Source organism: Bifidobacterium sp. LCP19S3_E9 (genome assembly GCF_052121135.1).
Taxonomy (GTDB): domain Bacteria; phylum Actinomycetota; class Actinomycetes; order Actinomycetales; family Bifidobacteriaceae; genus Bifidobacterium; species Bifidobacterium thermacidophilum.
Genome location: NZ_JBQKEV010000001.1, coordinates 173015 through 257131, shown reverse-complemented (window position 1 = coordinate 257131; position 84117 = coordinate 173015). Strand labels below are relative to the sequence as shown.

60 protein-coding genes, 2 tRNA genes, 1 other RNA gene, 2 pseudogenes, 2 CRISPR repeat arrays and 1 riboswitch (1 of these 68 running past the window's edge) are annotated in these 84117 nt (G+C 60.3%); of the genes and pseudogenes, 47 read left to right on the top strand and 18 right to left on the bottom strand.

Going from position 1 to position 84117, the window contains the following annotated elements; genetic code table 11:
* Positions 1-148: 148 nt before the first annotated feature.
* The 7 genes from ACTQYB_RS00990 to ACTQYB_RS00960 all read right to left on the bottom strand — a co-directional run bounded on the left by ACTQYB_RS00990 (position 149) and on the right by ACTQYB_RS00960 (position 10655).
* On the bottom strand, positions 149-1762 hold the full coding sequence (locus ACTQYB_RS00990; protein ID WP_441481584.1) for a glycoside hydrolase family 32 protein: 1614 nt from the start codon (positions 1760-1762) through the stop codon (positions 149-151).
* A 242-nt stretch (positions 1763-2004) separates the two neighbouring features.
* Positions 2005-3345 (bottom strand): MFS transporter, encoded by a 1341-nt coding sequence (locus ACTQYB_RS00985; protein WP_033505126.1) that lies wholly within the window; start codon positions 3343-3345, stop codon positions 2005-2007.
* A 557-nt stretch (positions 3346-3902) separates the two neighbouring features.
* Positions 3903-4946 (bottom strand): LacI family DNA-binding transcriptional regulator, encoded by a 1044-nt coding sequence (locus ACTQYB_RS00980; RefSeq protein WP_441481585.1) that lies wholly within the window; start codon positions 4944-4946, stop codon positions 3903-3905.
* 278 nt (positions 4947-5224) lie between these two features.
* Entirely contained in the window at positions 5225-5608 is a 384-nt protein-coding gene (locus tag ACTQYB_RS00975; RefSeq protein ID WP_101451928.1) for a thiamine-binding protein, read from the bottom strand.
* Between the two features lie 240 nt (positions 5609-5848).
* The gene (gene thiD, locus ACTQYB_RS00970) at positions 5849-6679 is read right to left on the bottom strand and encodes a bifunctional hydroxymethylpyrimidine kinase/phosphomethylpyrimidine kinase (protein ID WP_441481586.1); all 831 of its coding nucleotides are present in this window, start codon (positions 6677-6679) and stop codon (positions 5849-5851) included.
* On the bottom strand, positions 6676-9387 hold the full coding sequence (gene thiC / locus ACTQYB_RS00965) for a phosphomethylpyrimidine synthase ThiC (protein WP_441481587.1): 2712 nt from the start codon (positions 9385-9387) through the stop codon (positions 6676-6678). Before thiC ends, thiD begins: the two co-directional genes overlap by 4 nt.
* Positions 9388-9662: 275 nt before the next feature.
* Positions 9663-10655, bottom strand: a complete 993-nt coding sequence (locus ACTQYB_RS00960) for a hydroxyethylthiazole kinase (protein ID WP_441481704.1) — start codon at positions 10653-10655, stop codon at positions 9663-9665.
* A riboswitch (TPP riboswitch) is annotated at positions 10645-10752 on the bottom strand. (Overlaps the previous gene by 11 nt.)
* 428 nt (positions 10753-11180) lie before the next feature.
* Here ACTQYB_RS00960 and ACTQYB_RS00955 point away from each other — a divergent pair.
* The 26 genes and pseudogenes from ACTQYB_RS00955 to ACTQYB_RS00830 all read left to right on the top strand — a co-directional run.
* Positions 11181-11375 (top strand): annotated as a pseudogene (locus ACTQYB_RS00955) (ABC transporter permease); the annotation flags it as partial.
* 112 nt (positions 11376-11487) lie between these two features.
* Positions 11488-11931: a hypothetical protein gene (locus ACTQYB_RS00950; protein ID WP_441481588.1), complete on the top strand. Its 444-nt coding sequence runs from the start codon at positions 11488-11490 to the stop codon at positions 11929-11931.
* Positions 11912-12478: a type IV pilus modification PilV family protein gene (locus ACTQYB_RS00945; RefSeq protein WP_441481589.1), complete on the top strand. Its 567-nt coding sequence runs from the start codon at positions 11912-11914 to the stop codon at positions 12476-12478. The genes ACTQYB_RS00950 and ACTQYB_RS00945 overlap by 20 nt, the downstream gene beginning before the upstream one ends.
* Positions 12417-12680 (top strand): hypothetical protein, encoded by a 264-nt coding sequence (locus ACTQYB_RS00940; protein WP_441481590.1) that lies wholly within the window; start codon positions 12417-12419, stop codon positions 12678-12680. The genes ACTQYB_RS00945 and ACTQYB_RS00940 overlap by 62 nt, the downstream gene beginning before the upstream one ends.
* A 25-nt stretch (positions 12681-12705) precedes the next feature.
* Positions 12706-13248 carry a PulJ/GspJ family protein gene (locus ACTQYB_RS00935; protein WP_441481591.1) on the top strand — a complete coding sequence of 181 codons (543 nt, stop codon included), beginning with the start codon at positions 12706-12708 and terminating at the stop codon, positions 13246-13248.
* Positions 13232-13627 (top strand): hypothetical protein, encoded by a 396-nt coding sequence (locus ACTQYB_RS00930; RefSeq protein WP_441481592.1) that lies wholly within the window; start codon positions 13232-13234, stop codon positions 13625-13627. The genes ACTQYB_RS00935 and ACTQYB_RS00930 overlap by 17 nt, the downstream gene beginning before the upstream one ends.
* 262 nt (positions 13628-13889) lie before the next feature.
* On the top strand, positions 13890-14780 hold the full coding sequence (locus ACTQYB_RS00925; protein ID WP_321046958.1) for a prepilin peptidase: 891 nt from the start codon (positions 13890-13892) through the stop codon (positions 14778-14780).
* Positions 14781-14897: 117 nt separating this feature from the next.
* Complete coding sequence (pilM, locus tag ACTQYB_RS00920; RefSeq protein WP_441495897.1) at positions 14898-16037, top strand: pilus assembly protein PilM; 1140 nt, start codon at positions 14898-14900, stop codon at positions 16035-16037.
* A 62-nt stretch (positions 16038-16099) separates the two neighbouring features.
* Positions 16100-16729 carry a type 4a pilus biogenesis protein PilO gene (gene pilO / locus ACTQYB_RS00915; protein ID WP_441481593.1) on the top strand — a complete coding sequence of 210 codons (630 nt, stop codon included), beginning with the start codon at positions 16100-16102 and terminating at the stop codon, positions 16727-16729.
* 574 nt (positions 16730-17303) lie between these two features.
* Positions 17304-18824, top strand: a complete 1521-nt coding sequence (locus ACTQYB_RS00910; protein ID WP_441481594.1) for a glycine--tRNA ligase — start codon at positions 17304-17306, stop codon at positions 18822-18824.
* Between the two features lie 163 nt (positions 18825-18987).
* On the top strand, positions 18988-20223 hold the full coding sequence (gene dusB, locus ACTQYB_RS00905; RefSeq protein WP_441481595.1) for a tRNA dihydrouridine synthase DusB: 1236 nt from the start codon (positions 18988-18990) through the stop codon (positions 20221-20223).
* Between the two features lie 115 nt (positions 20224-20338).
* Positions 20339-21640 (top strand): cell division protein FtsZ, encoded by a 1302-nt coding sequence (gene ftsZ / locus ACTQYB_RS00900; protein ID WP_033505070.1) that lies wholly within the window; start codon positions 20339-20341, stop codon positions 21638-21640.
* A gap of 35 nt (positions 21641-21675) precedes the next feature.
* A complete protein-coding gene (locus tag ACTQYB_RS00895; RefSeq protein ID WP_441481596.1) occupies positions 21676-22158 on the top strand; it encodes a cell division protein SepF in 483 nt (160 codons plus the stop codon).
* A gap of 138 nt (positions 22159-22296) precedes the next feature.
* On the top strand, positions 22297-22578 hold the full coding sequence (locus ACTQYB_RS00890; RefSeq protein ID WP_033505072.1) for a YggT family protein: 282 nt from the start codon (positions 22297-22299) through the stop codon (positions 22576-22578).
* Positions 22579-22792: 214 nt separating this feature from the next.
* A complete protein-coding gene (locus ACTQYB_RS00885) occupies positions 22793-24223 on the top strand; it encodes a DivIVA domain-containing protein (protein WP_441481597.1) in 1431 nt (476 codons plus the stop codon).
* 40 nt (positions 24224-24263) lie between these two features.
* Positions 24264-24752: pseudogene (locus ACTQYB_RS00880) on the top strand (signal peptidase II); the annotation flags it as partial.
* A gap of 233 nt (positions 24753-24985) precedes the next feature.
* Entirely contained in the window at positions 24986-25927 is a 942-nt protein-coding gene (locus ACTQYB_RS00875) for an RluA family pseudouridine synthase (protein WP_015450111.1), read from the top strand.
* 10 nt (positions 25928-25937) lie between these two features.
* A complete protein-coding gene (gene dnaE / locus ACTQYB_RS00870) occupies positions 25938-29510 on the top strand; it encodes a DNA polymerase III subunit alpha (protein ID WP_033505074.1) in 3573 nt (1190 codons plus the stop codon).
* Between the two features lie 287 nt (positions 29511-29797).
* The gene (gene hisD / locus ACTQYB_RS00865) at positions 29798-31195 is read left to right on the top strand and encodes a histidinol dehydrogenase (RefSeq protein ID WP_033505075.1); all 1398 of its coding nucleotides are present in this window, start codon (positions 29798-29800) and stop codon (positions 31193-31195) included.
* Positions 31192-32358 carry a histidinol-phosphate transaminase gene (locus tag ACTQYB_RS00860; protein WP_441481598.1) on the top strand — a complete coding sequence of 389 codons (1167 nt, stop codon included), beginning with the start codon at positions 31192-31194 and terminating at the stop codon, positions 32356-32358. Before hisD ends, ACTQYB_RS00860 begins: the two co-directional genes overlap by 4 nt.
* 99 nt (positions 32359-32457) lie before the next feature.
* Entirely contained in the window at positions 32458-33057 is a 600-nt protein-coding gene (hisB, locus tag ACTQYB_RS00855) for an imidazoleglycerol-phosphate dehydratase HisB (RefSeq protein ID WP_026502736.1), read from the top strand.
* Positions 33057-33857, top strand: a complete 801-nt coding sequence (locus ACTQYB_RS00850; protein WP_441481599.1) for a hypothetical protein — start codon at positions 33057-33059, stop codon at positions 33855-33857. Before hisB ends, ACTQYB_RS00850 begins: the two co-directional genes overlap by 1 nt.
* A gap of 124 nt (positions 33858-33981) precedes the next feature.
* The gene (hisH, locus tag ACTQYB_RS00845) at positions 33982-34629 is read left to right on the top strand and encodes an imidazole glycerol phosphate synthase subunit HisH (protein WP_441481600.1); all 648 of its coding nucleotides are present in this window, start codon (positions 33982-33984) and stop codon (positions 34627-34629) included.
* Positions 34630-34858: 229 nt separating this feature from the next.
* On the top strand, positions 34859-35584 hold the full coding sequence (gene priA, locus ACTQYB_RS00840) for a bifunctional 1-(5-phosphoribosyl)-5-((5-phosphoribosylamino)methylideneamino)imidazole-4-carboxamide isomerase/phosphoribosylanthranilate isomerase PriA (protein WP_441481601.1): 726 nt from the start codon (positions 34859-34861) through the stop codon (positions 35582-35584).
* Positions 35585-35794: 210 nt separating this feature from the next.
* A complete protein-coding gene (gene glnA, locus ACTQYB_RS00835) occupies positions 35795-37132 on the top strand; it encodes a type I glutamate--ammonia ligase (RefSeq protein WP_015450119.1) in 1338 nt (445 codons plus the stop codon).
* A gap of 503 nt (positions 37133-37635) precedes the next feature.
* On the top strand, positions 37636-38769 hold the full coding sequence (locus ACTQYB_RS00830; protein WP_441481706.1) for an MFS transporter: 1134 nt from the start codon (positions 37636-37638) through the stop codon (positions 38767-38769).
* Between the two features lie 177 nt (positions 38770-38946).
* Here ACTQYB_RS00830 and ACTQYB_RS00825 read toward each other — a convergent pair whose 3' ends face one another.
* Positions 38947-39438 carry a hypothetical protein gene (locus tag ACTQYB_RS00825; protein ID WP_441481602.1) on the bottom strand — a complete coding sequence of 164 codons (492 nt, stop codon included), beginning with the start codon at positions 39436-39438 and terminating at the stop codon, positions 38947-38949.
* On the opposite strand from ACTQYB_RS00825, the gene ACTQYB_RS00820 reads away from it, so the two are divergent.
* Positions 39437-40231, top strand: a complete 795-nt coding sequence (locus ACTQYB_RS00820) for a hemagglutinin (RefSeq protein ID WP_414600822.1) — start codon at positions 39437-39439, stop codon at positions 40229-40231. The genes ACTQYB_RS00825 and ACTQYB_RS00820 overlap by 2 nt on opposite strands.
* A gap of 552 nt (positions 40232-40783) precedes the next feature.
* On the opposite strand, the gene ACTQYB_RS00815 is transcribed toward ACTQYB_RS00820, so the two are convergent.
* Positions 40784-44932 carry a DUF3418 domain-containing protein gene (locus tag ACTQYB_RS00815; RefSeq protein WP_441481603.1) on the bottom strand — a complete coding sequence of 1383 codons (4149 nt, stop codon included), beginning with the start codon at positions 44930-44932 and terminating at the stop codon, positions 40784-40786.
* Positions 44929-45624 (bottom strand): class I SAM-dependent methyltransferase, encoded by a 696-nt coding sequence (locus tag ACTQYB_RS00810; RefSeq protein WP_441481707.1) that lies wholly within the window; start codon positions 45622-45624, stop codon positions 44929-44931. Before ACTQYB_RS00810 ends, ACTQYB_RS00815 begins: the two co-directional genes overlap by 4 nt.
* Positions 45625-45900: 276 nt before the next feature.
* Here ACTQYB_RS00810 and hflX point away from each other — a divergent pair, with 276 nt between their 5' ends.
* From hflX to ACTQYB_RS00795, 3 genes are all read left to right on the top strand, one after another.
* Positions 45901-47454: a GTPase HflX gene (hflX, locus tag ACTQYB_RS00805; protein ID WP_441481604.1), complete on the top strand. Its 1554-nt coding sequence runs from the start codon at positions 45901-45903 to the stop codon at positions 47452-47454.
* A 177-nt stretch (positions 47455-47631) separates the two neighbouring features.
* Positions 47632-48594 (top strand): L-lactate dehydrogenase, encoded by a 963-nt coding sequence (locus ACTQYB_RS00800; RefSeq protein ID WP_029575654.1) that lies wholly within the window; start codon positions 47632-47634, stop codon positions 48592-48594.
* 272 nt (positions 48595-48866) lie between these two features.
* Positions 48867-49859 (top strand): cation diffusion facilitator family transporter, encoded by a 993-nt coding sequence (locus tag ACTQYB_RS00795; RefSeq protein WP_441481605.1) that lies wholly within the window; start codon positions 48867-48869, stop codon positions 49857-49859.
* 240 nt (positions 49860-50099) lie between these two features.
* Here the strand turns inward: ACTQYB_RS00795 and lexA are convergent, their stop codons facing one another.
* Positions 50100-50849: a transcriptional repressor LexA gene (lexA, locus tag ACTQYB_RS00790; protein WP_441481606.1), complete on the bottom strand. Its 750-nt coding sequence runs from the start codon at positions 50847-50849 to the stop codon at positions 50100-50102.
* A 262-nt stretch (positions 50850-51111) separates the two neighbouring features.
* Between lexA and ACTQYB_RS00785 the strand changes: the two genes are divergently transcribed.
* Positions 51112-51519 carry a LysM peptidoglycan-binding domain-containing protein gene (locus ACTQYB_RS00785; RefSeq protein WP_441481607.1) on the top strand — a complete coding sequence of 136 codons (408 nt, stop codon included), beginning with the start codon at positions 51112-51114 and terminating at the stop codon, positions 51517-51519.
* An 85-nt stretch (positions 51520-51604) separates the two neighbouring features.
* Entirely contained in the window at positions 51605-52075 is a 471-nt protein-coding gene (nrdR, locus tag ACTQYB_RS00780) for a transcriptional regulator NrdR (RefSeq protein ID WP_441481708.1), read from the top strand.
* A 211-nt stretch (positions 52076-52286) separates the two neighbouring features.
* Here the strand turns inward: nrdR and serA are convergent, their stop codons facing one another.
* Both serA and ACTQYB_RS00770 read right to left on the bottom strand, forming a co-directional pair.
* The gene (serA, locus tag ACTQYB_RS00775) at positions 52287-53516 is read right to left on the bottom strand and encodes a phosphoglycerate dehydrogenase (protein WP_441481608.1); all 1230 of its coding nucleotides are present in this window, start codon (positions 53514-53516) and stop codon (positions 52287-52289) included.
* A 9-nt stretch (positions 53517-53525) separates the two neighbouring features.
* A complete protein-coding gene (locus ACTQYB_RS00770; RefSeq protein ID WP_441481609.1) occupies positions 53526-55805 on the bottom strand; it encodes a HelD family protein in 2280 nt (759 codons plus the stop codon).
* Between the two features lie 1613 nt (positions 55806-57418).
* Between ACTQYB_RS00770 and mraZ the strand changes: the two genes are divergently transcribed.
* From mraZ to ACTQYB_RS00710, 12 genes are all read left to right on the top strand, one after another.
* Positions 57419-57877 carry a division/cell wall cluster transcriptional repressor MraZ gene (mraZ, locus tag ACTQYB_RS00765; RefSeq protein WP_044098438.1) on the top strand — a complete coding sequence of 153 codons (459 nt, stop codon included), beginning with the start codon at positions 57419-57421 and terminating at the stop codon, positions 57875-57877.
* A 7-nt stretch (positions 57878-57884) separates the two neighbouring features.
* On the top strand, positions 57885-59024 hold the full coding sequence (gene rsmH, locus ACTQYB_RS00760) for a 16S rRNA (cytosine(1402)-N(4))-methyltransferase RsmH (protein ID WP_441481610.1): 1140 nt from the start codon (positions 57885-57887) through the stop codon (positions 59022-59024).
* A complete protein-coding gene (locus ACTQYB_RS00755; RefSeq protein ID WP_033505141.1) occupies positions 59024-59485 on the top strand; it encodes a hypothetical protein in 462 nt (153 codons plus the stop codon). Before rsmH ends, ACTQYB_RS00755 begins: the two co-directional genes overlap by 1 nt.
* 1 nt (position 59486) lies before the next feature.
* Entirely contained in the window at positions 59487-61283 is a 1797-nt protein-coding gene (locus ACTQYB_RS00750) for a peptidoglycan D,D-transpeptidase FtsI family protein (RefSeq protein WP_441481611.1), read from the top strand.
* 76 nt (positions 61284-61359) lie between these two features.
* A complete protein-coding gene (locus ACTQYB_RS00745) occupies positions 61360-62253 on the top strand; it encodes a UDP-N-acetylmuramyl peptide synthase (protein ID WP_441481612.1) in 894 nt (297 codons plus the stop codon).
* Between the two features lie 180 nt (positions 62254-62433).
* The gene (locus tag ACTQYB_RS00740) at positions 62434-63930 is read left to right on the top strand and encodes a UDP-N-acetylmuramoyl-tripeptide--D-alanyl-D-alanine ligase (protein ID WP_441481709.1); all 1497 of its coding nucleotides are present in this window, start codon (positions 62434-62436) and stop codon (positions 63928-63930) included.
* A gap of 24 nt (positions 63931-63954) precedes the next feature.
* The gene (mraY, locus tag ACTQYB_RS00735) at positions 63955-65058 is read left to right on the top strand and encodes a phospho-N-acetylmuramoyl-pentapeptide-transferase (RefSeq protein WP_033505088.1); all 1104 of its coding nucleotides are present in this window, start codon (positions 63955-63957) and stop codon (positions 65056-65058) included.
* A gap of 78 nt (positions 65059-65136) precedes the next feature.
* Positions 65137-66621 carry a UDP-N-acetylmuramoyl-L-alanine--D-glutamate ligase gene (murD, locus tag ACTQYB_RS00730; RefSeq protein WP_441481613.1) on the top strand — a complete coding sequence of 495 codons (1485 nt, stop codon included), beginning with the start codon at positions 65137-65139 and terminating at the stop codon, positions 66619-66621.
* Positions 66608-68161 (top strand): peptidoglycan glycosyltransferase FtsW, encoded by a 1554-nt coding sequence (locus ACTQYB_RS00725; RefSeq protein WP_441481614.1) that lies wholly within the window; start codon positions 66608-66610, stop codon positions 68159-68161. Before murD ends, ACTQYB_RS00725 begins: the two co-directional genes overlap by 14 nt.
* A 188-nt stretch (positions 68162-68349) precedes the next feature.
* Positions 68350-69519: a UDP-N-acetylglucosamine--N-acetylmuramyl-(pentapeptide) pyrophosphoryl-undecaprenol N-acetylglucosamine transferase gene (locus ACTQYB_RS00720; RefSeq protein ID WP_441481615.1), complete on the top strand. Its 1170-nt coding sequence runs from the start codon at positions 68350-68352 to the stop codon at positions 69517-69519.
* A 96-nt stretch (positions 69520-69615) separates the two neighbouring features.
* On the top strand, positions 69616-71172 hold the full coding sequence (gene murC, locus ACTQYB_RS00715) for a UDP-N-acetylmuramate--L-alanine ligase (RefSeq protein ID WP_441481616.1): 1557 nt from the start codon (positions 69616-69618) through the stop codon (positions 71170-71172).
* Positions 71173-71614: 442 nt separating this feature from the next.
* Complete coding sequence (locus ACTQYB_RS00710; RefSeq protein ID WP_441481617.1) at positions 71615-72832, top strand: cell division protein FtsQ/DivIB; 1218 nt, start codon at positions 71615-71617, stop codon at positions 72830-72832.
* Positions 72833-72988: 156 nt separating this feature from the next.
* Here the strand turns inward: ACTQYB_RS00710 and ACTQYB_RS00705 are convergent, their stop codons facing one another.
* Both ACTQYB_RS00705 and ssrA read right to left on the bottom strand, forming a co-directional pair.
* The gene (locus ACTQYB_RS00705) at positions 72989-74455 is read right to left on the bottom strand and encodes an MATE family efflux transporter (protein ID WP_441481618.1); all 1467 of its coding nucleotides are present in this window, start codon (positions 74453-74455) and stop codon (positions 72989-72991) included.
* 204 nt (positions 74456-74659) lie between these two features.
* Positions 74660-75055: a transfer-messenger RNA gene (gene ssrA / locus ACTQYB_RS00700) on the bottom strand.
* A gap of 185 nt (positions 75056-75240) precedes the next feature.
* On the opposite strand from ssrA, the gene dtd reads away from it, so the two are divergent.
* Together dtd and ACTQYB_RS00690 are read left to right on the top strand one after the other, a co-directional pair.
* The gene (gene dtd, locus ACTQYB_RS00695) at positions 75241-75723 is read left to right on the top strand and encodes a D-aminoacyl-tRNA deacylase (RefSeq protein ID WP_441481619.1); all 483 of its coding nucleotides are present in this window, start codon (positions 75241-75243) and stop codon (positions 75721-75723) included.
* 118 nt (positions 75724-75841) lie between these two features.
* Positions 75842-80872: a CRISPR direct-repeat array (repeat unit 29 nt; unit sequence GTGTTCCCCGCGCATGCGGGGATGATCCC).
* 292 nt (positions 80873-81164) lie between these two features.
* Positions 81165-81482, top strand: a complete 318-nt coding sequence (locus ACTQYB_RS00690; RefSeq protein ID WP_441495896.1) for a hypothetical protein — start codon at positions 81165-81167, stop codon at positions 81480-81482.
* 121 nt (positions 81483-81603) lie between these two features.
* A CRISPR array of direct repeats spans positions 81604-81877; the repeat unit is 29 nt; unit sequence GTGTTCCCCGCGCATGCGGGGATGATCCC.
* 288 nt (positions 81878-82165) lie between these two features.
* On the opposite strand, the gene ACTQYB_RS00685 is transcribed toward ACTQYB_RS00690, so the two are convergent.
* From ACTQYB_RS00685 to ACTQYB_RS00675, 3 genes are all read right to left on the bottom strand, one after another.
* Positions 82166-82247 (bottom strand) — tRNA-Tyr (locus tag ACTQYB_RS00685).
* A 1-nt stretch (position 82248) separates the two neighbouring features.
* A tRNA-Cys gene (locus ACTQYB_RS00680) sits at positions 82249-82319 on the bottom strand.
* A gap of 22 nt (positions 82320-82341) precedes the next feature.
* Entirely contained in the window at positions 82342-82668 is a 327-nt protein-coding gene (locus ACTQYB_RS00675) for a hypothetical protein (RefSeq protein ID WP_441481621.1), read from the bottom strand.
* A gap of 1396 nt (positions 82669-84064) precedes the next feature.
* Between ACTQYB_RS00675 and cas3 the strand changes: the two genes are divergently transcribed.
* A protein-coding gene (gene cas3 / locus ACTQYB_RS00670) for a CRISPR-associated helicase Cas3' (protein ID WP_441495895.1) crosses the window boundary here: on the top strand, positions 84065-84117 show its 5' portion. It continues 3076 nt past the right edge of the window; the window shows 53 of its 3129 coding nt (coding positions 1-53); it begins with the start codon at positions 84065-84067; the stop codon falls past the right edge of the window.

Sequence of the window (84117 nt, the reverse complement as noted above, 5' to 3'; positions counted from 1 at the left end):
GGGTTTTATGTGTTTGGGGTGGGCCCGGTTTATTGCAGGGGGGGTTTTTACCACGGTTTTCGCTGTTGACCAACATGTTAGCGGGGGGGGGGGGGAGTGAACCAGCCCACCGCACGCCAGTTACCGCACCCGAGACTGCGCGCGATTACTACTTGTCAGCAAGCCCGATCGAGGCGAGGGTGTGCACAGTGAGGTCGCGCACTGCCATGCCGCCGGATTCGGTGGCGAGCATAACCGCCCGCGGCCCGGCAGACGGGTAGCTGTAGGAACTCATCACCTGACGGCCGTCATTGATATACACCTCGACGCAACCGCGGTCGACGAATACACGCAGCTTGAGCAATCCCGACGCCAGTTCCTGCTCGCTCAGCGGCGCGGCACGGTACCCGCGATCGCCTCGCGCCGCCGCCTGACGGTCGATGACCACTCGCTGCGTCTGCGCATCGTAGCCGATTGCGGTGAATGCGCCGTCATCGGTCGCATGGACGCGTAGTCCCGCGCGCTCCGCGGTTGTTTCGCGTAGATCGATGGTCATCTCGATTTCCACCGCTTGTGCATCGGTCATGATGGTCTTCAGCTCGTTGGTATCCAGCCGGGTCGGGCCCAATTCGGTGGTGTGTTCGCGCAACCCCGTCATTTCCGCCACCGGAGTGGTGTGCAGATCGCCATCGTCACCGAGCGTGATCTCGCGCGGCAGGGTGAGATTGCCGCACCAACCGTCGTCTTCCATGGGGATCGGCGGAGTGAACGGGCTCATCCAGCCGTACATGATGTGCCGGTCGCCGTCGACGAAGGATTGCGGGGCGTAGAAGTTGTGCCCCCAATCCCACAGACGGAACTCACTGTCCGGCTCGAAGGCCTCGCCAGGTGTCCAGTCGCCGATGATGTATCCGGCGTTGCTCACGTTGCGATTCATGAATCCGTTCGGCTTGGCGCCCATCGCGGAGAAACCAATGACCCAACGTTCCCGCCCATGAGAGTCGCGAATCGGGAAGAAATCAGGGCATTCGAGCATATACACGTCAGGGTCGGGGTGTTCGAACAGCACGCGCTCGTAGGTCCAGCGCACCATGTCATGCGAAGAGAACAACCACATCTGGCCGCGATGCTCCTTGGAAGTCACACCGAAGGTCATGTACCAGGTGTCACCGGTTTTCCACACTTTCGGGTCGCGATAGTTGTGCGAGACGCGGTCGAGCGGGCAATCGATGATCATGCCGCGCTTGGTGGCGTGGGTGAGCTCATCGTTGTCGGCCTCGGCGAGCATCTGCACCTGCCAGTCGCCATCGGCGTTGTCGTGCCCGTTGGCCCAACGATGCCCGGTGTAGTAGAAGCGCAACTTGCCGTCATCGCCAATCACTGCCGAACCGGAGAACACGCCGTCTTTCTCCTGCTCGAGCGACGGGGCGAACATAATCGGTTCGCGCCGCCAATGCAGCATGTCGGGAGAGGAAACGTGCCCCCAGTGCATGGGGCCCCACTGCGTGCCGTACGGGTGAAGCTGGTAGAAGACATGCCAGCGGCCTTTGTAGTGGCACAGCCCGTTGGGATCGTTGATCCAGCCGCCGTTGGAAGCGATATGGAACAGGGGGTACCAGCGGTCGTTGCGGGTTGCGGCGAGTTTGCGGACGCCCGCCTCCGCTTGTTCAAGCTGCTGTGCATGGTCGCGGATGGGTGTGAGCACTGGCTGCGCTGGAGTGAAACCGGAAGCGAAGGTCGTCGTGGCGTTCTGCGTGCCTTCGGTGTGGGTGGTGTTGGTCATAATCATCCTTGATTTGATTGATGTGATTGATGATGTGGTCGTGTGGCGCTGACCGCTTCCGCAAGACGGGCGATGGCTTGGGAAGCGTGCCGCTTGCGGAAGCGGTCAGAGAAGGAGTCGGGAATCAAAGGATTCTGGAGCGAAGGGGAAGACGGCCGTTCGGCGTAGATGTCGGTTCTGAACGTCGGTACCGAATGACGTCAGTCCTGAACCGACACCTGTCCTGCATGTCAGACCGAGCGTCAGCTCTGAGAACCGGCTGCCGCCTCCATTGCACGCTTTTGCTTGTCGGTGTAGAACGGATCGCCACCGACTTCCTGATCGTCGCGCTTGATCACGAAGATGCCGTAAATCAACGCCGCGAGCACAATGCCCGAAATGGTGAAGAAGGTCGGACGGTCACCCAAATGGTCATGCAGCGCGCCCAGCGGAGTGGAGAAGATCACCTGACCGACCTGGGATGCAATCTGGAAGCCCACCATGTACAGGGTCGCGGACAGCTTCGTGTCGAAGTGCAAGGTGAAGTAGCGGAACGCAGGCAGGCAGAACAGCGGCACCTCGATGGAGTGGAACAGCTTGACGATGGACACGGCGACGGGATCGTGGAACACGCCGCACAGGCCGATGCGCAGGAACATCACCGTGGCACCCAACAGCAGCGCGTTGCGCACGCCGATCTTGCGCATGATGATCGGAACGACACCCATCATGGCCGACTCGAGGAACACCTGGAACGAATTGAGCGTGCCGTATGTCGCGTTGCCGATTTCCGTGGTGGGGAACAGGGAAGCGTAATAGTTCGGGAACATCTGCTGGTCGAACACGGTGTAGAAGGTGTTGGTCAGCAGCATGAATACGATGAGCACCCACAGGGTCGGCATCTTGAGGACGGAGACCATTTCCTTGAGCGACGGGTTGGTCGGAGCGGCATTCGGGTCGGCTTCCTTGCGCAGCTCATCCTTCTGCTCGGAAGGAACCCAGAACAGGTAGACGCACAGCATACCCACCCCGAACAGCGAGCTGACCCAGAAGTTGAGCATCGGGTTGATGTTGAACAGGAAGCCGGCGCACAAGGCGACAATCGCGTAGCCGAAGGAGCCCCAGGCGCGTGACTGGCCGTATTCGAAGCCGAAATGGCGTGAATAGCGTTCCGTGACCGCTTCGATGAGCGAGCAGCCCGCCATGAATCCGGCGGACAGCACCACCGAGCCGAGCAGCACGCCGATCATGCGGACCGTGCCGCCGGCGTTGAGCATCGGCGCATACACGAACTGCACGAACGGGCCGACGCATGCCGCGATCGCCGAAACAACAACAACCAGGCGGCGCTTGATGCCGAGCTGGTCTTGAATCGTGCCGTAGGCGAACATGATGATGAGCGTCGCCAGCGAGTTGATCGAGTAGATTTCACCTTGCTGTGCAGAGGTCATGCCCAGTCCGTGCGTGGGATCGGTGAGCCAGCGGGAGAAGAAGGACCACCAGATGCCCCACGAGCAGAAGAACATGAAGATGCCGAACGAGCTTTGCAAGTAGGAGGGATTGCTCCATGTCGATGGCGATTTCTTGGTGTGTGTCGTATCCATGATGGCCTCTTTCTGGTAGATTCCGCTGCTATGCGGTTGCGTCATTGTCCTTTGGCTTGTATTGATGTTGATTTGTCGGTGCCAGTAGCGAGCTGGTTTGGCAAGGCTGCTGCGCTTTGCTTTATGGATAACAGTAGGGGGTAAAACGGTTTACGTCAATCGGTTTACGCACGGCGTGTCGTGCGGCTTGTGCGTGCAGCTTGTGGGGAAACGGTACGCTGCGATGCGGCGGAATGGAGTGCGGTGAGGCGTGGTCGGGGGTATGTTCGGAGGGGTGTGATTGGGGGTGTGGCCGGGGGTGTGACGAGACGCGGCCGGGGAATCGGATATCTCACTGTGGTGTGACCGGTCGGCCGCACGGCATGGTGATGCCGTACGGTTTAGTGGGTGGATTCGGGGACGTCTTGCTGTGGTGTGACCGGACGGTCGCGCTACGGCGTGGTTGGCCGGGTTCCATTGGTAGTTGATTTGGCATCTTGCCACTGCGCGATCGACGGATATGACAGCCGATCGCAACAATCTCGCCACCGTATCGCCGCCTTCCGCGGCCATGCGCACTACTCGCGCACCGACTTCTTGTCGATGAGCTTGCAGTGGATCGTCGCGGGGATTGGCGCGTCGAGCGGCGGCAGGGGAGCGGTCGTCTCCGGCCACACCGAGGTGTCGACGTCATGCCCTTCGATGATGGAAATCAGCCGGCACGCCCCCCAATACCCCATCTCGTAATGCGGCAGTTCGACTGTGGTCAAGAGCGGTTCGAGGGTTTCAGCGAACACGCGGTGGTTATCCACACCGACCACGGAAATATCGCGCCCCACGGTCAGCCCCCGTCGCGCCGCGCATTCATACACGTACCATGCGCGGGCATCGTTGAAGCAGAAGAACCCGTCCGGCTGCTGCTCGTCGAACAGCTTGCTGACTGTTCGTAATGCCGGCCCGTTGTTGAGCACGTCGACGTGTAACGCGTCATCGATCGGCATACCGGCGTCGCTGAGCGCGGCCTGGTATCCGCGCAGGCGTCGGGGCTGTGCGATGAGCGGCTCCGAGCATCCGACGTATGCGATCCGTTTGCATCCCGCGTCGATCAGCCGTTTGGTGGCGTCGTATCCGATCCGGAATTCGTCGGGTTCGACGCTGGGGAATCGTTTGTTGCGATCGGTGGCGTCGAGAAGAACCAGCGGATAATCGGTGAGGGTTTGAGGCACGTCGGTGATGCGGTTGGACATTTTCGAATACAGGAATCCGTCGACACCGTACCGTCGGAGTGCGGTGAGCTCTTGCTCTTCGTTTGCCATGCCGTCGGTGCTGACGGTGAGAAGCACGTACCCGTATGAGCTGGCCGCGTCTTGCGCGCCGAGGATGATGCCGCCTGCGTATGGGGTGGTGGCGACTTCTTCGCTGATGAAGCCGAGCATATGCGTGCGGCTGGTGCGTAGACTGCGCGCCAGTTGGTTGGGATGATAGCCGAGCTTTGCGGCGGTCTGTCGAATGAGTTCCGCGGTCTGCGGCTTGACGTGTCCGGCGTCACGGCCGTTGAGTACGAGGGATACGCTGGCTTTTGACACTCCTGCGATGTCAGCGACGTCCTGCATGGTGGTCATGGATAGCTTGGCCTTTCTTCTTGCTGTTGCTACCGGCGACCATTGTAAGCGATGTGTTGTCAAAATCGCTGTGCGCGGGTATTGCGAATCTTGCTGCGGTGCGACTGTTGTGTTGCGTGGCGGTGGGATATGTCCGGCTGCGGCGTTGGATTGGTTGGTGTTTTGCTACGGTGCGGTTGTTGCGTTGTACCCCGGCTGGATATCTCGGGTGGCATTGCCGGATTGGCCGGTATCTCGCCGTGGTGCGACGCCACTGTCACGCCACGGCAAGATCGCTGTCACTTCGCCTGTTCGGCCTTCCCGTCGAGGATTTCGTTGACGAGTTCCTGCTTGGCGTGAATCTGCCCGCTGAATCCGGGGCGGATGTCCAGCCGGATGACCACATCAGTGCGGTATCCCTGCCCGGCGAGCTTCATGGTCGCATCGCGAATGGTGGCGAGCACCTGATCGAGGTCGCCTTCAATATTGGTGAACATGGCGTTGGTTTCGTTGGGCAGCCCGGATTGGCGGATGACATCGACCGCTTGCGCCACATACGTCGATTTTTCGGGGCTTGCCCCGGCGGGACTGATAGCGACGGCGGCAACGGTGTTGATATATGGTTTGCCGGTTTCGGGATCGACAGGTACTTGCTGACGTTCCGCATTGCGATCGAGGGTCATGATTCGTCCTTTCTCATGGGAATCCGCAAGAAGTCGTTCTGGGGCTGCGCGGATTCACGGCTGATTGTTGTTGATTATTGTCGATATCGATTATCTCCGGTCACGATGACGAGGAACGCTCGCCACTGTCGAGGACATTGCCGAGGCCACAGCCGCGGTCATCGTCACCATCATCGTCATTGTCACTGTCAGATCACGCTTGTCGCACCTCTGTCGTCACTTCCACAGTCACTTCCGCTGTCACCGCCATCGCCACGCGTGATCCATAGGCCCCGAACCGTGACCCAAATCCAGTCCCGCGCCGATGGCACCGGTCAGGTAAGCCTTGCCGTCGCGAATCGCCGACGGCAATGTCTCTCCTCGTGCCAGTGCGCTCGCAATCGCGCTCGAAAGCGTGCATCCAGTCCCGTGTGTGTTGGAATTGTCGATATGCTCGCCGCGGAACCAAGTCACGTCACCGTCCGGTTCGGCCACCACGTCGCTTGCGCCCTGCACGCTGTGCCCACCTTTGACCAAGACCGCGCATCCATAGCGCGCAGCCATGCGTCTGGCGGCGTCCGCCATCGCATCCGGGGTGTCGATTGAGCCGGCAGCCAGCTCGCAGAGTACTTCTGCTTCGGGAATGTTCGGGGTGATGAGCCGGCACAGTCCGAACAGGCCAGTCAGGGCGCTTTCAGCGTTCTCGTCGAGCAGCCGTGTCCCGCTGGAAGAAACCATGACCGGGTCAAGCACGACGTTTGCGGCTTGATACGTTCGCAGCGCATCCCCGATCACTTCGATGAGCCGGGCGTTGGATACCATGCCGATTTTTGTAGCGGCAGGCGGAATATCGGTGTATACGGCATCCAACTGGGCGGCGAGGATGCCGGGGCTCACGTCTTCGACCGCGCTGACACCTTGGGTGTTTTGCGCGGTGATGGATGTGATGGCGCTCATGCCGTACACGCCGCACGCAAGCATGGTTTTCAGGTCCGCTTGGATTCCCGCTCCGCCGGAGCAGTCGCTGCCGGCGATGGTGAGGACTGCCGGCAGCGTGGTGGTAACGGCATGCAGCGGTGTTTCGCCGCTCATGCTTGGAATCCTTCCTTGGCGTTCGTATCGTTCATGTCGGTACGGTCCACATTCGCGCCGACTTGCACACCCGCAGCGCCGCCTCGCGAGTCAACGCCGGCGACGATCCGTTCCTGAGCCGCGGCGTTCCCGTACTTCTTGCGGATATTCTGCGAAATCGCCATCGAGCAGAACTTCGGTCCGCACATCGAGCAGAAGTGCGCCATTTTCGCGGGTTCCGCGGGCAGCGTGTCGTCATGGTAGGCGATGGCGGTGTCCGGGTCATACGACAGGTTGAACTGGTCAAGCCAGCGGAATTCGAATCGTGCCTTGGAAATCGCGAGGTCTCGGTCTTGCGCGTGCGGATGGTGTTTGGCGATATCCGCCGCATGGCATGCGATCTTGTATGTGATCACGCCCTGCTTGACATCATCCTTGTTCGGCAGGCCCAGATGCTCCTTCGGAGTCACGTAGCACAGCATCGCGGTGCCGTAGCGTGCGATTTCCACGCCGCCGATCGCTGAAGTGATGTGGTCGTAGCCGGGCGCGGTGTCGGTGGTCAGCGGGCCGAGTGTGTAGAAGGGCGCACCCTTGCAGATCGCCTGCTCCATTTCGATGTTCATACGCACCGTGTCGAAGGGGATATGCCCCGGTCCTTCGACCATGACCTGCACGTCATGATCCCACGCACGCTGGGTGAGTTCGCCCAATGTCATGAGTTCGGCGAGCTGAGCGGCATCATTCGCATCAGCCAGGCAGCCAGGACGCAGACCATCCCCCAGAGAGAAGGCGACGTCGTATTTGGCGAAAATCTCACATAATTCGTCGAAATGCGTGTACAGGAAGCTTTCCTGTTCATGCTGCATGCACCATTGCGCCATGATTGAGCCGCCACGCGAAACGATGCCGGTCACGCGGTTTGCGGTCAGCGGCACGTAGCGCAGCAGCACGCCCGCATGGATGGTCATGTAGTCCACGCCCTGCTCGCACTGTTCGATCACAGTGTCGCGGAACAGTTCCCAGCTAAGCTTGGTCGCATCATCCTCGACTTTTTCCAACGCCTGGTACATCGGCACGGTGCCGATCGGGACGGGGGAGTTGCGCAGGATCCACTCGCGCGTGGTGTGGATGTCGTTGCCGGTGGACAGGTCCATCACGGTATCAGCGCCCCACTTCGTGGCCCACGTGAGCTTGTCGACCTCCTCATCAATGGACGACGACACCGCGGAATTGCCCATATTCGCGTTGAGTTTGGTAAGGAATTTCGACCCGATAATCATCGGCTCGGCTTCCGGATGGTTGATATTGCACGGCATGACCGCACGACCGGCGGCGAGTTCGGAACGGACCAGCTCGGTGTCGCAATGCTCGCGGGCTGCGACGAACCGCATTTCCGGCGTGATGATGTTGTGCCGCGCATACCACATCTGCGTGACCGGATGCCCTGAGGCCTTGAGCGGATTGTGTTTGCGGCCGCGCCATTCCTTGGTCGCCTTGCCGCGTTGGACTGCGCGCTTGCCGTCATCGGCGAGGTTGCGCTCGCGGCCTTCGTATTCGACGACGTCCCCTCGGTCGCGGATCCAGTCGAGACGTAGTGGCGCGAGCCCTTCTTTCGGGTCGCATGAGGGACCTTCGGTGTTGTAATCGTGGAACGGCGGGTTCGGGCCGACGCCGGGGGTGTCGGAGAGTTTGATTTCGGTGTAGGGCACGTCGAGGTCGTAGCTGCCTGATTCGTTCTCGAAATGGATGCGCTCGGTTTTGCGGATGTGCGCCTTGTCGCGTTGTGTGCAGCCGCGTGCGGCGATGTCGACGCGCTGCTGTTTGGCGAGTCGTGCGGCTTCCTTTGCAGCTTTTGCGTTGGTGAAGCCACCGGGCTGGCCGGATTGCAAACGGTTGAGTGAGGTGGCGGGCGGATTGCCGTCCGTCACCTCATTGGCGTCCCCCACAGATGTTGTCCCCGCTGCCGGTGCGCTCGAGATGGTGCGCGCCGCGTATCCGTGATGTCCGCTGCCGCGTACGCTGCGCCACGCATCCACCATCGCTTGGGTGGTGGCTTTCGGGTCCTCAGCCCCGGCGATTGCCGAGACTACGAACCAGCCGGCTGCCTTGGATGCAGCCAGATCGCGCATGTCGGCGAGGGTCACACCGCCGCCGATGACGACCGGATAATCGCTGGCAGTACAGATGGTGTTGATCAAGTCGATGCTCAGGAAATGCTTGCTACCGTCATCCTCGACGACGATGGCATCAGGCTTGGTGGTGGAGGGATGCAGCGGCGCAGCGCCGATGTAGTCGATGCAGCCGCTCGGCAGTTCGTTGATGAGTTTGACGAGGCTTTCGGTTTCCGCGCTCAGGCCGATGATGGCATCGTCGCCGAGCAGCTGTCGCGCCTCGCGCGGGTCCATGTCGTCCTGCCCGATATGCACGCCGTCGACCTTGATACCCAGATTGCGGCACTGCCAGACGACGTCCACACGGTCGTCGATGACGAAGGCGACCGTGTCGGACTTGTCGTTGTCTTCGATGATCTGCGCGATATCCCGTGCGGTTTCGGTCAGTTGCTTGGCATCTGCGGTTTTGTCACGCAGCTGGATGAAGGTGGCGCCGCCTTGCAGCGCGTCATCGACGATATCGCCGATCGGGCGTCCCTTGGTATCTTGCGACCCGAGGATGCAGTAGGCGGTCAAGTCGAAGGTGTCCCGCATGGAGGCGTAGGGGTAGTTGGTCATGGTGTTTCTTTCTGTTATTGGGCCGATTGTGACCCTTGGTTCTGAAGTTCTGAAGTATCGTGCTGGGGCTTACTGCCGAATGCATTGATATTATGCAAACGATTCATTCGCTCAATATCAGCGATATCTCACCTAAATATGGCGATGGGATGATTACGTTTGCGTATGCATTGCTCGCCGCTGGTCTCACCGCGACGGCGTTGCGGGCATGCCGGATGTGTTTCCTTGGCGATGGAGCAACGTCTACATGCTTGGCGCGGTTCGATTGCGACTTGTCAGGCCGTGCCTGCGGTGTCTGGAGATACGCTGTTTTGCGACGCAGGGACATGTGACACGATGATTGGCGATGCGGCGATGTCTTCGGCGGTGACGTTCCACAGCGCGTCAAGGAATCGGGTTTGGAAGCTTCCTGGTCCGGTGCAGCCTTCCGCAGCCTGCTCGGAGGCACGGTTGTACAGTGCGCTCGCAGCCAGCGCGGCGGTAAGCGGATCGGCTACGGCGAGATAGGTGGCGGTGACCCCGCCGAGCGAGCATCCGGCACCGGTGATTTTCGTCATCATCGAGCTGCCGCCGGGCAACCGGTACACGGTGTCTCCGTCGGTGACAAGATCTGTGGCGCCGGACACGGCGACAGCGGCACGGTGATTTGGCGCGTAGCTGCGCAAATATCGCGCCATCACGATTGCGGCGTTTGTGGCGCTGTCCACGTCATCGACAGCTTCGACGCCTGCCGGTCGTGTGGTTCCCTCCTTGGCTCCTGTATCGGAACCAGCGGATGGGACGTTGAGATCCCAGATTCCCGCTAACGCGATGATTTCCGAAGCATTACCCCGCACGATGGTCGGAGGAGCGGAGCGGAATGCCCACAGAATGGCGGAACGGGTGCGTCCGATGCCGGCGGCGACGGGGTCAAGCACCCACGGGTGGTGCATGGCTTGCAGCGACCGCGCGATGTTGCCGAGCGCGTCCTTGAAAAACGGCAGCAGGGTGCCGACGTTGATGTAGGTGGCCTTGGCGATTGCCGCGGTGTCGATGATATCGTCCGGCAGGTAGCTCATCGCCGCGGTGCCGCCTGCCGCGAGCTGCGCGTTGGCGACAAGGTTGATGGTCACGAAGTTCGTGAATGATTGGGCGAGCGGCGTGGTGTCCTTCACCTCGCGCACAGCCTTCGCAATCAGCTGGCGCTCGGGGTCGTCCGCTGGCAACGGTGTTCCGTTCAGGGCTGCGCTGGTACTGCCGGTGATATCTGGTGATGCGTCTGTGTTCATCATTGCTCCCTACGCTGGTTCTAACCAACAGGTTCTAAGGGTCAGGCACGGTGCCTTTCTCAGCCTTGCCTTGCGGCAGGCTCCCCTGCATTGGATTATGTGAGCCATCGTATGGACGCCCGAGGACACGGGGTGGATTCGGGGCGGATTGGCGCGTGCAGATTGCACGCCGCTGAGGTTCAGGGTTCCGGATAATATTAAGAGGTTACGTATGTCCTGCCGAGTCCGAATGACGTAGGTCTTTTCCAGGCGTTGCTGACAGCACTGAATCTCCCGGGACACTGACACGGTTGTCTTTCGGTCGCCTTGCGCCGGCGTGGATGTGTGGTTGGTGTAGATCGGTCTCGCTCGGATTGCGATCACACTATCGGGGTCGACGTTGCGGCGCGCACGTCTCGCTACGGCCGGGCAAACTGAGAGGAGAAGGACTTCATGCATCATCTGGCGGTGAAGATGAAAAACGGCCAGTCGCGTTGTTGACAATGGGTCGTGTTGGCTGTGTACGCAGTCGTTGTCATCGTGGTGATGTGCTTCCACGAACCTTGGTTCGATGAGGCGTAATCATGGTTGATCGCCCGCGACTGCTCATGGCATGATCTCTTGCTGGTACGCCCGCATTACGAAGGACACCCGCCGTTGTGGTGGCTGTTGTTCGCGATTCCCGCACGTCTCGGCGTCCCATACGAGTGGGGAATAAAAAGCATTCAACTGGTGACGGCGGTCTTCTTCGTATGGGTGGCGGTCCCTATTTATCTGAATCAGCGTAAGTCGGCATGGCGTTCATCCGTGCAGAACGATGTGCAACAACGCCCAGGTGACCATCGCCACCGCCATGACCAAGCTCAAAGACGGCGAAAAGCTGACGATGAAGACCAATGATTCTTCGACGACATGCAGCGACAAGGAATGCACATTTACGCAGGCCGGCGGCACCATCAGCGGCATCCCCATTACAGTGTCCAAAGACAACACCATCAAGGTGACCATCAGCTACAGCGACACCAACGGCGGTGATTGCTATACCGTCGAGGGGGCAGCGATTTGGGTGATTCCGAATACAAGCACGAGAGCACCACAGGCGCTTTGGAATGGTATCCGCATAAGCCGTGACATCAATTCGCCCTGCAGGGTTGAGGCTTTGCGGGGCTCACCTATTATCTGGCGGTCATTGACTGGCAGCAGGGTAATACGGAAAACGAGAGAGAAAACAAGTTCCCGGCACGGGTTGACGCCCGGTATAAGAGAGGAGAACAACCGTGGGCCATACATACGGTAGGAGGCGGGCGCTGCTCAAACGTATGCAGCGCGGCTTCACCATGGTTGAGGTCATCGTGGCGATTGGCATGTTGACGCTCGTCGGACTGGCGGCTGCCCAGTTCGCCGTCACCGCCGTGCATTCTTCCTACGCACACCAGCAGCGTGCCATCGCGGTTGGTCTTGCCGAATCGGGTATGGAGCGGGTACAGGAAAGCGTGAAGGGCAAAGAAGGCAACACGATTTTCTCTACGCTCACGTCGGGCATGTCCAAGTCGGGGGCGCAGGGGGCGCTCAAGGCGGCTACCGATTTCAATGTGATTGAGAACGCTTCAGATACCATGGATCTGGGGTGGAATGATTCTCCGAGCGCCACGGCGATCCAGGCCAAGGTCGAGACCAACGACCAGCAGGGAAGGCGCCACGTATACCGTATGCACGGTTGTCGGCAAATGTTATCGCCTGTCTGCCGAGGCTTCCTGCCTGTCCGCGTCGAAGCAAGGTCTGGTGACTTCATCCGGCGCTGTCGGTGCGTACAAATATGTCGGCGAAGGCAACAAAGCCGTTGATGCAGCATCCATCACGGACGCCACGAAGTTCCCGACCGGCCCGTTCAACACTGGTACCGCTTCTAGTCCGACCTATTCGCCGATGCCCCGCGTGGTTGTGCTCGTCACTTGGCCGGACAGCCAGCATCAAGGCAAGACTTGCTGGTACAGCACTGCCGCGATTTTCGATGGCAGCAATGACGACACCCTGAAGAGCAAGTGAGGCGGTGAACAGTATGGATAGTGGTATGAGCAATGTTGGACAGCCGGCGACAACAGTAAGCATGCGAAGCGGATCTTGTGATGCAAAGCATGAAGGATCAGCAGGAAAGTTTGCATCTCGTTGGCGCAAGCTGAGGAACACCGATAAGCAAAAGGGCGTTTCTCTGACGGAACTCATGGTGGCACTCGGTATATTCCTCTTGTTCTCGTCAGTGTTCACTGCCAGTGTCATGCAGTACCTCCGGTCTACAAATTCGACTGCGGTGCGTGCTCAATCGGCGTCTACGGTAATGATGGCAACCCAGCGGCTTGAGCGTTTCGTCACGTATTCCAACTCGATTGGATATGCCACGACGGGTGGCAGCAGCGGTTCCGCCGACAAGAACACGGTGTTGATTTATTCGGCGCCGTCGTCCGGCAATGATTCCGGTGCGGCCAGTGCGAGTGTCGGCCAGTATTCGGGTAGCAAACTGGTTACATTGAATACCCAGGTGACATTCAGTTCGAGGAATTCTGCGGCGTCAAGCGCCACGGGTTCAGCGTCGATCACCTATGCAGCGTGCCAGTGAGCCGCAGTGCCCGCTAGTATCTGGAGACGAATCTTGGCAGAACATAGGTGATAATTCATGGCAAAACGACTATGCTGATTATGCAAAAGGCGGGGAAACGGTTATCGATACCGCCACGGGCTTGGCTCAATCAGCAGCTTCGAGCAAGACTAATTTAATGTTCACAGCAAATACAGGTGTTGATTGTTTCGTTGTGAATGGTACGAGCGAAGGCTCGAAGTTAGTGACCAAATTTGGCAATTATACAACTTCTGACGATAGAGCAACCTTCTATCGTTATGAAAAGGTCGCTGATGAAGGAGCCGAACCGGAAAGGCAAAGTTTAATTACACGTTTGTCCTTGCTTCATCCGTGGCAGATGAGAAGCGACCTTGGCTGAGCCCTAGAGCACTATGCTTAACAGAGACGAAAGGGCTTCCGGACAACCAGAAAAATCCCAGGATTCAACTGCAGAAGTGTCGAGGAGCTATGTACGATGCGACTGGCGCAAAGTATTACCCACAACGTTGGACGCACCTGACAAGGATAGCTCAGCGGATAAGACGGGAATCGGTACCTCGTATAATGTAACGGCTAATGCCTCCATCAGCTACGCATTCAGCAAGTATGTGGACGCTGCGAACTAGAAGTGGTGATCGGTAGTGTTGACTTCCTCCATCCTTGCCGCCGGTGATGTTCTGGTCGGCTATGGTGTACCGCATCTGGACACGAGCGCGTACGGCGACGGTGTCACCACCGTGGTGCTGGCCGTCGTCGCGTTCGTGATCGGGTGCTTTATCGGTTCGTTCCTCAACGTGGTCATCTGGCGCGTGCCCAACGGCATCAGCCTGGTCAACCCAAAGCGGAGCTTCTGCCCCAACTGCAAGTCCCCGATTCGTTGGCACGACAACATACCCCTCATCTCGTACCTGGTGCTGCACGGCAAATGCCGTGACTGCCAAGAGCCGATCTCCGGGCGATATCCGCTGGTTGAACTGCTCGGCGGGTTCATGACCATGCTCGCCGTACTCGGCCCGGCCCTCCACCTGTATCCGGTGTGGCTGCTCCCTGCCACCATCTACTTCGCATGGCTGAGCATCGTCATCGCGTTCATTGATATCGACGTGCAACTCATCCTCGATATCATGACGTACCCGTCCATGTTGCTGATACTCGCCCTGCTCACCCTTGCCTCATGGGGGACCGGCTCATGGACGCCACTGTTGCGTGCCGTCATCTGCGCGGTCGCTCTCGCAGCCTTCTACGTACTGCTCGGTTTTATCTGGCCGAACGGCATGGGGCTGGGCGACGCGAAACTCGCCGTTATCGTCGGGCTCATCCTCGGGTGGCTCGGCTTGAGGCAGCTCATTGTCGGGGCGTCCGCAGCGTTCATCGTCGGGGGAGCCTTCGCGCTCATCCAGGTGGCGCGCAAACGCATCAACATGAAAGGCGGAGTCCCGTTCGGGCCGTACATGCTCATCGGAGCGTGGATCGGCATCTACGTAGGCGCGCCAATCGCCAACTGGTACCTAACGATTTGCGGGCTTAACTAGTCCACAGGAAAGAGAAAGGAAAAGGAGAAAGCCATGAAGCCAATCACGACACAGTCGCTGCCGAACGACGCGATTCGCGCGGCCGTCATCGCCAATCCCTACACGGAACGGCCGTAGATACTGCAATACCGCACGATCGGCCTGCCGACCGGCGCGGTCGTCGACGGTGAAGTCGTCGACCCGCAGACCGTGACCGGCCTGCTCAGGGGGCTTATCAAGAACGCAAAATTCCCCAAGGATCTCGCGCTCGTCTACACCAGCCGTCGCGTGGTCTACAGGGAAATGACCTTCCCGGAGATGCCGCTCGCCGAACTGCACGACACCCTACCGTTCCAGGTCAAGAACTACATCGCGCTGCCGGTCGACGATTCCATCATCGATTTCGTGCCGCTCACCCGTGAAGAGCAGGCGCAAGGCGCCGTGCTCCACTGCATGGTCGTGGCGACCTTGCACACCGGCGTCGAGAGGACCACCACGGCGATTCAGAATGCAGGATTCGCGGTGCGGTCCGTGGACGTTGGCGCGTTCTCGCTGGCACGCATCTTCCGCGACCAATCACGCGACAAGGCCATCGCTGTCGTCAATGTCGGTTCCAACAGCACCGATGTCATCGTCCTCTTGCAAGGGCACCCGGTCGCGCTGCGAGCCGTACCGTCCGGTGCAGACGATATCACTCAGGCCGTGGCCAAGGCACTCGACATCCTGTTCGAAGGCGCACTCGAAATCAAGAACCGTATCAGCCTGCAGAACGTCGTCGGCGATGAACGACTCGAAAAAGCCGAGGAAATCATCCGTGACACCACGGCACAGCTGATTGTCGGTATTCGTAACACCCTGAACATGTACAACACCGACCCCGGCAATGGTGGCCGACGATATCGTCCTGGTCGGAGCGGGCTCCATGCTCGCCGGCTTCCCACCCGTGCTCGTCAGCTCCGCCAACAAGACCGTCACCATCGGCGACCCCTTCACCCACTTCATCGTCGGAGAGGACGCCAAGCGGCAGAACATCAACGTCCACGGACCCGAATATGCGGCGGTCCTCGGGCTTGCACTAGGAAAGAGGCCACGATGAGCGCATTCAGCAAAGGTAGCCACAGCGGCAAAGGCGAAAAGTCCGCGCCGCGCCGCCAAGACAAGAACAATGACCAGAAGGATGGCAAGAAGGGCAAGGGGACATCCTCAACGTCGACCTGTCCAGCCTCGGCAAGTCCAAGAAGACTGGCAAGCTCACCCCGCCCGACCAGTGGAGCCTGAGCGTCGACCTCCTGCCGAAGTCGGTTGCGGCGATCAACAGGGACCGTCGGATCGCTAAGATCATGGGCTTCGTGACCGTCGGCGTGCTGGTGCTGTGCTTCATCGCGGGACTCGTTGCCAACCAGTTCGTTGTCGCGGCACGTGGCGAAACCGACGACGCACGGCTCCAGCAGACCACCCTGACCGCTCGTAAGGCGGAATTCAAGGGAATCCAGGACGTGCTCGTCGCCTCCTACGACATCAACGTGGCGCGCGCGTCACTGCGCTGTACGGCGAAGTCAACTGGCTCGTGGTTACCGACCAGCTACGACCAGTCGGCGTTCATCGCATCGCTCGACGGTGCGGCGACCAGCTCCGGAACCACCATCCAGAGCGTGAGCTTCGGAACCGCTGCCGCTGCCACTTTGCCGAGTGACGCGTCCGTGCAAATCAGTGCGAAGAAGGTTGTTGCCGTGCCGGTGACCATCAGTGCACAAGGCGGGTATGACGCGCTGCACAACTTTGTCGACCAGATGCAGCGCATCGACCGCATCGCAGTGCCGACCAGCGTGAGTTACTCGGTCGCCGATGACGACTCGCAGAGCACCGTGACCATCAACAGCAACATCCTCGCGATTCTCAGCTCCGGGTCCACCCAGACCAACGCGTCCTCCGATGCGATCGAGAACGCGACCTCCGGCGTGTCCAAGTAAGCGCTGCGGGAGTGGTACTACGAGAGTGGTGCTGCAGGGCGTCTGAGCCGAGAGCGGCCGCCAGACGGTGTGGCTGTTGGCTCTGGGCTGGCTTGGTCGGTTGGACTGGCTGGTTGAGCTGGTTTGACTGACTTGGATAGTTAAACCGTCTGGTTTGACTGGTTTTGCGGGTCAGACCGTCCGGTTTGACTGCTCTGCGAACGAGGCGGGCGGAAACCTATTGAGTGGGTTCCCGCCCGCCTCGCTGTATTTCTGGTGGTGACTGAAATCCTGCCCCAAATGGCTTGCGGCAACGCACTGACCGCACGCGATGCGGCACTGTGTGAGCGAATCCTCACACGGTGGCGGTTCTATCCGTCCTGATGGTCGTTTCCTGCTGTTCCGGTGGTCGATGTGGGAGCCAATCCTCACATGGTGGCAGTCCTATCGGGGCTCGTGGCCGTTTCTGGTTGTCCCGGCGGCTGGTTTGTGAGTCAATCCTCACCCGGCACCCGGCACCGGCTTCGTGTCAGAACGTATCGGTAAGCTTGACTTCCGTCATACGTCCCAAAACCGTCAAACCAGAAGGTGCATTGTGGCTAGTTCTAAACTCGATGAAGTCGTCTCCCTCGCCAAGCGTCGCGGGTTCGTGTTCCCCGCGGGCGAGATCTACGGCGGCACCCGTTCCGCGTGGGATTACGGCCCGCTCGGCGTCGCGCTGAAAGACAATATCAAGCGTGAATGGTGGCGCTCCATGGTCGTCACCCGTGGTGATGTCGTCGGCGTGGATACCTCCATCATCCTGCCGCCGGAAGTGTGGGTTGCATCCGGCCACGTGTCCGTGTTCAATGATCCGCTCATCGAGTGCCTCAACTGCCATAAGCGCCAGCGTGCCGACAAGTTGCAGGAATCCTACGCAGAAAAGCACGGCGACAAGATGCCGGAGAACGGTCTGGCCGATATTGTGTGCCCGGATTGCGGCGTGCGCGGCAAGTGGACGGAACCGCGTGACTTCAACATGATGCTGCGCACTCATCTCGGCCCGGTCGAGGACGAGAACTCGCTGCACTATCTGCGCCCGGAAACCGCGCAGGGCATTTTCGTGGACTTCAAGAACGTGATGATGGCGAGCCGCTCCAAGCCGCCGTTTGGCATTGCGAACATGGGCAAGTCGTTCCGCAACGAGATCACGCCTGGCAACTTCATCTTCCGCACCCGCGAGTTCGAGCAGATGGAGATGGAGTTCTTCGTCGAGCCCGGCACTGATGAGGATTGGCATCAGTACTGGATCGATACCCGCACCCGCTGGTACCTTGATTTGGGCATCAACCCGGCGAACCTTCGTCATTACGAGCATCCGAAGGAGAAGCTCGCGCACTATTCGAAGCGCACGGTCGATATCGAATACAAGTTCGGATTCCAGGGTTCCGATTGGGGTGAGCTGGAAGGCATCGCGAACCGTACGGACTTCGATCTGTCCGCCCATGCGAAGCATTCCGGCGAGGACCTGAGCTACTTCAACCAAGCCACCGGCGAGAAGTACGTGCCGTACGTGATTGAACCGGCCGCCGGCCTGACCCGTTCCCTGATGGCCTTCCTCGTGGACGCGTACGACGTGGACGAGGCTCCGAACACCAAGGGTGGCGTGGACAAGCGTACGGTGCTGCGTCTCGACCCGCGTCTGGCCCCGGTCAAGGCCGCCGTGCTGCCGCTGAGCAAGAAGCCGCAGCTGCAGACCATTGCCCACAACCTCGCCGCCGACCTGCGTCAGCACGAGTGGATGATCGACTACGACGAGGCAGGCGCCATCGGCCGTCGTTACCGTCGTGAGGACGAAATCGGTACCCCGCTGTGCGTCACCGTCGATTTCGACACGCTTGAAGACAACGCGGTCACAATTCGTGAGCGCGACACCATGCAGCAGGAGCGTGTCAGCCTTGACAGGGTCGCCGATTATGTTGCCGACCGTGTCAGCGAGAAGCGCGTGCGCTATCCGGAAGGCCCAGCCAGCGTGACTGGCGTGAAGGCGGCCGACGGTGGCGTGGACGTTTCTAAGGAAAGCGGCATCGACGAGACCCAGCCGGTGAAGATCGCCGAGGCTGGCGGCCTGTACTGATATCGCTATCGCGCGCGCCATCTTTATACAAACTGGTTATGCTGGGAAGCCTCTCAGCGTAGCCAGTTTGTGGATGTGTCGGGTGGAGGGGTGCACCCGCACAATCAGTTGGCGGGTGCGCCGGGATGGGAAGTAAGCGCTTACGGGAAAGGAATCCAAGGGTATGAGCAAGCACGACGAGGACATCATCGACGAGCGTGGCGATTCCAGACTCGGCGAAGATCCCCGTTCCACGGCGACCGCCGGTCCGGTGCAGATTCATCCCGTGGACCTGGGGCGCATCCATGTGCCGACGCCGGTCATGCTGTCCCCGATGGCCGGGGTGACCAATTGGCCGTTCCGCGTGATCTGCGAAGAGTACGGGCCGGACGGCTTGTATGTCGCCGAAATGATTACCGCCCGTGCACTCGTGGCTCGCAATCCCAAAGCCCTGCGCCTGTGCCGTTTCGCACCGAACGAGAAAATCCGTTCCCTGCAATTGTATGGGGTCGATCCGTCTATCGTCGAGCAGGCGGCGCGCATCGTCGTTGACAACAATATGGCCGACCATGTCGATCTGAACTTCGGTTGTCCGGTGCCCAAGGTCACCCGGCGCGGTGGCGGTTCTGCGCTTCCATGGAAAACCGACCTGTTCACTGAGGTCATCCACCGCGTGGTGTCCGTGTGCGGGCCGGCAGGTATTCCGGTGACTGCGAAAATCCGCGTCGGCATTGACCACGAGCACGAGACCTTCCTTGAGGCCGGGCATATCGCTCAGGAGGAGGGCTGTGCCGCCGTGACCCTCCACGCCCGCACCACCGCCGAATATTATGGCGGCCATTCTGACTGGAGCCGTATCAGCGAATTGGTGGAGCGTCTGGACATTCCCGTGTTCGGTAACGGGGATATCTGGGGCGCGGATGACGCGTTGGCGATGGTGCGCGAGACGGGTTGTGCCGGTGTAGCGATCGGTCGGGGATGCCAGGGCAGGCCGTGGCTGTTCGCCGATATCAAACACGCCTTCGAAGGCAGTGATGAGAGGACGAACCCGAATCTCGGCCAGGTGTGTGCGGTGATTCTTCGTCATGCCGGGCTGCTCACCGAGTTCTACGACGGTGACGAACGCATGGCGGTTCATGATCTGCGTAAGCATATCGCTTGGTATCTCAAAGGATTCCCGGTCGGTGGCACGACACGTAAAGCCTTCATGGAATGTGAAAATATTGCGGATGTCAAGCGCGTCATGGATACGCTCGATCCACAAGCCCCGTACCCGCAGCGAATCATCGACAAACCGCGTGGTCGTGTGCGATACGCGAAAAAGGTACACCTGCCGTATGGATGGCTTGAGTCCAGGACCACTACACACGAACAACGAGAAACGCTGTTCGGCGACGATCCGATGGACGTAAGCTATTGACAGAACTCTTGGCTGCTCCGCGACACGTGAAAAAATCGCGGTACATACCAAGAAATAACGTATGTGTTACTGGTTTTGCGCTACAGTTGAGCATAACCGTAAGTGACAGGAGACAATGGTGAGCGAGATTGCCCAGACAGACAATTTCAACGACAAGACCAATATCAAGGTCGTGGGGGTCGGCGGAGCCGGTGGCAATGCTGTCAACCGCATGATCGTCGAAGGTCTGCAGAACGTTGAATTCGTGGCCATCAACACTGATGCGAAAGATCTGATGCGCTCGGACGCCGACATCAAGATCGCGCTCAACGATGCCACCAGCCGTGGGCTCGGCGCTGGTGCGGACCCGGAGAAGGGTGCGAAGGCCGCACAAGACCATCAGTCTGATATCGAAGAGGCCTTGAAAGGCTCTGATATGGTCTTCGTGACCTGTGGTGAGGGCGGCGGCACCGGAACAGGCGCCAGCCCGATTGTCGCGCGCGCAGCAAAGCAGCAGGGCGCACTGACCATCGCCGTGGTCACCAAGCCGTTCAGCTTCGAAGGGCCGCGTCGTGAAGCCTCTGCCGAGCTGGGCATCGAGAACCTGCGCAAGGAAGTCGACGCGATCATCGTCATTCCGAACGACCGTCTGCTCGAGCTGTCCGACAAGTCCATCGGCATTGTCGATGCGTTCCGAACCGCAGATACCGCGTTGCTCGCCGGCGTGCAGGGCATCACCGATCTGATGACCAACAACCCGTACATTCATGTGGACTTCTCCGATGTCACCACCATCCTGCGTGGCGCCGGAACCGCGCTGTTTGGCATCGGCTCAGCGCGGGGCGAGGACCGGGCCACCCAGGCCGCGGAAATCGCCATCAGTTCGCCGCTGCTTGAGGAAAGCATCGAGGGCGCTCAAGGCGCGCTGGTCAACATCGCCGGCCCGACCGACCTCAAGCTGCTCGAAGCATCCAACGCCGTCGAACTGGTCAAGAAGGCCATCCACCCCGAAGCACAGATTATCTGGGGTCTTTCCCTCGACGACGCCTATGGCGATGAGGTGCGTGTCACCGTCATTGCGGCAGGATTTGACAAAGCGGGCAAGGAAGCCGCGGACGCGGGTGCCTCGGCAGCAGCCCAGCCGCTTGCCGCCAACGCACAGCCGGCGCAACCGGCGGCAACCCCCGCAGCCCAGCCGCAGCAAGCGCAGCCGGCCAGCGGAAACCTCATCGACGCCGGCGCCCAGAACCCGGCATCGCCGGCGCCTGAACGCCCGGCTGCAGCTCCCTACGTCGCCCCTCAGCAGAATCCCGCTGCTGGCAACTACGGGTATGGCAACTACGGTCAGTATGGCGATGACGGAGATGCGACCACTGAGCACCGCGTTGTGCCGTCGAACGATCCGGGCGATTTGGACATCCCGGATTTCCTGCGGTGAACGGCGCAAGGCACGAGTAAGTAAAAGGAGCTGAGATGGCTGGGTTCATGAAGAACGCGATGTCCTATCTGGGCATGTCCGATGTCGTCGACGACGATGACGACCTGCTCGACCAGGAGGAAGACGACAAGGAACCAACCTTTGATTCCGACCACACGGTGGCGCCGATGTCAACGTCACAGCCCACAAGCTCGTCGGCATCGTCGCCGAGTCGTGGAGCCAGCCAGTTCCCGGCACGTGTCAGCCGGATTACTACGATTCACCCGAAAACCTATGACGATGCCCAGCTCGTGGGCCGTGCGATTCGCGACGGCGTGCCAGTCGTGCTGAATCTCACCGGGGTTCCTGAAGCGATCGCCTATCGTATCGTCGATTTCTCGGCGGGCGTGGTGTTCGGCGTGCGCGGATCCATCGAGCGCGTGACTCCGCGGGTCTTTCTGTTGAGCCCCGCGCAGATCAACATCAAGGTCGAGGAGCCTGAATCCAAGGCTGCCGGACACGACCTCTTCGCCGATTGACGCGGTTTGACGCAGTCTGATGCCGCTACGGCTTGGCACCTATCGACACCGACTGGTAGCACAGAACCCAATACCCGTCACCATATGAGGGCTTCGATGAGCGCGTAACCATCGAAACCCTCCTGCTATGCTGGGCCTGTGCTTGTATCTTTGGCTATTTTCGTGATCAACCTGCTGCTCGACGCGTACATCACCGTGCTGTTCATCCGCATGATTCTTGACTGGGTGTTCATGCTTGCCCCGCAATGGCGTCCTGGGCGCATCGCCGGTGATCTGATTAATTTGGTTTACGATCTGACCGAGCCGCCGCTGCGGTGGCTACGGCGCTACATCCCGCCGCTGCCGTTGGGACCAATCGCCATCGACCTGAGCTTCATCGTCCTGTATTTTGCGCTCGGATTGCTGCGGGCGCTCATCTGATGCGAATGTTTGCGAGCATATACGAAGAAACGTGGGCACCTGCGCATCCTCGTAAATGCTGAAGACAGATTGGCGGTTCGCCAGATGAAACGCAGATATCATGACCGAGACACGAAAAAAGAGCGCGAAATCGGTCAGGAATTCATATGGGTCGTGCTAGCATCGATATAGATACCGTCACAGCGAGGCATTACTCAAAGCGAGGTGGAGATTTATGGCTCTTTTGACGCCAAAGGATATTAGGGAGCATACCTTCCAAACGGTACGCTTCAAGGAAGGCTATGACGTCGACGAAGTCGATGACTTCCTTGACCAGGTAACCGAGACGGTCGAAGCTCTCGGCAAGCAGGCGATGCAGAACGGCCCGGCCACGCAGCCTCTTGGCCAGGATGTGGCGAATCTCAACGCCAAGATTTCCGAGCTGAATAACCAGATCGAGTCCCTGAAGAAGGAAAACACCGATCTCAAGGCTGTTGCAGCTACGGCGGGCAATGCCTCTGCTGCGGACCAGGCTGCGAAGACCGCGACCGAGCAGCTGCACAAGGCTGAAGAGAACAACCGCGCACTCGCTGTGCAGAACGATCAGTTCAAGCGTCAGAGCGAGCAAGCCACCGTTCTTGCCCAGAAGCTCAAGCATGAGAACGACCAGCTCACCGAGCAGGCCAACGGGCTCAACCAGCAGATTGAGCAGGCCAAGGCCCAGAGCGAACAGCTCAAGAACCAGAATGACCAGCTCAAGAGCCAGGTCGATCGTCTCAGCACGCAGGTCGACCAGCTCACCGCGCAGGCGGCAAAGGAAGCCGGCAACAAGGACGTCGCCGAGCAGCTGAATGCCGTCACCCGCGAACGCGACCAGTTCCGTGCCAACACGGAGAACCTCAGCCGCGAACTGGCCACTGCACGTCAGCAGCTTGCCGTCCAGCAGCAGACCGGCACGCAGGTCAAGGAACTCCAGCGTCAGCTCGAGGAATCCCGTGAGCGTGAGAACAAGCTTCGCGCGCAAATCGAGAAGGTCGAGCCGAGCACCGAAACCGGCAGCCTCCAGAAGATCGCAGGCGCTGCGCAGAGCGCTTCCAGCGAGCCGGAGCGTGCCACCGCAATGCTCACCCTGGCCATGCAGCTGCACGACCAGTACGTCGACAAGGGCAAGGCCAAGGCCAAGGAAATCACCGAGGCGAGCCAAGCCAAGTACGAAGAGCTTGTCACCAAGGCCAACGATTACTCGAGCCGTACCCGCACCGAGGCTGACGACTACAACAAGACCACTCGTGCTGACGCCGACGCGTACAACAAGCAGGTTCACTCCGACGCCGACGGCTACTCCGTCAAGACTCGTCAGGACGCCGACCTGTATGCGAAGAATAAGCGTGAGGAAGCCGACAACTACGAAGCTGAGGTGCAGCGTCGTGCCGCCGACTATGACAACAAGACCCGTTCCGGTGCGGACAACTACGCCAAGCAGGTTCGCGATGAGCTTGAGAACCAGGTCAAGGTCATCGAAGGCAATATCAAAGGGCTCAAGCAGTTCGAGACCGAGTATCGCACTCGCCTCACTGATTTCCTTGGCCAGCTGATGAATCAGGTGTCCGATTCCAACAACTACAGCAAAGTGGACCAGTCCCAGTCCAGCCCGCGTCGCCACTGATCGCGCTCCGGTCAGGTAACGGTTTCCGGGGTTGGAATCAATGCATCCACCGAAAGTGACAAGACGGTCGCGTAGCAAGTACGTGGCCGTCTTTGCTGTTGTGGCAGTGATGGTGCTCGTCCTCGATCAAGGGACAAAAGCGTGGGCGAAGCAGACGCTGTCGGACGGCAATATCATCGAGGTTATCCCGCATGCCTTGAGGTTTATGCTTGTGCATAATCCGGGCGCATCGCTCGGTTTTGGCTCGGGACATACATGGATCATCTCCGTGCTGGCCATCGTGGCGTGCGTGTTGCTGGCGTTCGCATCCGCTCAGACCGATTCGCACGAGTGGGCGGTCATGCTGGGAGCGGCGTTCGGCGGAGCCGCCGGCAATTTGATTGACCGTGTCGCGTACGCGCAGCATGGGCTTGACGGTCGCGTCGTCGATTTCATCGACTATGGTTGGTCGGTCGGCAATGTCGCGGATATCTTCCTTACCCTTGCCGGCATTGGCGTCGTCGCACTCGTGCTTCGCGGGGTCGCCTTCCGCAGCGGTCGTGATGGTCGCAAGGCCATCATGGGTGATGAGCCTGACAGCGAAGACACTGATGGTGACGTGCCCGGCCATGACGAGCCGGTCGTCATGCCGCGACAAGCATCGCAGCAGGGTGAATACGCAGACGGCACCCAAAAGGACGTTGAACTGCGCGTCGAACATGCCGACAACGCCGGGACCGCCGACAAGGATAGCGAGGTGAACGGCCAGGGGAGTGAGGCCCGATGAGCCGTCTTGCACCAGCTCCCGACGCCCTGATCGGCAAGCGCTTTGATGTCGCCGTCTCCAAGATGCTCGGCATATCGCGCGCCAAATCTGCTGAACTCATCGAAACCAACCAGGTGCGCGGTTTGAACCGTGAGATGGCCAAATCAAGCACCCTCATGGAAGGCGATATCGTCGAATTCGATATAGTCGAGGAGCGTAAAGAGCCTGAACCTCTCGCCGAGGACATGGCGGTCGTCTACGAAGATGACGACGTAATCGTGGTGGACAAGCCGGTCGGTGTCGCAGCCCATGCCTCCGTCGGCTGGACCGGCCCCACCGTTCTCGGCAGTCTGTTGCAGCGTGGCGTGCACATCACCTCGCTCGGGGCTGCCGGTAGGCAGGGCATCGTCAGCAGGTTGGATGTGGGCACCAGCGGGCTCATGCTCGTATGCAAGTCGGATCTCGCCTACAAAGAGATGCGCCGGCAATTCGCCGAACATGAAGTCGTGAAAACCTATCATGCGCTCGTCCAAGGCAATCTCAAGGAAGACAAGGCGACCATCGAAGCGCCAATCGGGCGGGCGAAAGTCTCCGATTTCCGCTTTACGGTGACTCCCACCGGCAAGGAGGCGATCACCCATTGGGATGTGCTCGAACGCTTCGGCGAAGCCACACTGGTGAAGGTCAATCTTGAAACCGGGCGAACCCACCAGATCCGCGTCCACTTCTCGTCCATCGGACATCCGCTGGTAGGAGACCCGATGTACGGGGCGAACCCGGTGATGGCGAAGGAACTGGGGCTCGAACGCCAGTGGCTGCATGCGATGCAACTGGAATTCCGTCATCCGCGCACCCATGTGTGGACGACCGTCAAGTCGCGCTACCCTGCGGATTTGCAACACGCGCTGGATTCGCTGGAAGCCAAGCACGCCACGCCGCCGGTCAACTCGCTTGGTTAGAGTGGACGGCATGACAGATTCCGGAAACTTCGTCCAGCTGCACAACCATACGCATTACTCGCTGCTTGATGGTGCCTCGAAAATCCCGGATCTGGTCAAGCGCGTCAAGGAACTCGGCATGCCGGCCGTCGGCATCACCGACCACGGCAATATGCACGGTGCCTACGAGCTCTGGCGCAACGCCGTAGACCAAGGCATCAAGCCGATCATCGGCATCGAAGCGTATGTGACACCGGAAACCGCGCGTCAAGACAAAACCCGCGTCTCTTGGGACACCAACTGGGTGCCGCAGCCGCATCACGAACGCAATCCTGACGACGTCTCCGGCGGCGGTCTCATCACTCACTTGACCTTGTGGGCGGAAAACGACGAGGGGCTCGTCAACCTTATCAAAGCCTCGTCTGTCGCCAATCTCGAGGGTCGCGTCATGCGCTACCCGCGTATGGACAAGGAAGTGCTCCAGCGCTACCACAAGGGCGTCATCTGCTCGTCCGGATGCCCGTCAGGCATCATCCAGACGCGCCTGCGACTCGGCCAATTCGACGAGGCTCTGCGCGCCGCCGGCGAAATGCAGGACATCTTCGGCAAAGACAACTTCTACATCGAACTCATGGACCACGGGCTGGAAATCGAGCAGCGCGTCACCAAAGACCTGCTGACCATCGCCAAGAAGCTGAACGCCCCGCTGCTCGCCACCAACGACTCCCACTACGTGCATGAGGAGGACCGCGATGCGCAGGACGCGATGCTGTGCATTAACTCCGGTTCGCGGCTCGACGACCCCGACCGGTTCAAATTCGACGGTTCCGGCTACTACATCAAATCCGCGCAGGAGATGCGCGACCTGTTCAAAGAACTGCCTGAAGCTTGCGACAACACGCTCGCCATCGCCGACCGGTGCAACGTGATCTTCGACGATCACGAGGACGGCGCGTTCATGCCTCGCTTTGACTGCCCTGAAGGCTGGGACGAGACCTCACTGTTCCTCAAGCATGTGGACGAGGGCCTCAAACGCCGGTACAACGGCAATCCGCCAATCGAAGTGCTCAAACAGGCCGACTACGAATGCGGCGTCATCTGCCAGATGCAGTTCTGCGGCTACTTCCTCGTCGTCGCCGATTACATCAACTGGGCGAAATCGCACGGCGTGATGGTCGGCCCCGGCCGCGGCTCGGCAGCAGGCTCCATGGTCGCCTACGCGATGGGCATCACCGAACTCGACCCGCTCAAGCACGGCTTGATTTTCGAACGCTTCCTTAACCCTGAACGCGTCTCCCTGCCGGATATCGATGTGGATTTCGACCCGGACGGGCGTATGAAAGTCCTCGACTACGTGGCCAACAAGTACGGGCACGACAAAGTCGCCCAATGCGTGATTTACGGCACCATCAAAACCAAGCAGGCGCTCAAGGATTCCGCACGCATCATGGGCTACGAGTTCTCCGTGGGCGAGCGCATCACCAAAGCCCTGCCGCCGAGCAAGAACGGCAAGGACGCGAGTCTGCACGACATCTTCGACCCAACGTCGAAACGGTATGCCGAGGCTCGTGAATTCCGCGAACTGTATGACGCCGACCCGGACGCCAAGCGCATCACCGAGGAAGCCAAGGGCATTGAAGGGTTGATCCGCCAGACCGGTGTGCACGCGTGTGCGACAATCATGGGTTCCGAGGCAATCACCAACACGTCTCCGCTGCTGGAACGCACCGACGGCACCATCACCACGACCTTCGAATACCATACGTGCGAAACGCTCGGCTTGGTGAAGATGGATTTCCTCGGGCTGTCCAACTTGACGGTTATTCGCGATACGCTGACGAACATCCGCAACAACGGCAAAGAGCCGATTGACTACACGAAGATTCCGCTTGACGACAAGCCGACCTACGAGCTGCTCGCGCGGGGCGACACCTTGGGCGTGTTCCAGCTTGATTCCGACGGCATGCGATCGCTGCTGAAAACTCTGAAGCCCGATAACTTCAACGATATTTCCGCATTGATTGCGCTGTACCGGCCGGGCCCGATGGATATGGATTCGCATAACAACTATGCGAAACGTAAGAACGGCTTGCAGAAGATTACTCCGATCCATCCGGAGGTGGCCGAGCCGCTCAAAGAAGTGCTCGGCGAGACCTACGGCCTGATCGTGTATCAGGAGCAGGTGCAGTCGGCTGCACGAATCCTCGCAGGCTATTCGCTGGGCAAGGCAGACGTGCTGCGTCGAGCGATGGGCAAGAAGAAGCCCGAAGTGTTGGCCAAAGAGAAAGTCCCGTTCTTCCAGGGCATGAAGGAGCACGGGTATTCGATGGAAGCCGCGCAGGCGGTGTGGGATATCCTGGTTCCGTTCTCCGGGTACGCGTTCAACAAGGCGCATTCCGCGGCATACGGTTTGATTTCGTACTGGACGGCGTATCTGAAGACGCATTATCCGGTCGAATTCATGGCGGCGCTGCTGCAGAACGAACGCACGAATAAGGACAAGACCGCGCTGTACCTCGGCGAGGCCCGACGCATGGGCATCAAGGTGTTGCCGCCGGATGTCAACGAGTCGCGGCTCGAATATTCGGCAGTCGGCGATGTCGTGCGTTTCGGCCTGGGCGCCATCCGCAACGTGGGCGACAAGGCAGTTGAGGATATCATCGCCGAACGTGAAACCGCGCGCGGCAAGTACGTGAATTTCATGGACTTCATCCGCCGCGTGCCGGTCACCGCCTTGAACCGCCGTCTGGTGGAATCGCTGATCAAGGCGGGCGCGTTCGATTCGATTGACCCGAATCGCCGGGCGTTGTATGAGATTCATGAAACGGCCATCGACTCGGTGATCGGGCTCAAACGCAAGCAGGCGGAAGGGCAATTCGACCTGTTTGCCGATGACGATGACGGCGGCGCGGACATGATGGGCGACGCTTCGGTCGTGGTGCCGGACATCGAGGAGTGGGACAAGAAGACCAAACTCAATTTTGAACGCGAGATGCTCGGCCTGTACGTGTCCGACCATCCGTTGAGCGGCATGACCGCAATCTTGGCGAACCTTAGGGAAATGTCAATTGCGCATCTGATTGACCGGGCGAAGACCATGGGCGACAGCCAGCAGGTCACCATTGCCGGGCTCGTCACGAATGTGGACCGGCGTGTGTCCAAGAAGGGCAATCCGTGGGCCATCGTGACGGTGGAGGATATGGAAAGCTCCATCCAGTGCATGTTCTTCGGCAAGGTGTATGAAGCCGCCGCCGCGCAATTGACGATCGACGAGGTCGTGCAGGTACGCGGACAGGTAGAGGTGCGCGACGAGACAGTGAGCCTGCGCGCCACTGAAATGCAGGTGCCGTCGCTGGAAGCTGACGATTCGCGGCCTGTGGTGATTACTCTGCCGCCGGTCGCGCTTGATCGGGACCATGTGATGCAGCTGGGACATGTGCTCATGAACCACCCGGGGTATTGCCCGGTGAAGCTGGCGATTATGGGGGAGAAGGGCGATGCGCAAGTGCTGACCTTTGGCGACCGGTTCCGGGTCAAGCGCGACACCTCGCTGTTCGCGGAGATCAAGATTCTCTTCGGACCGAGCTGTCTGCCAGCCGCCTGAGGGGCGGCGGCCGGTTGATGGCCGGGTGGTTGCTGGCGTATCGGCGCGCGGTGCGACTTTGTGTCGCACGGTGACGGGATAGTCCGGGGTTTGGCTGGCTGTCGGTAGGTATCTGTCTGCCGTGTGATTTGGGAGCCGCATGGAGACGTGATGGGGTTGGCGGCGGGGAAGGGCTGGCCGTAGACGCGTCCCGTCACGCCCTGTCGCGCCGGCCGCCATCTCAGCATGTGACAGCACCCCGGGATTTTTCCGTGCAAGGTTTTCGCCCGTTGCTACCATGTGAGGGTATGAGCGACAATACCATGCGAATCATTGACCTGCGCGGAAAGCGCCTCACCCGTGCCGAGATGCTGGCGGCGATGCCACGTGCCGAGATGGGTACGAAGGAAGCCACCGATCTGGTGCGCCCGATCCTCGATGATGTCCGTGACCGCGGCGCTGCGGCCCTTCGTGATTTCGAGGAGAAGTTCGACCATGTGCGTCCCGAGCATCTGCGTGTGCCGGCCGAGGCTATGAAGCAGGCGCTTGACGAGCTTGATCCCGAAGTGCGTGCCGCCATCGAAGAATCCGTTCGCCGCAGCCGTGCGGTGTCCGCATCCCAAGTGCCGCAAGATTTCCACACTGATTTGGCACCCGGCGCCCGTGTTGCGGAGCGTTGGATCCCCATCCAGCGTGTCGGCTTGTACGTGCCCGGCGGCAAGGCCGTGTACCCGAGCTCGGTCATCATGAACGTGGTGCCCGCCCAGACGGCCGGCGTCGAATCGCTTGCCATCGCCACCCCGCCGAGCAAGGCGACCGCCGACGGTCTGCCTGACAAGACGATTCTCGCCACCTGCGCCATCCTCGGTGTCGACGAGGTCTACGCGGTCGGCGGCGCTCAGGCAATCGCCATGTTCGCCTACGGGGCTAAGGGCTCCGAGCCGCAGGACGGCGAGATTCTGTGCGAACCGGTCGACAAGATCACCGGTCCGGGCAACATCTTCGTCGCCACCGCCAAGAGCATGGTCTCCGGCATCGTCGGTATCGACGCAGTCGCCGGACCTACGGAAATCGCCATCATCGCAGACAAAGACGCGAACCCCAGCTGGGTTGCCGCCGATTTGATTGGTCAGGCCGAGCATGACGAGCTCGCCGGTTCCGTCCTGATCACCGATTCCGAGGACTTCGCCAAGCAGGTGCAGGCCAGCCTGGACCAGCGCGTCCCGCGTACCGAGCACGCCGAGCGAGTCGCCACCTCCCTGACCGGCCGCCAGTCCGGCATCATCCTGACCGACAATCTCGACCAGTCCATCGACGCCGCCAACGCGTATGCGGCGGAACACTTGGAAATCCAGACCGCCGACCCGGACGCCGTGGTGCCGCGCATCAAGAACGCTGGCGCGATCTTCCGCGGCCCGTACTCGCCGGTCCCGCTGGGCGACTACATGTCCGGCTCGAACCACGTGCTGCCGACATCCGGCACCGCGCGTTTCGCCTCCGGCCTTGGCGTACACACCTTCATGAAGCCGGTCGAAGTCATCGAATACGACGAGGAAGGCCTCAAAGCGCTCGCCGCCCGCATCAACACCTTCGCCGTCTCCGAGGACCTGCCCGCCCACGGTGAGAGCGTGCTGAGCCGTTTCATTGCCGACCCGTACGACAAGGCGACCATCAAGCAGCAGGAAGAGCAGGCGGGCCTGCGATGAGCGAAAACACCATCCCTGCAAGCCTGCCGCTGCGTAACGACCTGATCGGCGAGGAACCGTATGGCGCTCCGCAGCTTGACGTGCCGGTATGCCTCAACGTCAACGAGAACCCGTACCCGCCGAACCCGGACGTCATCGACACCATCGTCGAGCGCGTCCGCGAAATCGCGCCCACGCTCAACCGCTACCCGGATCGCGAGCATATCAAACTGCGCCAGGCGTTCAGCGACTACCTCGACAAGGAGTCCGGCGCCCGGCTTGATATCAGCCAGCTGTGGGGTGCGAACGGGTCGAACGAGATTATGCTCCAGCTGTTCCAAGCGTTCGGCGGGCCGGGGCGTACCGCGTTGAGCTGCGACCCCACGTATTCGATGTACCCCGAGTACGCGCGCGACACGTTCACCGGATGGAAAGTCGTCCACCGCAACGCCGATTTCACGCTGGACGTGGACCGCACCATCGAGGCGATTAACGACATCAAGCCGTCCATGGTGCTGCTGACCAGCCCGAACAACCCGACCGGCACGCCGCTGCCGCTCGAAGACACCGAACGCCTGCTTGCGGCCTGCGAACAGGCGGACGTCGCCGGCGCGGCGCCAGGAGTCCACCCGATTCTCGTCATCGACGAGGCTTACGTGGAGTTCCGCAACCCGGGCATGCCGAGTGCGGTCAGTCTCATCAACAAGCATGAGAACCTCGCGGTCAGCCGTACCATGAGTAAAGCGTTCGCCTATGCGGGCGCGCGCGTCGGCTACCTCGCCGCCTCGAAAGGCATCATCGACAGCGTGCGTATCGTGCGCATGCCGTACCACCTGTCCGCCGTGACCCAGGCCGTCGCCCTCGCCGCGTTCGAACACACCGACGAACAGCTCAGCCGCGTCGCCCACCTGCGTGAAGTACGCAACCAGACCGCGGCATGGTTGAAAAGCCAGACCTACAAGGGCATCCCGCTTGAAGTCGCGGATTCCGAATCGAACTTCCTGCTGTTCGGCGGGCATTTCGACAACCGTGAACGCATCTTCCAGGAGCTGCTTGACCGCGGCGTCCTCATCCGCGTGGTTGGCCCCGACGGCTGGTTGCGCGTATGCATGGGCACCGACGACGAGATGGCACGCTTCCGCGAAGCGCTCACACAAGTGCTACGCATCGTGGAAGCCGAATAACCCGCTCGACGCAACCCGTCCACGCGGATCACGACACGAGCATTGACCCGAACCGTACCGACCCGGCCTGCCAGTGCAGGCCGGAGCTGAGGAGGAAAGATGGCACGTACAGCCCACATCGTGCGCAAGACCAGCGAGTCGACCATCGACCTGTCACTGGACCTTGACGGCACGGGCAAAACCCAGATCGACACGTCAGTGCCCTTCTACAACCACATGATGACCGCACTCGGCAAGCATTCGCTCATCGACTTGAACATCAAGGCGAGCGGTGACACCGACATCGACGTGCATCACACCGTCGAAGACACCGCCATCGTATTCGGCGAAGCCCTGCGCCAAGCCCTCGGCGACAAACGCGGCATCCGTCGTTTCGCCGACGCGACCGTCCCGCTGGATGAGGCGCTCGCCAAAGCGGTTATCGACATTTCCGGACGCCCGTACGTCGTATGCTCCGGCGAGCCGGAAGGCTTCGAATATTGCATGATCGGCGGGCATTTCACCGGTTCGCTCGTCCGGCACGTCATGGAATCCATCGCCTTGCACGCCGGCATCTGCCTGCATCTGCAGCTACTTGCCGGCCGTGACCCGCATCATATCGCAGAAGCCGAATTCAAGGCGGTTGCCCGCGCGTTGCGGTTCGCCATCGAGCCCGATCCGCGCGTCGACGGCATCCCCAGCACCAAGGGAGCCCTGTGATGGCCGACGATATGACGACCCCCGGCGATCGCGACGATTCCGGTCTGTCCGACGGTGCCGACGAATCCGGGAATTTCGGTGATTCCGGGAACTCTGGCAACTCTGGCAACGATGACGGTCTGCATTTCAACGACGCTGACCTTGATGCCGCGATGGCTGATTTCGAGCGAGAATTTGACCAGTCGCAGGCATCCCAGAACCAGGATTCCCAAGGTCCGGATTCAGGCCTCGGCCAGGACGACACGCTGTTTGCCGGCGACGGTACCGGAGAGTCCTCGGATCAGCCGGAAACCCAGCAATCCATCGAAGCAAGCTTTGACGACGAGTTGCAGGGGTTGCTCGGCAACAAGGCCAAGGCGGCGGCTATCATCACCCGTCTGACCTCGGCTGAGCTGCTTGCCGCATTCTGCCAGCTCAGCGATATCAGCGCCGTCTGCATCGACGACCCGCAAGGCGCCGTCGCCGTCCTGCACAACCTTGACGGTGACAGTCCGGAAGCAGCAGCCAAGGATTTGACAACCGTGGTGTCCGGCATGCCGGCGATTCTCACGGTCAACCGCGCGGACAAGCTCGAAGCCACGCTGTTCCTGCAAGGTCAGGCGGGGGAGCAGTTCGCGCCGCCGATTCTATTCGCCTCCGCGGCTCCGTTCGTTGAGGATCTGATGCTCGGCATTACCCCGCTTGAGGATATCCTCTCCGACCGCAAAAGCTTCGATTCCGCCGATCTCGATCATGATGGGGCTTTGGCGGTGCTCGCGAAGCATACCAGATTCGGGCGCGGCAATTCATCCATCTCGTAACGCCGCATCCAAGGCGTACGCGAGACGGGAACACGGTAACAATCCCGCAGTACCGTGGAAACGTCCACGAACACCGGACGGCGGGCCGCACACATGCAGGCCCCCGACGAAAGGAAGGACAACGATGACATCGGTAGTGGTCTTTGACTACGGTTTCGGCAATGTGCGCTCCATGGTGCGTGCGCTCGCCAATCTCGGTCTTGATGTGACCCTCACGTCGGACCATCGTCAGGCTATTGAGGCCGACGGTCTTGTCGTCCCCGGCGTTGGGGCGTTCGGTGCTTGCGTGGATAGTCTGCGCAAGGTCGGCGGTGACCGCGTCGTCTACGATCGTTTGCGCGCCGGACGTCCGGTGCTCGGCGTGTGCGTCGGCGAACAGATCATGTTCGACCATGGCAATGAGCTCGGCAAGCCGGCGGACGGCTTGGGTCTGATTCACGGGGATGTGAACCTGCTGGACGCCGATGTGGTTCCCCATATGGGGTGGGATACCGTCGAGGCGCCGCAAGGCTCCGTGCTGCTGCGTGGACTGACTGGGGAGCGGTTCTACTTCGTGCATTCCTACGCGGCGATGGACGCTCAGCCTGTGGAAAACGGCACCGAGAACATTGATTTCGGTGGGGAAGAGCAGAAGGTGACGTGGTGCACGTATGGGCGCAGCAGGTTTGTGGCGGCCTATGAGCGCGGACCGCTGTTCGCCACCCAGTTCCACCCGGAGAAATCCGCCGAAGCAGGCGCACAACTGTTGCGCAACTGGGTTTCGACCTTCTAAGCGATCCGGGCAGTGGCAGTCTAAGCAGTGGCAGTCTAAGCAGTGGCGATTCACACTGTGACAGGCCATCGCAAGCTAACGCAGGCCATTGTCACGACACAGGCCGCCGCATTGGCGACTGCCAGAGGAACACACCCGGATGCAGCATTCAGCAAAGCATACGAAACATCATCCGAAACAGCCGGTATTCCGGCACTGACAGCGGGACACCCGCAGAATCGAGGGCAATATGGCACTCACTCTTCTCCCGGCAGTAGACGTGCGCGACGGCAAGGCGGTCCGTCTGCGCCAAGGTGAATCCGGCTCGGAAACCGATTACGGCAGTCCGCTCGAAGCCGCCCGTACCTGGGTGGAATCCGGAGCGCAGTGGATTCACCTCGTTGACCTTGATGCCGCATTCGGCACCGGGAACAACCGTGACCAGCTCAGCGCGATCGTCAAGGAGCTGGGCGAGAAAGTCAATATCGAGATGAGCGGCGGTGTACGTGACGACGACAGCATGAAAGCAGCGCTTGACGCCGGTGCCGCGCGCGTGAACATCGGCACCGCAGCGCTCGAGAACCCCGATTGGACCGCTTCGGTCATCAAGAAGTACGGCGATCGGGTTGCCGTCGGCCTCGACGTGCGAGGGCATACGCTCGCCGCGCGCGGCTGGGTCAAAGAGGGCGGTGACCTGTTCGAAACCATGAAGTTCCTCGACTCCGTCGGATGCTCGCGTTACGTCGTCACCGACGTGGCACGCGACGGCATGATGAGCGGGCCGAACCTGACCCTGCTTCGTGAGGTCGCCGAGCGCACCGATGCGCATGTCACTGCATCCGGCGGCATCAGCAGCCTCGACGACCTGCGCGCCATCAAGGAGCTCGCGCCGCTCGGCGTGGATGCGGCGATTCTCGGCAAATCGCTATACGCGCGTGCGTTCACCCTCGAAGAAGCGCTCGAAGTGGCGCGGTGACGGTAGTCGGCGGTCGGGGCAGCCGAATCAATCAGCCTCGACCGCCGGCCGACACGGCCGTGCGCCTCGCAACAGGAATCCGCCAAGGTCAACGAAGACCTGCGAAATCAGCGGGTCAACACACGAAACACAACGCAAAACGCGGCATGGTCACGGGAATATCGCAACCGTGTAGCATGTCCGTAATATTTCGATGGGACGATGAGGACTATGGATAAACAGCAAGAGTTCGCCCTGCGCACGGTTGAAGAACGAGACGTGCGCTTCATCCGACTTTGGTTTACGGATGTATTGGGAACACTGAAATCAGTGGCCATCGCTCCCGCCGAACTCGAAGCGGCGTTCGAGGAAGGGCTTGGCTTCGACGGTTCGTCGATTGAAGGCATGACGCGTGTTTCCGAGGACGACATGATCGTCAAACCTGATCCGTCTACCTTCCAGATTCTGCCGTGGCGTGGCGGCCCGCAAGGCACCGCACGCATGTTCTGCGACATCCTCACCCCGGACGGCGAACCGTCGCTCGGCGATCCGCGGCACGTGCTCAAGCAGGCGCTCGCCAAAGCCAAAGAGAAGGGCTTCACCTTCTACGTGCACCCGGAAATCGAGTTCTACTTGTTCGAAAACCAGGAGGATTGGTCCAAGGCCCCTACACCCATCGACGAAGGCGGGTACTTCGACCACGTGCCGCGCAGCCCGGGGATGGATTTCCGCCGCGCGACCGTCAACATGCTCGAGCAGATGGGCATTTCCGTTGAATACTCGCATCATGAGGCCGGTCCAGGCCAGAACGAGATCGACCTGCGGTATGCCGACGCGTTGACCACCGCGGACAACATCATGACTTTCCGCACCGTGGTCAAAGAGATTTCCCTCGAGCGTGGCATTCACGCGAGCTTTATGCCCAAGCCGCTCGCCGACCAGCCGGGTTCCGGTATGCACACGCATCTGAGCCTGTTCGAGGGCGATTCCAACGCCTTCTACGAGGCAGGTCAGGAGTTCAACATGTCGCTTATCGCGCGCCAGTTCGCCGCTGGCATCCTGTACCATGCGGCGGAGATTTGCGCGGTCACCGACCAGTACGTCAACTCGTACAAGCGTCTGTGGGGTGGGGCGGAAGCGCCGAGCTACATCTGCTGGGGACACAACAACCGGTCCGCACTGCTGCGCATCCCACAGTACAAGCCAGGCAAGGGCAATTCCGCGCGTATGGAATTCCGCGCGCTCGACCCGGCGGTCAACCCGTATCTCGCGTTCTCCGTGCTGCTTGCGGCCGGTCTTGACGGCATCGAACAGCAGATGACCTTGGGTGAGCCGACCAGCGATGACGTGTGGGAGCTCACCGATGCTGAGCGCAAGGCGATGGGCATCCAGCCGTTGCCGGAATCGCTCGACGAGGCGCTGAAGATTATGGAGAAGTCCGATTTTGTGGCCGGTGTCTTGGGCGAGCACGCCTTCGAATACTTCCTGCGCAACAAGCATCAGGAATGGGAGGAGTACCGCCGTCAGGTGACGCCGTACGAGCTCGGCAAGTACTTGCAGCGCCTGTAACCTCGGCTGTCCGCGCTGCCTAATCGGCGTTTCGGGCAGCGCATGCAGTACCGTCAGCCCCGCTTGCGTCAATCGCGGCGGGGCTTTGGCGTATCTATGTGGTGTTTGTAGTGTGTTCTGTAGTGTGCCGTGCCTCCTGCACAATTTCCCGTACAAACTGGTTATGCTGGTGGGCGGTTTTGCGTAGACGGTTTGTGGGTTTGGCGTTAGAGAGCGGTGGACGGGTGTCGTCGGCTGGTTGACGCGCCAGAGGGTCGGTGTTCGGGCACACCCGGTGGTTCACTGGGATGGGCGGCCGGACGGGTCGTACAGGAGGAACGCGGCGCATGGCCGAAACACACAGGCAAAGCACGACGACAGGCATTCCACAAGACACGCAGAACGCGACGAGCGATCAAAGGCATCAGATCGGTCAGCCTCACAGTCATGGCAGTGGAGATACCGTCGTCCGACGCCAGCGGTTCTTTACGCCCGCGGTTGTCACCCTGGTCGCCCTGAGTTTCATGCTGGGGCTCAGCGAATTCATCATGGTTGGTATCCTGCCGCAAATCGCACGCGGATTGAACATCAGTGAAGTCACCGTAGGCAACCTCGTCTCCTTGTTCGCGGTCGCCTACGCCCCGGCCACGCCGATCGGCTCGGCGCTTTCGGCGCGCTTCCCGCGTTTCGCCACGCATATGATGTTGGTCGCGGTCTTCCTCGTCGGCAACATCCTGTGCATGGTCGCGCCGAACTATCCGATTCTGCTCATCGCACGCATCATGATTGCCCTCGTGGCAGGTACCACAGTCGCCGTATCCATGACGTACGCGCCGGATGTATCCAGCGCCGCGAATCGCACCCGGTTCATCGCATGGGTGTTCTCCGGTTTCTCGATTGCCTCGGTCGCCGGCGTACCTGTGGGCACGTGGGTCGCGGGAACATTCGGATGGCGAGCCGCATTCGCGCTGATTGTCGTGCTGACCGTTGCGCTCATGCTCGCCATGGTCCTCGTGTTGCCGCGCAACAGCCATCCGATGACCATCGGTTTTCTGCCGCAATTCCGTTTGTTTGCCGATCGTCGTATCCGGCTGGGCGTGTTTGCGGTGCTGTTCGGGGCGGCGGCAAGCTATGTGTTCTATACGTATCTGACCCCGATTCTGCGCGACGAAATCGGGATTCCCCAGCGCTTTGTCAGCATCGGCCTGATGGTATTCGGTGCGGCGTGTCTGTGCAGTAATCTGTACAGTGGCAGGCTTGCCAATCGTGGGACCGGTGTGGCGCCTCTCGCTCGCATCCGGCCCATCTACCTGATGCAGGCGGTTCTGCTGTGTTTGCTCGCGTTCGCAAAGCTTCTGCCGGTCGCCGGGGCGCTGCTGCTCATCGTGCTGGGCCTGTTCATGTATCTGCAAAATTCCGCATCCCAGGTGCTGTACATGGACGTCGCAGCCCGAGCCCATCCGGGATCGATGAATCTCGCGGCATCATTGAATTCCATGTCGTTCAACATCGGTATCGCGCTCGGGTCAGCAGTTGGCGGTGTCGTCAACGATGAGTTTGGATTGACCTGGCTTGGACCCTTCGGTGCGGTGTTCGCGCTGCTCGCCGCCTTGACGGTTAGCGGGCTACACCCGACGCGCGCGGAGCTCGGAGCGTAGCAGTTCGGCGATAGTTGAGCCTGTCAGGCCGGTCACGCCTTACAATGACAGTGATGACAGCGATGACCTTGAACGGCCGGCATGATGAGGGCGCAACGACCCTGGTACCGGGGATGGCGACGTTCGCTATCGTGCAGAAGAGCCGATTTTTAGCAACATGCGGCGAGTGCTGGAATGTTAGGCATCGTGCCCCGCGTCATCGGAGGACATAGATATGATGACAGAACCTGCGGATACGACGGATGCGATGGAATCAACAGCATCAGCAGAAACGATAAAACCGGGAGCATCGACGACATTGGGTAGCACGACGAACACGGAGACGAAGGCGGAAGCCTCGACATCTTCGAGCAAGCCGAAATCGGGACATGCAGTGAAATCATCCGCAGGACGCGACTGTGGACGGCGTACCGGTGGTTCCGGACGGCGTGCCGGCTCCAGCGCACAATCCGCGGGACGTGCCAAGTATGCGCGGGGGGCGTCGTCACGCGCTTCGTCCTCGCGTGGGTCATCGTCAACGGGGTCGTCGTCGCGTGCCTCGTCCCCGCGCGGCGGTGGTCGGAAAGCCTCATCGTTCTCGAAAACACTACGACAATTGCAAACCCGGTATCGCAAGGCATGGAAGAAAGCGAATCCCGGCAAACGGTGTCTGATTGTGCTGGAAACCATGGTAGCGATTATCTGCGCGATGGCACTGGTCATGGGGCTGATTCGCGTCGTGCAATGGCGGACGGAAATCGCCATCGCCCAATACCGGCAGAATCAAACCGCGGAAAAGTACGGATTCAACCCCGGCAACATCATCTCCGATGGACAGTTCTTCAACGGCAATGCCATGAGCCAAGCGGAAATCCAAGCGTTTCTCGATAAGGAAGGCGCATCATGCACGGGAAGCCAATGTCTGCGCGTCATGACGTTTGATAGCGAGAACGAGCCCGCCGGCAGCGAATGCGAGGCGTACCAAGGGGCGCAAGGCGAAACCGCTGCCGCGATCATCAGCAAATCGGCGAAAGCCTGCGGAGTCAGTCCAAAAGTGCTGCTCACCGTGCTGCAGAAGGAGCAGCATCTGGTTACCGCGACCAGTACGACCGCCTTCCAGTTCAAAGCCGCGATGGGCTTGAGCTGCCCGGACGACGCGAGCTGCGACCCGCAGTACGCTGGGTTCTTCCGGCAAGTGTATGGGTCGGCGAAACGCTACAAGTACTATTTGCAGCATGAGGATACGTACGGATACCATGCCGGCAGCATGAACTACATCCAATACAATCCGAACGCCAGTTGCGGGGGCAGCCAGGTGTACATCGAGAACAAGGCGACCGCGTTGCTGTACATCTACACGCCTTATCAGCCGAACACGGCGGCGCTCGCAGCCGGAGCGGGGGAGGGCGACTCCTGCTCGGCGTACGGCAACCGCAACTTCTCGATCATCTACACCGGCTGGTTTGGCAATCCGCGCTCGTAGGAGGGCGGCTTCGACGGCAATGTCGCCGGGCCGGTCATATGGCGTTGTGTGAGGATTGGCTCGCACAACGTCGGCGATTGTTCAGATGATGCATGTGACGAAATACAGAACTTGCCGGACGCAGCGATGCCTGGGCCCGTGAGTTGGTGAACCGACAAACCGTGTATGTCGTGGCATGTGTATCTTGACGGATGTCATGATGTCCGGTCGTGAAGGACGGTGGGTTGTTGTTGCATGTGTATTGTTGCATACGGAATGTGCAGGTTGGCTGTGGATGGTAGTCGTTTGGGGGACAATGCCGCACGTCGCGTATGTCGTGCCATACGTAACATGTCGAATCGGAGAGATTGACGGCTGAACGATGCCAATCGTTGACCCGCATATACAACCTACGTATGCGGCAGCATACGGGATATGCCGGATGCCGCCGCACACGAAGACAACGATTGGCGATGGTGCGTGTTGCGTATGTCCGGGCACACAGCGCACGACAACTTGCAGAACCTTCCTGCAGCGTACTGGTGAGTGCCACAACTAAGCACTGCAACCTGCCTACGCGAGCACCTTGCGGATTCGCTGGATGCTCACCGGTTTCGCCGTGCCCAGCTCCTGCGCCCACAGGGACACGTAGAACTCCTCGAGCATCCACCGGGCTTGGGTCGCCTTGCCCAGCAGCTGCTCGTGACGCGGTCCGGCCGGCTCGGCCTTTGCGCGTTCCATCGCCTTGTCCACGAGTCCGCGCGCTTCATCGGCCTGCCACGCCCAGCGCACGTCCCGATTCTTATCAGTCTTTGCTTTGGCAAGCCGCATCAGATCAGCGTGCAGATACCGTTCGATATTCGGCAACGCATCCGGGGGAGCTGCCCCGATGAACCCGGGGAACACGAGCGTGGCGATATGCTCACGCACCGATTGCAGCACCGAAAGCATCGGCAGGTCGGCCTTGCCGGACACCGCCTTGTCCACTTCGGCGTACCGCTTGAGAATCGCAATCACATCATGTACAACCGCATACACGGTATCCTCGAACACTTCCGACACCCCGCTGACCGCTTGGGCGAGCGCCTCATCGTCCGGCAGCTTGTCCACACGCGGCAGCAGTCGCTTGACAGCGGCGAGCTGCAAATCCTCGACCAGATCGGCGGTGGAACGGTATGGCGCGCTTGCCAGCATGAGCGCTTCGGCGCCCAGCCACCGTGAGGAAATACGTTCCGACGGCAGGCGTAGGGAGTCCAGTGCGCCTGCCCACAGAATGTCGGCGCGCGGTTTGGTAGTTGCCCCCGCTTTGTGCAGCAGATTTGCCTGTTGGACGATTTTCCCTTGCGCCTCGGCGGCTTTCGCCTGTCGTTGTACGACTTTGCGCGCGGATGCGGCGGCGAGCTGCGCGAACTGCCGTTGCAGTCCGACCAGGGATTTGCCGGTACCGAGTACTTTGACGGCCTGCCGTCCGCCATGCCTATGCCCATTGCCGTGCCGATGTTGGGATTTGGCTTGCGGCAGTGGCTGTTCGATGCTGAAGGTCATCCTCAGGTAGGGGGCGAGTTTGCTGATTTGCTCGTCGGTATAGACCTCCGGGTGAATCTGCGCGCCGACTGTCGAAATCGCTGCCGCGGTGAACGCGTGGATGATATCCGGCCATGCGCCGGCTCCGGCCACCTGTGAGCTAACTGGCGAACCTTCCCTCGCGCTTTCTTGCAGATCATCATCAGGCAGGTTCGGATGCCCCATTTCCCCGGATCCGGGCAAATCCGGGTATCGTTCGTCAATCGCCTCGCGGATTGCCCTCGCGGTGTCGGGGGCGGGCACGAACTGGACGCGCAGCGCCTTCGGCAGGGATTTGATCATGCCGAGCAGCAGTTCGTCAAGCAGACCGGGCACGTTCCATGTGAACTGTTCAGGCGTCAACCGTGACAGTTCCTTGATGGGGATGTGCACGGTCACACCGTCGTCCGGGGCGCCCGGCTCGTACTTGTAGCTCAGCCGCAGGTCGATCGGCGTGCCGTCGGTGCCGAGCGTATGCCAGTATTCCGGGTAGTCGTCCATGCTGACGCTGCCGGATTGCTGGAGCCGCTCGACGTTCTCCGGGTCGAAATCCAGCAGGTGCGGCTGCTTGTCGTGTTCGCCCTTCCACCATTTCGCCAGATCAGCGACACTCGTGATATCCGCGGGGATGACGGCATTGTAGAAGTCGAACAGATCCTCATCGCTGACCGTGTCGGCGACTTGCCGGGTGCGGTCGGCATCCTGCGCGGCATCCTCAAGGATGTCCCGGTTGCGTTCGATGAAGCCGTCATATGGGAAGCGCTGCTGGATATCGCCTTCGACCAAGCCTTGCCTCAGCAGGAAATCACGTGCTTCGGGCGGGTTGATGCGTCCCCATTGCACAGGACGGTCCTGCACAATCGGCAGCCCATATAGCAGGACTTTCGATTGCGCTACCGCCGACCCGCGTGAGCCGGACCAATGCGGCTCGGCGTAGGTGACGCGGGTGAGCGAGCCGGCCAGAGGTTCCGCCCATGCCGGGTCGATTGCGGCGGAATACCGCGCCCACAGGCGGGAGGTTTCCACCAGTTCCGTGCTCATCACCCACGGGGGAGTGGTTTTCGCGACCGCGGACGCGGGGAACAGCGCGAAACGTGTGCCGCGGGCGCCTTGATAGTCGTTTTTCGCGGTTTTCTGCGCGCGTTTCATCGCCCGGGCTTTGGCCGCCCCCTTGAGACCGGCGAAATCCGAAGCTTTCGGCTCGCGCACCACCTGCATGCCCATCATGGACAGCAGCCCGGCGAGCATGGATTGGTGAATGCCTTGCGCGTCCCACGTGCAGCACATGGAGTGCGCGGCCTGCTGGTTCATCGGCAGATTGCGGATGTCAAGCCCCGGCCGGGAGATCGGCTGTGGCTCACCCACGCGGAATTTCAATTCGCGGCACATCTGGGACAGTTGCGCGACCAGGTCTTTCCACTGCCGCATGCGCAGGAAGCTGAAATACTCGGCTTTGCAGATGCGACGCAGCGCATTGTTGCCTGGCTCGCCGTCCACTTGGAACACGCGGTCCCAAATATTGAGCGCGGTGAGGAAATCACTGGTCGGGTCAGCATACCGATTGTGGATCCGGTCAGCTTCCTCGCGTTTGTCTTCGGGTCGCTCCCTTGGATCTTGCAAGCTGAGGAACGCGACGACGACCAGCACAGCGGCAAGCGTGTTCGGCGTGGTGCGGGTGGCCGCTTCGATGACCATGCGCCCGAGCCTGATGTCGATTGGGATATGGGACAGTTGTCGGCCGATGCGGGTCAGTTTGACTTCGCCGTGTTTATGGCTGACGGCCTTGAGTTCGGTCAGCTCGTTGAATCCGTCGGATACGGAACGCACATCCGGCGGGTCGATGAAGCCGAAATGCGTGATGTCATCGACCGTGTGCGCCACGCCGACCGACAGCATGTGCAGCACCACCGCGCCCAGCGACGTGCGCAGGATTTCAGGCTCGGTGAAGCGTGGCCGCGTCTGGTAATCCTCATTCGAATACAGGCGAATCGCGATGCCGTCGGCTACACGCCCGCATCGGCCGGAACGCTGGTCGGCGCTCGCCTGCGAAATCGGTTCAATCGGCAGACGCTGCACTTTCGCCGTTTTCGAATACCGTGAGATACGCGCGGTGCCCGGATCGACGACATAGCGGATTCCCGGCACGGTCAGCGATGTTTCCGCCACATTCGTAGCGATGACAATGCGTTGATGGGTGTGCGGTTCGAACACCTTGTGCTGTTCCTTGGCGGACAACCTGGCGAACAGCGGCATGATCTCGATTGCGTCGGGGCGGCGCATATCCGCTGTGCGCGGACCGAAATGATGATGCAGGGCGTTTTCGAAATCATGGATATCGCGCTCGCCGGATGCGAAGACGAGGATGTCCCGCGGTCCGTGCTCATGGCTGGAACGGATGACCAGTTCGGCGCAGGCGCGCGCCACGGCGGTCGGCACATCGGTCTGGTCATCGTCGCTGTTGCCATTGTTGCCGCCGCGCCCGTCGTCCCCGCCGATTGCGGGATTGCGCGGATTGGGGAAGCCGGGCACGTGATTCATGAGAGCCGGCGGTGATCCCAAGGGCTCGTAGACGATCTGCACAGGATAGGTGCGCCCGGAAACTTCGATGACCGGTACCTTGGTGTGCAACGCGTGCTCGAAATGGTCGCGGAACTTCTCCGAATCGATGGTCGCCGAAGTGATCACGAGCTTCAAATCATGGCGTTTGGGCAGCAGCGCGGTCAGATAGCCGAGCAGGAAGTCGATGTTGAGGCTGCGTTCGTGCGCCTCGTCAATCACGATGGTGTCGTAGCGGCTCAGCTGTGGGTCGCGCTGAATCTGCGCGAGCAAGATGCCGTCGGTGACCACGCGCAGTCTGGTATTAGGGGAGCTCTCGTCGGTGAACCGCACCTGGTAGCCGATTTCATCGCCGAGTTTCGTTCCCATTTCCAGGGCGATGCGTTCGGCGACTGTTCGCGCGGCAAGCCGGCGCGGCTGCGTGTGCACAATCTGGTGACCATGCGTGCCACGGCCCATTTCCAGCAGCATTTTCGGGATCTGCGTGGTTTTGCCCGATCCGGTTTGACCGGAGACGATGACGACCTGCGAGCGTTTCACCGCGTCGATGATTTCGTCATGCGCCGCGGAAATCGGCAGTTCCTTTGGATATGTGAACTTCATGCCTGACGTAGCACCTCGATGACGCGATACCCCTTGGAGCTGGCGTATTTGCTGACCGAATAGCCGTCGCCGAGCGCTTGGGCGAGCCAGGGGATGAGTGAATCGGAGCCGAGGTTCTTCTGCACCACCAGATACGCGGCGCCGCCTGGGTTGAGTCGCGGCAGCCAGGCCATGAGCAGCTCGTGCAACGCGTCTTTGCCGATGCGGATCGGCGGGTTGGACCAGATCACGTCGAAGGTCAGGTTGGCGGGCACGGCGTCGGACGTGACGGCGTGTACATGCTCCAAACCGTTGGATTTCGCGTTTTCCGCGGTCAGATCGACTGCGCGTTCGTTGATGTCGATCGCCCAGATGTCAAGGTTGGGGGATTCGAAGCCCAAAGCGAGTGCGATTGGCCCCCAGCCGCACCCCAGATCGAGCCCGGTGCCTTGCTGCGGCGGCATGGGCGCATGGCGCAGCAGCACGGACGTACCCAGATCGACGCGATTGCCTGAGAACACGCCGTTGGATGTCTGGACTGTGGCATCGTAGCCGCGCAAGGTCACCTTGCGTTCGCGCCTGACGTCGGCCGATTGGGGGTTCGCTGTGAAATACTGCTCGTCGCCTGTGCTCTGTTTCTGCGCGGAGCGTGTGCTGTTCTTCTGTTTGGTGTCACGCTCTTCGGCGCCATGATGTGCTTTCGATACTGCCATATCCTTGTGTTCTTCCTGCAAGCGTCCGTTGGTCGCGCCGGCGTGCTCGCCTGTCGCTGACGGCGGAACCGGCTTGGTGTTGTCGTCCAACATGTTGATAATAAAGACAATAGTTGATACTAGGAAGATACCGTCGGTCGTGCCGCCGATTCGGCGGTGTGAGAAGAAGGAACCGCCATCACCACGACAGCTTTCGCACGTACGGACGACGCTGAAGACAACCGGGAAACCCAGGCCAGCCAGACAAGCCAGGAACATCAGGGGAGTGCGGCTGGTATGACACCGCAACAGGCAGGGGGCCAAGGTACGGCGGAGCATGATTCGGACGACACTGTGAACCAATCTGTCCAATCCGGGAAAGGCCAATCCGCCCCTGCCCAAGACGAGGACGTGCTGTCCGAACATTCCGAGGTCCTGCTTGACGATGCCGCGGCCCACCCCTACGCCCACGAAGACCAGGAGTGGCGCGAACGCGAGGCGCGCAACGAACTCAAACGAGTCGCCGGTCTCGGCGAATTGCAGGATGTCACCGAAGTCGAATACCGCAAGGTGCGTCTCGAACGCGTGGTGCTCGTCGGCGTGTGGTCGAGCGCGAAAACCACCCAAGCACAGGCCGAGGAATCGTTGCGTGAGCTCGCAGCACTCGCCGAAACCGCCGGCGCCCAGGTGTGCGACGGCCTCTTGCAACACCGTCTGCGCCCGGATTCCGCGACTTATGTGGGTTCCGGCAAGGCCAAGGAAATCGCGGGTGTTGTCGCGCGTGACGAAGCCGATACCATCATCGTCGACGACGACTTGCCGCCGAGCCAGCGGCGAGCCTTGGAGGATGCGACAAAAGTCAAGGTCGTCGATCGCACGGCCGTGATTTTGGACATCTTCGCCCAGCATGCGACCAGCCGCGAAGGCAAGGCGCAAGTCGAGCTCGCCCAATTGCAATACATGCTGCCGCGATTGCGTGGTTGGGGCGGGTCGCTGTCCCGTCAGGCGGGTGGTCGTGCGGCGGGCGCCGACGCGGGTATCGGCTCGCGTGGCCCCGGCGAGACGAAAATCGAAATGGACCGCCGTGTCATCCGCAACCGGATCGCCAAATTACGTAAACAGATCGCTCACATGGCCCCCGCGCGCGATGTCAAGCGCGGGTCGAGGCGTCGCTTCGGTCTGCCCACGGTCGCCGTAGTCGGGTATACCAACGCCGGCAAATCATCATTGACCAACCGGCTGACCGGCTCGCGAGAGCTGGTGGAGAACGCGCTGTTCGCCACGCTTGACACCGCGGTGCGACGCGCGAGCGCGAAGGACGGCCGCCAATACGCCTACGTGGACACCGTCGGATTCGTCCGTCGTCTGCCCACGCAGCTGGTCGAGGCGTTCAAATCCACGCTCGAGGAAGTCGCCGACGCCGATGTCATCGTGCACGTGGTCGACGCCTCACACCCGGACCCGTTCGCCCAGATCGACGCGGTCAATGCCATCCTCGCCGATATCAACGGCACCGAAAGCATCCCGCGCATCCTGGTATTCAACAAAATCGACCGGGCGGATCAGGCGACCCGTGAGCGTCTTGCGGCGCTCGCTCCCGAGGCGCACCTCGTATCCGCGTTCACCGGGGAAGGCATCGACGCGTTGCGTGAGGCGGTCGAGGCGCTTCTGCCGGTGCCCGATGTGCATGTCAGCGCGCTGTTGCCCTACACCGCCGGATCGCTGGTTTCGAAAATCCGCGAATACGGTCAGATGGACTCCATCGAGTACCGCGGGGACGGCATGATGATCGAAGCGCAAGTCGACAGCCAGCTGGCCGCCCAAGTGGTCGATGCCGCCGTCGATGAATAACCGCTGAACGACTGCAATACTTGATACGACTTCATTGTGAACGCTCTCATATTTTTCCTTCCCTTGACCCGACGTCAAGGCGTTTTCCCTGCGCAAACGTCACGGAGAGCCACTAGAGTGGAAGTGTTACTGAATGAAGCCCGTCACAATCGGGTCATTGCCAAGGAGAAGTAGCAAATGGTGAATTCAGCTGTAAAGCCCACGAAGCTCGCTATCATCGGTGCCGGCGCTGTCGGCTCAACGCTTGCCTTCGCGGCCGCCCAGCGTGGCGTTGCGCGCGAAATCGTTCTCGAAGACATCGCCAAGGAGCGTGTCGAGGCCGAGGTGCTCGACATGCAGCACGGCTCCAGCTTCTATCCGACCGTCTCCATCGACGGTTCCGACGATGTTGAGATCTGCCGTGACGCCGACATGGTCGTCATCACCGCGGGCGCTCGCCAGAAGCCGGGCCAGTCCCGCCTCGATCTTGCAGGCGCGACCATCAACATCATGAAGTCCATCATCCCGAACGTGGTGAAGGTCGCCCCGAACGCGATTTATATGCTCATCACGAACCCGGTGGATGTCGTCACCCACGTGTCCATGAAGCTGTCCGGCCTGCCGGCCAACCAGATGTTCGGTTCCGGCACGAACCTTGATTCCGCTCGTCTGCGCTTCCTGATCGCGCAGCAGACCGGCGTGAACGTGAAGAACGTGCACGCGTACATCGCCGGCGAACACGGCGATTCCGAAGTCCCGCTGTGGGCTTCCGCCACCATCGGTGGCGTCCCGATGTGCGATTGGCAGCCGCTGCCGGGCCATGAGCCGCTCGACGCTGCCAAGCGCGAGGAGATTCATCAGGAAGTCAAGAACGCCGCCTACAAGATTATCCAGGGCAAGGGCGCGACCAATTACGCGATCGCCATGTCCGGCGTGGATATCATCGAGGCTGTGCTGCGCGACACCAACCGCATCCTGCCGGTGTCCTCCATGCTCACCGACTTCCACGGCATCTCCGACGTGTGCATGTCCGTGCCGACCCTGCTGAACCGTCAGGGCGTGAACTCCCGCATCAACACCCCGCTGTCCGACCATGAGCTCCAGGAGCTCAAGAAGTCCGCGGAGACGCTGCGCGAGACCGCTGCGAAGTTCGGCTTCTGATACGTTCGCGAGCCGTATGGCGCCGTGACTGACTTGATGTCGTGACACCATACCCGGTACACTCGGAACAACAAGGAAACCCCGGCCGTTACGCCGGGGTTTCGTCGTATCTGCATGGATGAGAATGGTAATGAGAAGCGGTTTCGACAATGCGCAGGTGGCAGTGCGCAGTGCCTATACGCAGGCGGCAAGGCGCTGGCGGCAAGGCACTGGCGGCAAGGCGCACGGCCTATGTGCAAGTATGGCCGCGGAATACCCAAGGAGAGTACGCGATGACGCACGGTGAAGGAGCCTACCGAAAAGCGGGAAGTAGCAAGGAACATCAGCGCAGGCTGACCATGTCGCTGGCGTTGACGTCAACGGTGTTCATCGCCGAAGTCATCAGCGCGGCATTGACCGGATCGCTGGCGTTGCTGGTGGATGCCGGGCATATGCTCACTGATCTTTCGGTGTTGGTTGCATCGACGGTGACAGCCATGCTGATGCGCCGCAAGCCCAGTAACACCAGGACGTGGGGATGGGCGCGACTGGAGGTCATCACCGCGGCGCTCGGTGCGTTGGTGTTGCTGTTCGTCGGGGTCTATGCGCTTGTCGAGGCGGGGATGCGCCTGTTCGGCGGAGCAGATGACGGTGTGCGCAGTGTCGGGCTGCTGCTGTTCATGGGCGTATTGGGTTTGGCGGCGAATATCGGTTCGATTGTCATTCTTCACGGGAACAGCGATGACAACATGAATATGCGCGCGGCCTTTCTCGAGGTGGTCAATGATGCCCTGGGGTCGGTTGCGGTTATTGTTTCTGCGATTGTGCTGCAATGCACGGGTTGGGGCGGCTTTGATGCGATTGCGGGCGGCATCATCGCGTTGATGATGATTCCGCGTGCGGTGCTGCTGCTGCGTAAGGCGGTGCGCGTGCTGTTGGAGGAGACGCCGGAGGGGCTGGATCTCGATGAGGTTCGCGCGCATATGGAACGCGTGCCGCATGTGGTGGCTGTGCATGACCTGCATGCGAGTACGGTGTCGACCGGTATGCCGGTGCTGATGGCGCATGTGGTGGTCGATCCGGGGCTCTCGATGGCTCAAGGGGCGCAGATTCTGGCGCAGTTGCAAAGCTGTCTGCGCGAGCATTTCCCGGTGTCGATCCCGCATACGACGTTCCAGCTGGAGCCGGCCGGGTGCGAGGCGACTCGCGCGGAACATCTGCATGATGCGCCGGAAGATGAGGGTGACAGCGGTGATGGTGTTGGGGTTGGTGACGCGGCTGATTGAGCTGATGGTGACGCGACCATTTGAGGGAATGTGTGCGGATTGAGTCGTACGCCGGGCCGATTGGCCATCCCGAGTCGGTATGCTCGGCGGTTATCAGCCTATCGTGTGACAGCCATGCCGCACGCCGGTGGGTTTGTATCGAGAATCTGTGCCCGCGTTGGGGTATCTGCCTGTCGTGTGACTGTTGCGTCGCATGACGCCGCGACAGATGACTGCGACGTGCGACACCACCGGCCAGACTTAGATTTTGCGCAGAACGGTGACTACTTTGCCCATGATTTGCGCATGGGTGCCGTCGATGGGGGAGTATGCGGGGTTGTGGGGGATGAGCCACACGTGGCCGTGCTCCTTGCGGAAGGTTTTTACGGTGGCTTCGTCATCGAGCAGCGCCGCGACGATGTCCCCGTTTTCGGCGTTCTGCTGTTCGCGCACAACTACGAAATCGCCGTCGCAAATGGCCGCGTCAACCATGGAATCCCCGTGGACTTCGAGCATGAAGAGATTACCCGTGCCGGTGAGCCGCTCCGGAAGTCTCATGACGTCTTCGATGTGCTGCTGGGCGGTAATCGGAGTGCCTGCTGCAATCCTGCCCACAAGGGGCACGTCGCGCGACTCAAGAATGGATTCCTGATCGTCCGTAGATGCTGCCGCCGTGGGGAAGGGGAAAATCTGCGCGGCCTGTTGATGTATGGATTTGGGTGGAACGGATGATGTTGTAATGGACTGATCCTCGACAAGCTCGATGGCACGGCCTTTTTTGGCGCCGATGCGGATATAGCCGCGGTCGGCAAGAACCTGCAGCTGATGCTTGACCGATGACGGGCTTTTCAGGCCTACCAAATCGCCGATTTCCCTAAATGACGGGGCATAGCCGTGTTTGGCGACATGGGAGCGAATGGCGTCCAGCACCTGACGCTGGCGGTTGCTCAACGCCAATGATTGCTGGCTGTGCTCGTCATCATGCCTAGACGGGAATGCGATGGTGCCCACATCAAATCCTTTCGTTCTCCACTAGCATAACCGAGCCCGCGGGAAAAATCAAACAAATGTTCGACACACCACTTGTCAACTTCGAACGTCCGTGTCATAATTAGAACACCTGTTCGATAGAACATATGTTCGAACATATTGCGAGTAATCGCAGTGTCGCCGTATGGCGTCGCGGGTTGCAAGGCAGCTGGCACATGCGCATGGCTGGTATTGCAGATTAGACATGCGCATGAGGCATAACGCACGGGAAAGGCGGAGAGGTATGCGAGCTCAGGAATATATGGGGATTGGTTCTGTTGGCTATCGCGCTGTCCAGACGCGCCCAGGCGAGGGGGTTGGTGTGCTGCATCGGCGTGGAACTGCGCGAGCGTCCGCGATCGCTGCAGCGAGCGGTCGGTCTGTGCTGTCGAAAGGTTTGATTGTCGCCTTGCTGGCGATTGCGGTGGTGTTCGGGTGGAGCATGCTAGAACCGCGGACTGCGGAATCGGCAACCCCGGTGCAAACCGTAACCTATCAAGTGCAAGCGGGAGATACCCTGTGGCAATATGCACAGGAGGTGACGCCTGCTGACGGTGACGTGAGCCAGAAGGTTGATGAAATCGTCAGACTCAACAACTTGCAATCCACTGGTCTCAAACCGGGAGAATCAATTGTGGTGCCTATTGACTGACGATGGCTGGCAAGCTCGAGTTGATACCGGTCACTGGCTGACAAGTGGGAACGGCAAGTTGGGGCCGTCGACTATGGTTGAAGGCATGCATTGCCCGTTTTGCCAGAATCCTGAAACCAAGGTGGTCGACACCCGTATCAACGAGGACGGTCATTCCATTCGTCGTCGTCGTGAATGCCTCAAATGCGGCAGGCGTTTCACCACGGTGGAAACCACAATGCTTCTGGTGCAGAAACGCTCGGGCAATGTGGAGCCGTTTGACCGCAACAAGGTAGTCAACGGTGTGCGTAAAGCCTGTCAGGGGCGCCCGATTGACGAGGATCAGCTCAAGATGCTCGGTCAGCGGGTGGAGGAAGATCTGCGGTCCCGTGGCTTGGCGACGGTCAAATCCGACGAGGTAGGCAAAGCGATTCTCAAACCGTTGCGCGATTTGGATGAAGTCGCGTACATGAGATTCGCCAGCGTGTATCAGAACTTTGAAAACCTGCAAGACTTCCAACATGCCATCGATGAACTGAACGCCAACAAAGCCAAGGAACTCAACGGCGTTCACTGACCATGTGTCGGTGATTGACATGGTTGCTTTCGCAGACGGCTCGCATCTCGCTGTTCTCAGTCAGATGTGACATGTTGACATGTGATGGCACAGATCCACATAAGAAACCGGTCAGGCCCCCTAGGAACCTGGCCGGTTCTGATATCAGCTGAATACAGCTATCTGAAACGCGCCTACGAACTCACTCGCATAAATAAACGCGTCACGAGCGTCAGTGTTCAGTGTCTTCCACCGTGTTGTCGTCGGTGAGGACGCGCATACGAATCGTGCCTTCGATATGGCTCAGCGCGTCAATCGTCGCTTGGTCGGGGACTTCGGCGACGTCAGTGACCACGTATCCCAACTCACCTTCAGTGCCGAGGGACTGTGCGGAGATGTTGATGTTCTCCTCGCCGAGGATGTGGTTCATCTTGCCCAGAACGCCAGGCAGGTTGGCGTGAAGATGCGCGATACGTGCGACGCCGCGGTTGTTGCCGAGGTTGAGCTGCGGGAAGTTCACGGACAGCGCTGCGGAACCCTTGAACCAGTAGTCTTCCAGACGCTGCGACACGAAATGGCCGATGGATTCCTGAGCTTCGAGCGTGGAGCCGCCGATATGCGGTGTCAGGATCATATTGTCCTCGTCAGCCAGCGGCGTGGTGAACGCATCGCCGCTCTTCTTAGGCTCGACCGGGAACACGTCAACGGCCGCACCGGAGATATGCCCGGAATCCAGATGGCGCTTGAGTGCGTCCAAATCCGCGACAAAACCGCGAGACAGGTTGATGAAAATAGCGCCCTGCTTCATGTGGGAGAACTGTTCCTCGCCGAAGAAGCCGGTGTTCGACTTGCGCCCGTCCACATGCAGCGTCACGGCATCCGACTGTTCGAGCAGCTCATTGAGGCTCGACATGCGCTTGGCGTTGCCCATTGCGAGCTTCTCCTCAAGATCATAGAACAGGACGCGCATGCCCATGGCCTCGGCGAGAACCGAAAGCTGGGAGCCGATATTGCCGTAGCCGATGATGCCAAGCGTCTTGCCGCGCACCTCGTGGGAACCACTGGCGGACTTGTCCCACACGCCATGCTTCATATGGTGCGTGTGTGCAGGGATGCGGCGCATCAGGCAGATGATGTCGCAAATGACCAGTTCCACCACGGAACGGGTATTCGAATACGGCGCGTTGAACACGGCGATGCCGCGCTTGCCCGCGTAGTCGAGATCGACCTGGTTGGTGCCGATGCAGAAGCAGCCGATCGCGGTCAGGTTGGGACGGGCGTCGATCACCTTGCGAGTGACATTCGTCTTGGAGCGAATGCCCAGCAGATCAACACCTTCGAGCGCGTCGATGAGCTCATCCTCGCTCAGAGCGCCCTTGAGCGTTTCCACTTCAAAACCGTGGTCTCGCAGCGATTGCGCCGCGAACGGATGAATATTCTCTAATAACAATGCTTTGGGCATACTACTACCTTAAATCATCAATTGATGTTCGTCATCCTCTGTCCGCACTATAAGCAGACGTTGTGTCGGACGGGTCATCGCCACGTACAAATCCGCAGCGGCAACAAGTCGTGAAGGTGCGGTCTGTTCGATCTCTCCGGGCTCGACGACAATGACTGCGTCGAATTCCAAGCCTTTGACTTCCTCGGTGGTGCACACCATGACCTGTCGATCCCAACTGCTCTGCTCCGCAAGTCGCTTGTAGCGATCTTCAGGCAGTCCATCGCGCAACGTGTCGTCGACCGTCGATTGCATGGCGGGAAGCCGCTCGGGGGAGCAGATGACCGCGATGCGTCCGGTGCCGTCATCGCTGATGAATTCCTTGACCAGGCTGAGTGTGCGCGAGGCGACATCTGCGTTGAGCTCAGCATCGGTGTGCACAAGAACGCGCCGGACGGAATCATCCACATGCCGAACGGCCTTGACCGTCGAGACATACAGGCCCTCTCGCTGAGCGAACTCAGAGGCCAAGTCGGAGACTTCCTGCGGATTGCGGTAATCGATGGTCAATTCGTTGAGATCCCAATGATCAGGCCCGAACAGCCGATCCATGGTTTTCGCCCACGAGCGTGTGCCGCCGAGTGCAGAGGTTTGCGCGACATCTCCGACGATTGTGAACGAACGCGACGGACAGCGTCTGATGAGCATCCGCCAATCCATGGCGGTCAGTTCCTGCGCCTCATCGACGACGATATGCCCGTAAGTCCATTCTCGGTCGGCTGCCGCATGCTGGGCGATGAGTTCGTCGTCGCCGCCGTTGATATTGTCAAGCAGCATTTGCGAAGTGACGATACCTGTGCCGATGCCGGCCTGTGCGAGCGTATCGCGGGCGAACTGTTCCTCTTCGGCTCGCTTGGCGTCCTGCGTCGCCTGCCGTGCGGCTTGGCGGGGGTCGGGCCCGAGCAGCTCCAACGCCTCGTCGAGCAGAGGGATGTCGGAACGGGTCAGCGGCGAGCCTTTCGGCCTGGTAAGAATGCGGATATCGTTGTCCGTCAGCCATGGGGCATATGCGCGCAGCTGGTGCGGCTTGGCGAACATCTGATCGATCAGCCATTCGCCGGTCATCGGCAGCCACGCTTTGTTCAGGGTAATTCGGATCTGGTCGTTCATGCGCAACTGCGAGACGATGTCGGACAGTTCTGCCTGATTCGGCTGATAATCGAGTTGCTCGACGTACCGGTTGCGCAACGCGCTGAGCATGCTGCGCACGAAGGTTTCACGCGCCTTGTTGTGTGGCTGGCGTGTACGTTTCGCGTCGGCGATCGCCTGTTCAATATCCGTACGGAGCATGGGCACTTTGAAACCGTTGAGCGTAACGACGGGCAATCGTTGTGGAACGCGTTCACGCGCAGCAACTGCATGCTCGATCGCGTGGCGCATGCGATAATCGCCTTTCAGCATGGCGGCTCTCGCGTCATCCTCGTGTGTCGCGACGACACCGGGGATGAGGTCGGCGATGGTGCGGCTGACCACGCCGGTCTCGCCGAGCGAGGGGAGCACCTGATCGATGTAATGCAGGAAGCTTGTGCTCGGGCCGATGACCAGGACGCCGGAATTGGCGAGTCTGCGACGGTGCGTATACAGCAGATATGCGGCGCGATGCAGCGCGACAGCGGTTTTGCCTGTTCCCGGTCCGCCCTGAACGATGACCACACGGTCGAGCGGCGCGCGGATGATGCGATCCTGTTCCGCCTGAATGGTGGCGACGATATCGGTCATCTTGCCGGTACGCTTCGAGTTGAGCGACGCGAGTAGCGCGCCCTCGCCGGTCAGTGTGCCGGCGTCGGAGGCTTTACCGACCTGATCGGCGTGTACGTCGAGCACCTCGTCCTCAACCCCGACAACCTCGCGGAAATGAAGTGTGATATGGCGTCGCATGACGATATCGCCATGATGCGACGGGGTCGCCTCATAGAACGGTCGGGCGGCTTCGGCACGCCAATCGGTGAGAATAGGTTCATGGTCGGCGCTGGACAGGCCGATCCTGCCGATGTACCGGCGTTTGCCGTGCACGTCGTCAAGACGACCGAACACCAGACGATCCTCGACTGCGCGCAGCTGCATCAGCCGATCCTCGTACATGGTGGCGAAGGAATCACGTTCGGTGCGCTGGGTCGGCGAGCCGTGCGACCCCGCGGCACGTACTTTCGCCAGACGCTGCCGGGCTTGGTCACGCAGTGCGTCAAGCCGATTGTAGGCGCGGGTGACCGCCTGCTGTTCCTCGTGAAGCTGGGAGGAGTATGTCGTCATGCTGTTCCGTTTCTGCATTTCGGGTGCTGCAATTCAGGCATTCCAGTGTAGCGCGAGGCTTCTACGTTGTTCCTGCGTTGTCCCCTGTTGTCGCTGATTCTCAGCTGGGCTTGATGTTGCTGGTGGGGCGGCGAACAGTCGGGTGCGTCGGATTGCTGATGTGCTGGTTTCGACATGGGGGTGTGCCGCCGCCGGTGCTGCGTTTCGTGACTCCGCCTGCTGGCGCGTGGGGGCGCGTCGAGCTGCGTTGTGTGAGTGAATCCTCACATGATGACGAGTTGGGACGCTTTGCTGGACAGATTGTGGGTGTATCTGCCCGGCGTGCGACTCTGCAATCGCAACGTGGGGAGGCGAAGCGCCTAGCTGGTTTCAATTAGTGGGTTATCTGCCTGCCGTGCGACTTGGCGGTCGCAGGGTGGGGACATCGGCGCGGTTGAGGCGATCAGTTGGCGCGCTCTGCGTTATGAGCTTGCTGTGCGACCCGCATTATTTCCTTTCGCACGGCTGGTGACTTGCATTTAGAGATGGGCGATACAGCCGATTTTTTAGGGATAGTTCACCACAAAAGCATCAATCCCTATCGCAATCCGTAATATATGCAGGAAAAATGGTGATTGCATCACCATAGATATGGGATTGGTGTGGGAAAAGCTTGTCGGGCGACAATCTGAGCGCGATGGGGGCGAGCGGGGAATCGGCGGATTTTCGAGCGAAACGCCTGTGTCGAACCGGTTTTCGAGTGATGACAACGGTTTGAGTGCGATATCGTGAGTTTTTTGTGTCGTGATGGGGAAAATTGGTGAATTGTGGGGTAGAGTGGTGAGTCAGCTGTGGCGACGCGAAACAACATGATCAAAAAGGAGGTGGGTCCAATGGCAGAACAGCGCGATGATGACAAGCCGGTGCCCCCCTCCGAATCCCAGACTTCCGGCCAAATTCCGCCACTCGGCCAAACCTCGGCGACTCCACAGCCTTCATCGGACTGGCCTCAACCCACCACCCCAGCCAGCGCCATCAACGGTGTCGCCAATGGTGCGGCAGACGCGTCTGCAGCAAATGTTTCCAACGGTTATCCCGCGTCGCAAGTCCCGCCCGCCTTCCTTCAGCAACCCCAGCCGCAGACTGCTGCGCCGCAATCGCCAGCCGTGCAAATGCCGCCTGCCCAGCAGTCGTCTGCGTCGGCATATCAAGTTCAGGGCTATCAATCGATGACCCCTTATGCTGTCATGCCGCAGCAGTCCCAGACGGCTCAGCCATCCCAAGCCGTCCCACAGCCGCAGCAGGCCGCACCGCAGCAGTATGCCGCGACCCAGCAGTCCATGCCGCCCGCCCAGTTCCCGGCCTCCTATGCCCAGCAGCAGTCCCAGCAATACGTCGCCATGCCTCAAACCATGGCCGGCCAGCCGTTGACCCAGCAGCCGTTTACCCCGCAATCGCCTATATCCGCGCCCGCCCAGCTTGCCGCAGCCCAGCAAGCGCAAGCTGTGTACCCGCAGCAGTCGCTAGGCACCATGCAAACGCAGCCGCAGGCGGCCCTGCCGCAGTCCGCCACCAGCCCCGTCTTCGTCTCCGCCCCCGCACCCGCCCTCAACTCGGCTTCACCTGCCGCACCCATGCCCGCAGACAGCGGCGAAGTCATGCTTTTGGGCACGTACACACCGAAAATCGACGCGAAAGGCCGTATGGCGCTCCCCGCGAAGTTCCGCACCCAGCTCGGCCCGGGCCTGATTATGGCCCGTGGTCAGGAACGCTGCGTGTACCTGTTCCCGCAGGCCGAATTCCGCCGTGTCGCCATGCAGATCCAGCACACGTCATTGGGTAACAAGGCCGCGCGCGAATATCTGCGTGTTCTGCTTTCCGGTGCCGTCGATCAGACCCCTGACAAGCAAGGCAGGGTGCTGGTGCCGCAAATGTTGCGCGATTACGCCAAGCTTGGCGGCGATATCGTCGTAATCGGCGTGGGCACGCGCGCAGAAATCTGGGATAAGAAGGCTTGGGAGCAGTATCTCGCCGACAACGAGCAGGGGTACTCCGATATCGCCGACGATGTGCTGCCGAGTGTGGAATGGTGATGACGCGATGACTGATTTCTCTCAAATCCACCAGCCGGTCCTGCTTGAGGAATGCGTAGGACTCGTCGCTCCAGCGCTTGAACGTCCCGACAGCATTGTCGTCGATTGCACCTTGGGCCTGGCTGGGCACGCGTGTGCGTTCCTCAAAGCAGCCCCCGAGGCCCGCCTGATTGGCATCGACCGTGACAGCGAGGCGTTGTCCCTTGCCACACAGCGGATGCATGAAGAAGGTTTGGATGACCGGTTCACCCCGGTGCATGCGGCATTCGACGAATTTGACCGGGTTCTTGACAATCTCGGCGTGCGCAGCGTGCAGGCTGTGTTCATGGATCTGGGTCTTTCCAGCTTGCAGATTGATGAGACGGACCGTGGTTTTTCCTACTCCCATGACGCCCCGCTCGACATGCGCATGGACGTGACGCAGAAGCTCACGGCAGCCCAGGTGCTTGCGCAATACGACGAGCGCGACCTGGTCCACATTTTCAAAACCTATGGCGAGGAGCGGTTCGCCCGGCAGATTGCCCACGCAATCGTGCAGGAACGTGGGGAGAAGCCATTGACGACGTCTGGCCAGCTCAACCGCCTTGTAGACCGCGTGGTTCCCAAGGCGCACCGCCCGGCCGGCAATCCGGCGAAGCGCGTGTTCCAGGCCTTGCGCATCGAAGTCAACGGCGAACTGGACAAACTCGCCCATACCCTGCCACAGGCCGCGAATCATCTGGCGGTCGGCGGCAGACTGGTTGTCGAGTCCTACCATTCGCTTGAGGACAAGACCGTCAAATCCTTTATGCGTCACGGTCTTGAAGCGGACGTGCCCGCGGGGCTGCCTGTCATTCCCGATGACGCGAAGCCGTTCTTCACCGCGCTGACCCGGGGCGCTGTCATGGCCGACGATCAGCAGATCGCTGAAAATCCGCGATCTGCGTCGGTACGGCTGCGTGCCGTCGAGCTGAATCGTGAACTGCCTCAACGGTGGCGTGAACGCTTCGAACAGATGGCGGTCGAAGGTGGTGGCCGTGACCGGCGTGCCTCGCGTGGCCGCACTGACGCCCATGGTCGCAATGACACCCATGGCGATTTCCCCCATTCGACCCGTGCAATCCACATGAAAGGCACCCGGCATGACCATGGATCGAGGAGGGGATGATGGCAGCTTCCGCCCGTAGAATCCGCTCACAGGCGTCTCCGGCCAGTCATCCCGAGCGTCAACAAGAGACGCGTCGGGCAGCCGCGCGCCCGGAGCTGCATGTAGTCAAAAGCGAGCAGGCCGACGTCGCGTCCTCGCAGAATCGTTTCCGCAGCTTCATCGAATGGACGCGCTCGCACACTGTTCCGGTGATCCAGGTGGGCATCGCTCTCGCGTTCCTTGGCGCGACTGCGGTGGGGTCGTTGACCTTGCGCACCCAAATGGCGGAGAACTCGTTCGAATCGCAGCAGACTGAGCAGCAGATCGAGAAACTCCAGCAGGACATCCAGACGGACCAGACAAAACTCGACTCATTACAGGCGTCCTTGCCACAGAAGGCCCAGGATATGGGTATGGTTCCGCAACAGGATTCCGTCACTATTGATTTGAACGGCTACCAACCTAGCGACGGGAGCAAATGACATGCGAAGAATCAGGCGTTTCTTCGATGCGCTTGGACAGTTCGGTACGCGCTGCCTGCTGGTTCTGGTGGCATTCGCCGTGTTGTCCGCGGCTTGCGTCGGCAAGTTGACGGTTCTGCAACTGGTCAATGACAAGGGACTTGCCGTGGCCGCCGAGGAGAATCGTACGAAAACGGTGACGGTTCAGGCCAACCGCGGCAAGATCGAGGACACGAACGGCACGGTGCTCGCACAGAGTGTCGAACGCTACAATGTCATCGGCGACCCGGTGCTTGCACAGTCGTTCAAGCCGACCGATTGCACGACGAACAACAAGGGCTATTGCCATTCCATCAACGGCAAACCGGTGGGAACGACCGGTGCGGCGGCCGTCGCGCGACTGCTGTCCAGCGTGATTGATGTGGATGCGAAAACCTTGGGAGCGAAGCTCAGCAGCAATCTGCGGTACGTGGTGCTGAAGAAGAATGTGTCCCCGGAAGTCAAACGAAAAATCGACAAGCTCAATATCGGCGGGTACGTGACCACGGAACTGTCCAGCATCCGAGAGTATTCCAACGGTGCGCTGCTGGGCTCGTTGCTCGGTGGTGTGGACGGCAGCGGTAAGGGCGTCAGCGGTATCGAATTGCTTGAGGACAAGACCCTGACCGGCACCAACGGCTCCAAAAAGTATCAAAGTGGCGGCGGCGGCCAGGTGATTCCGGGTACGCTGGTTGATTCGAAAGATGCCGTCAACGGTTCGGATGTCAAGCTCACCATCGATTCCGATGTGGATTGGTATGTCAAGAAGGCGCTGACGGACGGCGTAAGCCAGTACCACGCACAGTGGGGTATCGCGGTTGTTCAGGACGTGCGGACTGGTGCGATTATCGCGCTTGATGATTCCGACCAGATTGAGGTCGGCAGCACCGAAGCGATGCAAACGGCATCCCGTGCCGTCGCGCAGACTTTCGAGCCTGGCTCGGTCGGCAAGGTGTTCGCAATGGCGGGCATGTTACAGCTTGGCTTGCACAAGATGACCGACCAATTCAGCGTGCCGAGCACCATCACCGTGGACGGTCAGTCATACAAGGATTCGCACGAGCATGCTACGACCAATTGGACGCTCGCCGGCATTCTGCAACAGTCCTCGAACGTCGGAATGATCATGGCTGCCGACCAGTACACCAGCGAGGAACGCTATGAGTTCCTGAAGAAATTCGGCATCGGTCAGGCCAGCGGATTGAATCTGCCGGGAGAGTCCAGCGGTTCGCTGACCAGCGCGAGTACCTGGGACGGTCGTACCCGCAACACCGTGCTGTTCGGCCAGGGCTACTCGACCAACGCCATGCAGATCACAAACGCGATTGCGACCATCGCCAATAAGGGTGTGAAAAACCAGCAGTACATCATAAAATCCGTGACCGACGCCGATGGGCGGACTACAACACCGAAACGCGGGGAAGCGACCCGGGTCATCGATGAATCCGTGGCGAGCCAGATGCTCAACGCCATGGAGTCGGTCGGTGAATACGACCAGGCGCAGGCCGGTATCAGCGGGTACCGCATCGCGGCGAAAACCGGCACCGCGCAAGTCGCCGGCTCCAACGGGGCACTCACGTCGATCATCGCCGACTGGGTAGGCGTGCTCCCCGCCGACAATCCGCGGTTCGTGGTCACTGTCATCCTCAAGGACCCGGAAGGCACTTATGGTGGTATGACGGCTGGGCCAATCTTCAAGACCATCGGTGAATTCCTTATGCAGAAGTATCAGGTGCCGGCATCCACGCCGCGTACCGATGCTATCCCGGTGACGTGGTGACCGGCATGGTACGGCATTCGGTCTGCCCGACAGTACCGTGCAAACAACAGGGCATACCAACAGAAAGGGGCGTGTGATGAGCGTGGTGACTGAGGCCGTAGGACGGCGGATGACGCTGGGTGACATCTGCTCGCGTTACGGTTTCGAGCTCGTTCCCCAATTCGCTGGCAGTGTAACCATCACTTCAATCAGCAGCGATATCGATTCGATCATGCCTGGAGCGCTGTTCACCCCGTTGCAGGATGTGGATGCAGAGACCTTGCACATCGCCCATACTCGCGGCGCGTATGCAGCTATCGTTCCCCACACGAGCGAGCAGGTGGGCAGGCAGGCTGGATATCCGGTGATTATTGCGCAGCCGACACCCGAACAAATCGGTGCCCTTGCGGCTTCAATCGCGGGGGAGCCGTCCCGTGCACTAGCGGTATTCGCGGTCGGCGGGCATGACGGCGACGAGGTGCAGGCTACAGCCATCCGCCTCGCCACATTCCTGCATATGCTCGGCAATCCCGTCGGACAGGTCAATGCCGCGGGCTCGTCATCGCTGGAACGGCAGCTCAACTTGTCCTATCCGCTTGACATCTACGATATCCAGCACACGATGGCGGTATGTGCTGAGGATGGAGCCGCCGCAATCATCATCGCCCTTGAACCGGGTACGCTTGCGGATCACGCATTGGAAGGTACCAGCGTTGACGTTGCAGGCAGCTGCGATGCGTTGACGCCCACCCTGCTTAAGACGACATTGGCTGATTGGACGCAGCGCTACGGCCTGTCGTTGGAAGGCAACAACCAGATGATTTATCAGCGTGACGCTGAAACCGATGAAATCGCCGCTGAAGCGGTTGATGGGTCGGCCGGCGTCGGCGATGCGTCGAGACTGAGCCTATCCATCGCGATGGTTATGGCCGCCGGCGTGCGCAAATCCAATATCCGCAACGCATTGCGCGTATCTAGCGAGATGCAGTGAATGGTAGTGGCGAGATATGGACACTGCACCGATATGTGGCAGTATGTATGGTTTTTCGAGGTCGGATGATTGGACAGCATTGCCATAGTCGGCGTGTCGTAGACGGACAATAAAGACATGGGCAGGGAACAACTTGTGCAGACGAGCAGGAAGGAACGAAAGATGACACAGGAGACGGGCATGATGCCGGTGACCCTTGAACAGATCGCCGACGCCGTGGACGGCAAGCTGGTGGTACCCAGCCAGGTGCAGGTGCCGCAGGGGCCGTTCGAACCCGCAGTGGTCAGCGATTCGCGTCAGGCGGGCGCCGGGTCGGTATTTGTGGCGATTCCCGGTGAGCATGTGGACGGCCATGATTTCGTGGGAAAAGCGGCCCAAAACGGTGCTGTGGCGGCCATCGTCGAGCATGTCGTGGACGCGCCGGTCGTCCAGATCCTTGTCCATGATTGCGTCGAGGCGTTGGGGCGTCTCGCAGCTTACAACCTTGCGGCCCGCCGCAAGGCGAAAGACGATTTCACCATCGTGGGGATTACTGGTTCGGTAGGCAAAACCACCACCAAGGACCTGCTGCACGCTTTGCTGGAAGACATGGGACCGACCATTGCGCCGGTGGGATCGTTCAATAACGAGATCGGTCTGCCGCTGACCGCCCTCAAAGTCGGCAGGAACACCCGGTTCCTAGTCGCTGAAATGGGTGCGAACCATGTGGGGGAGATCGCGCACCTGACCACGATTGCTCCGCCTGACATCGCCGTTGTTCTCAAGGTCGGCGTGGCGCATCTCGGCGAATTCGGTTCGCCGGAGCGCATTGCACAGGCGAAAAGCGAAATCGTGCGCGGCCTGGTGCCCGATGGCACCGCCGTACTCAACGCGGGGGATGTGCATGTGGCCGCGATGCAGGCCATCGCCCCAGCCGATGTGCTGTGGTTCGGCATCGAGGACGTCCGGAAGGACGCTTCCACGCCGAAAATCACCGCACGTGACGTGACTCTTGACGATTTGGGCCATCCGTCCTTCACTCTGGTCGATGCAGACGGGCGCACCGCCCCGGTGACGCTGGGCATCACAGGTCGGCATAATGTGGTCAACGCGCTCGCCGCCGCGACGGTCGCACGCCGGTGTGGCATGCCGCTGGAACGCGTTGCTGAAGTGCTCGGCAGCGTGCGGCGCATCAGCGCGCATCGCATGGCCGTGTCCACCGTCCGTCGTGGGGAAGTCTCGTTCACTCTGATTGACGACTCCTTCAACGCGAACCCGGATTCCATGAAGGCCGGCCTCGACGGTCTGGCCGCATGGCATGCCAAGGAGACTGTGCAACCGTACCGCATCGGCGTGCTCGGGGCGATGCTCGAGCTGGGGGACAGCGAACGCGAACAGCACCGCGGCATCGGCGAATATGCATTGAGCCACGGCGTCGATGAGCTGATTGCGGTCGGCAGCGCCACAGACAAGCATTTCGACGCGCTCGCCGAAGCCATGTCCCAAGGTGCCCGCGAGTACCTTGAAACATCCGGCCGTGCCGACGTCCCGATACACTGGGTACATGACACAGCCGAGGCCGATCGCCTTGTTGTGGCCGCCGCGGCGCACCATCCGGACACGGTGGTGCTGCTCAAGGGGTCGCATGTTTCCGGGCTGAGCGCATTGGCTGAACGTTGGTCCGATAAGGCTCTGTGAGTCGCGCAGGAAGTGGAGTAGACAGTGATTTCGCTAATCATCGGCATCGTGGTTTCGCTGCTGGTCGTGTTCTTCGGCACTCCAGTGCTAATCAACATCGTGCACAAGCTGCATTACGGCCAGTACATCCGGCAGGACGGCCCGAAATCGCATCAGGTCAAACGCGGTACCCCCACCATGGGCGGGCTGATCATTGTTCTTGCCATTGTGCTCGGGTGGGGTGCTTCCGCGTTCTACCGCTTCTGCACGGGCGGCTCGGTGCCATCATGGTCCGCGGTGCTGGTGCTGTTCGCCATGGTGTCGATGGGCCTGCTCGGGTTCATTGATGATTTCGCCAAGGTCCGCAAGAAGCAGAACCTCGGTTTGTCGGTGCACGCCAAATTCATCGGCCAGTTCATCTTTGCGACCTGCTACGCGGTGCTCGCGCTGATCATCCCCACAAAATCAGGTTTCCCGAGCGCGCAGGCCGGTATGAGCTTCATCGAGAAGCCATTCTGGAACTTTGAATCCGCCGGAAAAGTCGGTGCGATGATCCTGTTCATCATCTGGGTGAACTTCCTCATGACGGCGTGGACGAACGCTGTGAACCTGACCGACGGTCTGGACGGCTTGGCATCCGGCTCATCGATGATCGCCTTCGCCGGGTATGCGATTATCGCCTACTGGGAGTGCTACCATCTCAAGGGTGCCGGTCATGAGGGGTATGCATATGCGGTATCCGACCCGCTTGACCTGTCCATCATCGCCGTATGCGCGGCGGTCGCATGCTTCGGTTTCCTGTGGTACAACTCCAATCCGGCCACAATCTTCATGGGCGACACCGGCTCCCTTGCGTTGGGTGGCCTGTTCTCCGCGCTGTCAATCGCCACGCACACGGAGTTCCTCGCGATTATTCTGGGTGGTCTGTTCGTGATTGAGGTCATGTCCGACGTCATCCAAGTCAGCTGCTTCAAACTCACCCACAAGCGCGTGTTCAAGATGGCCCCGATTCACCATCACTTCGAATTGCTCGGCTGGAGCGAGGGCAAGGTCGTCGTCCGCTTCTGGATGATCGAACTGCTGTTCACGTTGGTCGCCATCATGATCTTCTATGGTGATTGGGTGACCCGTTCCGGATTGTTGCTGTAGCCTACGTCCCGTAACCGGAAGGCGTTAGGGTCGTGTCGAAAACCTGCGGATTGCGCGCAAGCGCGGAAAAGAGATGACATGAACGACGAATTGAGCGGCGAGACAGGTAACGGCGGCGCATCGATCGCCGACAAGACGGTCCTGGTCGCGGGGCTTGGTGTATCCGGCCGCAGTATGGTCGAAGTCCTCAAAGGGCGTGCCAAGTCGGTGATCAGCGTGGACGAGCACAAGCCCGAAGCCAATCTGCATTCCTTCGACGATATCGATTGGGACCGTATCGATCTGGTGATGACCTCGCCGGTGTTCACACCGAGAACCCCGTTCATTCTTGAGGCGCAGCGCCGCGGCATCCCCGTATACTCCGAAGTCGAGCTCGCTTGGAGACTACGGGTCGATTCCCGCCGTACCGGCAGCCCGGCGCCGTGGATCGGCATCACCGGTACTAACGGCAAAACTTCAACCACCGAAATGACGTCGGCCATGCTCACTGCGTGCGGGCTCACCGCGCCTGCGGTCGGCAACATCGGCAAAGCCGTCTCGCATGCCGCAGTCGATCCTGACAACGACGTGTTGTGCGTCGAATTAAGCTCGTTCCAGCTGCATTTCACGGATTCCTTGGCGCTGGAGTGCGCGGCCATCACGAATATCGCCGACGACCATCTTGACTGGCATGGCGGCATCGAAAACTATGCTGCGGATAAAAGCAAGGTCTTCCACCGGGCCCGCAAAGCGCTCGTCTACAATGCTGACGACGCTCGGGTGACCGCTTTGGCCCATGCCGCACAGACCGCGCCGGGTTGCCACAGGATTGGATTCACCCTCCATGCGCCCGAAGAGGGGCAGATCGGCGTGGACGAGGGGTGGATTGTCGACCACAGCGGTGTCGCCGGAGCAGTGCCGGGTGTCGCGTACCGAGTGGCTAAAATCACCGAATTCAGTCATTTGTGCGAACCGGACGGTACGATCTACCCGCATCTGCTCGCCGACGCGTTGACTGCCCTCGCGCTGGTGCTCGGCGCAGGAGCAGACCTTAATACGGCTTTGGACGCGCTGCGGTCCTTCGCTCCCGGTGGGCATCGCATCCAGAGGGTCGCGACCGCTCACGTGGAGGGCGGCGACATCCGCTTCGTCGACGATTCCAAGGCAACGAACGCGCATGCCGCGCATGCCTCCCTGTCCAGCTTCGCCCCGAAATCCGTGGTGTGGATTGCCGGCGGACTTGCCAAAGGCGCCCGGTTCGAGCAGTTGGTGCGCGACCAGGCCAAAACCATCAAGGCGGCCGTGATTATCGGCGTGGACCAGGAGCCGATGATTGACGCCTTCAAGACTTCAGCACCTGATATTCCTCTCACCCTCATCGACCCTGCCGACGCGTCCACGGTCATGCAGCGTGCCGTCGAGGCTGCGGGAGCGTACGCCAAGGCCGGTGACATCGTGCTCATGGCGCCTGCCTGCGCTTCCATGGACCAATTCCGTTCGTATGCGGACCGCGGCGACCAGTTCGCCCGCTCGGCGCAACAGTGGTCCGCACAACATCAGGTTGATGCGCATGGCGAGCACTGACCCCAAGCGACGCGGCGAACGTAAGGGGCGCACAGCTCAGTCCACTGTGTTTCCCAGGCAGCGGCGGGATGACGCCCGCGGCGCTGAGGATTTCGACATTCTTGCCCCGACCGGGTCGCAACCCGCCCAGCGGGCGTCCCGGCGGCCGTCTCGCAAGCCGGCAGACAGTGCCAACGCCGAGCCATACCGCGGTAAGACGGCAGTGACAGCGCGCAATCGGCGGGCCATCCCGTCCGGGACGCCTAAGTCGAAAAGCGCTAAAGCCCCACAGGCGCGTCACCGCTTGTGGGAACAAGCCAAAGACAGTGTGCTTCCCAAGCGCATTATGGCGGCGGAAAAAACCACCGCGGCATGCAAGCCGGTCATCGACCCAAGCACCACCGGCGACGCCCACGGCATCCGTATGCTCAAAAGCCCCCTATGGTGCTACCACTGTTTTATCGGCGCGGTCATGTTCCTCACCTTCCTTGGCACGGTCATGGTCTTCTCCAGCTCGGTTATCAGCAATATCTCCAGCGGGAAAAGCCCGTGGTCGCAGGCGTTGACCCAAGGCAAATTCTGTCTGATCGGTCTGGTGCTCTGCTTCGGCGCGTCACGCTTGAAAGCTCTCGCCTACCGCAGGTGTTCCGGCGTGATTCTCATCATTGCATGGGGATTTCAGCTGCTGACCATGTCACCGCTGGGCGTCAACTATCAGGGCAACACCGGATGGGTCAACCTCGGCATATTCACCATGCAGCCAGCCGAGTTCATGAAACTCGCAGTATGCCTGTGGATGCCGCTCGGCGTGGTTATCGCCCAACAACGCAGCACCGATAAAGATCACCGACCGTACGCCGTGCCAATCATCATGCTGATCATCTGCTGCGCACTTGTTATGCTCGGCCGCGATATGGGCACCGATATGGTCATTCTCATCATCGGCTTGATCGCACTGCTGCTCGGTGGCATGCCGAAATCGTGGTTCGGCATCATGGGCGCCGTGGTCGCAGTACTCGCCGGGGTGCTGGTCATCCAAAGCCCGAACCGTCTCGCTCGCGTGCTTTCGGCGTACACCTCGTGCGATACCACACAAATGCAAGGCACCTGCTATCAGAGCATCCACGCGAAATACGCGCTCGCATCAGGTGGTTTCGCCGGAGTCGGGCTGGGCAACTCCCGCGAGAAATGGAACTACTTGCCGGAAGCGCACAACGATTTTATTTTTGCGATCATCGGCGAAGAACTTGGCTTTGTCGGCGCAATCGTTATCATCATCATGTTCGTGCTGATCGGATGGTGCCTCGCATGCATCGCCCTGCAATCCAAGGACCGGTACACTTCGATTGCGTTGGTTTCCATCGCGGTGTGGATCGTCGGCCAGGCGATTATCAACATCATGGTCGTTATCGGCCTGTTGCCGGTGATGGGCGTGCCGATGCCGTTCGTGTCGGCGGGCGGCTCGTCATTGATCATGTGTCTGACAGCAGCTGGTGTGGCCATCAGCATGATGCGCCAGGAGACGCAGATTGCTTCGGCAACCAACCCGCTCAATTCCTGAGGGCCTGCAACCATGCCCGATGCCGGCGCGCGGATGCGGGAGCTTCACTTTTAAGGCTGCGACGAGCGAGCTTGTTGCGGCGGGCAAGCTGAGCGGTAGAGTAGTGAGGATGGCCGCGTGTGGTATCCGCGGCATCGAAACCAGTACTGTACAGGACCATAAGGCAACCCACGAGGTGAGCTGAAAGCATGACGAATATCGTATTGGCCGGCGGCGGTACCGCCGGACATGTGAACCCGCTGTTGTCCGTCGCGGACGCCATCCGGCGGATTGAACCCGATGCCGGACTGAGTGTCATCGGCACGGCGGTCGGACTTGAGCATGATCTCGTCCCGCAGGCCGGCTACGAGCTGGATACGGTGGAAAAAGTCCCGTTCCCGCGCCGCCCGAACAAGGACGCGCTCACCTTCCCGTGGCGGTGGAGCCGCGAAAAGCGCAAAGTGCGTGCGATTCTGGAGCGCCGAAAAGCGCAGGTAGTCGTCGGTTTCGGCGGGTACGCCTCCGCGCCCGTGTATTCTGTCGCCCACGCGATGGGCATCCCCGTGGTGATCCACGAACAAAACGCCCGAGCGGGCATGGCCAACAAGCTCGGCGCCCAATGGGCGTCCTTTATCGGCACGGCATACGAAAACACCGGCTTGAAGCCTGGCAAAGGAACCACGATTGAGCGGGTCGGCCTGCCGTTGCGCCCCGCCATCGCGCAGCTCGCTGCTCGCATCAGAACCGACTATCCTGCGGTGCGTGCGCAGGCTGCCGCACAGCTGGGCATTGACCCCGGTCGTCCGGTCGTCGTGATCACCGGTGGTTCGCTTGGCGCGTTGAGCCTCAACACGGCGGTCGCCGGTGCGGCAGCCGACCTGTTGAAGCGTGCGCAGGTCATCCATTTGACCGGTAAAGGCAAAATCGCGCAGGTCGAAGCTGACGTGACAGCCAAGGCCGGGGCGGACGCCTTGAACGACCTTGATCCGGCCCACGCCGGGCAGGGTGATTATCATGTCGCGCAATACTTGGAACGCATCGATTTGGCCTTCGCATGCGCTGATTTGGTGATTTGCCGGGCGGGGGCCGGCACGGTGTGCGAACTGACCGCGCTTGGACTGCCCGCAATCTACGTTCCGTTGCCGATCGGCAACGGCGAGCAGCGCTTCAACGCGCAACCAGTTGTCGACGCGGACGGCGGCATGATGGTCAATGACAGCGATTTCACCGCTGCATGGGTGCATGACCATATCGCCGGACTGCTGGATGATCCGCAACGTTTGCACGAGCTCGGCGACCACGCCTGGCAGTATGGCATACGTGACGCGGCCGACATCATGGCCCGGCACATCCTCAGCCTTGCAGCGGCGCGCAGGTAGGCCGGGACGCCGGCGGCATACAGGCCGCTACGCCATCATCACACATAATCATGCCATAATAGGGACAGCAACCAAGAGAAAGCGGTGCCTTCCATCATGAATACAGAGCCTATCGTGCTTGACCCGACTGTTGCGGCCTTCACTGAAGACCAGCAAGTCAGCGATTTGGGAACAACCCACTTCATCGGCATTGGGGGAGCGGGCATGAGTGTCCTCGCTGAAATGCTGCATGAGCAGGGCGTGAACGTCACCGGCTCGGACAGGGAGCGCAACGCGAAAACCGAACGGCTCGAAGCCCTCGACATTCAGGTTGCGATCGGCCAGCGGGCGGACAATGTGCGTGGCGCGTCAACCGTGGTGTATTCCAGCGCCATCAAGCCGGACAATCCAGAGATCGTCGCCGCGGCGGCCCAAGGCTCGCATATCGTGCATCGCAGCGATATCCTCGCACTGCTCATGAACCATCATGATGCGGTCGCCGTAGCCGGTGCACACGGCAAAACCACCACCAGTTCGCTGCTGTCTCATATCCTCGTGCACGCAGGCACCGGTGACCTGGCTGATCCCAGTTACGCGATTGGCGGCACCATCCAAGGCCCCGATGGCCAGACCCTTGACGGCGGACATGCCGGCACCGGGCGCATCCTCGTCGCAGAAGCCGACGAGTCTGACGGCAGTTTCGCCAAATACCAGCCCGCCATCGCCATTATTACCAATGCCGAAGCGGATCATCTTGACCATTACGGCACGCCAGAGCGCTATTGTGAGGCCTTCGTCACCTACGCATCGCACGCACGAGGGCATATCGTCATGACCACCGACGACCCGGGTGCGCTCGACGTGCTGCGCGGCCTTGATGATTCGGTCATGCACCGCACGGTCATCTACACCACGCACAGTGCGCAGATGGTGCTCGATGCTGTAGCCCAGGCCGCAGGCGCCGCCATCGTCACCATCACATCAGAAAGCGAGCAGGCCGGCGACGGTGAGGAACGGTTCACCATCGACATGCCCGCCGCGCTCACCGGAGAAGCACACGCCATTCCAGTCAGCCTCAAGATTCCAGGCATCCATAACGCCCGCAACGCGACCGCCGCAATCATCGCCGCCACGCTGCTGGGCATGGACCCCGATGCCGCCGCGCAAGCCGCGGGAAGCTTCCTCGGCGCATCCCGCCGCTTCCAAGTGCGCGGATGTGAGAAGCAAGTCACCGTCGTGGACGATTACGCGCATCACCCCACCGAAATCACCGCTCTGCTCAACGCGGCGCGTCGGCGTTACCCGGATGCCGTCATCCGCGTACTGTTCCAGCCACATCTGTTCTCGCGTACCAAGTTCTTCGCACGCGAGTTCGCTGAGGCGTTGGCGCTCGCCGATGATGTGATTGTGACCGGTATTTACCCGGCGCGAGAAAAGCAGGAGGATTTCCCGGATATTACCGCGCAGACCATCGTCGATGCCGCCAAGGGGATCGACCATGAGCCGGCGGACTGGATCCGTGCGGTCGACGACATGCATACCGCGGCGCTGATGATGGCGATGCGCGCGCATCACGGCGATGTGGTCTTCACCGTGGGGGCGGGCGATATCACCGCCATGGGACCGGTGCTGTTGCACGCGCTCGAGGCGCACCGCGAGAACTGCGGGGATTGATATGCCAGGACGCGTGGCACGAAGCGGGTCTGTCGGCGGGTCATCGCATGACGGGCGGCAACACACCGGGCGCGAACCGCGTTCTGTCGCAGGTCGTGTTCAACCCGGCGCTGGGCGTGCTGGATCCGGAGCCGATACCGCGGCATCGAGAAGGGTGACAGGGAACGCGGCAGCGAGGAGTATAGCATCAGGAAACGCCGCATCAGGAAACAAGATGCCGTCAGACAACGTGTCACGAGATGCCCGGATATCGTCGAGCGGTACTTTTCCGCGCGTCGCAAGGCAATCCCGGAGTGTGCCGGGTCCGACCATCCCCGGTATGTCATACGGCGGTGCCAGGGATGCGAACTCATCCAAGCCAGTGTCTCGCAGAGCGGCTTCCGGCCGCGCCGCCTCAGACCGCGGGTCGTCGGGTCGTTCTGCAGTATCCGGACGCGCTACCGTGCCTGAACGACGTCCATCGTCATCGGACAATGCAGGCGATGCCGGCAAATCCAGTAATGCAAGCAATGCCGCGGAGCCTGCCGCGAGCCGCCGCAAGCGGTCGTTGCGCGCGATTGTGTCCCGAAACAGGCGCAAGAACGCGGATTCGGATGCTGCCTCCAAGAAGGGCGGGACCACGAAACAAGGCCGTGTGGCGAGTTCGGCGAAGCGCAACAGGCTGAACAAATCCGCGGATGGCGGCGAACAGGGGAGTGGTTCTGATCTTGTAAGTCCAACGCGACGCGGAAGGAGAGTCTCCGTCGGCGGTGTGTCTGGCACTGGTATGTCCGGTACTGGTGTATCCGGAACTGGTGCGTCCAGAGCGACTGGATTCGTGGATGCCAGAGCGTTGCAAAGTGAGGACTTGGTCGCCAAAACGCTGAGAGAAAGCACCGGGCCGTTGGGTGTCGCCGCGCGGCCAAAAGTCGTGGATTTCAATGCGCGCGTCAAGGAACGTCGGCATGTCAACACGCTGATGGTCGTCAAACGCGTGGCAATCACCATGGTGTCCATAGCCGCTGTCGTGGGCGTCGTGTGGGCGCTGTTCTTCTCGCCGTTGCTGCGGCTTGACTCCGCGCAAATTACCGTGTCCGGGGCCAACGAATGGGTCAGTGGCAGCAAAGTGGAGTCCATCGCCTCGGCTCAGGCAGGGAAATCTTTGCTTCTGGTGTCGACCAATGACATCGAAACGCAGCTTGCTGCCATTCCTGGTGTCAGCAAGGCGACGGCGACGAAACAATACCCTCACGGCATGCAGGTCGCCATCAGCGCGCAGGAACCGGCCGCCATGCTGAAAACGCCCGACGGTTCGCTGACCGCGGTCGACGGCAAAGGGCGGGTGCTGAATTCCGTGAAAAACGCTTCGACCGACGGCATTCCGGTCATCGAAGTGAATGATGTAGCCAAAAGCCTGAAGAGCCGGTCCGTGGTGACTGCGGTGAAAGTCGTGGATTCACTGTCCGACGCGATGCGGGCGCGGGTGAGCAAAGTCACCGCGCAGACGCAGGATTCCGTCACCACCGAGCTGGACAACGGCAACTACACAATCATCTGGGGGAATGCCTCGCAGATGAAACTCAAGAAAGCCGTGGTCGATAAAATCATCAACGACCCGAATGTGATTGGAGACAAGCATTCAGTGGACGTCTCGGCGCCGCTGCGGCCGATGATTAAGTAGCCTGTTGGCTGCTTCGTGAGCTGGTGTGCAGGCGTGGAGACGACGGTGCCTTCGGGGCGCCGGTGTGTCGGTGTGCGGTTGTGTGAGGATTGGCTCGTACAATCGCCGGGATGATGCGGCTGGAGCCGGTTCACATGGCGCGTAAGCGGTCACCTGTCACTGCTCGTCGACAATCGCCGCCGGATGCCGCTTGCTGAATCGCAGGTAATACAGCGCCGAGCAGATGAGGATTGACAGCAGCGAGCCGAGTGGCGCGGCGCATCCCATGGGGAACAGGTTGTCCGGCCACAGCAAGGATGCCGCATACGCCCCGGGGATGCGCACGAGCAGCACCGACGCAATATTGTGAGCGAACGTGTACAGGGATTTGCCGTAGGCGCTGAAGAACCCGCTGAAGCAGAAGTGCACGCCTGCGAGAATGCAGTCGAAGGAGTAACTGCTCAGGTATTGCGCCCCGTACCTGACCACCGCTTCGTCGTCGGGGGAGAAGACGCGCACGATGTCGGCGCCCCAGATCTGGCTCGCGAAACACACAAGCGCACCGTACGCTATACACATGGTGATGCCGTATCGCAGCGCCGTCTTGCTGCGCGAATGTTGCCGTGCGCCGGCGTTCTGCCCGGCGACCACCGACACGGTGGACAGCATTGCCGAGGGCACGAGGAACAGGAAGGAGATGATTTTCTCGACGATGCCGACAGCGGCGGAGATTTCCAGGCCGCGCCCGTTGGCGATGGCGGTGATCACGATGAACGAGACCTGGATGCACAGTTCCTGCAGTGCGATCGGCGTGCCGATGGTCAGGATCTGCCGTGTACCGGCCCAATCGTAGGCGAGGTCGGCTTTCCGGACGCGAACGCCGGTGTTTGCGAACTTGAGATAGATGAGGGCCGCCACCACCGAGAACGCTTGAGAGATGACCGTGGCGAGCGCGGCGCCTGCCGCTTGCATGTGTGCGCCGCCAATAAACGCGAGGTCGAGTCCCACGTTGAGCAGTCCGGCGAGGGCAACGAAATACATCGGGTGTCGGGAGTCGCCGAATCCGCGGAATATCGCGCTGATCACGTTGTATGCGACGATGAACGGGGTGCCGAAGAAGCAAATGGTCACGTAGTCGTGCGCCTGGCTGAACGCTTCAGGCGGCGTGGACAGTAGGAGCAGCAACGGGTCGGCGCTCGCTGTCAGGGCGATGGTGGCGATGATTGCGACAAAGGCGAACAGGCGGATGGATTGTCCGATCTGGCGTTGCACTTTGTCCATGCGCCGGGCGCCGATCGCGTGGCTGATGGTCACGGTGATGCCCGTGGTCAGGCCGACGATGGTGACGGTCACCAGGTGGGTCATCTGGCTGCCGGTGGATACGGCGGATACGGAATCCGCGCCATTGAACCTGCCGACAATCAGCAGGTCGGCCAGCTCATAGCAGCTTTGCAGGAAGCAGGTGATGAGGTAGGGAATCGAAAAGCGCAGCATGGTGGGGATCAGCGGCCCGCGGGTCAGGTCCCCTTTGAGATTTCCTGTGGTCGAGCGTGCGTCGGTGGTTGCGGGAATCGCATTGTTTGCAGCGGTGTTGGTACCGGTCACGTCAGTCGCGGTATGCCGCGTCTCGTCAGCCTGTGCCATGGTTGCTCTCTCCTCGCGGTAGCCGCAGGTCGAGTGGCGTAATGGCATGCGGCCGGCGGGTTGAAATCGGATGATTCCATAGGTAACGCCGGCTGTAGACAGGGGAAGGAAGTGGAGTGGCATTATTAAATGCCAACGCAGTTGACCAATCACCGTTCACGGTAAACAAAAAACGCCACTCCTTGCGGAATGGCGTTTGTTGTTCAGTGGAGCTGCGGGGAATTGAACCCCGGTCCGGTGACCGTACCCTCAGTCTTCTACGTGCGTAGTCTGCTGGCCGTGCGGCAGTTTTTCTGCCCCCATCGATGTCGCAGACAACTGATGGCGAGCATATCCGCAGAAAAAGTCCCCCAGCCACCCTGCGGTGCGATGGCCGGAGCAAGTCTCCTAAACGACGCTCAACATCTCCCCGAAGACGAGGGGGAGTGAACGGAGCGGCTGCTCACTGGTTAATCCTGGCGCGAAGCTCAGGCAGCGAGAGCAAACTCAGTGCGGTTAGATTTAGCACTTATTGTTTCGCGGAGGGCATCACGAGTGGACTCCGCGTTCTCGGCACGCTTCCCTGCGACGAACAGGTCACCGTCGAAACCGATCAGCCCCTTTTGAATTATCAAACCCCGGAATGGACCGGACTTTTCAGTATACGACATTTCGTTACTCGACTCAAATCGGCTGCGAGCCGAACAGGTGATGGTGCAAGCGAGCGGGGGAACAGAACGCCGAAACCAAGCAATACACCGCACGGACGTGACATCCCGCCATGGCCGCGCGATAGAGTGGGTGGTATGAGAATCGTATTGCAGAGGGTGAGCGAAGCCAGCGTCGACGTGATCGACCCCTCGACGAACAGCGTCGACCCGACGTTCGTCAAGCAAACCATCGGCACGGGGTATGTGCTGCTCGTCGGCGTCGCGGATGCGGACGGTCAGCGGGAAATTGACTGGCTCGCCGGCAAAATCGCCCGGCTGCGCGTATTCGAGGATGCGGACGGCCGCATGAACGAGTCGATCACCCAGCATAACGGCGAAATCCTCTCCATCTCGCAGTTCACGTTGTACGGCAACATCCGCAAAGGCAACCGGCCGAGCTTCATCGCAGCCGGCGCACCTGAACACGCCAAACGTGTGTGGCTCGCCTTCAATGAAGCGTTGCGTGCGCAAGGACTCACCGTCAAAGAAGGCCGATTCGGCGCACACATGCGAGTGGCGTTGGTCAACGACGGGCCGGTAACGCTGGTGGTGGACACGGCGGAGGTGCTGGGGGAGTAAGGGATCATATCGACCGGCATCGCGGGGCGAATAAATGTTGGGTCGATGATCAACGCAAAGTAAACGGAAATGATGAATGCTGCTATAGTAAATGGCGGGAGTTTGCGCTTTTCATAGTGTGTTCCCCGCGCATGCGGGGATGATCCCCATCCTCGAAAGACTGGGACAGGCGCAATATGGTGTTCCCCGCGCATGCGGGGATGATCCCCGTCCGTGTTGGCGTACAGCAGCCGGTCGGCGGTGTTCCCCGCGCATGCGGGGATGATCCCTGCGGACTGGTCGCATTGCGGACGGCGTTGAAGTGTTCCCCGCGCATGCGGGGATGATCCCCACTTCTCGCCTTCCGGCCTGTCTGTGTTTGTGTGTTCCCCGCGCATGCGGGGATGATCCCGCGACGCCCGACAGCACGTGCTCGAGGAATACGTGTTCCCCGCGCATGCGGGGATGATCCCCAGAGCGTACTCGGATCCATGTGGGGCAATTTGTGTTCCCCGCGCATGCGGGGATGATCCCTCCTGATAGCGTTTAGCCTCACGCTTGGAATCGTGTTCCCCGCGCATGCGGGGATGATCCCCGTTTCCATGTTTCTCCTCCTTATCAGGTGAGGTGTTCCCCGCGCATGCGGGGATGATCCCAAAGCCACAGAACAAAAAAATAATACGGAAATGTGTTCCCCGCGCATGCGGGGATGATCCCCCCGTCCACGACCGGGCTGCCGGTTGCGGACGGTGTTCCCCGCGCATGCGGGGATGATCCCTGGCTTGGTCAAGTCCCATCCACGGTCGGCAAGTGTTCCCCGCGCATGCGGGGATGATCCTGACGCGAACGAACGCGCGGCCACATTGGCTCAGTGTTCCCCGCGCATGCGGGGATGATCCCAACCCTTGAACCGCGTATTTCCGTGCGTATGAGTGTTCCCCGCGCATGCGGGGATGATCCCTGACGCATACGATAGATCGGCATCCGATCATCGTGTTCCCCGCGCATGCGGGGATGATCCCTGATAATCGTCAACAAAGAAATGGATACCAGCGTGTTCCCCGCGCATGCGGGGATGATCCCAGTCTCCACTGCTCGTCCGTGAACGGGCCGCTGTGTTCCCCGCGCATGCGGGGATGATCCCTGTCAGAGGTGCATTTATGCTTATGAGATGCAGTGTTCCCCGCGCATGCGGGGATGATCCCCGTCAACGGTAACACCAAGCTCTTTCTGCACGGTGTTCCCCGCGCATGCGGGGATGATCCCCACTCGCCAAGAAGCTCCCTAGTCGATGGATTGTGTTCCCCGCGCATGCGGGGATGATCCCATCGGCGGCAAAGCATACATCGTAGATGCTCAGTGTTCCCCGCGCATGCGGGGATGATCCCCCCACGCCTGTATATTGACATGGACGAGGATAGTGTTCCCCGCGCATGCGGGGATGATCCCGGCTGAAGCTGATGCGGCCAAGCCAACTAAGGGTGTTCCCCGCGCATGCGGGGATGATCCCGGTATCGAGGCGGGCGCGCTCGACCAGGCGCGGTGTTCCCCGCGCATGCGGGGATGATCCCCGAACGGGGAATTGATATCGTCCTGAAGCAGAGTGTTCCCCGCGCATGCGGGGATGATCCCCGAACGGGGAATTGATATCGTCCTGAAGCAGAGTGTTCCCCGCGCATGCGGGGATGATCCCGCGGCCTTGCCCCCGGTATCAGCGAACCGCGGGTGTTCCCCGCGCATGCGGGGATGATCCCTAAGGACTAACAATGAACGGTATTATGACTGTGTGTTCCCCGCGCATGCGGGGATGATCCCCCGTCACGGATACCATCAGCAGCATTCGCAAGGTGTTCCCCGCGCATGCGGGGATGATCCTCAGACACGCTCATACTCCAACTGAACGACGGAGTGTTCCCCGCGCATGCGGGGATGATCCCCAGTGGAATCGAAATCAATGAAACCGCCGTTCGTGTTCCCCGCGCATGCGGGGATGATCCCGGCATCGAACCGCTACGGAAAAGTAAGCGATGGTGTTCCCCGCGCATGCGGGGATGATCCCAGGCTCAACGGCATCACAATCACCGGGACGCCGTGTTCCCCGCGCATGCGGGGATGATCCCTTCGACGGCCTGCCTTGCACCACACCACGGCAGTGTTCCCCGCGCATGCGGGGATGATCCCGGGGCGGTGACTAACACTCACCGAGGCACACGGTGTTCCCCGCGCATGCGGGGATGATCCCTTCGGCTGTCAATCCGACACCACTCGCGCCATGTGTTCCCCGCGCATGCGGGGATGATCCCGGTGCCGAGTTCGGTGTTTTCAGTGTTGAATGGTGTTCCCCGCGCATGCGGGGATGATCCCTGCCGCAAACCCTTGTCCGGATTCCCGTCTTGGTGTTCCCCGCGCATGCGGGGATGATCCCCGGTACGCCGTCAACGAGTCGGTGCCCGACAAGTGTTCCCCGCGCATGCGGGGATGATCCCGTCTCGTCCGACGTCCTCGTGTGGTGTGCAGTGTGTTCCCCGCGCATGCGGGGATGATCCCGGAGACCGGGCGGCGCGCGTGGAAGACGTTCAGTGTTCCCCGCGCATGCGGGGATGATCCTTGGAGGGCGTGCTCAACTCGCGCGGCGGCACCGTGTTCCCCGCGCATGCGGGGATGATCCCTCGCGCCCGTCAGATTCCAGTGAGACCGAACGGTGTTCCCCGCGCATGCGGGGATGATCCCATGCCCGCCTGATTCTGCCTGCCCTCCACATCGTGTTCCCCGCGCATGCGGGGATGATCCCGACCCGTAGTCGTACCCGTGACAAGACCATTAGTGTTCCCCGCGCATGCGGGGATGATCCCGCAGGGCCTCAACATCGGCAGCTACGCCAGCCGTGTTCCCCGCGCATGCGGGGATGATCCCCATCACCGCTCCAGCGCAGGGCGCGACCCTCGGTGTTCCCCGCGCATGCGGGGATGATCCCGCAGGGCCTCAACATCGGCAGCTACGCCAGCCGTGTTCCCCGCGCATGCGGGGATGATCCCAGGCATGGAGAACACCGGCAGCACCGACACTCGTGTTCCCCGCGCATGCGGGGATGATCCCCAGGCATTGACCGCCGGCTTCAATGATGTCAAGTGTTCCCCGCGCATGCGGGGATGATCCCGTGAGCTGGCTCACGCCGATGAGCGCGCCGACGTGTTCCCCGCGCATGCGGGGATGATCCCTGGATGGCGATGGTCTTCTCCGGGACGGTAAAGTGTTCCCCGCGCATGCGGGGATGATCCCCTCACTGTGCAGTCAATCCTTGACATGCACAGGTGTTCCCCGCGCATGCGGGGATGATCCCTGTACGCGGACGATGCGCTCGCAGAATCGGATGTGTTCCCCGCGCATGCGGGGATGATCCCGCTATCAGTGTGATGCGTTTGCTTGGTGGGAAGTGTTCCCCGCGCATGCGGGGATGATCCCGGCATCGACACGTCAAGCTGGCAGACCGCCGAGTGTTCCCCGCGCATGCGGGGATGATCCCGTGGGCGGCGCGCAGAACCCCGATCGCTTCAAGTGTTCCCCGCGCATGCGGGGATGATCCTCACCAACGGCATCCAAACATTCATCGCCATCAGTGTTCCCCGCGCATGCGGGGATGATCCCAATTGGCGAACACGCAGACCACCAACAACGCCGTGTTCCCCGCGCATGCGGGGATGATCCCATGCTGATTGCCCATACCACGGGATTCGAGCGGTGTTCCCCGCGCATGCGGGGATGATCCCAGACCGACGCCCCCCGCGTCGTGTTTGACTGGGTGTTCCCCGCGCATGCGGGGATGATCCCCGCGACAACGGGCCTTGCGTGCAATTCGCATAGTGTTCCCCGCGCATGCGGGGATGATCCCGGTGAGGCCGTTGCCTGTGATGATTTTCTCGGGTGTTCCCCGCGCATGCGGGGATGATCCCCGTCACGCACCAAGTGACCGCCCCACCGCTCCGTGTTCCCCGCGCATGCGGGGATGATCCCGCGAGCTCGGCCCCATCATCGGTGTTCCAGCCGTGTTCCCCGCGCATGCGGGGATGATCCCATGATCACCGAATGCCGCCGGCATCCGGGCAAGTGTTCCCCGCGCATGCGGGGATGATCCCACTCGGAACGAAGCCCCGAGCCACCAAACGCAGTGTTCCCCGCGCATGCGGGGATGATCCCGAGAAAGGACATGATGACGAATGGCATACGCTGTGTTCCCCGCGCATGCGGGGATGATCCCTCGGCCGACGTTTCCATTCGTGCCACGGTTCTGTGTTCCCCGCGCATGCGGGGATGATCCCAACATCAAGGCGTGGTTCTCGAGCGTCAAAACGTGTTCCCCGCGCATGCGGGGATGATCCCTCCTGAAACTCAGGGAGAACCTGAACTTCCTGGTGTTCCCCGCGCATGCGGGGATGATCCCTCACCCGGGGCACGGGGTATCGTAATCCGAAGGTGTTCCCCGCGCATGCGGGGATGATCCCACCACCGCGCAGCTCGCAGCTAACGGCATCACGTGTTCCCCGCGCATGCGGGGATGATCCCAAGGAAGGCGAGACGGTTCCCGCGCCTTTGGTGTGTTCCCCGCGCATGCGGGGATGATCCTCATAGACACCTGCATTAATGCGACGGGTGAAAGTGTTCCCCGCGCATGCGGGGATGATCCCGGCACTGCGACCGACACGACAACCGCCATCCGGTGTTCCCCGCGCATGCGGGGATGATCCCTGGTTGGCAATGCGCCAACCTCGTCAGCACAAGTGTTCCCCTCGTATGCGGGGATGATCCCCTAAGCCGAAAATCAAACCAAGCACGCGACCGGTGTTCCCCGCGCATGCGGGGATGATCCCACACGGCCCGCAGGTTCAGTACCCAAGCGGCTGTGTTCCCCGCGCATGCGGGGATGATCCCAGCTCAACGACCTCGAAACCTATATCAAACAGGTGTTCCCCGCGCATGCGGGGATGATCCCGCCGGCCGCACGTGCCCCGCGCCGCCACGGCCGTGTTCCCCGCGCATGCGGGGATGATCCCCGAAACCACACACCAAAGAGGAGCAGCTGTTTGTGTTCCCCGCGCATGCGGGGATAATCCCCAAGCCATCATGAATTTGGGTTTCACGAATGCGTGTTCCCCGCGCACGCGGGGATGATCCCCACATCCTGTATGGTCTAGACAAAGGCGGCGCGCATCTACACGGATACGGATGGCAGCGAGAGCAATCATATGAGTTCCCTGAGTCATGGGGGCCTGAAGAGATCAAGGATGCCGGGATACGAGTCCTACGCATGCCGGGGAACATGGAGCATATCGAGAAATTGCTTGCCGACGGGCATCGTAGAGGATCAGTCAAAGGTACAATAGATGGTGTCGTGGTTCGTGTCAGTTTTTCGAAAGCCGGAAAATCAAAACCGCGCGTAACGTCAATCATGCCTGTCATTGGAGGTAATGACCGTGTTAGTGTCCGGAAGTCCTGAATATGCACGTCATGTACGGCTTGCAGACATGATGATCGCGTTTCTGCGCGAGCAAGGAAAGGATTATGATGCCGATCTCGCCCAGGAGATGCTCGATGGCGACGGACCGGGGCTTTCGGTGGCGACGGCCGTGGACGCCATTGAGGACTTCAACCTCGAGCCGCCGCAGGACATGATCGTCCTGTTCGGTCAGGTCCACGACGAAGACCCGACGTGCGATGAGGAATATGAACGTTTCCGTGAATATCTGCGGGAGCGTGAAAAGGAACGCGTCAAGCAGGAGGCGTGATTCCTCCAATCAGTTCAAGCCACCCACATGGGTGGCTTTTCTTATGCCTGAAATCAAGGTGGATTGCCGGAGCAGACGAACGGACCCGACAGTAGATCGGGCGCTTCACAGCCGCGCAGGTGGTGTTCCCCGCGCATGCGGGGATGATCCCTTGAGGCCGTCCACACAATCCCCGCCGTTCTGGTGTTCCCCGCGCGTGCGGGGATGATCCCGACTGAGTCGCAAGCGCCGTGAGAGCCGCCGTGTGTTCCCCGCGCATGCGGGGATGATCCGTCAGCAAGGCGCTGACACCGGTTGTCGACGCGGTGTTCCCCGCGCATGCGGGGATGATCCCGGGTTGTTCAACGCTTCGACCGATGCCGCTAGGTGTTCCCCGCGCATGCGGGGATGATCCCCACCAAGCATGATAGAATCGGATACAGAGCGAGGCCACCCCGCTCGGGCTTTACGCCTGAGTCATGGGAGCCTCGCTTTCGTCTACCTACTCAATTAGACTACGAGCTTTGACAAAACTCCCGTCCTTGCCAAGAAAATAGACAGCCGCGGGATGCGCATGCTTGCATACTCGGATCGCTTCAATGAGTTCGGAATCCGAGTATCCGTGTTCCCCGCGCATGCGGGGATGATCCCCCGCCCGGAATCTCCCGGACGGGTTGAAACGTCCACGCCGTGCGGCGCGACAGTGGTGGCTGCTGGATTTGGACCAGCGCGGCATCATGCACCCGGTTTACAGCCGGGCCCCTTCGACCACTCGGGCAAACCACCGAAGCGGGCGCGGGAGTCGACCCCGTCTGCACGGTTTTGCAGACCGTTGCCTGGCCGCTCGGCCAGCCCGCCAAAAATGTGTGATACACTGGATTCAATAGCCCGTGCCGGTACCACCTGTAGGTGGTACCGGCACGGGCAATCTGATTCTCACTAGTGCGCTTTCGGAGTCGATGATGTACACTGAACCATTTTTGAAAGCTTGTGACCTACGCAGATATCCGATTAATTCGTCATCCGACATATCGTCGTTCTGGGAGTTATCGAAAACGACGCGAACAGCGTCATGCTTCTTCGCGGTGTTCTTCATGTAGCTATTAACTGTGTTCTTGCTTGAGCATTCATGCAGTGATTTCAGCTCGGTGCCGTCAGCCAGATCGGCCAGGCCTTTCTCGATAAGCCTGCCACCATTGTCTTTCACACGCTCATGATCAATCTGGAATATACAGTGCATGCCATTGTGTTCCCCGCGCATGTGGGGATGACTTCAATAACAATGCGGGTGGGTGCCCGGAAACCGTATTCTCCATGTATACGGGAATGATTACGTGATGGGCGTCGGCGTCAGTCCGACGGGCATGCTGGTGCTGGCATCGGCGGACACGGTGTTCACGAGTTAAGATGCATGTTTTCATCTTGCTGATGATGTCCAAAATTGGTTAGGATTGAGGGAAGTTCCCGCCGGTAGGTGCGACGAGAACTTTTTGCTTCCGACGTTGCGTTTCCGGATTGGTCATGTGGAAGAGAAGGACGACAATGGTCTGACTGGTTGGCAAAGGCCTTAAGAATCTGGAGAATGATATCGAGCTGAAATCGCTTCAAGAGCGTTCAAGCAAGGACACGGCGGACGGCTACATAAAGAACACGTTGAAGAAACGGGATGCGGTTCGCGTCGTATTCGATAATTCCTCCAACACTGGCATGCCGGATGATGAATTAATAGGGTATCTCCGCAGATTGTCGGCTTTCAAACGTGGAGTGGCGTACGTCATCGGCGGGCTACTGGTGACGGTATCGCCATTTCCAGCAAGTTGGCCGATTGGTCAGGCAATGGTCTGCAACGCGTGCAAGCGAGCCGACTCCCGTGCCCGCTTCGATAAGTTTGTCCGAGTGGTTGAGGACGTTCGGTTTTAAGCCGGATACGTGATGCCTTGCTGATTCGAATCCATCAGCCACCACCGTCGCGCCGGATGGCGCTGAAGATTCCGGTAAGTTTCCTTTTCCTGTGGGAAGGGGCAGAACTTATGGAGAGGGCCTACCGCGGCAGATGCATCACGACAAGATCTTGGCTGGGAGACCAGTGAAATACGTGGAATGGCTGACGTTGTTGCGTGTTTTCATGTATGTCATAGTTTGTGAAGTTAAGACATCATGGGCATAGTGTGTTAGCCTTCGGTTAATGAATCGATGCGAGTGCCATCTTCGACGTTTTAAGAACGTCTTAGTGATATTCCGATTTGAATGTGTCCGAAATATTGGAGCTGTCTGTGGAAATCTTATTGTTGGCGAGGCAAAATACACCCCGCCAAGTGCGGGGAACATTGCTCATAGTAACTGATCATGGGATCATCCCGATGAATATCGGGAACAGTGACCCATCTATTATATTGCCTCATTCGTCATGGTCTTGTCGCCATACCTCGAAATGTGGTCGATGAAGGGTATGCCAGGAAATCAATTGGTGCCGAGAGTGTTGATGGTGTCGCGTGTCACTGGTCGTTTCCGACAGTCTATGCGCATGGCTATCATTCGTCGATGTAGCGCAGAAGCTTGAAAATTACCGATCACGGTTGATTGGGGGCGTAAATATGCAAGGTGTGAGTGCTGTAGCCGCATCGTTGTGGGCAAAAAGCGATCGAGGACAATCCGA

Bases quoted from the DNA above. Each gene is read 5' to 3' on its own strand.
- dnaE (WP_033505074.1), top strand. From the start codon at position 25,938: ATGACAGATTCCGGAAACTTCGTCCAGCTGCACAACCATACGCATTAC.
- dtd (WP_441481619.1), top strand. From the start codon at position 75,241: ATGAGAATCGTATTGCAGAGGGTGAGCGAAGCCAGCGTCGACGTGATC.
- ACTQYB_RS00705 (WP_441481618.1), bottom strand. From the start codon at position 74,455: ATGGCACAGGCTGACGAGACGCGGCATACCGCGACTGACGTGACCGGT.
- ACTQYB_RS00690 (WP_441495896.1), top strand. From the start codon at position 81,165: ATGACCGTGTTAGTGTCCGGAAGTCCTGAATATGCACGTCATGTACGG.
- hisB (WP_026502736.1), top strand. From the start codon at position 32,458: ATGGCACGTACAGCCCACATCGTGCGCAAGACCAGCGAGTCGACCATC.
- ACTQYB_RS00810 (WP_441481707.1), bottom strand. From the start codon at position 45,624: ATGGCAGTATCGAAAGCACATCATGGCGCCGAAGAGCGTGACACCAAA.
- nrdR (WP_441481708.1), top strand. From the start codon at position 51,605: ATGCATTGCCCGTTTTGCCAGAATCCTGAAACCAAGGTGGTCGACACC.
- ACTQYB_RS00820 (WP_414600822.1), top strand. From the start codon at position 39,437: ATGGTAGCGATTATCTGCGCGATGGCACTGGTCATGGGGCTGATTCGC.
- ftsZ (WP_033505070.1), top strand. From the start codon at position 20,339: ATGGTGAGCGAGATTGCCCAGACAGACAATTTCAACGACAAGACCAAT.
- ACTQYB_RS00980 (WP_441481585.1), bottom strand. From the start codon at position 4,946: ATGACCACCATGCAGGACGTCGCTGACATCGCAGGAGTGTCAAAAGCC.
- ACTQYB_RS00785 (WP_441481607.1), top strand. From the start codon at position 51,112: ATGCGAGCTCAGGAATATATGGGGATTGGTTCTGTTGGCTATCGCGCT.
- ACTQYB_RS00770 (WP_441481609.1), bottom strand. From the start codon at position 55,805: ATGACGACATACTCCTCCCAGCTTCACGAGGAACAGCAGGCGGTCACC.
- ACTQYB_RS00885 (WP_441481597.1), top strand. From the start codon at position 22,793: ATGGCTCTTTTGACGCCAAAGGATATTAGGGAGCATACCTTCCAAACG.
- murC (WP_441481616.1), top strand. From the start codon at position 69,616: ATGAATACAGAGCCTATCGTGCTTGACCCGACTGTTGCGGCCTTCACT.
- ACTQYB_RS00815 (WP_441481603.1), bottom strand. From the start codon at position 44,932: ATGAAGTTCACATATCCAAAGGAACTGCCGATTTCCGCGGCGCATGAC.
- ACTQYB_RS00990 (WP_441481584.1), bottom strand. From the start codon at position 1,762: ATGACCAACACCACCCACACCGAAGGCACGCAGAACGCCACGACGACC.
- ACTQYB_RS00825 (WP_441481602.1), bottom strand. From the start codon at position 39,438: ATGGTTTCCAGCACAATCAGACACCGTTTGCCGGGATTCGCTTTCTTC.
- ACTQYB_RS00745 (WP_441481612.1), top strand. From the start codon at position 61,360: ATGAGCGTGGTGACTGAGGCCGTAGGACGGCGGATGACGCTGGGTGAC.
- ACTQYB_RS00860 (WP_441481598.1), top strand. From the start codon at position 31,192: ATGAGCGAAAACACCATCCCTGCAAGCCTGCCGCTGCGTAACGACCTG.
- hisD (WP_033505075.1), top strand. From the start codon at position 29,798: ATGAGCGACAATACCATGCGAATCATTGACCTGCGCGGAAAGCGCCTC.
- murD (WP_441481613.1), top strand. From the start codon at position 65,137: ATGAACGACGAATTGAGCGGCGAGACAGGTAACGGCGGCGCATCGATC.
- ACTQYB_RS00795 (WP_441481605.1), top strand. From the start codon at position 48,867: ATGACGCACGGTGAAGGAGCCTACCGAAAAGCGGGAAGTAGCAAGGAA.
- rsmH (WP_441481610.1), top strand. From the start codon at position 57,885: ATGACTGATTTCTCTCAAATCCACCAGCCGGTCCTGCTTGAGGAATGC.
- ACTQYB_RS00720 (WP_441481615.1), top strand. From the start codon at position 68,350: ATGACGAATATCGTATTGGCCGGCGGCGGTACCGCCGGACATGTGAAC.
- hflX (WP_441481604.1), top strand. From the start codon at position 45,901: ATGACACCGCAACAGGCAGGGGGCCAAGGTACGGCGGAGCATGATTCG.
- pilO (WP_441481593.1), top strand. From the start codon at position 16,100: ATGGGCTTCGTGACCGTCGGCGTGCTGGTGCTGTGCTTCATCGCGGGA.
- ACTQYB_RS00750 (WP_441481611.1), top strand. From the start codon at position 59,487: ATGCGAAGAATCAGGCGTTTCTTCGATGCGCTTGGACAGTTCGGTACG.
- ACTQYB_RS00960 (WP_441481704.1), bottom strand. From the start codon at position 10,655: ATGAACACAGACGCATCACCAGATATCACCGGCAGTACCAGCGCAGCC.
- priA (WP_441481601.1), top strand. From the start codon at position 34,859: ATGGCACTCACTCTTCTCCCGGCAGTAGACGTGCGCGACGGCAAGGCG.
- thiD (WP_441481586.1), bottom strand. From the start codon at position 6,679: ATGAGCGGCGAAACACCGCTGCATGCCGTTACCACCACGCTGCCGGCA.
- ACTQYB_RS00830 (WP_441481706.1), top strand. From the start codon at position 37,636: ATGCTGGGGCTCAGCGAATTCATCATGGTTGGTATCCTGCCGCAAATC.
- ACTQYB_RS00985 (WP_033505126.1), bottom strand. From the start codon at position 3,345: ATGGATACGACACACACCAAGAAATCGCCATCGACATGGAGCAATCCC.
- ACTQYB_RS00800 (WP_029575654.1), top strand. From the start codon at position 47,632: ATGGTGAATTCAGCTGTAAAGCCCACGAAGCTCGCTATCATCGGTGCC.
- hisH (WP_441481600.1), top strand. From the start codon at position 33,982: ATGACATCGGTAGTGGTCTTTGACTACGGTTTCGGCAATGTGCGCTCC.
- ACTQYB_RS00975 (WP_101451928.1), bottom strand. From the start codon at position 5,608: ATGACCCTCGATCGCAATGCGGAACGTCAGCAAGTACCTGTCGATCCC.
- thiC (WP_441481587.1), bottom strand. From the start codon at position 9,387: ATGACCAACTACCCCTACGCCTCCATGCGGGACACCTTCGACTTGACC.
- mraZ (WP_044098438.1), top strand. From the start codon at position 57,419: ATGCCCGCAGACAGCGGCGAAGTCATGCTTTTGGGCACGTACACACCG.
- ACTQYB_RS00755 (WP_033505141.1), top strand. From the start codon at position 59,024: ATGGCAGCTTCCGCCCGTAGAATCCGCTCACAGGCGTCTCCGGCCAGT.
- ACTQYB_RS00895 (WP_441481596.1), top strand. From the start codon at position 21,676: ATGGCTGGGTTCATGAAGAACGCGATGTCCTATCTGGGCATGTCCGAT.
- ACTQYB_RS00740 (WP_441481709.1), top strand. From the start codon at position 62,434: ATGATGCCGGTGACCCTTGAACAGATCGCCGACGCCGTGGACGGCAAG.
- ACTQYB_RS00875 (WP_015450111.1), top strand. From the start codon at position 24,986: ATGAGCCGTCTTGCACCAGCTCCCGACGCCCTGATCGGCAAGCGCTTT.
- ACTQYB_RS00725 (WP_441481614.1), top strand. From the start codon at position 66,608: ATGGCGAGCACTGACCCCAAGCGACGCGGCGAACGTAAGGGGCGCACA.
- glnA (WP_015450119.1), top strand. From the start codon at position 35,795: ATGGATAAACAGCAAGAGTTCGCCCTGCGCACGGTTGAAGAACGAGAC.
- ACTQYB_RS00930 (WP_441481592.1), top strand. From the start codon at position 13,232: ATGCAGCGTGCCAGTGAGCCGCAGTGCCCGCTAGTATCTGGAGACGAA.
- dusB (WP_441481595.1), top strand. From the start codon at position 18,988: ATGAGCAAGCACGACGAGGACATCATCGACGAGCGTGGCGATTCCAGA.
- ACTQYB_RS00950 (WP_441481588.1), top strand. From the start codon at position 11,488: ATGACCAAGCTCAAAGACGGCGAAAAGCTGACGATGAAGACCAATGAT.
- ACTQYB_RS00850 (WP_441481599.1), top strand. From the start codon at position 33,057: ATGGCCGACGATATGACGACCCCCGGCGATCGCGACGATTCCGGTCTG.
- serA (WP_441481608.1), bottom strand. From the start codon at position 53,516: ATGCCCAAAGCATTGTTATTAGAGAATATTCATCCGTTCGCGGCGCAA.
- ACTQYB_RS00935 (WP_441481591.1), top strand. From the start codon at position 12,706: ATGAGCAATGTTGGACAGCCGGCGACAACAGTAAGCATGCGAAGCGGA.